Source organism: Paraburkholderia sabiae, from assembly GCF_030412785.1.
GTDB classification, from domain to species: Bacteria; Pseudomonadota; Gammaproteobacteria; order Burkholderiales; family Burkholderiaceae; genus Paraburkholderia; species Paraburkholderia sabiae.
In genome coordinates this window covers 2,931,359-3,044,857 of record NZ_CP125295.1, presented here as the reverse complement: position 1 = coordinate 3,044,857, position 113,499 = coordinate 2,931,359, and the positions used below count along the sequence as shown (strand labels likewise).

General features: G+C 62.2%; 107 protein-coding genes, 1 tRNA gene and 1 riboswitch (1 of these 109 running past the window's edge). Of the genes, 57 read left to right on the top strand and 51 right to left on the bottom strand.

Annotated features, from left to right (window positions below):
- Window positions 1–135 precede the first annotated feature (135 nt).
- The gene (locus tag QEN71_RS13640) at window positions 136–2,376 is read left to right on the top strand and encodes a TonB-dependent siderophore receptor (protein WP_201651545.1); all 2,241 of its coding nucleotides are present in this window, start codon (window positions 136–138) and stop codon (window positions 2,374–2,376) included.
- 76 nt (window positions 2,377–2,452) lie between these two features.
- Here the strand turns inward: QEN71_RS13640 and QEN71_RS13635 are convergent, their stop codons facing one another.
- Both QEN71_RS13635 and QEN71_RS13630 read right to left on the bottom strand, forming a co-directional pair.
- A complete protein-coding gene (locus QEN71_RS13635) occupies window positions 2,453–3,070 on the bottom strand; it encodes a lysozyme inhibitor LprI family protein (protein ID WP_201651544.1) in 618 nt (205 codons plus the stop codon).
- 13 nt (window positions 3,071–3,083) lie between these two features.
- Window positions 3,084–3,230 (bottom strand): hypothetical protein, encoded by a 147-nt coding sequence (locus QEN71_RS13630; protein ID WP_167528684.1) that lies wholly within the window; start codon window positions 3,228–3,230, stop codon window positions 3,084–3,086.
- A gap of 229 nt (window positions 3,231–3,459) precedes the next feature.
- On the opposite strand from QEN71_RS13630, the gene QEN71_RS13625 reads away from it, so the two are divergent.
- From QEN71_RS13625 to QEN71_RS13615, 3 genes are all read left to right on the top strand, one after another.
- On the top strand, window positions 3,460–3,972 hold the full coding sequence (locus tag QEN71_RS13625; RefSeq protein WP_201651543.1) for a GNAT family N-acetyltransferase: 513 nt from the start codon (window positions 3,460–3,462) through the stop codon (window positions 3,970–3,972).
- Between the two features lie 39 nt (window positions 3,973–4,011).
- Entirely contained in the window at window positions 4,012–4,647 is a 636-nt protein-coding gene (gene yfcF, locus QEN71_RS13620; RefSeq protein ID WP_201651542.1) for a glutathione transferase, read from the top strand.
- Between the two features lie 238 nt (window positions 4,648–4,885).
- Window positions 4,886–7,228, top strand: a complete 2,343-nt coding sequence (locus QEN71_RS13615; protein WP_201651541.1) for a bifunctional diguanylate cyclase/phosphodiesterase — start codon at window positions 4,886–4,888, stop codon at window positions 7,226–7,228.
- Between the two features lie 30 nt (window positions 7,229–7,258).
- On the opposite strand, the gene mnmH is transcribed toward QEN71_RS13615, so the two are convergent.
- Window positions 7,259–8,305, bottom strand: a complete 1,047-nt coding sequence (gene mnmH, locus QEN71_RS13610) for a tRNA 2-selenouridine(34) synthase MnmH (protein WP_201651540.1) — start codon at window positions 8,303–8,305, stop codon at window positions 7,259–7,261.
- A 213-nt stretch (window positions 8,306–8,518) separates the two neighbouring features.
- On the opposite strand from mnmH, the gene QEN71_RS13605 reads away from it, so the two are divergent.
- On the top strand, window positions 8,519–9,130 hold the full coding sequence (locus QEN71_RS13605) for a CBS domain-containing protein (protein WP_201651539.1): 612 nt from the start codon (window positions 8,519–8,521) through the stop codon (window positions 9,128–9,130).
- 5 nt (window positions 9,131–9,135) lie between these two features.
- Here the strand turns inward: QEN71_RS13605 and cobA are convergent, their stop codons facing one another.
- A complete protein-coding gene (gene cobA, locus QEN71_RS13600; RefSeq protein ID WP_201651538.1) occupies window positions 9,136–9,900 on the bottom strand; it encodes a uroporphyrinogen-III C-methyltransferase in 765 nt (254 codons plus the stop codon).
- 352 nt (window positions 9,901–10,252) lie between these two features.
- Here cobA and QEN71_RS13595 point away from each other — a divergent pair, with 352 nt between their 5' ends.
- The 8 genes from QEN71_RS13595 to QEN71_RS13560 all read left to right on the top strand — a co-directional run bounded on the left by QEN71_RS13595 (window position 10,253) and on the right by QEN71_RS13560 (window position 19,944).
- A complete protein-coding gene (locus QEN71_RS13595; RefSeq protein ID WP_201651537.1) occupies window positions 10,253–11,836 on the top strand; it encodes a methyltransferase regulatory domain-containing protein in 1,584 nt (527 codons plus the stop codon).
- A 129-nt stretch (window positions 11,837–11,965) separates the two neighbouring features.
- Entirely contained in the window at window positions 11,966–12,856 is an 891-nt protein-coding gene (locus QEN71_RS13590; protein WP_201651536.1) for an SMP-30/gluconolactonase/LRE family protein, read from the top strand.
- Between the two features lie 144 nt (window positions 12,857–13,000).
- Window positions 13,001–14,011, top strand: coding sequence for a LacI family DNA-binding transcriptional regulator (locus tag QEN71_RS13585; protein ID WP_201651722.1), 1,011 nt, complete (start codon window positions 13,001–13,003; stop codon window positions 14,009–14,011).
- Between the two features lie 156 nt (window positions 14,012–14,167).
- A complete protein-coding gene (locus QEN71_RS13580; RefSeq protein ID WP_201651535.1) occupies window positions 14,168–15,961 on the top strand; it encodes an IlvD/Edd family dehydratase in 1,794 nt (597 codons plus the stop codon).
- Between the two features lie 38 nt (window positions 15,962–15,999).
- Entirely contained in the window at window positions 16,000–17,181 is a 1,182-nt protein-coding gene (locus tag QEN71_RS13575) for a fumarylacetoacetate hydrolase family protein (RefSeq protein ID WP_201651534.1), read from the top strand.
- 179 nt (window positions 17,182–17,360) lie between these two features.
- A riboswitch (cyclic di-GMP riboswitch) is annotated at window positions 17,361–17,439 on the top strand.
- 58 nt (window positions 17,440–17,497) lie between these two features.
- Entirely contained in the window at window positions 17,498–18,319 is an 822-nt protein-coding gene (locus tag QEN71_RS13570; RefSeq protein WP_377789866.1) for a spherulation-specific family 4 protein, read from the top strand.
- A gap of 211 nt (window positions 18,320–18,530) precedes the next feature.
- Window positions 18,531–19,355 (top strand): hypothetical protein, encoded by an 825-nt coding sequence (locus tag QEN71_RS13565; RefSeq protein WP_233471863.1) that lies wholly within the window; start codon window positions 18,531–18,533, stop codon window positions 19,353–19,355.
- Between the two features lie 148 nt (window positions 19,356–19,503).
- Window positions 19,504–19,944, top strand: a complete 441-nt coding sequence (locus QEN71_RS13560) for a PRC-barrel domain-containing protein (RefSeq protein WP_201651532.1) — start codon at window positions 19,504–19,506, stop codon at window positions 19,942–19,944.
- Between the two features lie 132 nt (window positions 19,945–20,076).
- On the opposite strand, the gene rpoD is transcribed toward QEN71_RS13560, so the two are convergent.
- From rpoD to QEN71_RS13515, 9 genes are all read right to left on the bottom strand, one after another.
- Complete coding sequence (gene rpoD, locus QEN71_RS13555) at window positions 20,077–22,074, bottom strand: RNA polymerase sigma factor RpoD (protein ID WP_201651531.1); 1,998 nt, start codon at window positions 22,072–22,074, stop codon at window positions 20,077–20,079.
- A 243-nt stretch (window positions 22,075–22,317) separates the two neighbouring features.
- Complete coding sequence (locus QEN71_RS13550) at window positions 22,318–22,572, bottom strand: hypothetical protein (RefSeq protein WP_233471862.1); 255 nt, start codon at window positions 22,570–22,572, stop codon at window positions 22,318–22,320.
- A gap of 228 nt (window positions 22,573–22,800) precedes the next feature.
- On the bottom strand, window positions 22,801–23,106 hold the full coding sequence (locus tag QEN71_RS13545; protein WP_201651529.1) for an RNA-binding protein: 306 nt from the start codon (window positions 23,104–23,106) through the stop codon (window positions 22,801–22,803).
- A gap of 14 nt (window positions 23,107–23,120) precedes the next feature.
- Window positions 23,121–23,900, bottom strand: a complete 780-nt coding sequence (fabI, locus tag QEN71_RS13540; RefSeq protein WP_201651528.1) for an enoyl-ACP reductase FabI — start codon at window positions 23,898–23,900, stop codon at window positions 23,121–23,123.
- A gap of 2 nt (window positions 23,901–23,902) precedes the next feature.
- The gene (locus tag QEN71_RS13535; protein ID WP_201651527.1) at window positions 23,903–25,084 is read right to left on the bottom strand and encodes an acetate/propionate family kinase; all 1,182 of its coding nucleotides are present in this window, start codon (window positions 25,082–25,084) and stop codon (window positions 23,903–23,905) included.
- A 20-nt stretch (window positions 25,085–25,104) separates the two neighbouring features.
- Entirely contained in the window at window positions 25,105–26,070 is a 966-nt protein-coding gene (locus QEN71_RS13530; protein WP_201651720.1) for a phosphate acetyltransferase, read from the bottom strand.
- Window positions 26,071–26,127: 57 nt separating this feature from the next.
- Window positions 26,128–28,428, bottom strand: coding sequence for a DUF3141 domain-containing protein (locus QEN71_RS13525; RefSeq protein ID WP_201651526.1), 2,301 nt, complete (start codon window positions 28,426–28,428; stop codon window positions 26,128–26,130).
- Window positions 28,429–28,836: 408 nt separating this feature from the next.
- Window positions 28,837–29,991, bottom strand: a complete 1,155-nt coding sequence (locus QEN71_RS13520; protein ID WP_201651525.1) for an acyl-CoA dehydrogenase family protein — start codon at window positions 29,989–29,991, stop codon at window positions 28,837–28,839.
- 105 nt (window positions 29,992–30,096) lie between these two features.
- Window positions 30,097–30,924 carry a DUF4148 domain-containing protein gene (locus tag QEN71_RS13515; protein WP_233471860.1) on the bottom strand — a complete coding sequence of 276 codons (828 nt, stop codon included), beginning with the start codon at window positions 30,922–30,924 and terminating at the stop codon, window positions 30,097–30,099.
- 214 nt (window positions 30,925–31,138) lie between these two features.
- Here QEN71_RS13515 and QEN71_RS13510 point away from each other — a divergent pair, with 214 nt between their 5' ends.
- From QEN71_RS13510 to QEN71_RS13495, 4 genes are all read left to right on the top strand, one after another.
- On the top strand, window positions 31,139–31,861 hold the full coding sequence (locus QEN71_RS13510) for a sulfite exporter TauE/SafE family protein (RefSeq protein ID WP_201651524.1): 723 nt from the start codon (window positions 31,139–31,141) through the stop codon (window positions 31,859–31,861).
- Between the two features lie 37 nt (window positions 31,862–31,898).
- Entirely contained in the window at window positions 31,899–32,234 is a 336-nt protein-coding gene (locus QEN71_RS13505; protein WP_201651523.1) for a YbjQ family protein, read from the top strand.
- Window positions 32,235–32,264: 30 nt separating this feature from the next.
- Window positions 32,265–32,459: a YqaE/Pmp3 family membrane protein gene (locus QEN71_RS13500; protein WP_028365988.1), complete on the top strand. Its 195-nt coding sequence runs from the start codon at window positions 32,265–32,267 to the stop codon at window positions 32,457–32,459.
- A 147-nt stretch (window positions 32,460–32,606) separates the two neighbouring features.
- Window positions 32,607–33,701 (top strand): GGDEF domain-containing protein, encoded by a 1,095-nt coding sequence (locus QEN71_RS13495; RefSeq protein ID WP_201651522.1) that lies wholly within the window; start codon window positions 32,607–32,609, stop codon window positions 33,699–33,701.
- Between the two features lie 6 nt (window positions 33,702–33,707).
- On the opposite strand, the gene QEN71_RS13490 is transcribed toward QEN71_RS13495, so the two are convergent.
- The 3 genes from QEN71_RS13490 to QEN71_RS13480 all read right to left on the bottom strand — a co-directional run bounded on the left by QEN71_RS13490 (window position 33,708) and on the right by QEN71_RS13480 (window position 35,059).
- Window positions 33,708–33,935, bottom strand: a complete 228-nt coding sequence (locus QEN71_RS13490) for a DUF2964 family protein (protein WP_201651716.1) — start codon at window positions 33,933–33,935, stop codon at window positions 33,708–33,710.
- Between the two features lie 83 nt (window positions 33,936–34,018).
- A complete protein-coding gene (locus tag QEN71_RS13485) occupies window positions 34,019–34,621 on the bottom strand; it encodes a hypothetical protein (RefSeq protein WP_201651521.1) in 603 nt (200 codons plus the stop codon).
- A 45-nt stretch (window positions 34,622–34,666) separates the two neighbouring features.
- On the bottom strand, window positions 34,667–35,059 hold the full coding sequence (locus tag QEN71_RS13480) for a hypothetical protein (protein WP_201651520.1): 393 nt from the start codon (window positions 35,057–35,059) through the stop codon (window positions 34,667–34,669).
- Window positions 35,060–35,700: 641 nt separating this feature from the next.
- On the opposite strand from QEN71_RS13480, the gene QEN71_RS13475 reads away from it, so the two are divergent.
- Complete coding sequence (locus QEN71_RS13475) at window positions 35,701–36,105, top strand: helix-turn-helix domain-containing protein (RefSeq protein ID WP_201651519.1); 405 nt, start codon at window positions 35,701–35,703, stop codon at window positions 36,103–36,105.
- Window positions 36,106–36,117: 12 nt separating this feature from the next.
- On the opposite strand, the gene QEN71_RS13470 is transcribed toward QEN71_RS13475, so the two are convergent.
- From QEN71_RS13470 to QEN71_RS13460, 3 genes are all read right to left on the bottom strand, one after another.
- Window positions 36,118–36,540: a lytic transglycosylase domain-containing protein gene (locus tag QEN71_RS13470; RefSeq protein ID WP_233471884.1), complete on the bottom strand. Its 423-nt coding sequence runs from the start codon at window positions 36,538–36,540 to the stop codon at window positions 36,118–36,120.
- A 105-nt stretch (window positions 36,541–36,645) separates the two neighbouring features.
- A complete protein-coding gene (locus QEN71_RS13465) occupies window positions 36,646–37,014 on the bottom strand; it encodes a hypothetical protein (RefSeq protein ID WP_201651517.1) in 369 nt (122 codons plus the stop codon).
- A gap of 14 nt (window positions 37,015–37,028) precedes the next feature.
- Window positions 37,029–37,385, bottom strand: coding sequence for a hypothetical protein (locus QEN71_RS13460; protein ID WP_201651714.1), 357 nt, complete (start codon window positions 37,383–37,385; stop codon window positions 37,029–37,031).
- 377 nt (window positions 37,386–37,762) lie between these two features.
- Between QEN71_RS13460 and QEN71_RS13455 the strand changes: the two genes are divergently transcribed.
- Window positions 37,763–38,470, top strand: coding sequence for an MgtC/SapB family protein (locus tag QEN71_RS13455; protein ID WP_201651516.1), 708 nt, complete (start codon window positions 37,763–37,765; stop codon window positions 38,468–38,470).
- Window positions 38,471–38,522: 52 nt separating this feature from the next.
- Here QEN71_RS13455 and QEN71_RS13450 read toward each other — a convergent pair whose 3' ends face one another.
- Window positions 38,523–39,098: a DUF4142 domain-containing protein gene (locus QEN71_RS13450; protein WP_201651515.1), complete on the bottom strand. Its 576-nt coding sequence runs from the start codon at window positions 39,096–39,098 to the stop codon at window positions 38,523–38,525.
- Window positions 39,099–39,321: 223 nt separating this feature from the next.
- Between QEN71_RS13450 and wrbA the strand changes: the two genes are divergently transcribed.
- A complete protein-coding gene (gene wrbA / locus QEN71_RS13445; RefSeq protein ID WP_201651514.1) occupies window positions 39,322–39,921 on the top strand; it encodes an NAD(P)H:quinone oxidoreductase in 600 nt (199 codons plus the stop codon).
- Window positions 39,922–39,941: 20 nt separating this feature from the next.
- Here wrbA and QEN71_RS13440 read toward each other — a convergent pair whose 3' ends face one another.
- The 3 genes from QEN71_RS13440 to QEN71_RS13430 form a co-directional block, all read right to left on the bottom strand.
- Complete coding sequence (locus QEN71_RS13440) at window positions 39,942–40,496, bottom strand: YbaK/EbsC family protein (RefSeq protein ID WP_201651513.1); 555 nt, start codon at window positions 40,494–40,496, stop codon at window positions 39,942–39,944.
- A gap of 55 nt (window positions 40,497–40,551) precedes the next feature.
- Window positions 40,552–41,574 (bottom strand): LysR family transcriptional regulator, encoded by a 1,023-nt coding sequence (locus QEN71_RS13435; RefSeq protein WP_201651512.1) that lies wholly within the window; start codon window positions 41,572–41,574, stop codon window positions 40,552–40,554.
- A 103-nt stretch (window positions 41,575–41,677) separates the two neighbouring features.
- Window positions 41,678–42,253 carry a DUF3331 domain-containing protein gene (locus QEN71_RS13430; protein WP_201651511.1) on the bottom strand — a complete coding sequence of 192 codons (576 nt, stop codon included), beginning with the start codon at window positions 42,251–42,253 and terminating at the stop codon, window positions 41,678–41,680.
- A gap of 527 nt (window positions 42,254–42,780) precedes the next feature.
- Between QEN71_RS13430 and QEN71_RS13425 the strand changes: the two genes are divergently transcribed.
- The 3 genes from QEN71_RS13425 to QEN71_RS13415 all read left to right on the top strand — a co-directional run bounded on the left by QEN71_RS13425 (window position 42,781) and on the right by QEN71_RS13415 (window position 45,820).
- A complete protein-coding gene (locus QEN71_RS13425) occupies window positions 42,781–43,158 on the top strand; it encodes a DUF427 domain-containing protein (protein ID WP_201651510.1) in 378 nt (125 codons plus the stop codon).
- 324 nt (window positions 43,159–43,482) lie between these two features.
- Window positions 43,483–44,139: a carbonic anhydrase gene (locus QEN71_RS13420; RefSeq protein WP_201651509.1), complete on the top strand. Its 657-nt coding sequence runs from the start codon at window positions 43,483–43,485 to the stop codon at window positions 44,137–44,139.
- 118 nt (window positions 44,140–44,257) lie between these two features.
- A complete protein-coding gene (locus tag QEN71_RS13415; protein ID WP_201651508.1) occupies window positions 44,258–45,820 on the top strand; it encodes a SulP family inorganic anion transporter in 1,563 nt (520 codons plus the stop codon).
- A 147-nt stretch (window positions 45,821–45,967) separates the two neighbouring features.
- Here the strand turns inward: QEN71_RS13415 and QEN71_RS13410 are convergent, their stop codons facing one another.
- Both QEN71_RS13410 and QEN71_RS13405 read right to left on the bottom strand, forming a co-directional pair.
- A complete protein-coding gene (locus QEN71_RS13410; RefSeq protein WP_201651507.1) occupies window positions 45,968–46,111 on the bottom strand; it encodes a hypothetical protein in 144 nt (47 codons plus the stop codon).
- Window positions 46,112–46,183: 72 nt separating this feature from the next.
- Entirely contained in the window at window positions 46,184–46,468 is a 285-nt protein-coding gene (locus tag QEN71_RS13405; protein ID WP_201651506.1) for a hypothetical protein, read from the bottom strand.
- 343 nt (window positions 46,469–46,811) lie between these two features.
- On the opposite strand from QEN71_RS13405, the gene QEN71_RS13400 reads away from it, so the two are divergent.
- The 3 genes from QEN71_RS13400 to QEN71_RS13390 all read left to right on the top strand — a co-directional run bounded on the left by QEN71_RS13400 (window position 46,812) and on the right by QEN71_RS13390 (window position 48,478).
- Entirely contained in the window at window positions 46,812–47,003 is a 192-nt protein-coding gene (locus QEN71_RS13400) for a hypothetical protein (protein WP_201651505.1), read from the top strand.
- Window positions 47,004–47,161: 158 nt separating this feature from the next.
- The gene (locus QEN71_RS13395) at window positions 47,162–47,353 is read left to right on the top strand and encodes a hypothetical protein (RefSeq protein WP_028365969.1); all 192 of its coding nucleotides are present in this window, start codon (window positions 47,162–47,164) and stop codon (window positions 47,351–47,353) included.
- Window positions 47,354–47,452: 99 nt separating this feature from the next.
- Window positions 47,453–48,478, top strand: a complete 1,026-nt coding sequence (locus QEN71_RS13390; RefSeq protein ID WP_201651504.1) for a S1C family serine protease — start codon at window positions 47,453–47,455, stop codon at window positions 48,476–48,478.
- Window positions 48,479–49,145: 667 nt separating this feature from the next.
- Here the strand turns inward: QEN71_RS13390 and QEN71_RS13385 are convergent.
- Entirely contained in the window at window positions 49,146–51,524 is a 2,379-nt protein-coding gene (locus QEN71_RS13385) for a DNA polymerase II (RefSeq protein WP_201651503.1), read from the bottom strand.
- A gap of 246 nt (window positions 51,525–51,770) precedes the next feature.
- Between QEN71_RS13385 and ahpC the strand changes: the two genes are divergently transcribed.
- Window positions 51,771–52,334: an alkyl hydroperoxide reductase subunit C gene (ahpC, locus tag QEN71_RS13380; protein ID WP_201651502.1), complete on the top strand. Its 564-nt coding sequence runs from the start codon at window positions 51,771–51,773 to the stop codon at window positions 52,332–52,334.
- Between the two features lie 183 nt (window positions 52,335–52,517).
- Window positions 52,518–54,110: an alkyl hydroperoxide reductase subunit F gene (ahpF, locus tag QEN71_RS13375; protein WP_201651501.1), complete on the top strand. Its 1,593-nt coding sequence runs from the start codon at window positions 52,518–52,520 to the stop codon at window positions 54,108–54,110.
- An 83-nt stretch (window positions 54,111–54,193) separates the two neighbouring features.
- Here the strand turns inward: ahpF and QEN71_RS13370 are convergent, their stop codons facing one another.
- Window positions 54,194–54,469, bottom strand: coding sequence for a hypothetical protein (locus QEN71_RS13370; protein ID WP_201651500.1), 276 nt, complete (start codon window positions 54,467–54,469; stop codon window positions 54,194–54,196).
- Between the two features lie 321 nt (window positions 54,470–54,790).
- On the opposite strand from QEN71_RS13370, the gene QEN71_RS13365 reads away from it, so the two are divergent.
- The gene (locus tag QEN71_RS13365; protein WP_233471882.1) at window positions 54,791–55,933 is read left to right on the top strand and encodes a branched-chain amino acid ABC transporter substrate-binding protein; all 1,143 of its coding nucleotides are present in this window, start codon (window positions 54,791–54,793) and stop codon (window positions 55,931–55,933) included.
- Between the two features lie 33 nt (window positions 55,934–55,966).
- Here QEN71_RS13365 and QEN71_RS13360 read toward each other — a convergent pair whose 3' ends face one another.
- The 3 genes from QEN71_RS13360 to QEN71_RS13350 form a co-directional block, all read right to left on the bottom strand.
- Window positions 55,967–56,314: a hypothetical protein gene (locus tag QEN71_RS13360; protein WP_201651498.1), complete on the bottom strand. Its 348-nt coding sequence runs from the start codon at window positions 56,312–56,314 to the stop codon at window positions 55,967–55,969.
- Window positions 56,311–56,796, bottom strand: a complete 486-nt coding sequence (locus QEN71_RS13355) for a septal ring lytic transglycosylase RlpA family protein (RefSeq protein ID WP_307792369.1) — start codon at window positions 56,794–56,796, stop codon at window positions 56,311–56,313. Before QEN71_RS13355 ends, QEN71_RS13360 begins: the two co-directional genes overlap by 4 nt.
- Window positions 56,797–57,013: 217 nt before the next feature.
- Complete coding sequence (locus tag QEN71_RS13350; protein ID WP_201651496.1) at window positions 57,014–57,514, bottom strand: OmpA family protein; 501 nt, start codon at window positions 57,512–57,514, stop codon at window positions 57,014–57,016.
- A 297-nt stretch (window positions 57,515–57,811) separates the two neighbouring features.
- Between QEN71_RS13350 and QEN71_RS13345 the strand changes: the two genes are divergently transcribed.
- From QEN71_RS13345 to cyoD, 5 genes are all read left to right on the top strand, one after another.
- Window positions 57,812–58,210 carry a DUF3597 domain-containing protein gene (locus tag QEN71_RS13345; protein WP_201651495.1) on the top strand — a complete coding sequence of 133 codons (399 nt, stop codon included), beginning with the start codon at window positions 57,812–57,814 and terminating at the stop codon, window positions 58,208–58,210.
- Between the two features lie 326 nt (window positions 58,211–58,536).
- A complete protein-coding gene (cyoA, locus tag QEN71_RS13340) occupies window positions 58,537–59,436 on the top strand; it encodes a ubiquinol oxidase subunit II (protein WP_201651494.1) in 900 nt (299 codons plus the stop codon).
- Between the two features lie 3 nt (window positions 59,437–59,439).
- The gene (gene cyoB / locus QEN71_RS13335; protein WP_201651493.1) at window positions 59,440–61,452 is read left to right on the top strand and encodes a cytochrome o ubiquinol oxidase subunit I; all 2,013 of its coding nucleotides are present in this window, start codon (window positions 59,440–59,442) and stop codon (window positions 61,450–61,452) included.
- The gene (cyoC, locus tag QEN71_RS13330; protein ID WP_233471858.1) at window positions 61,452–62,066 is read left to right on the top strand and encodes a cytochrome o ubiquinol oxidase subunit III; all 615 of its coding nucleotides are present in this window, start codon (window positions 61,452–61,454) and stop codon (window positions 62,064–62,066) included. The genes cyoB and cyoC overlap by 1 nt, the downstream gene beginning before the upstream one ends.
- Complete coding sequence (cyoD, locus tag QEN71_RS13325) at window positions 62,066–62,407, top strand: cytochrome o ubiquinol oxidase subunit IV (RefSeq protein WP_201651492.1); 342 nt, start codon at window positions 62,066–62,068, stop codon at window positions 62,405–62,407. Before cyoC ends, cyoD begins: the two co-directional genes overlap by 1 nt.
- A gap of 172 nt (window positions 62,408–62,579) precedes the next feature.
- Here cyoD and QEN71_RS13320 read toward each other — a convergent pair.
- Window positions 62,580–62,656 (bottom strand) — tRNA-Val (locus QEN71_RS13320).
- A gap of 178 nt (window positions 62,657–62,834) precedes the next feature.
- On the opposite strand from QEN71_RS13320, the gene QEN71_RS13315 reads away from it, so the two are divergent.
- Window positions 62,835–64,190: a TAXI family TRAP transporter solute-binding subunit gene (locus tag QEN71_RS13315; protein WP_201651491.1), complete on the top strand. Its 1,356-nt coding sequence runs from the start codon at window positions 62,835–62,837 to the stop codon at window positions 64,188–64,190.
- A 685-nt stretch (window positions 64,191–64,875) separates the two neighbouring features.
- Window positions 64,876–66,204, top strand: a complete 1,329-nt coding sequence (locus QEN71_RS13310) for a PQQ-dependent sugar dehydrogenase (protein ID WP_201651490.1) — start codon at window positions 64,876–64,878, stop codon at window positions 66,202–66,204.
- A 29-nt stretch (window positions 66,205–66,233) separates the two neighbouring features.
- Here the strand turns inward: QEN71_RS13310 and QEN71_RS13305 are convergent, their stop codons facing one another.
- The 8 genes from QEN71_RS13305 to QEN71_RS13270 all read right to left on the bottom strand — a co-directional run bounded on the left by QEN71_RS13305 (window position 66,234) and on the right by QEN71_RS13270 (window position 75,222).
- The gene (locus QEN71_RS13305) at window positions 66,234–66,545 is read right to left on the bottom strand and encodes a DUF4148 domain-containing protein (RefSeq protein WP_201651489.1); all 312 of its coding nucleotides are present in this window, start codon (window positions 66,543–66,545) and stop codon (window positions 66,234–66,236) included.
- 154 nt (window positions 66,546–66,699) lie between these two features.
- Entirely contained in the window at window positions 66,700–67,809 is a 1,110-nt protein-coding gene (locus tag QEN71_RS13300) for a lipocalin-like domain-containing protein (protein WP_201651488.1), read from the bottom strand.
- Entirely contained in the window at window positions 67,809–70,394 is a 2,586-nt protein-coding gene (locus QEN71_RS13295; protein WP_233471856.1) for an FtsX-like permease family protein, read from the bottom strand. The genes QEN71_RS13300 and QEN71_RS13295 overlap by 1 nt, the downstream gene beginning before the upstream one ends.
- The gene (locus QEN71_RS13290; RefSeq protein WP_201651710.1) at window positions 70,387–71,100 is read right to left on the bottom strand and encodes an ABC transporter ATP-binding protein; all 714 of its coding nucleotides are present in this window, start codon (window positions 71,098–71,100) and stop codon (window positions 70,387–70,389) included. Before QEN71_RS13290 ends, QEN71_RS13295 begins: the two co-directional genes overlap by 8 nt.
- 695 nt (window positions 71,101–71,795) lie before the next feature.
- Window positions 71,796–73,259, bottom strand: a complete 1,464-nt coding sequence (locus tag QEN71_RS13285) for a mechanosensitive ion channel domain-containing protein (protein ID WP_201651487.1) — start codon at window positions 73,257–73,259, stop codon at window positions 71,796–71,798.
- Window positions 73,260–73,461: 202 nt separating this feature from the next.
- Complete coding sequence (locus QEN71_RS13280; RefSeq protein WP_201651486.1) at window positions 73,462–73,824, bottom strand: copper resistance CopC family protein; 363 nt, start codon at window positions 73,822–73,824, stop codon at window positions 73,462–73,464.
- Between the two features lie 13 nt (window positions 73,825–73,837).
- Window positions 73,838–74,731 carry a hypothetical protein gene (locus tag QEN71_RS13275; protein WP_201651485.1) on the bottom strand — a complete coding sequence of 298 codons (894 nt, stop codon included), beginning with the start codon at window positions 74,729–74,731 and terminating at the stop codon, window positions 73,838–73,840.
- Between the two features lie 104 nt (window positions 74,732–74,835).
- Complete coding sequence (locus QEN71_RS13270) at window positions 74,836–75,222, bottom strand: DUF2946 domain-containing protein (protein ID WP_201651484.1); 387 nt, start codon at window positions 75,220–75,222, stop codon at window positions 74,836–74,838.
- 210 nt (window positions 75,223–75,432) lie between these two features.
- Between QEN71_RS13270 and QEN71_RS13265 the strand changes: the two genes are divergently transcribed.
- The gene (locus QEN71_RS13265) at window positions 75,433–75,786 is read left to right on the top strand and encodes a DUF1428 domain-containing protein (protein WP_201651483.1); all 354 of its coding nucleotides are present in this window, start codon (window positions 75,433–75,435) and stop codon (window positions 75,784–75,786) included.
- 16 nt (window positions 75,787–75,802) lie between these two features.
- Here the strand turns inward: QEN71_RS13265 and QEN71_RS13260 are convergent, their stop codons facing one another.
- Entirely contained in the window at window positions 75,803–77,155 is a 1,353-nt protein-coding gene (locus QEN71_RS13260) for a metallophosphoesterase family protein (protein WP_201651482.1), read from the bottom strand.
- A 167-nt stretch (window positions 77,156–77,322) separates the two neighbouring features.
- Here QEN71_RS13260 and QEN71_RS13255 point away from each other — a divergent pair, with 167 nt between their 5' ends.
- From QEN71_RS13255 to oxlT, 4 genes are all read left to right on the top strand, one after another.
- Entirely contained in the window at window positions 77,323–78,045 is a 723-nt protein-coding gene (locus tag QEN71_RS13255) for a hypothetical protein (protein WP_201651481.1), read from the top strand.
- A 70-nt stretch (window positions 78,046–78,115) separates the two neighbouring features.
- Window positions 78,116–78,415, top strand: a complete 300-nt coding sequence (locus QEN71_RS13250) for a hypothetical protein (protein ID WP_201651480.1) — start codon at window positions 78,116–78,118, stop codon at window positions 78,413–78,415.
- Window positions 78,416–78,626: 211 nt separating this feature from the next.
- Window positions 78,627–79,346, top strand: coding sequence for a GntR family transcriptional regulator (locus QEN71_RS13245; protein ID WP_201651479.1), 720 nt, complete (start codon window positions 78,627–78,629; stop codon window positions 79,344–79,346).
- A gap of 434 nt (window positions 79,347–79,780) precedes the next feature.
- Window positions 79,781–81,106 (top strand): oxalate/formate MFS antiporter, encoded by a 1,326-nt coding sequence (gene oxlT, locus QEN71_RS13240; RefSeq protein ID WP_201651478.1) that lies wholly within the window; start codon window positions 79,781–79,783, stop codon window positions 81,104–81,106.
- A gap of 596 nt (window positions 81,107–81,702) precedes the next feature.
- Here the strand turns inward: oxlT and QEN71_RS13235 are convergent.
- Window positions 81,703–82,083, bottom strand: coding sequence for a hypothetical protein (locus tag QEN71_RS13235; RefSeq protein ID WP_233471854.1), 381 nt, complete (start codon window positions 82,081–82,083; stop codon window positions 81,703–81,705).
- Window positions 82,084–82,363: 280 nt separating this feature from the next.
- Here QEN71_RS13235 and QEN71_RS13230 point away from each other — a divergent pair, with 280 nt between their 5' ends.
- The 8 genes from QEN71_RS13230 (at window position 82,364) to QEN71_RS13195 (ending at window position 91,402) form a co-directional block, all read left to right on the top strand.
- Window positions 82,364–83,083 (top strand): GntR family transcriptional regulator, encoded by a 720-nt coding sequence (locus QEN71_RS13230; RefSeq protein ID WP_201651477.1) that lies wholly within the window; start codon window positions 82,364–82,366, stop codon window positions 83,081–83,083.
- 215 nt (window positions 83,084–83,298) lie between these two features.
- The gene (gene oxc / locus QEN71_RS13225; protein WP_201651476.1) at window positions 83,299–85,038 is read left to right on the top strand and encodes an oxalyl-CoA decarboxylase; all 1,740 of its coding nucleotides are present in this window, start codon (window positions 83,299–83,301) and stop codon (window positions 85,036–85,038) included.
- Window positions 85,039–85,064: 26 nt separating this feature from the next.
- Window positions 85,065–86,315, top strand: coding sequence for a formyl-CoA transferase (gene frc / locus QEN71_RS13220; RefSeq protein WP_201651475.1), 1,251 nt, complete (start codon window positions 85,065–85,067; stop codon window positions 86,313–86,315).
- A 121-nt stretch (window positions 86,316–86,436) separates the two neighbouring features.
- Entirely contained in the window at window positions 86,437–86,868 is a 432-nt protein-coding gene (locus tag QEN71_RS13215) for a PAS domain S-box protein (protein ID WP_201651474.1), read from the top strand.
- A 95-nt stretch (window positions 86,869–86,963) separates the two neighbouring features.
- Complete coding sequence (locus QEN71_RS13210; protein WP_201651473.1) at window positions 86,964–87,191, top strand: hypothetical protein; 228 nt, start codon at window positions 86,964–86,966, stop codon at window positions 87,189–87,191.
- Between the two features lie 894 nt (window positions 87,192–88,085).
- A complete protein-coding gene (frc, locus tag QEN71_RS13205; RefSeq protein WP_201651472.1) occupies window positions 88,086–89,333 on the top strand; it encodes a formyl-CoA transferase in 1,248 nt (415 codons plus the stop codon).
- A gap of 69 nt (window positions 89,334–89,402) precedes the next feature.
- Complete coding sequence (locus QEN71_RS13200; protein WP_201651471.1) at window positions 89,403–90,200, top strand: fumarylacetoacetate hydrolase family protein; 798 nt, start codon at window positions 89,403–89,405, stop codon at window positions 90,198–90,200.
- A gap of 173 nt (window positions 90,201–90,373) precedes the next feature.
- Complete coding sequence (locus QEN71_RS13195) at window positions 90,374–91,402, top strand: 2-dehydropantoate 2-reductase (protein WP_201651470.1); 1,029 nt, start codon at window positions 90,374–90,376, stop codon at window positions 91,400–91,402.
- 61 nt (window positions 91,403–91,463) lie between these two features.
- Here the strand turns inward: QEN71_RS13195 and QEN71_RS13190 are convergent, their stop codons facing one another.
- Both QEN71_RS13190 and QEN71_RS13185 read right to left on the bottom strand, forming a co-directional pair.
- Entirely contained in the window at window positions 91,464–91,649 is a 186-nt protein-coding gene (locus tag QEN71_RS13190; RefSeq protein ID WP_201651469.1) for a hypothetical protein, read from the bottom strand.
- Between the two features lie 358 nt (window positions 91,650–92,007).
- Window positions 92,008–93,132, bottom strand: coding sequence for a porin (locus tag QEN71_RS13185; protein ID WP_201651468.1), 1,125 nt, complete (start codon window positions 93,130–93,132; stop codon window positions 92,008–92,010).
- A 310-nt stretch (window positions 93,133–93,442) separates the two neighbouring features.
- Here QEN71_RS13185 and QEN71_RS13180 point away from each other — a divergent pair, with 310 nt between their 5' ends.
- Together QEN71_RS13180 and QEN71_RS13175 are read left to right on the top strand one after the other, a co-directional pair.
- The gene (locus tag QEN71_RS13180; RefSeq protein ID WP_201651467.1) at window positions 93,443–94,231 is read left to right on the top strand and encodes an SDR family NAD(P)-dependent oxidoreductase; all 789 of its coding nucleotides are present in this window, start codon (window positions 93,443–93,445) and stop codon (window positions 94,229–94,231) included.
- A 110-nt stretch (window positions 94,232–94,341) separates the two neighbouring features.
- On the top strand, window positions 94,342–95,160 hold the full coding sequence (locus QEN71_RS13175) for a DUF72 domain-containing protein (protein ID WP_201651466.1): 819 nt from the start codon (window positions 94,342–94,344) through the stop codon (window positions 95,158–95,160).
- 23 nt (window positions 95,161–95,183) lie between these two features.
- On the opposite strand, the gene QEN71_RS13170 is transcribed toward QEN71_RS13175, so the two are convergent.
- The 4 genes from QEN71_RS13170 to QEN71_RS13155 all read right to left on the bottom strand — a co-directional run bounded on the left by QEN71_RS13170 (window position 95,184) and on the right by QEN71_RS13155 (window position 98,315).
- Window positions 95,184–95,522, bottom strand: coding sequence for a hypothetical protein (locus tag QEN71_RS13170; RefSeq protein WP_201651465.1), 339 nt, complete (start codon window positions 95,520–95,522; stop codon window positions 95,184–95,186).
- A gap of 383 nt (window positions 95,523–95,905) precedes the next feature.
- Window positions 95,906–96,208 (bottom strand): DUF4148 domain-containing protein, encoded by a 303-nt coding sequence (locus tag QEN71_RS13165; protein ID WP_233471852.1) that lies wholly within the window; start codon window positions 96,206–96,208, stop codon window positions 95,906–95,908.
- 205 nt (window positions 96,209–96,413) lie between these two features.
- On the bottom strand, window positions 96,414–97,565 hold the full coding sequence (locus tag QEN71_RS13160; RefSeq protein WP_201651463.1) for a porin: 1,152 nt from the start codon (window positions 97,563–97,565) through the stop codon (window positions 96,414–96,416).
- A gap of 303 nt (window positions 97,566–97,868) precedes the next feature.
- On the bottom strand, window positions 97,869–98,315 hold the full coding sequence (locus QEN71_RS13155; RefSeq protein WP_201651462.1) for a hypothetical protein: 447 nt from the start codon (window positions 98,313–98,315) through the stop codon (window positions 97,869–97,871).
- A 301-nt stretch (window positions 98,316–98,616) separates the two neighbouring features.
- Between QEN71_RS13155 and QEN71_RS13150 the strand changes: the two genes are divergently transcribed.
- The 4 genes from QEN71_RS13150 to QEN71_RS13135 all read left to right on the top strand — a co-directional run bounded on the left by QEN71_RS13150 (window position 98,617) and on the right by QEN71_RS13135 (window position 102,564).
- Window positions 98,617–99,495 carry a TauD/TfdA dioxygenase family protein gene (locus QEN71_RS13150; RefSeq protein WP_201651461.1) on the top strand — a complete coding sequence of 293 codons (879 nt, stop codon included), beginning with the start codon at window positions 98,617–98,619 and terminating at the stop codon, window positions 99,493–99,495.
- 45 nt (window positions 99,496–99,540) lie between these two features.
- Window positions 99,541–100,593 (top strand): ABC transporter substrate-binding protein, encoded by a 1,053-nt coding sequence (locus QEN71_RS13145; RefSeq protein WP_201651460.1) that lies wholly within the window; start codon window positions 99,541–99,543, stop codon window positions 100,591–100,593.
- 268 nt (window positions 100,594–100,861) lie between these two features.
- Window positions 100,862–101,689 carry an ABC transporter ATP-binding protein gene (locus QEN71_RS13140; protein ID WP_201651459.1) on the top strand — a complete coding sequence of 276 codons (828 nt, stop codon included), beginning with the start codon at window positions 100,862–100,864 and terminating at the stop codon, window positions 101,687–101,689.
- Window positions 101,686–102,564 (top strand): ABC transporter permease, encoded by an 879-nt coding sequence (locus tag QEN71_RS13135; protein ID WP_201651458.1) that lies wholly within the window; start codon window positions 101,686–101,688, stop codon window positions 102,562–102,564. Before QEN71_RS13140 ends, QEN71_RS13135 begins: the two co-directional genes overlap by 4 nt.
- Before the next feature lie 36 nt (window positions 102,565–102,600).
- On the opposite strand, the gene QEN71_RS13130 is transcribed toward QEN71_RS13135, so the two are convergent.
- Window positions 102,601–103,143, bottom strand: a complete 543-nt coding sequence (locus QEN71_RS13130; protein WP_201651457.1) for a cupin domain-containing protein — start codon at window positions 103,141–103,143, stop codon at window positions 102,601–102,603.
- A 284-nt stretch (window positions 103,144–103,427) separates the two neighbouring features.
- Between QEN71_RS13130 and QEN71_RS13125 the strand changes: the two genes are divergently transcribed.
- Complete coding sequence (locus QEN71_RS13125) at window positions 103,428–106,262, top strand: sensor domain-containing phosphodiesterase (protein ID WP_201651456.1); 2,835 nt, start codon at window positions 103,428–103,430, stop codon at window positions 106,260–106,262.
- Window positions 106,263–106,901: 639 nt separating this feature from the next.
- Here QEN71_RS13125 and QEN71_RS13120 read toward each other — a convergent pair.
- A complete protein-coding gene (locus QEN71_RS13120; protein ID WP_201651455.1) occupies window positions 106,902–107,585 on the bottom strand; it encodes a TetR family transcriptional regulator in 684 nt (227 codons plus the stop codon).
- Window positions 107,586–107,702: 117 nt separating this feature from the next.
- On the bottom strand, window positions 107,703–108,980 hold the full coding sequence (locus QEN71_RS13115) for an NAD(P)/FAD-dependent oxidoreductase (RefSeq protein ID WP_201651454.1): 1,278 nt from the start codon (window positions 108,978–108,980) through the stop codon (window positions 107,703–107,705).
- Between the two features lie 351 nt (window positions 108,981–109,331).
- Here QEN71_RS13115 and QEN71_RS13110 point away from each other — a divergent pair, with 351 nt between their 5' ends.
- Window positions 109,332–112,388 carry a transglycosylase domain-containing protein gene (locus tag QEN71_RS13110; RefSeq protein ID WP_201651453.1) on the top strand — a complete coding sequence of 1,019 codons (3,057 nt, stop codon included), beginning with the start codon at window positions 109,332–109,334 and terminating at the stop codon, window positions 112,386–112,388.
- A 625-nt stretch (window positions 112,389–113,013) separates the two neighbouring features.
- On the opposite strand, the gene QEN71_RS13105 is transcribed toward QEN71_RS13110, so the two are convergent.
- A protein-coding gene (locus tag QEN71_RS13105) for an ROK family transcriptional regulator (RefSeq protein WP_201653885.1) crosses the window boundary here: on the bottom strand, window positions 113,014–113,499 show its 3' portion. The gene runs 732 nt beyond the window's last position; the window shows 486 of its 1,218 coding nt (coding positions 733–1,218); the start codon falls outside the window, past its right edge; it ends in the stop codon at window positions 113,014–113,016.

Here is a 113,499-nt window from a genome sequence, read left to right as displayed (position 1 = left end):
CGGTTCCGCGCGGAAAGATTCGGAAAGCAGCAATCTCGCTCGCTTATTGCAAATGAGAATAACTCTTAATAAGCTGACGCGCTTTCCATCCAGTTGACTGCGCCTGATTTGGGCGAGTCCACAAAACACGACGACATGACAGACCACACGCCTTTCACGGGGCGCGCCGCCGGCGCGCGTGTTTCAGTCCGCCGCGCCGCCCGCCTGCCGGGCGCGACGCGCCTGCCGCTCGGCGCGGCGCTTCTCGTCAGCGCGGGCGTCGTGCTGTCGTCGGTGACGACGACGGCCTGGGCGCAAACCACGTCTGCCGATTCCGCCACGACGACATCGACAACGCAGACCCAGCAGCAGGACAAGACGCTGCCGTCCGTGAAAGTGGCTGCCAAACGCGATCTGTCGACCGACAACGAAACCATCAGCGCTGGCGCATTGGGCACGCGCGCGCAGGTCGACACGCCGTTCTCGACCAACGTGAAGACGAGTGAGGACGCGAAGGACCTGATGGCCAACACGGCCAACGATCTCTTCAAGTACGACCCCGCCGTGACCGTGGTCGGCGACAACGCGACGGCCGAGAACTCCGTGTTCAGCGTGCGGGGCCTGCAGATCGACATGCTCAACGGCGTGAAGGTCGACGGTCAGAGTTTTCCGTCGTGGGACACGGATCTTCCCCTCGAACCGTTCGAGCAGGTTCAGTTGCTCAAAGGGCTGTCGGGCTTCATGTACGGCTTCGGCTCGCCGGGCGGCATCGTCAACTATGTGGTCAAGCGTCCGACGGATACGCCGTATCGCAGCGTGTCGGTCGGTTATCAGTCGGCGGGCGTGTTCAGCGAGAAGCTCGACGTGGGCGGTCGCTTCGGTAACGACGACCGTTTCGGCTATCGCTTCAATCTCGTGAACGAAGAGGGCAATACGGCCGAAGCGAACGGACATCTGCGCCGTCAGGTCGCGTCGGTGGCGCTGGACTTCCGCATCACGCCGGATCTCACGTGGAGCATGGATGCGTTCTATCAGAAGCGCAAAACGACGGGCACGTTGTTCGCGATGTACTTCGGCTCGGGCGTCGGCATTCCGGATGCGAGCTCGATCAGCCGCAATCTCACGCAGCCGCAGAACTACTACGAAACGGAGATGGCGTCGTTCGGCACGGGCCTCGATTACCGGATCAACGACAACTGGCACGCAAGCCTGAAGTACCGCTTCGCGAAAGAAAACCGCTACAACTCGGACAGCCTGCTGTACGTCTACGACAACGCGGGCGACTACTCGAACACGCTGTATGCCGCACTGACGCGCTACTTCTATTCGAACGTCGACGCGATGGTGGAAGGCAAGTTCAACACGGGCAGCGTCAAGCATGACGTCGTGCTGGGCGCGGGCTATCAGACGCAGACGAGCGTGTACGACAACAGCACGGGCTGGAACGACGGCTACAGCCTCGGCATCGGCAATCTGTACAGCAGCACGCTGCTGACGAACGATGAAGTGCATATCGGCGAAAACATGTATCGCCAGTCGTACACGACGCAAGCCGCACTGTACGCGAGCGATACCGTCGACATCACGTCGCGTCTGTCGGTGCTGCTCGGCCTGCGCTACACGCAGTTCCGGGAGACTTCGTACAACACGGATTACACGGTCAGCGCGGGTTACAGCGCGAGCCCCGTCACGCCGACCGTTGCCGTGATGTACAAGACCGATCCGTATTCGACCGTGTACGCGAGCTATGTCGAATCGCTGCAGCAGGGCGGCGCGGCGGGCAACACGAACGTGAACTACGGCGAGACGTTCGGGCCGCTCAAGAGCAAGCAGTATGAAGTCGGCTTCAAGACGGACCATCAGAAGTGGGGCGCCAATCTCGCGGTGTTCCGTGTCGATCAGGGCTACGAGTACACGAATTCGCAGAACGTCTACGTGCAGAGCGGCAAGAAGCGCTACACGGGTGTCGATGCAAGCGGCTGGGTGCAGCTCGCGAACGACTGGCGTTTCCTTGGCGGCGTGATGTGGCTTAATGCAAAGGCCGTCGATGTCGACGATACGACGATCGAAGGCAAGCGCGTCTATGCGACACCGCGTTTCACCGCGACGGGCCGCATCGAATACAACCCGTCGTATATGCGCCAGCTGACGCTCGCGTTCGGCGGCAAGTACGTCGGCAATATGGCCGTCGATGCAGCGAATACGCAGTTCACGCCCGCCTATACGCTGTACGACGTGAGCGGCAAGTATGAGACGCGCATCGCGGGTAAGGACGTGACGTTCCGCGCGGGCATCAACAATCTCTTCAACCGTCGTTACTGGACGTCCGCATACGGCTATTACGCGCTGCCGGGCGCGACGCGCACGGCCGTGGCGAGCGCGACGCTGCAGTTCTGATCCTGTTTTTCAGGGGCAACAAAAAAGCTCGAACGTTTTGGCGTTCGAGCTTTTTCTATTTCTATCGCGTCGCTGTTTATTGCGCAGCGCTGCCGTCCGGTGAAGGCGGCGCAATCATCGCGACGCCGCAAAACCAGCTATCCGACGCAGGTTCGCGCGTGCGCCAATCGGCGCGCTTGCCGATCACGTTGCTGCATTGCACGGGCGGCACGAGGTCGTGCGTCGTCGCCGTGCATTGCTGGACGTCGCGGGCGAACGTTTGCGTGTCGAGTGTTTTGGGTTTGTCGGCGGGCTTGTCGACGAGTTTCTCGACGGGTTTGCTCACGGCGGCAAGATCGGCATCGACGGGACGCGCGCGTTGTTCGTCGTCCGGCGCGGGCTTGTGCAACTGCGCGCGGATTTCGTCGATACGCGTCGAGTACCAGTCGGCGAGGCACGCAATGTCCTTGCAATTCTCTTCGCGCCACGCCCATTTGCTGTCGCTGTCGCGTCGATACGCGCGGCGGTCGGCCGCCTGTTTCTGCGCGAGTTTGAACAGCTTGCCGAGTTCGTCGTCGGCTCTGGAGAGACCGGCGTCATGGCAGATCAGCGTCTCGGCCGTCGAATGCGCGATCGCGCAATTGAAGCTGGTGGCGTGCGCATTCGACATCGCGAGCAGGCCGAGCGCGGCGAGGGTGGTTCGGTTGAGCTTCATGGATCGCGCCTCGCTAGTGACACACGACGACGCACGTGACGGCGCTGATGCCGGCAGCCGCGCCGACCAGCCCGCCGAGCATGAATGTCTGAAGCGATGTCGCGCATCCCTGCAGGCACAGCACGGCCGCCAGCAGGATGGAAACGGTGGTAAAGCGCATTGGCCCCTCGATGCAGATAGTCTCGACCTGCAAGCATAGGTGGCGCGTGCGCGCGCATTCGCGCGAGCAACGGCCGATAAAGCCGGTTGCTTACGAGAAGTTGCCGTGCGTCAGGATATGGAAGATATGGCGCTGCCGCGAGCCTTGCACAAACGTTCAAGACGCACCGCATGCGCGCCCGCTACGCTGCATGCCATACGGTTGAACCGGTATCCGATGCGAGGACGATATGACCACTTCATTGACCACTTCACTCACTCCACTCAGGCCTCAGGTTGTGCCTCAAATCCGCGAGGCGGCGTTTCCCGGCGATACGGAGGCTCTCGTCGCGATCGTTCGCGAGTACGTGCGCTGGCTCGACATGGACCTGTCGTATCGCGGCTTCGAAGAGGAAATGCAATCGTTCGAGCAGACCTACACGTTGCCTTCCGGCATGTTCTTCATCGCCGAAGTGAACGGCGAAGTGGCGGGCTGCGGCGGCCTGCTGCGTCATTCGGATGACGTCGCTGAAGTCAAACGCGTTTATGTGCGGCCCGCGTATCGCGGACTTGCACTTGGCGAGAAGATCATGACGCGCGTGATCGACAAGGCGAAGTCGTTGGGCTTTGCAAAGCTCGTGTTAGATTCGGTACCTCAAACGGCATTCGCGCAAAAGCTTTACGAGCGGATGGGCTTTACCGAAACCGCGCCGTACTATGCGAATCCCGTGCCGGGAACGCGCTTTCTCGAACTCGTGTTGTGAAGGGAAGGGCGTTCGATAAACTTCGCGTGCAAGGAACCCATGCCGTCAACCAACGCTTTGCTTCTCTACGTCGATACGCAATTTGCGAGTCCGTATGCGATGTCGGTATTCGTCGCGCTGCACGAAAAGCATTTGACATTCGACATGCGCACTGTCGATCTCAACCAGCATGCGAACAACGAGCGCGACTACGCGGCGACTTCGATCACGCAACGTGTGCCCGCGCTGGTTCATGACGGCTTTACACTGTCGGAGTCGTCGGCGATCACGGAGTACATCGACGAAGCGTTCGAAGGCACTGCGCTTTATCCGAAGGATCGGCAACAGCGCGCCCGCGCTCGCCAGATTCAGGCCTGGCTGCGCAGCGACCTGATGCCGGTTCGCAGCGAGCGTTCGACGGAAGTGGTGTTCTTCGGCGCGCGTGGCGGCGCGCTGTCTGCGTCGGCGCGAAGTGCTGCCGGCAAACTCTTCGCGGCCTGCGACGCATGGATCGCACAGGGCGCGCCGCATCTCTTCGACGAATGGTGCATCGCGGACGTGGATCTTGCGTTGATGCTCAACCGGCTCGCGTTGCACGGCGACGATGTGCCCTCGCATCTGGCCGATTACGCGCGGCGTCAATGGCAGAGGCCGTCGGCGCAGCGCTGGCTCGAATTGCAGCGGCCGCCGCTATGAAACGCAAACATTGACGCTATATGTCCCACATAAAGGGAATAGATGGTTGCATCCGCAACGCAATTCGCATCGGATGCAATGCCATCGGGCGCAAAGCGTCAAATGTCAAATGAATCGATGCATCCGAATTGGCTCTCGAATTGACTCTCTGTGGGTGCGAATTGATCTGAAGTATTAACCTCAGGCCTTTACTGCCGTTATACAACGGCAGAGTGATCGGAACTGGCCTGAGTAGACAATGCTTTTCTCCCCGACGGAACAGACGTCCGACGCCGGATTTCGAAGCCGGTTTCACCGACGTTCGCTGGAACATCAGCGGCCCCTTTCTACCGTGACGATGGCGTTTACCGTCGTCGCCTTCATCATTTTCGTGGGCGCACGCAGCCTGGTCGCAGGACCGGCTGTGCCGCTCGTGTGGCGGCTCGCGTGCGCGCTCGTGCTCGCGCTGCTCGTCGCTGCGATCCCGCGGACACGGAGTATCTCCGTCTTCGGCAGCATCGGCGTCGCGTACACGCTCGTGCTGCTGGCGGGGCTCGCGCTGAACGTCGCGGGACTCGACGAGCCGCTGTTATGGGCGCTGCCCGCGATCGTCGTGATTTCCGTCTGCGCGGCGCCGCTTTGGCTGACGCCCGCGCACTTCTGCATCGGCACCGCGCTCTTCTATGCGGCGGGCACGCCGTTCCTGTTGAGCCTGCCGCATCCGCATGGCGACGTGAGCGTCGTGTGCTGGATGTGGGTGCTGATCGCGGTGCCGACGGCGGCCGTATTCCACTTCGGCTTTTACTGGTTCCGGCGCAATCACTTTTTGCTCGAAGACCGGTTGGCGCGCCTTGCTGCTACCGATCCATTGACGGGCCTGCAAAACCGCCGCGCGTTTCTCGAGCAGGCGGCGCTGCGGCTGTCGTCGCTGGACGATGGCGCGAAGGTCAGCGCGATCTTTCTCGACATCGACTATTTCAAGTCGCTCAACGACCAGTTCGGGCATGCCGTCGGCGATCAGGCGCTCTCGGACGTGGCGCGCGCGCTGAAGGAATTGACGTCGGCGGGCGACATCGTGAGCCGCATCGGCGGCGAGGAATTCGCGCTGCTGCACGACGCGGCGCTGCGGCCCGCTGCGCAGCTCGCGGAAACGCTGCGCGCGGCGATCGGGCGCATTGCGCGTCCCGATGGACAGTTGAGCGCGAGCTTCGGCGTCGCGGAATACCGGCCTGGCGAAAGCGTGATGGCGCTGCTCGACCGTGCGGACGAAGCGCTCCTGCGCGCCAAATATTCGGGGCGCAACCGCGTGTGCGCGGAACGCGCAAAGCTCGTCGATCCCGTGCGGCTCACGTGGACGCACGATCCCGCGGACGGCGCAGCGGCGGAACCGATCCGTCAGCAATGGGACGATTTCTGGCTCACTTCGCATTTCCAGCCGCTTTATAGCCTTTCGCATCAGAAGCAGGTTGGCTTCGAGGCGCTGTTGCGCGGCGAGCGCGAGGATGGCGCGCAGGTGCCGCCCGCCGTGCTGTTTTCGCCGAAGCCGTTCAGCGATCAAGGAGAACTCGACCGCGTGAGCCACGCGCTGCATCTCGGCAACGCGCGCCGCCTGATTCCCGACGACGCCTGGGTGTTCCTCAACATTCTGCCGTCGACGTTCGTCGCCGACGGCTATCCCAATCAGCTCGCGCAGATCGCCCGCTCGGCGGGCATTCCCTGTGGCCGCGTGGTGCTCGAACTGCTGGAATCGCACGGCGGCAGCGTCGACGATCTGTCGCGCGCAGCGGGCCAGTATCGCGATCACGGCTTTCTGATTGCCGTCGACGACTTCGGCGCCGGGCACTCGAATCTCGACCGTCTGCTGCGCATCCGGCCCGATCTGGTGAAGCTGGACGGCGAACTGATCCGAGCGAAAAGTCCCGGCGCGGACCAGCCCATTCTGCCGAAGCTCGTGTCGCTGCTGCATCAGGCGGGCATGCTCGTCGTGGTGGAAGGTGTCGAGACGACGGAACAGCTGATTCTCGCCGTCGAATCGAACGTCGACTTTGCGCAGGGATTTTTGCTGGGCCGTCCGTCGCCGTCGATCACACCGCCCGACGCCGTGCACCGGCGCATCGATCACGCGTTCGATGTGATCGCGGAAGGGCGCGCGCATCAACATGCGCTGTTCGAATCGGAAGTGCAGCCATACCGGCAGGCGCTCGATACGGGCGTCGACGCGTGGCTCAAGGGCACGCCGCTCAACGACGCGTTCTACGATCTGGCGCAACTGGAACTGTGCATCAGCTGCTTTGCACTCGACGATACGGGCCGGCAGATCGGGCTTGAATTGCCGGGCAAGGCGTCGGCGATCGACGGCGGATCGCTGCATCCCGTCGCGAATCCGCGCGACGCGCGCTGGGATCATCGGCCGTATTTCCGCAATGCGGTGTTGAAGCCGGGCGTGCCGATTACGAGCAGCCCGTATCTGTCGCTGGCGAGCGGCAGGCCGTGTATCGCCGTGACGGTGGCGCTGCAGTCGGATGCCGGGCGCTGCGTGGTCGGCGCGGAACTCGACTGGTCGCTGCAACGCTTGCCCTGGCCGACAGCCGAGCATTGGTGACGCGCGGCGCGTCGAACAACTGAAATTGCGTCAGCGCAGCCGCGCCAGAAGCGCGCAGGCCTGTTCGTGAAGATCGGTGTCCGTGGGCCGAAGCGTGAAACGCGTCGATTCGGGCAGCTTCGCGAAGTTCTTGCCCGTGCTGCGCGCGTAGGCAGGGTCGTAGTGCAGATCGATCAACTGCTCGAACAGTTCGACGCGGCGATCGGCGTCGATCATCTTCTGCCATTCCTCGATACGCGCGTGTCCGTGCAATTCGACGAGCCGCGCGAGCTGCGACTTGAAGAGCGTGCGATTGTCGAACAGATGCGCATAGTCCTGCAGCAGCAGCCGGATGCGCTCGTCGCGTTCCGTTTCGACCCTGATGCACGTGCCGCGATGGATCTGTTCCGTCAACGACGCGGGCAGCGCAATCGACCCGATCCGTCGGCTTTCCGCTTCGACGAACACCGGTTGCTCCGTGTCGAAACCGCGCAGTGCGCCGACGAGTGCGGTATCGAACGCTTTTTGCGTGGGTTGCGCCTCATTCGGAAGCATGCCGAGAATCGAGCCGCGATGCGCGGCGAGCGCTTCGAGATCGAGAGTCTGCGCGTGCGCGCCAGCCAGCGCGTTCAGCAGCCGCGTCTTGCCGCTGCCGGTGTGTCCCGCGAGCACGATGTAACGGAACTGCCGAGGCAGCGTGTCGAGTAGTTCGATCACGTTGCGGCGATACGTCTTGTAGCCGCCGTCCAGTTGCCGCGCGCGCCAGCCGATCAGATTGAACCACGTCGTCATCGACCCCGACCGCTTGCCGCCGCGCCAGCAATAAATGAGCGGGCGCCAGTTGCGCGGACGGTCCGCAAAGGTCGTTTCGAGGTGCGCGGCGATGTTGCGCGACACCATCGCCGCGCCTAGCCGGGTCGCCTCGAACGGCGACACCTGCTTGTACATCGTGCCGATGATCACGCGTTCTTCGTTGGACAGCACGGGCGCGTTGATTGCGCCGGGAATATGGTCTTCGGCGAATTCGAGCGGTGTGCGGACGTCGACGATTTCATCGAAATCCGCGATCTGGTCGAGCGGGGCGAGAAGCGATTTCAAGGGCTGGAGCAAGGAGCGGTCGCGGCGCGACGTAACGTTCGATTATCGCATGTCAGGCGCTTTTACCCGTTCGCCCCCGCGACGGCCTGTCGCGAGCAAATAGCTCACGTTATGATGTAAAGTAACGGAAAGCGATGTAAGCCCACGACGCAACGTGGCGCGCCTCGCAGGAATGATGGTTTCATGCATGGTCGAACGCCGCGGAGGCGCAACATGTCGATTTCGTCGGTATTGAACTGGTGTTTCGGAGCCCAGCCGCATCAAGTCGGCCCAGATCACGGCCACAGCAACGGCGATGGTGGAAAAGACGACGGCGAACACCGCGCGCCGCAGGACGAACGGCGGGCGCTGCTCGGCGAACTGCATCGGCAGGCGTATATGCACGAGCTGTTGCGGCTGACCTGCGCGGACGTGATGCGCAAGCCGCCCGTCACCGTGTCCGTCGACGAAACCATCGGCGGCGCGCTGAAAACGCTCGACGCTCACCATATCAAGCTGCTGCCCGTCGTCGATGCGCAAGGGCGACTTCAGGGCGTCGTCACTCATGTCGATCTGCAGCCGCTCGACGAAGTGCTGCCCTTTCTCAGGCTTGCTTCCGACACGACCGCGCCCGAAAGCGAACGGCGCGAATGGCCCGTTACTACCGTGATGTCGGGCCACGTGAAGTACGTCGACGTGCTGACGCCGCTGACGGACGTCATCCCGCTCTTCACGAAGAACGGCCATCATCATCTGCCCGTGGTGGAAGAGGGCGGACGCGTGGTCGGTATGCTGACTCAGGCCGATATCGTGAAGATCATGTGCGGCCGTCCGGGCGGAATGTAGGCGAATCAGGCGCTCAGCCTGCGCATCGCCGGTTCGCTGCTCGTGGACAGTTCCACCATCGCCTCGCCGATCGCCCCGCCGATCAGGATCACGGCCGGGCTGGCGATGCCTTGCTCCGCCGCGCACGCCGCGATCTCGCCGAGCGTCGCGCACACCTTTCTCTCGCGCGAAGTGCCCGCCCATTGCACGACGGCGGCGGGCGTATCGGCTGCGAGCGTTTTGCACAATGTCTCGCTGATGCTGTCGATGCGGCTCGCGCCCATATAGATCGCGAGCGTCATGCCCGTGGCCGCGAGCGTCGCCCAGTCGGGCTCGGTGCCGTCGCGCAGATGCGCCGTCACGAAGATCACGCCCTGGCAATGATCGCGATGCGTGAGCGATACGCCGAGTCCCGCCGCCGCTGCAAATCCCGACGAAATCCCGTTGACGATCTCGACCTCGATGCCCGCGTGCCGCAGATCCGCGATTTCTTCGCCCGCGCGGCCGAATAGCAGCGCATCGCCGCCCTTGATCCGCACGACGTGCTTGCCTTGCAGCGCATAGCGGCGCATCAGGCGCTGGATGAACGCTTGCGGCGTCGACTTGCAGCCGCCGCGCTTGCCGACCCTGACGACGCGCGCATGCGCGGCCTTCAGCGTCGCGATGTCGTCGTTCACGAGATCGTCGATCAGCAGCACGTCGCCCGCCGCGATGGCTTTCGCCGCCCGGAAGGTCAGCAGATCGAGGTCGCCAGGCCCTGCGCTGACGAGTGTGACTTTGCCCGTGTTCATCCTTTTCTCCATCGCGTGATGCCAATGCAAACGGCGTCCCGTCCGTGCATGCACGAAGGGGACGCCGTTGTCCTGACCGCTGTGTGTGTTGCCGCTGTGTTCCGTTGTCATCCGATGCCGGCGCCTTTGACGGCGCGACACATAATGCAAGAACGAGGCCAGTGCCGTTAGCCCGGCGAAAACGCCTTCGGCGGCTTCCGTCCGGCCCAAGGCTGCACTCGCGATGTGCGGCGGCGCACCACGACCGTGCCGCTGGCATCACGCCGCATCATTCACACAAAACGACAGTTTTGCGCGGCGCCGCCACTACATTGCCCGTTCCCGCAACCCTGAACATTCACGGTCACGCACAATGGACGCCAACAAGCAAACGAACGAGATCCAGCAGAACTACGACGACTATCCCTACTACTCGTTTCCGTACGAGCAGTCCGCGCCCGAACACCTGGCTGCCGTCGCGCACGTGTTCGGCCTGACCGCGCCCGATACGCGCAAGGCGCGCGTGCTCGAACTCGGTTGCGCGGCGGGCGGCAACCTGATTCCGTTCGCCGTGCGCAATCCGGATGCGCGCGCGATCGGCATTGATCTGTCCGGCGTGCAGGTGCAGGAAGGGCGCAAGCGCGTGAAGCGTTTGAAGCTGAACAATATCGAGTTGCGGCAGCAGGATCTGATGACGCTCGGCGAAGTCGACGGCAAGTTCGACTACATCGTCTGTCACGGCGTGTATAGCTGGGTGCCGCCCGACGTCCAGCAGGCCATTCTGCGCGTGTGCCGCGAGAATCTGTCGGCGGATGGGATTGCGTATATCGGGTACAAGACGTATCCGGGATGGAAATCGCGCGAGATCGTGCGCGACGCGATGCTGCTGCGCGCGCGAGAACTGAAAGGCGGGCGCGAGCGTCTCGCGTATGGCCGCGGCATGATCGACTTTCTGCGCCAGCATGCGAGCAAGGACAGCGTGCTCGCGCGTGCAGTCGAACGGGATCATGCGCTGATCGGCAACGGCGACACGGGCATGTCCGCCTATGTCGCGCACGATTATCTGGCGCCCACCAACGCGCCGTGCTATCTGCAGGACTTCGTGAACGCGGCGGGTGAAAACGGACTCGCGTACCTCGGCGATGCGAATCTGCCTTCGATGTTCGCGTTCAACTACGGCGACGACATCGGCCGATTGCTGATGGAAGAATGCGGCCACAGTCAGGTGGCGATCGAACAGTACCTCGACTTCGTCAGCGACCGCTCGTTCCGGACGTCGCTGCTCGTGCACACGGCGCGCGCGGACGGCATCGCGTATCAGGTCGGGCATGAGCGTTTGCGCGCGTTGCAGGTTGCGGCATCGCTGACGTGCGCGAGCGGCGACGTTCATCTCGACGATTCGCCGCAGCCGTTCACCGCGGACAACGGCAGCACGATCGTATTCAACGATGCCGTCGCGAAAGCGGCGGCTGTCGTGCTCGACGATGCGTGGCCGTTCACGATGAGCTTCGATGCATTGAAGCGCGATGTGCAGGCGCTCCTGAGCGCCGCGATGACGCCCGACGAAACCGTGTTCGACGCCCGCCTCGATCTGTTCATCAACGCGCTGGTCGTGCGTGGATTCGGCCGTTTCCGGGTCGATCCCGTCACGCGCCGTGCGGGCAATCCGAACCTGCATGCGGCCCTGCGCGCGTATCCGGCGCAACTGCCCGAGGGCCAGCTCGCGCATACGGTGAATCCGTGGCATCAGCCCGTGCAACTCGACGCAGCGGCACAGTATCTGCTGCCCTATATCGACGGCAGCCGCACGCGTAAGCAGCTGCTTGGCATGCTGTCGAAAGCGGTGCACGACGGCGCAGTGACGGTTGAGCAGTCGACATCCGAAGGCGCTGAAGGGACGCAGCGCGCCGTTCTCGCAGACAAGCTGGAGCAGGTGCTGAAACTGCTGTGCGCGTGATCGCGTCGGCGTAAGGGAGCGTGCATCGCGCGAACTCGAAACCCTCGCGAATGTCTGCTACTGTTTTCAGGGCGGTTTTCAGGGCGCGCCCCGCGCCTCTTCCCGCAGCCAGCACAGAGGACAGTCATCATGCAGACATTGGAGTGTGTGTTGCCCGCCGCCGCGGCGCTCGGCGAGTGCCCGCGCTGGGACGAGCGCCGCTCGAAGCTGTGGTGGGTCGATATTCAGGCGCCCGCGCTGCACAGCTTCGATCCGAAGACGGGGCAGGACACCGTGCTGCCGATGCCCGAGAACATCGGCTGCTTCTCGCTGACCGAGGACGACGGTTTTATCGCCGGCATGCGAACGGGCATCTTTCTGCTCGATGCGAAAGGGCAGGTCGTGCGCAAGCTGTGCGCCAACCCGGAAAACCCGGCGACGAGCCGCTTCAACGATGGCCGTTGCGACGCGCATGGCCGCTTCTGGCTCGGCACGCTCGACGAGCCGAAGGCCGGTAACGCGGCATCGCTCTATTGCTACGGCAACGGCTCGCTGACGAAAGTCGACGCGGGCCTGCTGACGTCGAACGGCATGGCGTTCAGCCCCGATTACCGCTGGTGTTATCACTCGGATACACCGCGCTTCACGATTTATCGTCATTCGTACGACGTCGAGAGCGGTGAGGTCGGGCCGCGCGAAGAGTGGGTGAAGTTCGAGCCGACGCCGACGGATCGCGGACGTCCCGATGGCGCGTCGGTGGATAGCGAAGGGTTCTATTGGGCGGCGCTGTACGAAGGCGGGCGCATCGTGCGGATCTCGCCCGAAGGCGAAGTGGTCGAAACGCATCCGCTGCCCGCGCGCTGTCCGACGATGTGCGCATTCGGCGGCGACGATCTGCGCACGCTCTATGTGACGACGGCGCGGCAAGGGCGTCCTGCCGAAGAGATCGAACAGTATCCGCAATCGGGCGGCGTGTTCGCGATGCGCGTGTCGGTGCCGGGACTGATCGAAAAACGCAGTGCGATGCGCGTGACGGATTGATCGCAGATGGGCAGAGCGCAGTGGCGCTGCCGGTATCATAGGCGCCTGTCCACGAACGCGACCGATCCGATCAGCATGTCGAGCACTCCACGCACTGCAAAGCGCGCCTCCGAAGCGCGCAGTCCGCTCGCGGGGCCGCCGCGCATGACCGACGTCGCGGCGCTCGCGGGCGTATCGAAGATGACCGTGTCGCGCGTGCTCGCGGGGCGCGGCGTTGCGCCCGCCACGCGTGAGCGCGTGCAGCATGCGATCGACGAACTCGGCTATGTGGCCGACGCCGCAGCGGGCGCGCTGTCGTCGGGACGCTCGGCGTTCGCCGCCGTGCTCGTGCCGTCGCTGGCCAGTTCCAATTTCTCCGATACCGTACGCGGTCTCACGGCCGCACTCGAACCGCATGGCCTGCAATTGCTGATCGGCGATACCGATTACGACCTCGAACGCGAAGAACGGCTCGTGCGTTCGATGCTGCGTCATCAGCCGCGCTGCATCGCGTTGACGGGCGCGCAGCACACGCCCGCGACGCGCGAATTGCTGGTTCGCGCGGGCGTTCCCGTCGTCGAGATGTGGGATCTGCCTGCTTCGCCGATCGATGCGGCCGTCGGTTTTTCGAACGCGAAAGCGGCGCGCGAGATGGTGCGTTATCTGGCCGAACGCGGCTATCGACGCATCGGTTTTATCGGCGGTGCGAGCGAGCTCGATAAACGCGGGCTCGAACGGCTCAAGGGCTATCTGCAGGAAGTAAAGGCGCGCGGCATGAGCGAACGCGTCGTGCGTCTGGGCGACTCGCCCATCACGATGAGCCACGGCGCGCCCGCGCTCGATGCGCTGTTGCAGCAATGGCCCGACACCGACGCCGTGCTGTGCGTGAGCGACATGTCCGCATTCGGCGCGATCATGCAATGCCACCGGCGCGGCCTTTCCGTGCCGGGAGATATCGCTATCGCCGGCTTCGGCAATTTCGAAGTGGCGGCCTGCTGCACGCCGACCATCACGACGATTTCCGTCGATGCATACGGCATCGGCGCGCGCACGGGCGAAACGCTGCTGGCCGCGCTCGCCGAGAGCGACGGCGCGAACGGTGCACCGCGTCATGCGTCGTCGGCGCGCAAGAGCGTGAAAATCGACTACACGGTGATCGCGCGCGAAAGCGCCTGACGTCCCGCCTGCTCGCGTTTCATGTGACGCCGCATGCGTGCTAACATGATCCGATGTTACCGATAACGTCGGCTGCGTCGCGTGTGTTTTGCGCGTACATTGATGAGCAGCGCGACCGCACAAAACCAGGTACAAAACCAACACCGGAGACACGAGATGACGGACAGCACGCAAGCGCCGGCGCGGCGTCTGCGCAGCCAGGAATGGTTCGACGATCCCTCGCACGCGGACATGACGGCGCTGTATGTCGAGCGCTTCATGAACTACGGCCTCACGCGCGAAGAGCTGCAATCGGGCCGGCCGATCATCGGCATTGCGCAGACGGGCAGCGATCTCGCGCCCTGCAATCGCCATCACATCGAACTCGCGGAACGCACGAAGGCGGGCATCCGCGACGCGGGCGGCATTCCGATGGAGTTCCCCGTGCATCCCCTCGCGGAACAGAGCCGACGCCCGACGGCGGCGCTCGACCGCAATCTCGCGTATCTCGGCCTCGTTGAAATCCTGCATGGGTTTCCGCTCGACGGCGTGGTGCTCACCACCGGCTGCGACAAGACCACGCCTGCGTGCCTGATGGCGGCCGCGACCGTCGATATGCCCGCCATCGTGCTCTCAGGCGGCCCGATGCTCGACGGCTGGTATCACGGCAAGCGCGTTGGCTCCGGCACCGTGATCTGGCACGCGCGCAATCTGCTCGCGGCGGGCGAGATCGACTACGAAGGCTTCATGGAACTGACGACGGCTTCGTCGCCTTCCATCGGCCACTGCAACACGATGGGCACAGCGCTGTCGATGAACAGTCTCGCGGAAGCGCTCGGCATGTCGCTGCCCGGCTGCGCGAGCATTCCCGCGGCGTATCGCGAGCGCGGACAGATGGCGTACGCGACGGGCAAGCGCATCGTCGATATGGTTCGCGAAGATGTGAAGCCGTCGCGCATCATGACGAAAGAAGCGTTCGAAAATGCGATCGTCGTCGCGTCGGCGCTGGGTGCGTCGAGCAACTGTCCGCCGCATCTGATCGCGATTGCGCGGCATATCGGCGTGGAGTTGAGTCTCGCCGACTGGCAGCGTGTCGGCGAACAGGTGCCGTTGCTCGTCAATTGCATGCCGGCGGGCGAGTATCTTGGCGAGAGTTTTCATCGCGCGGGTGGCGTGCCGGCCGTGATGCACGAACTGCAGCAGGCGGGGCTCATCCACGCTTCGTGCTTGACCGTATCGGGCGAAACGATCGGCGATATCGCTGCACGTTCCGCGACCGGCGATCGCGACGTGATCCGCACAGCGAACGAACCGCTCAAGCATGGCGCGGGCTTTATCGTGCTGTCGGGCAACTTCTTCGACAGCGCGATCATGAAGATGTCGGTGGTCGGCGATGCGTTCCGGAAAACTTATCTGAGCGAGCCGGGCAAGGAGAACACCTTCGAAACGCGCGCGATCGTGTTCGACGGTCCCGAGGATTATCACGCGCGCATCAACGATCCGGCGTTGAAGATCGACGAGCACTGCATGCTCGTGATTCGCGGCGCGGGCACGGTCGGTTATCCGGGCAGCGCGGAAGTGGTCAACATGGCGCCGCCCGCGGAACTCGTGCGTCAAGGCATTACGTCGCTGCCGTGCATGGGCGACGGACGACAGAGCGGCACATCGGCGAGTCCGTCCATTCTGAACATGTCGCCGGAAGCGGCTGTGGGCGGCGGCCTCGCGCTGTTGCGCACGAACGACCGCATTCGTGTCGATCTGAACGCGCGCAGTGTGCAACTGCTCGTCGACGAAGACGAACTCGAACGTCGCCGCGAAACCATGACGTTCGAGATTCCGCGCGCGCAAACGCCGTGGCAGGAGCTGTATCGTCAGACCGTCGGCCAGCTGTCGACGGGCGGCTGTCTCGAACCCGCGACGCTCTATCTGAAAGTGATCGCCGAACGCGGCAATCCGCGGCACTCGCATTGAACGCAGCTTCACCTAAACGAACATTGGAGACACGCTTCATGAGCGCATCGACTGCAGCGAACTATCTTCCCGACGACCTCGACCGCGCGCTGCTGATCGGCCGCGTGTGGCGCAAGACGGGCGCGCACGAAGGGCCGAGCGTCGTGGCCGTGCGTCATGGCGACGTGTTCGATATCACGTTGAGCGTGCCGACCACGGCGGATCTGTTCGAACGCGACGATGCGCTCGAGATCGCGCGCAACGCGCCCGGCGAGCGCCTGTGCAGCGCGGCCGAACTGATCGAAGCGAGTCTCGCGAACGATCCCTCGGCGAAGCTGCGCCTGCTCGCACCGTGCGACGTTCAGCCGATCAAGGCATGCGGCGTCACGTTCGCCGTGAGTCTGATCGAGCGCGTGATCGAAGAGCAGGCGGGCGGCGACCCCGCGAAGGCCGAAGAAGTGCGGCAGACGATCGCATCGGTGATCGGCGCGGATCTGTCGAAGATCAAGCCCGGCTCGGACGCGGCGGCGCGGTTGAAGGCGGAACTCGAACGGCGCGGCGCGTGGTCGCAATACATGGAAGTGGGCATCGGCCCGGACGCGGAAGTGTTTTCCAAGTCGCAGGCGATGTCGTCGGTGGGATTCGGCGCTGACGTCGGTTTGCTGGCAGCGTCGACATGGAACAACCCGGAGCCTGAGATCGTGCTGGCCGTCAACAGCCGCGCGGTGATCGTCGGTGCGACGCTCGGCAACGATGTGAATCTGCGCGATATCGAAGGGCGTTCGGCGTTGCTGCTCGGCAAGTGCAAGGACAACAACGGCTCGTGTTCGATCGGGCCGTTCGTGCGTCTGTTCGACGGCGATTTCACGCTCGACTCCGTGCGCCGTGCGAGCGTGTCGCTGCGAGTGGAAGGCGCCGACGACGGCTTTCTGCTCGAAGGCGTGAGCCATATGTCGGAGATCAGCCGCGATCCCGCCGATCTCGTCGCGCAGACATGCGGCAAACATCATCAGTATCCGGACGGTTTCATGCTTTTCCTCGGCACGATGTTTTCACCGATCAAGGACCGCGATACGAAGGGCGGCGGTTTCACGCATCACCTTGGCGACATCGTTACGATCTCGACGCCGCAACTCGGCGGGTTGCGCAATACCGTGCAACTGTGCACGGAAATCACGCCGTGGACCTTCGGCGTGCGCGCGCTTTACGCGAATCTTGCCTCGCGTGGGTTGTTCGACTGAGATTTTTTAGCGGCATGGCTACGCCGCGAATTGGGTAGAGGAAAACGTTTGCGAATCGCGTAATCGCAATTCGCAAACGTTGAATTAATCAGGATCGCGAAATCAACTATCCGGTTCTGAATCTCTCCCTATTTAAATTTGCGGATTGAGGCCTAAAGACGGGCAACTGGGCGTCGATATACACGGAAGGGCAAAACCGGAGCGATCCGGCGACGCAAAGCTAAAGGGACTCCGTACAGGAGTTAGCCAGTTGCCCGTTGCGTATGCAGCGGGCCAAACGATGGACGGCGAGATGCCGTCGTCAGGAGGCATCGGGATGTTCAACGCTCGCACACCCGTTTCGGGATTTCGTGCCATTCAATGGCTGCGTCGTGTGGCGTTGCTCGCTGTGGCGCCGCTCGCCATGGCTGTTCACGCGAACGCATTCGCAGCGACCGTGATGCCGCTGACGGTGCCCGCCTATTTCGATCCTGTCGGCAAGGGCGCCGGCTTCTGGAACGACCTCGCGTCGACGGCGGCCAAAGTGCCGACCACTGTCATTCTCAATCCCGATAGCGGCCCCGGCGCGAACGCTGACGCCACGTATATCGCAGCGATCGCGAAAGTGCATGCAGCAGGTGGGCGCGTGATCGGCTATGTGTCCACGTCGTATTCGAAGCGTTCGTTGTCGGCGGTCGTGACGGACATCAATCGCTATGTCGCGCTCTACAAGATTGACGGATTCTTTATCGATGAGATGACGTCGGACAGCGTGACCGCGCATATCCAGTTCTATCAGTCGGTCTACAACTACATCAAAGGGTTGTCGCCTGCCTATTCGGTGATGGGCAATCCCGGCACGAACGTTCCCGAACTCTACGCGAGCCTGCCGACGGCCGATCAGTTCGTCGTATTCGAAGATTCGGCAAAGCACTACGCGAACTACGCGCCGGCCAAATGGCAAGCGAACTATCCGGCGAAGCGCTTCGTGCACATGGTGTACGGCGCGACCGAGGCGCAGATGCCGGGCATCGTGTCATATGCGGCGAAACATGGCGCGGGGAGTGTGTTCGTGACGTCGACGGGTTTGCCGAATCCGTACAAGAATCTGCCCGCGTACTGGAGTCAGTTGGTGAGCAACGCGCTCGCGGTGAAATAACAAAGAATAACCAACAAGAAGAAGGGCGCCTCGCGCGCCTGTGCAGTTGATTGTCGACCGACGCCAGGTGCCGATGCGCCTGGCGTTTTTTTTTCGTGCATGCACGCATGCCCTATGCCGGTAAAAGAATACGCTTAGAATGCGAGCTGAAAAGGATTGCGTTCGACGCAACGAGGCGCACGATAGCGCCGTCATCAACGGAGAGGATGCTGTGCAAGTTCTGAATCGTGTGCTGTCCGCGCCTTTGGCCGTGTTGTGTGTTGCGCTTGCCTTGAGCGGTGGTTCGGCCGCGTATGCGGCGTCGTCTGCCTTGCCGAAGGCGAGCGAATCGAAAGCGTCGAACAACATGCAGGAGGCGCCGGAAGCGAGCGCTACAGCAACGCCCGACCGCTTCACCGCCGACGATCCTGTGAAAGTGCGCGACATGCTCGCGAGCCAGATGCCGTCGACGGAAACGCATTCGCTGACCGACCGCATCCGCAAGCTCGCACGTGAGCCCTACGACCGCATCGTGCGCGGCCATGCGGCAACGGCCGACAACGGGCAGCACACGTTTCTGTTCATGATTCCCGCGCCGCACGGCATTCTGTACCGGTCGTCCACGAATATGCTGAGCGTGAATGTGCCGCTCGCCAGCGACGACGATCCCGATGCGATCCAGCTCTATCAGAACATCGTCGGCCCGAGTGGACGCGGTCTCGTGATCGCGCCCGATGCAAAGGCGAAAGGCTTCATCCAGAAGATCGACTCGATCGAACTGGCGACGCAAGGCAAGCAGAAGACAACGGCGCGCGGTCGTCTGAAGCTGCCGAAATCGACCTTCGAACAGGCCGACGACAACTTCGCGATCGTGCTGGTCTGCACGCTCGAAGCGCCGTATCTGACGGACGAGCGCGAACACAGCGATCCCACCGACGAAGAGCCGACCGATATCACGCGCCGCACGTCGACGCTGCATGCCAGTGTTCAGGCTGTGTGGCTAGTGAACAAAAAAGACAATACGGTGCTCGCGAAGGGACTGCGGCTCGCGAAGTAATTGCTCATGCATGCCTTGCGTGCAGCGTCGTGCACTTACGCAACGACGCATGTACCCTTCTGCGACGATTTCTTTCTGATGCGGTAATGTATGTCGCTTCTCACAGCAGCGGCAGTTCCTCGCAACATTACACATCGGAGAATAAGCTATGAAAGCAAAGTGGGCAGCGGTTCTGATCGCGGCATCGACGTTCGGCGTGATGTCCAGCCAGGCAAGCGCACAGGTGGCAGGTGCGCAGACCATCGGCGTGAGCGTCGAGCAGGAAGCGATCATCATCAACGGCTGGAGCGCGAAGAAGAGCCTGCTTGGCAAGCCGATCTACAACGAGCAGGGCCAGAAGGTCGGCGTGCTCCACGACATCATCATTTCGCCGGACAACGCTGCTTCGTTCGCGATCGTCGCTGCGCATCAGTTCCTCGGCGTGTCGCAGCATGACGTCGCCGTGCCTTTCTCGCAGATCGACTACGCAGACGGCAAGCTGATCTGGGCAGGCGCGACGAAGGACGCGGTCAAGTCGATTCCGGCGTTCCAGTACGCGAAGGTCCGCGCGACGCCGATGGCACGCAAGGAATACAGCGAGCATCACTGAGCGCTGAATGCGGTTCGCATGAGCGAGCCGCAGATATGAAAAAAGCGCGGCAGCCTTGAGGCTGCCGCGCTTTTTGTTTTGAGGCTTTTGAGGCTTAAGGCCGCGTGCCTGCGAGGCAAGCGGCCCGATGCATCAGCTGCGTTCGAGGAACGGGCGCAGCTTGTCCGCACGGCTCGGGTGATTGAGCTTGCGGATCGCCTTGCCTTCGATCTGGCGGATACGCTCGCGCGTCACGTCGAACTGGCGGCCCACTTCTTCGAGCGTCAGTTCCGACGCCGTGTCGATGCCGTAGCGCATGCGCAGCACCTTCGCTTCGCGCGGCGTGAGCGCGTCGAGCGCTTCGTCGATCGCGCGGCGCATGTTCGCGTGCACGGCGGCGTCGGCGGGCGACGTTGCCGACGTGTCTTCGATCATGTCGCCGAGCGTCGTGTCGGCGTCTTCACCGACGGGCGAATCCAGCGACGCCGGATTCTTCGCGATCTTCAGGATGCTGCGGATCTTCGCTTCGGGCATGTCCATGCGCTCGGCGAGCACCGACGGATGCGGTTCCTGGCCCGTCTGCTGCACGATCTCGCGCTGGATGCGGTTCAGCTTGTTGATCGATTCGATCATGTGAACCGGCACACGAATGGTGCGCGCCTGGTCGGCGATCGCGCGCGTGATGGCCTGACGAACCCACCACGTTGCGTACGTCGAGAATTTCCAGCCGCGACGGTATTCGAACTTGTCCACCGCCTTCATCAGGCCGATGTTGCCTTCCTGGATCAGATCGAGGAAGTGCATGCCGCGATTGACGTACTTCTTCGCGATCGAGATCACGAGACGCAGGTTCGCTTCGATCATCTCGCGCTTGGCCTGGCGCATCTTCGATTCAGCCGAGCCGAGCTGCTTGTTGATCTGCTTCAGTTGCTGCAGCGGCAGCGCGATCGACGCTTCGATGTCGACGAGCTTCTGCTGTTCCGACTGGATGGCGGGCAGGTGACGCTCGAGCGCCGGGCCATACGTCTTCGACTTCGCGGCGACGCGCATCGTCCAGTCGAGGTCCGTTTCGCTACCGGGGAACGACTCGATGAACGCTTCGCGCGGCATGTCGCAGCGATCCACGGCGATCGACAGAATGCTGCGTTCGATCGCGCGCACTTGTGCGACCTGCGCCTGCACTTCCGCGCACAGACGGTCGATGGTCTTGGCCGTGAAGCGGATCGGCGTGAGTTCCTGCTGGATCGACTCGCGCAGATTCGCGATGGCCGTCGCGCGGCGCTTGTCCGTGACGGGCATGTCGGGCACGCTCGCGAACAGGGCGCGCACGCGCTCGAAAATAGCGAGGCTGTCTGCCGTCAGCTGTTCGAGGCGCGCCGCATTGGCCTTTTCGCCGCCGTCGTCGGAAAGATCGCCGTCTTCGTCGTCCGATTCGTCGTCCGAGGCGCTCGCTTCCAGTTCTTCTTCAGCGGCGGCATCGGCTGCGTCTTCGTCCATTTCGGCGGCTTCGCTGGTGTCGCTGATGCCGTCGACCAGCTCGTCGATGCGGATTTCACCCGCGACCACGCGATCGACGTCCGCGAGAATCGTCGAGATGATGGACGGACACATCGCGATGGCTTGCACCATGTCCTGCAGGCCGCCTTCGATGCGCTTGGCGATTTCGATTTCGCCGGCGCGCGTCAGCAGCTCGCTCGCGCCCATTTCACGCATGTACATGCGGACGGGGTCGGTGGTGCGGCCGAACTCGGAGTCGACGGTGGACAGCGCGACTTCCGCTTCTTCATCGGCCTGATCGTCCGATGCGGCGGCCGATGGGCCGTCGTTCAGAAGCAGCGTTTCCGCGTCGGGCGCCGTTTCGTACACGGACACGCCCATTTCGCCGAACGTGCTGACGATGGTTTCCATCGCGGCCGTTTCGGTGAAATTGTCGGGGAGGTGGTCGTTGATGTCTGCGTGCGTCAAATAGCCGCGCTCGCGGCCCAGCGCGATCAGTGCGCGCATCTGACGTTGACGCTCTTCAACGAGAGATTCCATCAAGGCCGCGTCCTGAGGCGCGGCGGCGGGTTGCGCCTTGGCCTTTGCTGCGCGCTTGGGCGCTTTCGGTGCGGTGGTTTCGAACTGGGAGTTGTCCCGGTCAAGCTTTGCCAATACGTTCTCCTCGGCAGGCTGCTTCGCTTCCCCGCGCGCGCACACGCGCGGCAGGCAGCGGACCTGTCGGATCGTGAGGAAGGGCGGGGTGTTGCACGAATCGATTGGCGCGGACCAGTTGGATCACAGTGCGACCGACGCGTGCGGAAAAGTGAATCTGCAAGTATAGCAGCAAAGGTGGTGCGCTGCACCACTTTTATGCAACTGCTGATGCCCCGTGCTGGTGCATGATGCGGACCCCCATCAACGGTCGCGCGACAGATCGGAGGCAACGACGCCCGCCAGCGCCGCGAGCAGCACGCAGCCGACCGTCAGCAGCGTCTTGGCGACGGCCACCGACACATGTTCCGGCCCGATCACGGCGAACGCGCCGACCAGCAGTCCGAGCGCCGACAACGCGAACATCGCCCACGGCGTTCTGCCGTGGCTGGCGGATGCCTTGCGCGCGCTGACGTCCTGCGCGCGTTCCGGCTCGGGAACGGTAGACGGGGTAGGCACGGCGGGCGTTTTCGACGACGAGGAGATAGAACCTATCTTATGCGACGCATCGTTCATTTCGACTACGTGTTTCTTTCGAACCGGTAACTCGGCGTGGGTGGACGAATGCCACTGCGGGCACCGCGGAAGATCCATCATGCTATGACATAACGGTTTTCGCTTCAGCGCGAATGGCAGGGGTGTGCAGAAGTACAACGCGGCGCGGAAGAAATTGGTTTACACGCGGGATCAGATCGGCGGGGGCGCGGCCGTACGTGTCTGGCGGCGTACCTCGGCCGCTTCGCTGACGTCCCAGAACGACAGCACCTGCACCGACAGCCGGCTGCGATGCCAGTACATCCCGTGCAGGCGGCGTCGAATGTAGTTGAGCGTGGTCCAGTTGGCGCCCTTGATGGCGATGAGCGCGGCGGGATGGTCGTCGGCTTCGCCGACCAGTTCGATGTCGCGGCAATCCGCGTGCGAATAGCGGTAGACGAGGGCCTTGATTTCGTCGAGTGAGGCTTTGGGCGGCAGGCCGCTGATCAATAGTTTCATGCACCCGTTCCGTGTCAGCCGATGATGTTCACGCCGCCATCGACGAATACCGTATTGCCCGTCACGCGGCGCGCGTAAGGTGTGGCGAGGAATGCGCAGGTGTAGCCGACGTCCATGATGTCGACCAGCTCGCCGATCGGCGCGCGTTCGGCCGCTTCGTTGAGCAGCAGGTCGAAGTCCTTGAGTCCCGATGCGGCGCGCGTCTTCAGCGGTCCCGGCGAAATGGGATGCACGCGGATGCGCTTCGGCCCGAGTTCGTGCGCGAGATATCGGCACGACGCTTCGAGCGCGGCCTTCACGGGCCCCATCAGATCGTAGTTCGGCACCACGCGCGACGCGCCCAGATAGCTCATCGCGAACAGCGAGCCGCCGTCGTTCATCAGCGGCGCCGCGAGGCGCGCCATGCGAATGAACGAATGACACGAAATATCCATCGCGACAGAAAACCCTTCCGCCGAGCTGTTCAGCAGGCCGCCTTGCAGATCGGCCTTCGGCGCGAAGGCGATCGAATGCACGGCGACGTCGAGCCGTCCCCATGTCGAGCGCACTTCGTCGAACACGGCTTCGAGTTCGCCGGGCTTCGACACGTCGAGCGGCAATAGCAACGACGCACCGAGTTCCTGCGCGAGCGGCTCGACGTAGGCCTTCGCCTTGTCGTTCAGATACGTGATGGCTAGCTCGGCGCCGAGTTCGCGGAAGGCGCGCGCGCAGCCGTACGCGATGGAATGCTCGTTCGCGATGCCGACGATCAGCACCTTGCTGCCTGCCAGCACTTGTCCCGTTGGCTTGTCCATGCTCAATCCTCCAGCCGGCTGAGCGCGTGCCGGGCGATCATCAGTTCTTCGTTGGTCGGAATTACCCAGACGTCGACGGCGCTGTTTGCATTGCTGATTAGCGGACCGTGACGCTGGTTCGCCCCTTCGTCGATCGATACGCCGAGCCACGCGGCCAGCTCGCCGACGCGCTTGCGCACCGGGTCCGCGCGCTCGCCGATGCCCGCCGTAAACACGATCGCATCGAGTCCGCCGAGCGCGGCCGCGAGCGAGCCGAGTTCGCGCGAGATGCGATAGCAGAAGAGTTCGACGGCTTCGGCGGCTTTCGGGTCGTCGCTGGACAGCAGCGTGCGCATGTCGCTGGAAATGCCGGATACGCCGAGCAAACCCGAGCGCTTGTACAGCAGCGATTCGATCGCGCGCGCATCCATGTTCGCTTCTTCGAGCATCCACAGCACGACGCCGGGGTCGAGGCTGCCGGAGCGCGTGCCCATCACGAGTCCTTCGACGGCCGTGAAGCCCATCGTGCTCGCGATGCTCTTGCAATTGTCGAGCGCCGTCATGCTCGCGCCGTTGCCGAGATGCAGCACGACGGTCTTGCCCTTGGCCGCGCGCCCGTCGACTTGCGGCAGCACGCTTGCAATGTATTCGTACGACAGCCCATGAAAACCGTAACGACGCACGCCGCGAGTCGTGATGTCGGGCGGCAACGCGAAGCGGGTCGCGACGCCGGGCTGCGTGTGATGAAACGCCGTATCGAAGCACGCGATCTGCGGCACTTTGTCGTTGCGCGCCATGATCGAGCGGATGGCCGCGAGATTGTGCGGCTGATGCAGCGGCGCAAGCGGAACGAGCGCTTCGAGTTCCTGCATCACCTTTGCATCGACGCGAACCGGCTCCGAATACTTGTCGCCGCCATGCACGACACGATGACCGACGGCGAGCAACGTCGCGCGGCCTTCGCCGTGGCTGCGCAGCCAGTCGAGCAGAAACGCGATCGCGTTGTCGTGTCCGAGTTGTTCGCCTTCGGGCCAGCGCTTGTCTTCGATGACTTCACCGTTTTGCCGCTTCGCCGTGAAGCGCGGATTCGTGTAGATCTCTTCGAGCTTGCCGCCCGCGATCGGTTCGAGTTGCGCGTCCTCTGCGCGAAACGCATGAAACTTGATGCTCGACGAACCCGCGTTGATGACGAGGATGACGTCCATGCAAATCCCTCTAGACGTGTTCAGAGGATGGCGGAAGCGGGCTGCTCGCGCCGCGCGAGCGCGACCATCGAAGCAACCGCGCACGAAGCGAGCCGCGTGAGCACGGAGTCCGCGCGGCTCGTGAGAATGATGGGCACCTTCGCGCCGAGCACGACGCCAGCTGCGTCCGCGCCCGCGAGAAACGTGAGGCTCTTCGCGAGCATGTTGCCCGCTTCGAGATCGGGCACGACGAGCACGTTCGCGCGGCCAGCGACGGGCGAATCGATGCCCTTGATCTTCGCGGCTTCTTCGTTGATCGCGTTGTCGAGCGCGAGCGGGCCGTCGAGTATGCCGCCGTTGATCTGCCCGCGGTCGGCCATCTTGCACAGCGCGGCGGCGTCGAGCGTCGACGGCACTTTGGAGTTGACGGTTTCCATCGCCGACAGGATCGCGACGCGCGCAACGGGGAAACGCAGCGCATGCGCGAGGTCGATTGCGTTCTGCACGATGTCGCGCTTCTCGTCGAGCGTCGGCGAAATGTTGACGGCGGCATCCGTAATGATGAGGGCATCGTCGCGACCCGGCACGTCCATGATGAAGCAATGGCTCACGCGCCGCTCGGTGCGCAGCCCCGTGCGCGCGACGACTTCGCCCATCAGCTCGTCCGTGTGCAGCGAGCCTTTCATCAGCGCCTGAGCCTTGCCTTCGTGAACCAGTTGCACCGCGGTTGCAGCGGCCGCGTGGCTATGCGGCGCGTCGACGATAGGCAGGTCGCCGAGATCGAGATTGCCTTCCTTCGCGGCGGCTTCGATCTTTGCGCGCGGGCCGACGAGTATCGGCGCGATCAGCTTCATGCGTGCCGCTTCGATCACAGCCGACAGCGAATCGTGATCGCACGGATGCGCGACGGCTGTCGGCGTCGGCGGAAGCGTGGCGGCAAAGGCGACGAGACGCTCGTATTTTTCGCGCTTGTGTTCCATGTTGCGTGCCCTCGTAGGTGAACCGATCCAGTGCGCGTCAGGCGCGGCGGACTGTGGCCGTCCGCTCGCGCACGGCGATGCATGTCATTCCACTTGCTGACGCGCGGGCTCCGCGCGCCGCGCTGTTTTCTTCTTCGATGCCGATTCGAAGATTGTCAGCACGCGCGCGAGATCGGCGCGTTCGGTGTCGTCGAGCGGCAGCATCGTGCTCAGCTTGTCGATGTCGCGCGCGACGGTGCGCAACTTGTCGGACGGTGCATCGGTGAGCAGGCCGGGCAATGCGTCGATCGCGGCTTCGCTATCGAGGCGCAGCAGCGCAGCCTGTTCGCGCACGACGTGCTTGAACGCCAGGATGCCGTCGTCCGACAGCTTGCTCAGCATTTCGCGCGCCAGATTGAAACGCCGCTCGTCGGCTTCGCCATGCGTGCGCTTCACATACAGCAGCGCACGCACGCTCGCTTCGAGCAGTCCGCCTTCCGTCATGTCGTTGCGCAGACGTTCGTGTTCCGCGACGATCGATGCCTCGCGTTCTTCCGTGTCGCCCGGTTCCGTCAACGCGGCGTTCGCTGCGCTGTCGCTGTGCGGCGGAAGGCCCGCGAACGCCTGCAGCCACGGTGCGCCATAGACGGTTTCGAAGACCTGTTCGACGGCGGCGTCGCGCATGTCGCGATAGAAATCGAACGACGCGATGATCGCGTTCGACATCACCGTTTGCATCTGCATGAACGGGTTGTCGTCCGCGATGGGTTGACGCGCTTCCTTCACGCTGACAGCCGCCTGCGCAACCGACGATGCAAACGGATTGCGATCCGACCACAACTCGTACGTCACGCGCAGCGGATGCAGCTTGCTCGATACATCGGATGTCCACGGCGTCGTGCACGCGCGCACCCACGGCTGCATAAAGCTGCGATACAGGCCGAGGTTGAAGCGCGACACATACGCGGCCGTTGCGAAACGCCGGTCGCTGTCGGGATCGGGCTGCACGATCTCGCGCACATCGGCGATCGTGCGCGGCGAAATGGACAGCACGTATTGGCCTTGCACGAGATCGGCGTGCGGCGTGTCTTCCGTCTTCGCGCCCATATGCGCTTCGTAGAGGCCGGACGGCAACAGATCGATCAGATCGATATTGCTGACGAACTCGCGATGTTCCTTCTTGCCCGTGCTGCTCGACACGAAAATGCCGAGATGACCGATGCTGTCGTGCGTCGCGTAGACGATAGTCTGATCGTGGCCGAGCAGATCCGCGTCGTCGCGATAGAGGTCGGTGATCCAGCCAAGCGCCTGCGGCGGCGGCGTGATGTTGTCGCCATACGAGCAGAACACGACGATAGGCGAGCGGATGTTGCGCAAGTCGAGCCGCACGCCGTCGGACGTCACGATCTCGCCGCTCACGAAGCGGTTGCCGACGAACAGGTTGTCGACGATGTATTGCATCTCGCCCGCGTTCAGGAACACATGGCCGCCCCAGTACTTTTCGAAGCCGAGATAGCGCGGACCTTCCGTATCGATGCTCGCGTACAGGTTGTATTGCTTGGTCCAGAGCGTGTTCGCGGGGTTCAGGTTCTCGAAGTTTTCGACGAGCCATGCGCCGTCAAAGCGGCCATCGCCGAGATCGCCCGTGAGCGCTGTCAGCCACGAACCGCCGAGCATGCCGCCCGAATAGCGCATCGGGTTCTTGCCGCGCCAGCCTGCCCAGTACGACACGGGTGCGCCCGCGACGACGATCGGCCCGAACAGGTCGGGGCGCATCGCGGCTGTCATCAGCACTTGCCAGCCGGCCTGACAGTTGCCGATCACGGCGGGCTTGCCGGGGCTGTCCGGATGCAGCTCGATGACTTTTTCGAGGAACGTGGCTTCCGCGTGCATCACGTCTTCGACCGTCTGTCCCGGCACCGGGTCGGGCAGGAAGCCGACGAAATAGCACGGATGCCCCGCGCGCAATGCCGCACCGATTTCACTATCGCGCTTGAATCCGCCGATTCCGGGACCGTGCCCCGCGCGCGGATCGACGACCACGAACGGACGCAGACGGCCCGGATCGCGTCCTTCGGCGAGATCGTGGTCGGGCTTCAGGTCGTCGGGTGCGAGGATGCGCACGAGCCCGTAGTTGACGGGACGCGGCAGCGTGCGCCCATCGACGATCAACTCGGTGCCGAAGTCGAGCACGTTGGGCACGCGTTCCTGCATGTGAGCCTGATACTGATTACCGCGTTCACGCATCACGTCGGCGAACAGCACGCTGCGCTGCCATGCATCGACGGCATACGCGTAGCCTTGCGCGAACAGATTGCCCGGCATCGATGCGAAGGGCATCGGCGACGAGAACGTGTTGGGCAAATCAGTGCTGGATAGAACGGAGATCGGTTGAGACTGATTCATGGTCGCATCTGCTCCATCAAAGGGTCGGCGCAGGGTCGGGCGCCGCGGTCTTTTGTGAGGCTGCATGCGCGCACACGACACAGGCGCGATGCGCGTGTTTCGTCGCGACGAGTCACGCGGCCCCAAGCCAGGGCGAGACTTCAACGCACCTCGAATGAGGTGCGGCTTCGATCAAGATCAGCGAAAAAAATGGCAGAAGCGTGACGCATTGATGAATGCGTACAGCGGACACGCATTAAGCGTCATCCGATGCTTGTTGCGTTGCGTCAACAACCCAGTGTAGGACGGGATAATTTTTCTGGCAACGTGAAAAGTGCCTGCTTGCGCGGGTGTTTTGAAGCAGGCTTATCACTGCATTGACATGGATCAACGCACTCTCGATTGCGCGTCGATCGATGCGATTTTGTTTTAGCGGCTTGCGTCGCGAATCATGTTGCGCGCGATCACCAGTTGCTGGATCTGCGTCGTGCCTTCGTAAATGCGGAACAGGCGCACGTCGCGATAGAAGCGTTCGACCGCGTAGTCGGACACATAACCCGCGCCGCCGTGAATCTGCACCGCGCGATCGGCGACGCGTCCGCACATCTCCGACGCAAACAGCTTGCAGCACGATGCTTCCGTCGACACATCCTGTTTGTCGTCGCGGCGTCGTGCGGCGTCAAGCACCATCGAACGCGCGGCATAGATTTCCGCGCGGCTGTCGGCGAGCATGGCCTGCACGAGCTGGAATTCGGCGATCGGCTGGCCGAACTGTTTGCGCTCCATTGCGTAGCGCAGCGCGTCGTCGAGCATTCGCTCGGCCGCGCCGACGCAGATCGCCGAAATATGCAGGCGGCCTTTGTCGAGTACTTTCATGGCCGTCTTGAAGCCGACGCCTTCCTTGCCGCCGATGATGTTCGACGCGGGTACGCGGCAATTCTCGAAGATCACGTCGCAGGTATGCGCGCCTTTCTGGCCCATCTTTTTGTCGATCTTGCCGAGCGACAGACCGGGCGTGCCTTTCTCGACGATGAACGCGGAGATGCCGCTTGCACCTTTGATATCCGGATTGGTGCGCGCCATCACCGTATAGATGCCCGCTTCGGGCGCGTTGGTAATGAAGCGCTTGGTACCGTTGATCACATAATGGTCGCCGTCGCGCATGGCCGTCGTGCGCAGCGACGCGGCGTCCGAGCCCGAGCCGGGCTCCGTCAATGCGAACGACGCGATCAGTTCGCCCGACGCCAGCTTCGGCAAATAGTATTGCTTCTGTTCATCCGTGCCGTCGATGATGAGCCCTTGCGAGCCGATGCCATTGTTCGTGCCGATCAGCGAACGGAAAGCCGGCGAGGTCTTCGCGATCTCGAATGCGGCGAGGACTTCTTCTTCCATCGTCAGACCGAGGCCGCCGTATTCCTCGGGAATAGACAGCCCGAACAGACCGAGTTCGCGCATTTCGCCGACGATTTCGGCGGGTATTTCATCCGTTTCGGCGACTTCGTTTTCGGCGGGCACGAGACGCTCTCGCACGAAGCGCGACAACGAATCGAGAAGAATGGACAGTGTTTCCTGATCGCGGATCATCGTGTTACCTGTGCAAGACGCGGTTGATCTGGCCGCTCATTGTAGAGACGGACGCGCGGATTCGCCAACCGGTCGGTCAGGAAACGGGCTGCGGGCGATTGGCCGTTACCAGCTCCGCGTGGCGGGCTGCGTATCGCGGCTCGGTGTGCCGCCCGGTCCATACGGATCGGGATTGCCGAAGCGCGACATCGAGCCGTCGCTGCGCGCTCGCTTCAGTTCGTCGCGTACTTCGGCGCGGGTTTTCGGTGAGGCGCGGATGGCGGTGACGGGCGGTTCGTCGTTGGGTTTGCCCGATGCGATCGACGGGGCTGGGGCGGCGGGTTGTGCAGGCGGTTCTTCCGTCGTTGTCGTTTGCGTTGCGGCTTCAGTCTGCGCATGCGGAACGGTTTCTGTTGCATCGGCCTTTACGCTGTCCGGGCGGATATCGACGGAAGGAGGCAGGTTCGCCGCCAGTTCTTCGTCATCGTCGGAAGTCTCCGCCGCGTGATGCGCACGCGCGTGCTGGGTCTTTCGCATAGCGTGAGCGCGCGTGGCCGATCGCGTATCGTTTTGCGTCGACGTCTGCGCGGTCTGCGCCCTGTGCGCCATCTCTTCGCGCGCGGCCAGTTCCTTTTGCAGCATGAGCGCTTGCGGCTCGTTTGCACGCATCGTCAGAACGGCATCGAGCAGCACATGCGCGGATGCGAGGTCGCCGCTTTGCAGACTGTCGTGCACCGCCTGCAATACGCGCGCGATGCCTGCGTTTTGCGGATCGTCGGAGGATGCGTCGGGCGTCACAGGTCGAGCGGTGGACGCGAGCGACGCGTCGATATGGCCGTCCGCTCCCTTCGCCGACGACTCGCGATTGCCGAACCGCAGCCCGAGCGTGGCGAGCGTCAGCGCGCCGATCACCACGCCGCCCGCAACGACCATCCGGCTCGATTCGTTCATCATCGCGCGTTCCTTCGAACTCACACCCGCACAGACCGATCCAATCGGCAGACGAAACGGACGCGGCGGCACACGCGCGTCCTATACGAGTTGTAGCAGCAATTGACGGCGACAACGCGCCGGAACGCAAAAACACTCGCCCGCATTCGTCGCATGTTTGCGTGATGTGCCGCCTTTTTCCAGTAGCATGGCGCCAACGCGCTTTTCGGGGAGTCGCATGGGGTATCTGCTGGTACTGGTGGTCGGTCTTGCCGCGGGCACGCTGAGCGGCGTGATCGGCACGGGATCGTCGATGCTGCTGATGCCCGTGCTGGTGATGCTGTTCGGGCCGCAACAGGCGGTGCCCGTCATGGCGATCGCCGCGATCATGGGCAATTTCGGCAAGGTACTCGCGTGGTGGCGCGAGATCGACTGGCGCGCGTGCGGCGCCTATTGCGCGACGGCCGTGCCGGGCGCGGCGCTCGGCGTGCGCACGCTGCTCGCGCTGCCGCCGCATGCCGTCGAGATCGCCCTGGGCCTGTTCTTCGTCGCGATGGTGCCGGCGCGCCGCTGGCTCGCGCGCCGCTCGGTGCGCTTTACGCCTTGGCATCTGGCCGCCATCGGCGGGCCGGTTGGATTTCTGACGGGGATCGTGGTCTCGACGGGACCGATCACGGTGCCCGTGTTCATGGGTTACGGCCTCGTAAAAGGCGCGTTTCTGGCAACAGAAGCAGCCGGCTCGCTCGCCGTCTATGCCGCGAAAGTCGCGGCCTTCGATCACTTCGGCGCGTTGCCGCTGCACGTCGTGATCGACGGACTGATCACGGGGTCCGCGCTGATGGCGGGCGCATTCTGCGCGCGGCGCATCGTGGTGCGCATGAGCCCCGGCACGTTCCGGATGGTCGTCGACGGCCTGATGCTGTCGTCCGGCCTGTCGCTGCTGTGGGCAGCGGGGCGCTGAGCGACGCGTGAAACGAATCAACAGCGGAGGAAACGACATGATCGAACGACACATGGTCTCCACGACCTTCGATTTGCCCGGCCATACCGTCGACGCATCGCTTGGCATGGTGCGCGGCATCATCGTCCGATCGCGCTCGGTGGTGGGATCGATCGGCGCGGGGCTGCAGACGATCTTCGGCGGCAACATCTCGCTGTACACGTCGCTGTGCGAGCGCGCGCGGCAGGACGCCTACGAGCGCATGCTGACGGAAGCGGCGCAACTCGGCGCCAATGCTGTCATCGGCATGCGCTACGATGCGACCGAAATCGGCGCGGGCGTGACGGAAGTGCTCTGCTACGGCACCGCCGTGCACGCGCGCCGCAATGTATAAATCCAGGCTTTTCAACCAGAAGGAAATCTCATGCGTCTGTTGCTTGCCCTGCTGTTGCCGTGGTTCCAGTTCTTCACGATCGGCCGTCCGTTCGCCGGGATCATCTGTCTCGTGCTGCAGCTGACGATCATCGGCTGGCTGCCCGCGGCGATCTGGTCGGTCTACGCGCTGAGCCAGTACAAGACCGATCGCAAGATCGAAGAGGCGCTCGGCCGGCGTTCGTAAGCGCATCGGGAGCCGCGCTGCGTATGCATGACGCGGCTCCGTCATCGGGCATGTTGCGACCGTTGCAACGGTCGGCCTCAAGCAAACGCGTTCGAGGCCGATAACCAGTCGTTGGGCCCCTGTAGCGGCCCCAATGCCACGGCCCAGATGAGCACAACACACACGCCCCAGTCCGTCCGCCTTCGCGCACTCGTCGATACGGTGCAACGCAACGAACGCACGTTGCGCCGCTTCCAGGATGTCGAACTGCAACTGATCCGCGCGCAGGATTTCCCGTCGCTTTGCCTCGTGCTGCTCGATTATCTGCCGCGCGAGTTCGGACTGGAGCGAGTGACGCTGTGGCTCAACGACACGCTGCCGCTGCTGCACGAAATGGCGTCGCGTCACCCGCGCCATGCGTCGAACGGGAATCCGGCGGCGTCGCTGAATACGTCGGCTGAAACGGGCGAAGCGGCGACGCGTCTGTGTTCGCAAGGACGTCCGTGGCTGGGCACGTCGGCGTCGATGGACGATGCGACGCGCAATGCCATGTTCGCCGCCGACATGCAGCCGGCCAGCGTCGCGCTGCTGCCGCTCGTGACGAACGGCCAGCTGAGCGGCTATCTGTGCCTCGGCAGCGACAACGAAAGCCGCTTTTCGGCGGGTATGGCGACGGACATGCTGGAGCGCTTCGCCGTGATCGTCGCGGCGAGTCTCGACAACGTCGCGCATCGCGAGCAACTGGAACGCCTCGGCGCTACCGACGCGCTCACGGGCCTGCCCAATCGCCGCTATTTCGACGAGCGTCTGCGCGAAGAGACGACGCGCGCGTCGCGTTATCGCCTGCCGCTCGGCTGTCTTTTCATCGATATCGACGGTTTCAAGCCGATCAACGATGCACACGGTCACGCGGTCGGCGACCGGGCGCTCGCGCTGGTCGGCGCATGTCTGCGCAAGCAGACGCGGCTCGGCGACACGATCGCGCGTTACGGCGGTGAAGAATTCGCCGTGCTGCTGCAAGGCGACCTGCGGGATTCGCTCGTGGTGGCCGAGCGCATGCGTGCCGCCGTCGAGAAGCTCGAACTGAAAGGCGACGACGGCGCGCGGATTCCGTTGACGGTGTCGATCGGCGTGGCCGCGCACGCGATGCAGCTTGGCGCCGATCTCGACGGGCTCGGACGCATGCTCGTCGAAGAAGCCGATCGCGCGATGTACAAGGCGAAGGCCGAAGGACGCAATCGCGTGGTGATGCTCGTCGGTTAGCGCGCGCTAGTCGTCGACAAACAGCATCGACACGTAGAGCACCGTCGACACGACGATGATGCCGACGCCGACGAACACCTTCGTGCGGTTGAATTCGAGCCCGCCGTTGATCGCGACGGCGATGCCCACCACGGCCGACAGCGTGCCGATCGCGGCCAGTACGACATGCGCCTTGCTCCAGATCATCTTGCGGCGCGCGCGGCGCTTCGGCGAGTTCCAGGGTTCGATGGGCATCGGATCGACCATGTGGACAGTGACGGACAGCACAGGCCTCGCCGGCGCAGCGCGCCAGGCGAGACGCCGGACGCAAGCAGGCGTTACTGGAGCGGCGTGCCGTTGCGCGTGATCTGCACGGCCGTGGCCGACGCGTAGTTCGCGCGAATGCTGTCGCCGACCTTGAGCTTGTCGAGCGGCACGTCAGGCGCGACTTCCAGCATGACGGTGCGTTGCGGACCGCGCAGCGTCACCACGCGCTTCTTGCGATCGATCTTCTGCACCGTCGCGACGACTTCCACATGACGCATTTGCGTCGACGCACCGCCTTGCGAGGGCGTCGTCGCCTGCGATTCGACGCGCGAGCGTATGCCTTTCGAATCGACCTTGTCGGCGGAGAGCAGCAGCGCGCCCTTGTACGAGATGTGCACTTCGTCGCCGACCTTGAGTTTCTTCACGTCGCCGACATCGGGATCGACGTCGACGATCATCGAGTTGCCGCGCGGTCCGCGGATCGTCACTTCGTTGTCGTCGGCGTTGATATGCGTGATGTGCGCCGTCACTTCGGCGACGGCTGCCGTGCCGACGGCATCCGGACTGGACGCCGGGTTGTCCTGCGCGCGGGCGTCGATGACCGGCGCGGCGAGCGCCGCGCAAGCGGCTGCGATGGCCAGGATGCGAATCGAACGGCGAGCTGCAAGTTGCATGTGAGACTCCTCGTTTGAAGGGACGCGAAAGACTCCGACGTAGGCTCAGGCGGTTTCGGCGGCGTGGGTCGCCGCTTTTCTTCTTGCATCGTCGTAGACGCGGCGACGTTCCGCCTCGACCAGCTCGCGCTTGCGCTTGACCGACTGCCGGTGAATGGGCGGCCCCATCACGGCGACATAGTCGGCATAGCGATGCTTCTGGTAACGGCGGAAGAAGTCGGGACCGGGCAAGCCGTTGCTCAGCGCGAGCAGCACGCCGTAATCGATGCTCGATACTTCGCCAAGCGAAGCGATGGCGCGTTCCAGCGCGTCGTAGCGGGCCGTGAGCGGATCGCCCGCGCCGAACATCGCGTGAAAGCGCTGATAACTGAGAAGACGCTCATGTTCCGCCGCGCGCCGCAACGCGACGACGATACGCTCGACCCGTTCCACTTCCATTTCTACCTCCGCGCGTGATGCGCCCTCGCGCATGCCCATGCCGGCGCTGCACGACAGACGATTGCACCTGCCCGTTATGTCATTGACGGCAAAAACTATTACGTGCTGGTGAAAGTCGATTTAATCCGGGTTATGCGGAAATGAGTATTTTGAGCAAACTCGCACACGCCGCCTTTTAAGGCTGCGAATAAAACAGTAATGGCGGATTATTGCCCCGGCATGCAAAACCGGGGCGATCGCGTAGTGCGGTATTGAAAGCGAGGTATTGCCATACGACGTTCCCTCGTGAAACGTGGCAGGCGCACCGACCAAAGTGCGTTCGTCAAGCTTGACTGTACTCGCTGCAAGTAACGGTTACTGCATGCTAGCAAACGACTTCGGTAAGTTCAAGGCGCAATGTAATGCTGTTGAAAAATATGAGGACTTTTTATTGTTAACCTAAATGGATTCAACTGTTTATTTCGATTAAGCCTGCGCAATAAAATCCGTAAATGGTTTTTCGATATTCATGAAATTTTACGGACGCCTGACACAAACAGTCGTGAACCATATATTGGTTTTTTTGTCTTTTGTCGCGCGCCATGCAGGGCTTGTGATGCGGTATCGAGGCTTATCCGTTCCGATCGTCAGCGAGACCGCTCATGCCTCCACGAAACGAAGCATTGCCGACCGTCATGCGCAGGCTCGCTGCAGGCAAGATGCTGATGGAGGGCGCGTCGGTCAGCGATGTCGCCGCGCAGCTGCATATTTCCGAGAACACAGTGCGTAAATATCGCGCGCTCGTGAACGAGGGCGGGCTGGAGTCGTTGCGGCAGATGAGCGTCGGCGGGCGTTCGTCCTCGCTCGACGATGCCGCGCTGCAATGGATCGCGGCGGCGCTGAACGGCCCGGCGGGCATCCACGGTTTTCCATCCGATGCCTGGACGAGCAATCGTCTGCGCGAGGTGATACGCGCGCACTTCGGCGTCAGCTACTCGCGTGTCTATACCTGGCAGATCGCGACCAACCTCGGTCTCGGGCACCGGCTCACGAAGTCACGCAAGTAGTCAGTGCGCGAGTTAATGCGCAACCGGCAGCAGTTCGCCCCACGCGACGAGAATCTTCTGGATGCTGCGCGCATAGGCGTCGCGTTCCTTCGGCGACTCCGAGTGATACGCGCCGATCGCGCGCCACGTGTTGCCGTACTTCACCATCTTCTGCTTGATGAGCCACGCGGCGACGTAGATGTTCACGCACGCATCCGTCAGCGCGCGGTGCGGAATGCCGAGGCGTTTCAGGTCGCTGAAGTGCACGGAGTTGATCTGCGCCTGGCCGACGTCGATCGAGCCGTTCGAGTTGCGGTTGACGGCAGCGGGATCGCCTTTCGATTCATGCCATGCGACAGCGCGAAGAATCAGCGGATTGACGCCCTGATAGACGGCGGCCTGCTCGAAGCAGTCGTCGGCGTGGGCTGTGCCGCACGTCAACGCGGCGAGCGACAGGGCGAGTGCGCCGAGCGCACGCTTGAGCGGACGCCGCGAGGCAGGCGCGGCGCGAAGTCGGTGAAGGGACACGTGTGACGCTCCGTTGTTTTCGCGGATCAGCGGTTATTTCGCCATCGCCAGGTCGAGCTGCTTTTCGACCGAACGCAGGTAGGTGCGCGTCGTTTCCGACACGACGAGGCGCGCGGCGGGGGCAGAAGGCCGCAAGTCGACGGGCGCGCGTACCTTGCGTTTCTTTGCGGTCGGCTTTGGCGCCGCGACCGGCTCGTCTTCGTCGCCGGATGACGGCGGCAGCATCGCGAGCGTCGGCAGCGGCGGATAGACCTTGTCGGCGGCAGCGGACGCGGCGGCAGACGTGGCCGTTGCGCTGTTGGCCGACAGCGTGCCGGCGACGGCCGGCTGGCCCGCAATCGCGGCCTGGCTCATGAACGCGGCGAGCCCAAGGCCCGCCGCGAGGATGACAGTACGGAACATGACGTGGTTTCCCCTTATGGCGTGGCGGCCGTCGGCCGGATCGACACGCTATACGGCTGATTCGCGCCCGCTGTCTGGTTCTCGAGGCTCAGCTTCGCCGGATGCTGCGAAGGCACGCCGCGCCAGATCGCCTGGTTCAGGTACGGCAGATCCTGGCCGAGCGCGGTGACGAGAATGGTGGTCGGCTGCTTCTGCGACGCGGCCAGCGCGCCCGCTTTCGCCAGCACGGCCGACAGCTGCGGATCGCGTGCGCCGAGCGCGTCGGGCGGAATCGCGAAACTGATGACGTCGTTGGAGACGGGCGGCTTGTCCGCCTGCGACGCCGTATTGGCAGGCAACTGCGCGCAACCGGCCATCACGGCGAGAACCATACATATCGCAAGCTGCTTCACGAACCGCTCCCAGAAGTCGTTGGCGCTATAACGCGCTGTATCGGTTTTTCGGCAGGATCGCAGCGAACTTGATATGCAAACCGCAAACGTTTGGCAAATCGGGAAACTTGACTCAAGAACAATGGTCGCGCGGAAACTCTGACCGTCGAGGGAAGGGAAAGCGGTGAGGTTGTCTCCGGCATTGACGGCGCCGTGCGGCGGGTTCGGACAGGTGTTTTGCGTGATGCCGGCGGCAGGCGAAATGATTGGCCGCGCAACATATTCCTGTAACACATCAGTGAAATACAGCGGCCTCAGGATATCGCTCCCAAGCGGATTCCATCCCGCGTTCAACCCGCATTTACCTTTCAAACAACATGTCAGCGGATTTCATCTGGAGGTTACTTGCCGCGTTCGCGTGCGGCGTCGCGATCGGGCTCGAGCGCCAGATGCGCCAGCGCACGGCGGGGCTGCGCACGATCACGCTGGTCGCGAGCGGCGCGTGCCTGTTCGTCACGCTGGGCATGCTGACGGGCAACGGCGTCGCGGGCGTCACGCAGATCGCCGCGTATGTCGTGTCGGGCGTCGGCTTTCTCGGCGGCGGCGTGATCATGCGCGACAAGGGCTCGATTCAGGGCATCAATACGGCGGCGACGTTGTGGTGCTCGGCGGCTGTCGGCGTGTTGTGCGGCGCGGGGCATTACGGACCGGCGCTCGCGGGCACCGTCGTCGTGCTCGCGACCAACACGCTGCTGCGCGAAGTGAGCCGCGCGATCAACGCGACGCCTGTTTCGAGCGCGGACCTCGTGCGCGAATATGTGTTGACGGTCGTGTGCCGCGAACATGACGAAATCCACATTCGCACGGTGCTGTCGAACGCGATGCACTCTCAACCGCTGTCGTTTCAGAGCCTGACGAGCGAAGACGTCGAAGGCGATCCGTCGCGCATCCAGGTGACGGCGACCTTGCGCATGCATCCGAAGGATCAACCGAAGCTCGAACTGATGGCGAGCCGGCTCAGCATGGAGAAGAGCGTATCGAGCGTCAGCTGGTCCGCGAAGGAAGTGGAGCCGACGCCCGAATGAAAAAGCGCATCGCGACGATGCCGCGATGCGCTTCGATTTCTATTGAGAGGCTTTACTGCGCCGCGAGATGCTTGCGCTTCGCGAGTTCCTGCGCGGACGCGTATTGCGCCTGAATGGTCGGCAATGCCTTGCGCGCGGCGTCCTTCAACTGCTCGTTGCGGCCCGATGCGATTTCGGCCTGGAATGCCGACAGCGTCTTCTGCTCGCCGCCCAGCGCGACCTGTTCGATATACGCCTTGTCGAAGTCCGCGCCGCGCAGATTCTTGATGCTGTCGAGCGTCGCCGTGTCCGGGTTGTTGTGAGGCACGTCGACGCCGCGCGGGCTCGCTGCGCGCAATGCGTCGGCGATCTTGAGATTGTCGGCGGCGACCTTTTCGGCGAATGCCTTGACCTCGCGATCCGTCGAGCGCGACGTCGCGATGCGCGCGGCATCGCGCTGCGTGGCGACGCCTTGCGTGCCGTCGTTGATGAACGTCTGGTCGGCGGCGTGCAGGCGCACGGTCTCCGCGGACTGCGCAGCTTGCGGCTGCTGTGCCGGTTGCGTGGTTTGCGCGTTCACCGTCGATGCGAACAGCAACAGACTGGTCGTGGATGCACAGACGATGGAAGCGATGGGCAAACGGATCATGTGTTCTCCTTCAGTGAATCGATGAGCGGGTGAATCGGTCGAGGGCATTCTAGGGGCCGTGTTTGTGCGCAGGTGCAACGGCGATGTCGCTTGTGTAACGGTGCGTAAAGTTGGTGGCGCGTTCCGCGCGTCATGTGTCGGGAGTATCGTAGGCAGGACGGCAATCGATGCCGCCTTCCCAACGCGAAGCACGCGGGCTTCGCACTCTCGACAGGAGATCGCAATGGCCAAGGTTCTCGTTCTCTACTACTCGTCGTACGGGCACATCGAAAAGATGGCGGAAGCCATCGCGGAAGGCGCGCGCGGCGCGGGCGCGCAGGTCGATATCAAACGCGTGCCGGAGACCGCGCCCGAAGAGATCGCGAAGAAGGCGAATTTCAAGCTCGATCAGCAGGCGCCCGTTGCAACCGTCGCCGATCTCGAACAGTACGATGCGATCGTCGTCGGTACGGGCACGCGCTATGGACGCATGTCGTCGCAGATGGCTGCGTTTCTCGATCAGACGGGGGGACTATGGATGCGCGGCGCGCTGAACGGCAAAGTGGGCGCGGCGTTCGCATCGACGGCGACGCAGCACGGCGGACAGGAGACCACGCTGTTCTCGATCATCACGAACCTGATGCATCTCGGCATGATCATCGTGGGTTTGCCGTATAGCCATCAGGGGATGATGGACATGACGCAGATCGTCGGCGGCGCGCCATATGGCGCAACGACGATCGCAGCGGCAGACGGCTCGCGTCAGCCGAGCGCCATCGATCTGGAAGGCGCTCGGCATCAGGGCGAACTGGTGGCGAAGACGGCGGCGAAGCTGTTTGGCTGAACGCGGCGTCTGCGGCGGGCTCAGGCTGCTTCGGGCTCGCCGGGCGGCAATGTCAATTGCGCGACTTCGACGGTGTCGAGTTGCGCGAGCACGGACGGCGCGAGCAACAGTTTCGCTTTGCGAATGCCTGCGCCCATCACCACCTGTTGACGTTCCATCACGGCGGCATCGACGAGCACGCGCCAGCTTGCGGGCAAACCGAACGCCGTGATGCCGCCGAATTCCATCGCGCTTTGCTCGGTCGCGATCTCGCGTTGCGCGAACGAAATGCGCTTCGCGCCGAGCACGGCTTTGACAGCGCCGTTGACGTCGAGGCGCAGCGAGCCGAGCGTCACGATTGCGGCGAGATGTTCGCCGCCGTCCTTCTTGTAGCGGACCACGATCGTGTTTGCGCAGTCTTCCATCGGAAAGCCGTAGCGTGCGCTGAAGTCGGCGGTGTCGGACGCATCGTCGGTGACGGCGAACACGACGATGTCGCGGCCTTCAACCGATGACGCAACGTGCGCGGGAAGATGTGCGCCGATGCGATCGGACGCGATGATGTCGAGCTTCTGTAGCGGTTCGTGCGAAAGCATGGTGACCTGTGAGCAGTGAGCGGACGATAACGACGCGCACACATTGTACGGTCTCTCAGTCGTCGTGCTCGCGCTGGCTTGCGACGTCGGCGGGAAAGAGATGGATGCTCATGAAGTCGACGAAAGCCCGCACTTTCGGCGTTAGTTTTCCGCCCGACGGCCATAGCGCGCGAAACACGCTGAGCGCGCCGGAGTATTCGCGCAACACGGCGACGAGCGTGCCGTCCGCGATCTGCCTGCGCACGGTAAAGTCCGGCACGCAGGCAAGGCCGAGACCTTGCTCGGCCATCGCGATCAGCGGCTCGACGGCGGTTGCGATCGCGGTGGAAGGCAGATCGATGTCGAGCTGTTCGGCGTCGCGTTCGAGCGGCCAGCGGCGCAGCTTGCCCGTCGTCGGAAAACGATGCTGAAGGCACGCGTGATGAACGAGCGCTTCGGGTGTTGCGAGCGGCGGATGCTTCGCGAGATACGCCGGCGACGCCACGATCAGATGCACATACGTGCCCATGATGCGCGTGATGAGTTGCGAGTCGTTCACGTCGCCCGTGCGCATCACCACATCGAAACCTTCTTCGATGATATCGACGATCCGGTCGCTGAAATCGATGTCCAGCGTGATCTCCGGATACGCCTTCATGAACTCGCCGACCACGGGCATCACGAGTGTCGCGACCATCGGCATGCTCACGCGCAGCTTGCCGCGCGGCGCGGCATGCGCGAGCGCGAGTTCGCTTTCGGCTGCTTCGATTTCTTCGACGATGCGTTGACAGCGCGTGAGGAACTGCGCGCCTTCAGGGGTGAGCGTGATGCTGCGTGTGCTGCGATGAAAGAGCCGCGCGCCGAGCCGTGTTTCGAGCCTCGAAATCGCCTTGCCGACTGCCGAAGCGGAAATGCCCAACTGTCGGCCTGCTTCCGCGAAACTGCGGGTTTCGGCGGCGCGCACGAATACGTTGATCGAGCCGAAGCGGTCCATCGCACTCGTGCTCGCGGTGCCGTCGACGGTTGCCGACGATGCGGAGTGCAGCGTAGCGGGTGCGGTGCGAGGCGCGGTGCGCGCGGCGTCGGCTTGCGAAGCCATGAGAGGTCTCCAGACTGAAGCGCCGCCCCGGCACAGTGGCGAGGGCGGCGCGGCGCACGCTGACCGTGCGCGTCCGAAGTGTAGCGCGTTCGCTAGGGAACGCTCATTCGAGGTCGTCCAGCTGGTCGGCCAGAATCATCTGCGACATGTTGCGCGGGCGGCTCGACGGACGGCTGAACGGTCCGTACACGGCGTCGCCGCGCACGATATCCGCGCCCGTCAACGCGCACACGCCGCGCGAACGCGCGATGCGGCGCACCCAGAGTTGTTCGGTATAACGGCCCGCCGTCGAATCGCGCCACGTGATCGAAATCGACTTCGCGCCGAAGCGTTCGACGAACGTGATCACCGCGCCGCTATGTTCGCTCGAGGCCGCCTGCTTGCGCTCGGCCGTCGCCGTGCGGCGTGCGGCGCGCGCAGCGCACGCGCCTTTGTCGCATTTGTCGGAAGGTCCGATCTTGATGTCCTGCGCGGGCGCTTTGCCCAGCCGCGAAATGGTCGTGGCCCACGGATCGCGCAGCGTGGACGTCGCTGCGACGCCGCCGGCATGGTCGGACCGGACGTCGGCGTACAGCGTTTCCTTGCGACGCACTTCGGGCTCGCCGCTGGCGCGCCGGTTTGCGTGGGGGCGAGGCCGGGTTTCAGCCGTTGTGCCAGTTGCAGTTCCAATCCTGCTCACGTCGACTCCTCGTTAAAGCATGGCCCGTCGAAGCGAATCATCTGGCTAACGCAAAACCTTACGGTCTGCTTGTGATGAACGCTTTGGCAGCCGCATGGCGGCCGCTTGCGCGCGGGCGAAAACGCATGCGCCGCGCGTCGTTGCGCCATGACAGCGAACGGTGCGAGCGGCTTCACGCTGTCTCACAGCGTGGCAATTGGCTTTCGCGGCCGGCACGTAGGACCGGTCGCATGGCACGAATCCTAACGGCTTGCCGGGGGCAGATAAATGCCAGCTAAATGAACACTCAATTTATCTAATTCAAACAATGGGACGCCGGAAATGCCCGATGCGCGCCAATGGCTTGCTGGATAAAGGTCTCCAGCGATGCATATGCACACGATCCACGCCGGGAAGCGCCGGATAGCCGTTACGCGAGGCAGGGTCATGCCTTGACATCAGAAGTCGCGCGTCCATACTCGGACGGTACTTCGCCGCCCGGCCACCATGCCGGCCACAACCTGTTTCCATCGCAAGGACACGATCTCATGCACAAGACAGTGAAGATTCCCGGTCCCGAACATCCCATCACGATTGCGAAAAGCGGATCGCGCGTTGTCGTGTCGGTGGCCGGACACAAGATCGCCGATAGCACCGATGCGCTGTCGTTCCATGAAGCGTCGTATCCGGAAGTGCTCTACATCCCGCGCAAGGACGTCGACATGTCGCTGCTCGAACGCACCGATCATTCGACGTATTGCCCATACAAAGGCGAGTGCAGCTACTACAGCATCCCTGCCGGCGGCGAACGTTCCGTCAATGCGGTGTGGAGCTATGAAAGCCCTTACGATGCCGTCGCATCGATCAAGGAACACGTCGCGTTCTATCGCGACCGCGTGGATTCCATCGAGGTCAGCGCGCAGTAATTGAATGAACGATGGATCGCGCGCATGCGATCCATCCGGTCGGCACACGCGTTCAAACATGACACGCGTGACAAGCATCGACCGATTCATATCTCCTTCCCGAACGCATCGCTTCATCACGGTGCAGCCGATTACGCAACCGACATAAATGTCCGGAGAGCCGCATGTATGCACGCTTTCCGGGCATCGGATGCAGTCGGCATCAAATGATTTTTTATCGATTTTTTTCGGAACCTTCTTGCTGTAAGCTTTTCGTAAACACCATCGCGTTTGTCCGCGATGGACAGACTCCGTTCACTTACGAACCCGGCAGGAGCACGATCGATGAATCATCCAAAACGCCTATTGCTGTCCAATCTGGCCTGGTCGCAGGAAGTCTCGGCGCGCGAGCCCGAGTTCTTCGCGGACCTGGCGCGCGGGCAGCAGCCGCGCATTCTGTGGATCGGTTGCTCGGATAGCCGCGTGCCCGCCGAGCGCATCACCAATGCGCAGCCAGGCGAGCTGTTCGTCCATCGCAACATCGCGAACCTCTACACGTCCGACGACGGCAACGCGTCGAGCGTCATCGAATATGCGGTCCATGCGCTGAAGGTCGAGCACGTCGTGATCTGCGGACATCATCATTGCGGCGGCGTGCGCGCCGCGCTGTCGCCGCCTTCGGATGCGCTGCCCGTCGTGAATCGCCGCATCGCCGGATTGCGCGATCTCGCCGGACGTCATCGCGACGAACTGCTCGCTATCGAAGACTTCGACGCGCGCGTCGACCGCTTCGCGGAGCTGAATGTGATCGAGCAGGTGCGTCTGCTGCGCGAGTCGCCCATCGTGCGCAGCGCGCCGCGTCCGCCGCAGGTGCATGGCTGGATTTTCGGGCTGCGCGAAGGGCTGCTCACGCAACTCACCGACATGGACGAAGCGCGAGAAATCGCCGAATCGCACGCAGAAACCCACGCTGAAACGCACGCCGTTCGCGACGCCGCCTAGCGACGTTTCAGGCGTTTCCTTTTCCTTTTCAAGTCTACGAATCACGAGCCGCCGGCGCATCGCGCCGCGCGGCAGGGCTCAACTCGTCCTCACGACTTCACGAATTCACGGATAAACCATGCACACTCCACCCGTTTCCCGTCTATCGAACCTGCGCAGCGACGTGTTCGCAGGCATCGTCGTGTTTCTTGTCGCGCTGCCGCTGTGTCTCGGCATCGCCACCGCGTCCGGCGTCGAGCCGTTTGCCGGGCTCGTGTCCGGCATCGTCGGCGGACTGGTCGTCGCGCTGCTGAGCGGCTCGCATCTGAGCGTGAGCGGACCCGCGGCGGGGCTCGTCGTGATCGTCGTCTCGGCGATCGCGTCGCTCGGCAGTTTCTCCGCGTTTCTCGCCGCCGTGCTGATCGCGGGCGCGCTGCAGATCGGCTTCGGCCTGCTGCGCGCGGGACGGCTCGCGAGCTTCGTTCCCGTCGCGGTCATCAAGGGGATGCTCGCTTCGATCGGCATCATGCTGATCGTCAAGCAGATTCCGCTCGGCGCGGGCCTGGTGAACGGAGCAGATGCCAGCGTCGCGCACGCGGGCACACTGGCGACGCCGTTCGGCGACATCTCGATCGTGTCAGTCGTGCTGGTCGTCGTGTCGGTCGCGATGCTGTTCGCGTGGGAAACGCCGCGCGCGAAGCGTTACGCGATCGTGCGCATGCTGCCGGGACCGCTCGCGGCTGTCGCGCTCGGCATCGGCGCGACGCTCGCGCTGGATATGCTCGCGCCCGTGCTGGCGTTGCCTGCGGAACATCGCGTGTCGCTGGTCTCGCTCGATTCGTTCGCGGCATTGACGGGCGCGATCTCGATGCCCGACTTCACGCAACTCGTCGATGCCGATGTGTGGCGCGTTGCGCTGACGCTCGCCGTGGTCGCAAGTCTGGAAACCTTGTTGAGTCTCGAAGCCGTCGAGCAGATCGATCCGAAGCGCCGCCGCGCGTCGCCGGATCGCGAACTGAAAGCGCAGGGCGTCGGCAATATGGTGGCGGCCGTGCTCGGCGGGTTGCCGCTGACGGCCGTGATCGTGCGCAGTTCGGCGAACGTGCACGCGGGCGCGCAGACGAGGATGTCGGCGGTGATTCACGGCGTGCTGCTGCTGGCGAGCGTGTTCGCGCTGACGGCGGTGCTCAATCTGATTCCGCTCGCGTGTCTCGCGGCGATCCTGATCCACACGGGCTACAAGCTCGCGAAACCGGCGTTGTTCGCGGCGATGGCGCGCGAAGGCGTCGACCGCTTCGTGCCGTTCGTGGCGACGATCGTCGGCGTGCTGGCGACGGACCTGCTGATCGGCATTGGCATCGGCATCGCGACGAGCGCGCTGCTGGCGATGCGCGCGAACCTGTCGCGCACGTTCACGCTCACGCGTCACGACGATCACTATCTGCTCGTGCTGCGCAAGGACGCGACGTTTCTGTCGAAGCCGATGCTCACGCACTGCCTCGCGCAGATTCCGGATCGCGCGACGGTGCTGATCGATGCCGAACGCGCCGATTTCATCGACCGGGATATTCGCGACGCGCTCGATGCATTTGCGGGCGAGGCGGCGCGCCGTCAGATTACCGTTGAGCGCCTGCGCTGGCCGGAGCCGTCGGCGCAGGAAGGGCGCGCGCTGCTGCCGTCGCTGCGTGCGACCACGGGCTAAACCGCAAACGGGGCGCGATGTCGCGCTGGTCGGCGCGCATCGGGCGATAGGAACTTCGGGAGAAGCCGGGCTCGCGGCGGGCGAGGCGGCTGAACGGCGAGGTCACTGAACCGTCGATGGACGGGGCGCTCGCCGGATCGGCAGGAATTACTCGGCGATCGAGTAGCTCGACGGCCGCGCCTGCTTCGCCTTCGTCGGACGCTCGACGCGCGGGCTCGCGCCGCGGATGAACAGCACCGCGCACAGCGCCACCATTGCCCAGATGCAGAGAAGTACAGTCAAGACGTTCATTTCCAGTTCCAGTCAGCCGGCGCTGCAGTTGCTGTTGCTACGTTCAATTCGTTCCGTCGCGTGGGCGGCGGGTCAATGGGTGGTGTGGCGCACTTCGCCGTCGAACAGAAGCTCGTCGATTAACCGGGTAGTCAGCGCGAGCTGCTTTTCGAGCGACTCACGCGCCGCTTCCGCGCTCGCCGCGTCGCCCCGCGCAACGGCCGCATGCGTCTGGGTGGCGAGACGCAGCACGGTGTCGGACGCGAGCTGCAGGCCGCGCATCAGATCGGCTTCCGGGTATTCCCGCGGGCTGTTCGATTCCTGCGCTTCGTGGGCGGTAGGCTCGAACGGATTGCTGCTGTCATGACGGGAAGACATTTCAGGCTCCTCAGTGCATTTGCACAACTGCAGTTTGCGCTTTGAAGCCTTTTTTCAATCTGTCGAACAGAGGCCGATTTTCGATTCATACCGGCGACATCGAAATCTGCCTGTGTCTCGCGGGCGTGCCCGCTTTCTTTTTTTCACGTCGGGCGAATAGTAAGCAACTGTTAGCGTGAGGTCTGCACGTAGAGGCCCTGGGTTGCCCGGGCCCCTTTCTTGCGCACGGCGGCGGCGCGGGCGCCCGCTGCTGCCCGGTAGTGCGCCGTAATGCGCCGTCACAAGTGGTCACGAACACCTTCTGTAGCGTCTGCTCAAATGACAGAAGGGAGGGAGAACGACCATGAAAAAGCTTCTGACGCTGGCAGCCGTCGCGCTTGCGACGATCGGTTTGGGCGGCTGTGTTGTCGCGCCGCCATATGGATACGGGTACGCGCCGGCTTATGGCTACGCGCCGGGTTATTACGCGGGCCCGTCGGTGAGCGTCGGTGTCGGCTATGGCTGCTGCTGGGGGCACGGCGGCTGGCATCGGTAAGAACGGCCGGGCCGTTCGGCGGCGCACATTGTCGGGGCGCGTGACGCGGCGCGGGCTGCGCGTCTGAGGTACGATCTCGGGACAGAAGCCGTTCGCCTATCGGCGGCGGCATGCTGGCACGACGATTTCGCACCACTACCTACGTTCTCACACCCAGCATGGACTACCGCGTTACCTACGAGCACAGCCTCGCCACCGCCCCCGACGACTTCATCGTGAATGTGCCGTCACAACTGGTGTCGGACGTACCGTCGAACATTCCCAAGGCGCTGCTGCCCGAAGTGATCGAAAAACTGATCCTCGAACGCTCGCCGCGCATCGGCAAGATTCGCAACCTGCGGCTTATCTGACGCGGGTCTCCTCTACGCACGCTGGGGCGCTCGCCGCTCCAGCTTGAAAACAGCCTCGCCGCCCCGCATGTGCGGCTCTCGCTTATCGGGAGCCTGATCATGGGAAGCCGTCCCCGTTTTATCGACGACATGTCGGGTGCGTTGCCAAACGCCGCCGCGCCCGGCTCGTCCAGCGACGACGCACTCCTCGACGCCTATTCGCGCACCGTCATCGATGCGCTCGAACGGGTGCGGGCGGCCGTCGTCTTCATCACCGTCGAGCGCCGCGTGCCGGGCGCGCCGGAGCGCTCCGCGCGCGCGGGCACCGGCTCGGGTTTCATCTTCACGCCCGACGGATATCTGTTGACCAATAGCCACGTCGTGCACGGTGCGACGCATATCCGCGTGCAGCTAGCCGACGGCACGAAGTTCGATGCCGATCTGGTCGGCGACGATCCGCACAGCGATCTTGCCGTGCTGCGCATCGGCTCGCCGGAGCCGCTGCCGCATGTGGAACTCGGCGAGTCGGGCAAGCTGCGTGTCGGGCAGATTGCGGTTGCCGTCGGCAATCCGCTCGGGCTCGAGCAGACGGTTACGGCGGGCGTGGTGTCCGCACTCGGGCGATCGTTGCGCTCGAACTCGGGGCGCATGATCTATGACGTGATCCAGACGGATGCCGCGCTCAATCCGGGCAATTCCGGCGGGCCGCTGATCAATTCGGCGGGGCAGGTGATCGGCGTGAACACGGCGATCATTCCGGGCGCGCAGTCGATCAGCTTCGCCACGGCTATCGATACCGCGAAGTGGGTCATCATGCAGATATTCGCGCATGGGCGCGTGAGGCGGGCTTATATCGGTGTTGCCGGGACGACCATGGCGTTGCCGCGGCGCGTGCAGCGTTATTTTGGGCTCGAATCGGAGAGTGGGGTGCGGGTGATGGAAATCGTCAAGGGGTCGCCTGCTGGTGTCGGCGGATTACGGGTTGATGACACCATTGTTGCTGTCGATTCTGTGGTCGTCGATGGTGTTGATGCTTTGCAGCGCGCGCTCGATGGGTCGAAGATCGGGCGTGAAGTGGAGGTTTCTGTTTTGCGCGGCGCGCAGCGGGTTGAGGTTTTGGTTTGGCCTGCGGAGCAGGTGCTTTAAGGTTTGTTTTTTGTCTGCGACGCTAGTCGCCATTCTGGTTTTTTCGCTTTTTGTTTTTTTGTTTTTTGCTGGCATCCGCGAATTCGTATTCGTACTTCATGCGTCGCCCCTGTGCGGGGCGGCACCTACTTTTCTTTGCAGCGGCAAAGAAAAGTAGGCAAAAGAAAGCCGCTTCAAACCTCCGGTGCCGGCCAGGATAACGCCACGGCACACGTTCCTTGAGCTGTCGCGCAGCGACGCCAACACTCCGTAGAAAGCCCGCAGTCAGGCGCGCGCGACGCGAAAGATGACGTCCACTTGGAGCACATTCGGTCAGCACGTTTATTTGCGTTTGCCGTCAGTTGATTGCGGCGGTATGTGCTCCAGACTGTGTGGGGTTTTCGCGCCGTGCGCGGTTGACTGCGGGCTTTCTACAGAGTACGGACGTCGCTGCGCGACAGCTCGACTGCGGCATGGCGCGGCGCTATCCTGGCGGGCACTGGAGGTTCAAAAGCGGCTTTCTTTTGCCTACTTTTCTTTGCCGCTGCAAAGAAAAGTAGGTGCCGCCCCGCACAGGGGCAACGCATGAAGTACGGATATGAAATCGCGGATGCCAGCGAAAAACAAAAGCAAAAGACGAAAAGCAAAAAATCCAGAATGGCGACTAGCGTCGCAGACAAAAAAACCGCTAGAACAACTGCGCCTGCCCCGAAGCAATAGTAGAAAAATCATCCTTAAGCAAAGGCAAAATCGCATCAGCAACAGGCTGCAACTGCCTGGTCAGATAATGCTCATAATCGATCTCAGAGCGCAAAGTCTCCAAAGGCTCCGGCCCGCTACTAGTCATCAGATAACTAATCCATCCACCGTTCTGATACTGCAAAGGCCTACCGCGCAAGCGATTAAACTCATCAGCGCTACGCGCCGCACGCACATGCGGCGGCACATTGCGCTCGTAGTCGGAAAGCGGCCGACGCAGCCGCTTCCGATACACAAGCAAATCATCGAACTCGCCAGCCAGCGTGCGCCGCACATAATCCCGCACATAATCGCGATACGGCTGCTGCTTGAAAATACGCAGATACAACTCCTGCTGAAAGCGTTGCGCGAGCGGCGTCCAATCCGTGCGCACCGTTTCGAGCCCTTTGTAGACGACCTCTTCGCTGCCATCGGCCATCACGGTCAAACCCGCGTAGCGCTTTTTGCTGCCTTCCTCCGCGCCGCGTACGGTCGGCATGAAAAAGCGCTTGTAGTGCCGCTCGAATTGCAGTTCGAGCGCGCTCTCCAGTCCGAAACGCTCGCGTAGATGTTCGCGCCACCACGCATTGATTCCGCCGACCAGCTCGCGTCCGATGCGCGCCGCATCCTCTTCACCATGCGCATGTTTGAGCCACACAAAAGTCGAATCGGTGTCGCCGTAAATCACGATGTAGCCGCTCGCCTCGATCAGCTCGCGCGTGCGATGCATGATCTCGTGGCCGCGCATCGTGATCGACGAAGCGAGACGCGGATCGAAGAACCGGCAGCCCGTCGATCCGAGCACGCCGTAAAACGCGTTCATGATGATCTTCAGCGCCTGCGACAGCGGCTTGTTGTTCTCGCGCTTCGCCGCTTCGCGTCCTTCCCACACCTGCGCGACGATCGACGGCAAACAGTGCTGCGTGCGCGAAAAACGCGCGCCGAGAAAGCCGGGTACGGAATGAACATCGTCGGGATTACGCGCGCCGTCGATCAAGCCCACGGGGTCGATCAGAAAACTGCGAATAATCGACGGATACAGGCTCTTGTAGTCGAGCACCAGCACGGAATCGTAGAGGCCCGGCTTCGAGTCCATCACGAAGCCGCCGGGGCTCGCCGCGCCCGCGACGTCGCCGAGATTCGGCGCGACGAAGCCCAGCCGATGCATGCGCGGCATGTACAGATGCGTGAACGCCGCCACCGATCCGCCGCTGCGATCGGCGGGTAATCCCGTCACGTTCGCGCGTTCGAGCAGGAAGTTCAGCAGATCCGTCTTCTCGAAGATGCGCGTGACCAGTTCGCAGTCTTTCAGGTTGTAGCGCGCGAGCGCAGGCTTGTCCTCGTCGAAGCGGCGCTGGATCTCGTCCATCCGCTGATACGGGTTATCGATCGATTTGCCTTCGGCCAGCACCGACTGCGCGACATATTCGAGGCTGAACGACGGAAAACTCCACGTGGCGGAGCGCAGCGCCTCGATGCCGTCGATGATCAACCGTCCCGCCGCACCCGCGAAAAAGTGATTCTGCTTCAGCCCATGTTCGCGCCATTCCATCACCGCGCCGCCGCGCCCGATCCGCAGCGGCACGCCATGTTTCTGCGCCGTCTCGTGCAGCACCTTCAGGTCGAACTGCACGACGTTCCAGCCGATGATCGCGTCGGGATCGTGCCGTTCGAGCCATTCCACCAGCCGCTCGATCAGCTGCGCGCGCGTCTCGCAGTATTCGAGCGCAAAGTCGAGGCCCGTCGCGTCGCCGTTCTCCGGCCCGAGCATGTACACCTGACGCTGCCCGCAGCCTTCGAGCGCGATCGAATACAGCTCGGCGTGCGCGCTCGTTTCGATATCCAGCGAAACGAGTTTGAGCTTCGGGCGGTAGCCCGTCGCGGGCTTCATGTCGGCGTTGAGCAGCGGACCACCCGCCGGATTCGCCTCGCCGCCGAACAGCACGGGCGCCGTGATAAAGCGCTCCATCATGTAGCGATCAGGCGGGAACACGTCGGCTTCGTACACGTCGACGCCGCCTTGCCTAAGCCGTTTGTCGAGCGCAGTGAGCTGGCGGTATTGGGGACAGTAAAGCCCCAGCACCGGCCGATGATGGAAATCGCACAGATCGAGCGGCCGCAACTCGAGGCCGCGGGTGTTTTTCTCCTGACGCAACAATTCGTCGGCGCGCTCGCGTTGCGCGGCCGGCACGAACGCGACGTTCGGCTGCGGGCGCAGGCGGATGTGGCGCGGACCGTCGTCGGTCGCGAGCCAGAACTCGACCTCCGTCCCGGACGCCGTATCGCGCCAATGACGGGTGAGAAGAAACCCCTGTTGAAGCTCACTCAAGCGGAAAACCCTTGCTGGAAACTCTGTCCGAAAAATTTTTTGGGCCATTTTACCTGCACGGAAAGCGGCCCGGCCGACGGCACTTTCCCTTGTCAATCAAGTATTTGTGCCAGACAGGGCTGGCGTCATAGGAAATCTAAATTAGGGGAATCGTAACAATCAAATTTCTCGAATTCGCAAGCTCCTTCATAATTCAATCCATCGCAGTACCCAACGCAACTCACTTAACCGAAGAGGACGCATCAGATGCCGATCATCAACAGCCAGGTCAAACCGTTCAAGGCAACCGCTTACCACAATGGCGATTTCACGACCGTTACCGAAGAGACGCTGAAGGGCAAGTGGTCCGTGTTCGTGTTCTACCCGGCCGACTTCACGTTCGTGTGCCCGACGGAACTGGGCGATCTGGCCGATCGTTACGAAGAATTCAAGAAGCTGGGCGTTGAGATCTACAGCGTGTCGACGGATACGCACTTCACGCACAAGGCATGGCACGACACGTCGGACACGATCCAGAAGATCAAGTACCCGATGCTCGCCGACCCGACGCTGGCAATCTCGCGCAACTTCGACGTTCTGATCGAAGAAGAAGGCCTGGCGCTGCGCGGCACGTTCGTGATCAACCCGGAAGGCGAGATCAAGCTGTGCGAAGTGCACGACAACGGCATCGGCCGTGACGCAGGCGAACTGCTGCGCAAGGTGCAGGCTGCGCAATACATCGCGGCTCACCCGGGTGAAGTTTGCCCCGCCAAGTGGACGCCGGGCGCTGAAACGCTGAGCCCGTCGCTCGACCTGATCGGCAAGATCTAAGTTTGACGGCTCGCTAGAAGCCACACGCTATTCAGCTGTACCTCTGCCCAGCGGCGCCGCCACGAGCGGCGCCGCGTGAGGCAGTCCGCAAGGCCCGCCTTGCGAATTGCCTTACTGCCCGCGTTCATTGCAGCGCCGGCACGCATCAAAACCCATTCCCATCGCCACGGACCCCGAAAAACCATGCTCGACGCGAATCTGAAAGCCCAACTTAAAGCCTACCTCGAGAAAGTCAGTCGTCCTATCGAGATCGTCGCTTCGCTCGACGACAGCGCGAAGTCGCAGGAACTGCTGGCGCTGCTGAGCGACATCGCATCGCTGTCGGAGCGCGTGAGCGTCATCGAACGCCGCGGCGACGACGAGCGCAAGCCGTCGTTTTCGATCGGCGAGCCGGGCAAGGCAACGGGCATCCGCTTCGCGGGCATCCCGATGGGCCACGAATTCACGTCGCTGGTCCTCGCGCTGTTGCAGACGGGCGGCCATCCGATCAAGCTCGACGACGCCGTGATCCAGCAGATCCGCGAACTCGACGGCGACTTCGCGTTCGAGACGTATTTCTCGCTGTCGTGCCAGAACTGCCCGGAAGTCGTGCAGGCGCTCAACATCATGGCGCTGATCAACCCGCGCATCCGTCACACGGCGATCGACGGCGCGCTGTTCCAGAACGAAGTCGAGTCGCGCCAGATCATGGCCGTGCCGACGATGTTCCTGAACGGCGAAGTGTTCGGCCAGGGCCGCAGCGGCGTGAAGGAGATCCTCGCGAAACTCGACACCAACGCCGGTGCGCGCGCCGCGAAGGAACTGGAGAACAAGCCGGTGTTCGACATGCTGATCGTCGGCGGCGGTCCTGCTGGCGCGGCGGCTGCGATCTACGCGGCACGCAAGGGCATCGCGACGGGCGTCGTAGCGGAACGCTTTGGCGGTCAGGTGCTCGATACGCTGGCAATCGAAAACTTCGTGTCCGTGCAGGAAACGGAAGGACCGAAGTTCGCGACGGCGCTCGAACAGCATGTGAAGAGCTATGAAGTCGACGTGATGGACGTGCAGCGCGCCGAAGCGCTGATTCCTGGCAAGATCAACGAAGTGCGCCTCGCGAGCGGCGCGGTGCTGAAGGCGCGGACGATCGTGCTGGCCACGGGCGCGCGCTGGCGCGAAATCAACGTGCCGGGCGAGCGCGAGTACCGCAACCATGGCGTCGCATACTGCCCGCACTGCGACGGTCCGCTGTTCAAGGGCAAGCGCGTGGCTGTCATCGGCGGCGGCAACTCGGGCGTCGAGGCGGCGATCGATCTGGCGGGCGTCGTGAATCACGTGACGCTGATCGAATTCGGCGCGACGCTGCGCGCTGACGAAGTGCTGCAACGCAAGCTGCGCAGTCTGTCGAACGTGGTCGTGATCACGGAAGCCCAGACGACGGAAATCACGGGCGACGGCAAGAAGGTCAACGGTTTGACGTACAAGGACCGCGTGTCGGGTGAGTCGAAGCATGTCGAGCTCGAAGGCGTGTTCGTGCAGATCGGTCTCGTGCCGAACACCGAATGGCTGAAGGGCACGGTCGAACTGTCGAAGCACGGCGAGATCGTCGTCGATGCGAAGGGCGCGACGTCGGTGCCGGGCGTGTTCGCGGCGGGCGACGTGACGACGGTGCCGTTCAAACAGATCGTGATCGCTGTGGGCGAGGGCGCGAAGGCATCGCTGGCTGCGTTCGATCACCTGATCCGCACGAGCGTCGAAGACGAAGAAGACGTGCAGGCGGCGGCACTGGCCGAGGCCTGATCTCTCCAGGCGGTCTTCGCTGCAAAAACAAACGGGCTAGCATGTGCTAGCCCGTTTTTCGTTTGCGGTCGCGTGATGCGTGCTTACTTGCTGTCGGCGTGTTCGTGCGCTTTCTTCGACTTCGCGGCGTGGTGATGGCCGTGGTGGTGAGCCGGTTTCTGCTCGATTTTCTCGACGGGCGCATCCATGTCCTGCTGGGCGACGACGGGTTGCGCCTGAACTTCGCGTGCGTGCTGTTCGATCTTCGCGGCGACGTCGCGGTCGTGGGTCATCACGATGCCGTTGACGGGGGTTTGCGCCGATGCAGCGCCCGCAGCAGCGAGCAGCGAAACGAGCAGGGCGAGAGAGCTTTTTTTCATGGTTGTCTTCATTCCGGTTGTTTGGTGAATTCGACGCGCGTCGTGTCGGAAGGCAGTGGCGCGCGCGCATCCCGATTGTCCATTGGATCGAGCGTGGCATGCGTCAAACTCTGTCAAGGACGCGGCATTGTGTGATGCGTCCATCGCTTGACCAATCTTTACAGTGACGAATACCTCCGCGTGCTACCGTTTTTAGAAAATAGATTCGGAATGCGAATCGAATCAGATCAAAAAACACAGCGCTTTTAATAGAGGAGAACGCCGTTGAATAATCTCGCAAAACTGACCTTGGTAGGCATCTCGCTAACGAGCCTGACGCTGATGGGCTGCGACAAGAAAGAGCAGCCATCGCAGCACGCTGCGCAAAGCGAAAGCGGGGCAGTCGAAGAAGTGGTGAAGATCGGACACGTGGGCCCGCTGACGGGCGGCAGCAGCCACTTGGGCAAGGACAACGAGAACGGCGCGCGTCTCGCCGTCGAAGATATCAACAGGACAGGGCTCGTGATCGGCGGGCACAAGGTGCGGCTCGAACTGGACGGCGAGGACGACGCGGCGGATCCGAAGACGGGCACGCAGATCGCGCAGAAGTTCGTCGACGAACATGTCGTTGCCGTGATCGGCCATCTGAACTCGGGTGTGTCGATTCCCGCATCGCGCATTTATAACGACGCGAACATCGCGGAAATTTCGCCGTCGTCGACCAATCCGGACTACACGAAGCAGGGCTACAAGAGCGCGTACCGCGTGGTCGCAACCGACGCGCAGCAGGGCCCGGCGCTCGGCGGCTATGCGCTCAAATCGCTGGGCGCGAAGACGATTGCCGTCGTCGACGATGCGACGGCCTACGGCAAGGGTCTCGCCGACGAGTTCGCGAAGGCGGCGCAAGCGGGCGGTGCGCGCATCGTTTCCCGCGAGGCCACAAACGACAAAGCCGCCGATTTCCGCGCGATCCTCACCAGTATCAAGAGCGCGCATCCCGATGTGATCATGTTCGGCGGCATGGATTCGACGGTCGGGCCGTTCATTCGTCAAGCGGCTGCGCTTGGATTGAATGCGAAGGTTCTGAGCGGCGATGGCGCATGTACTGAGAAAGTGGCCGAGCTTGCTGGCGACGCGGTGAACAATCTCATATGTTCCGAAGCGAGTCTTGCGGTTTCCCGTATGCCGAAGGGCGCGGAGTTTCAGAAGCGCTTCGAAGCGCGTTTCAACGGTCCGATTCTCTTCAACGCCCCGTTTGCCTACGACGCCGTCTATGTGATCGCCGATGCAATGCGACGCGCCAACACGACGGACGCCGCGAAGGTGCTCGCCGCGCTACCCGCAACCGACTACAACGGCGTGATCGGACGTATCGCCTTCGATGCGCACGGCGACATGAAGGAAGGCGCGATTACGCTCTATCACTACCAGGACAAAAAGAAGACGCTTCTTGATGTCGTGAAGTACGGTGGCGCATCGACCTGAGCGGATCTGAACGCGCCTGAGTCGCGCGGCTTTCTATTTCGGAATCGGAGAGGCCGCGCTTTCGCTTGCCGCTTTCCCGATGGCGTCGTCCGCACTTTTGCCGATTCGCGACGGATTGACGCCACCCAGCATCAACTGATCGGCCGACCAGCGGTAGAAGATGTCGGGGCGGCGGGTTGTTTTGTTCTTGCGGCGAGTTTTGCGCCGAGGTGGGGCGCTCCTGGCTTGCGCTTTCATCGTGGCGAGCGGACGCGTGATCGGCTTGATCACCGCGCGGGGCGAAAGAAGCGCGGCACCGCGCGTCTCCTTGCTCAATCGCGCCGCGAACGCGCCGGAAACGCCCAGCGCGACGATACACGTCGCAATCACGGTTCGGATCAAGATTCCGACCCGTCGGATGTCACGCGCTTGTTCGCCGGCTTCTCGATGCTTTGAATCTGCACTTGCATCGACGCCATACGGGGCAGGCCTAATGCGCTAGCGGCCGCATAAGACAGATCGATGATGCGACCTTTGACGAACGGACCGCGATCGTTGATGCGCACCACGATCGATTTCTCCGTCGTCAAGGAAGTCACGCGCACGTAACTGCCGAGCGGCAGCGTACGATGTGCAGCCGTCAACAATCGGCTGTCGTAGTGTTCGCCACTTGCGGTGCGGCGTCCCTGGAATTTTCGCGCATACCATGATGCGTAGCCCGTCTGGAGTGCGCCGTTTATCGGACGGGACGCGATCGCTTCAGATGGAAGACTTGTGTTGTCCGAGACGCTGTCGGTGACGGCGAGCGTCGTCTGTGTCGTTACGGGTCCGATCACATTCGATGCCTGATGTTCGGGCGGAATCTGCGCACAACCGGCAAACAATCCAAAAATTCCTAGTATTCCGACGATACGCAATGAGGACACGATAGACGATGAACCGGCAAGAGAAGCCGGTTTCAACGGTCTCAATATTTTTGCGTTGACGGTCTAGCGCAAGCGCGCGGGATTCCTGGCAAATCTTTACGCATTCGACGCTATGGGATCGGTGCAATGCACGCGCCGCAACAGCACCGCGACACGTGCGTGAGCCTGACGGACGTTACTTGCCCAGCACCGCTTCGAGCGACTCGCCCTTCACGACGATCTCCGTGCGGCGATTGCGCGCGCGGCCTTCAGGCGAATCGTTGTCCGCGACGGGACGATCGAACGCATAGCCCTTCAGCGTCATGCGCGACGCGCCGATGCCACGGCGCTCGAGTTCGTCTTCGACTGACTTCGCGCGCGCTTCGGACAGATGCTGGTTGTATTCGCGCGTGCCGACGTTGTCCGTATGACCTTCGACAATCATCGGTTTCTGCGTGCGGCTCAGCACAACGACCACGCGCGAAATGGCTGGCGTGGCGTCGGCGCGCAAGCTCGACTCGTTGAAGTTGAACAGGACTTTTTCGGGCAGACGAACCTGCACGCCTTCCTTCGTCTGCGTGACTTCGATACCGGCTTGCCGGTTCAGTGCTTCTTCCTTGCTCCGATCCAGGCCGGCGCACGCGGCGAGCATCGACAGGGAGATAGTGCAGGCCGCGATGGTCAACAGTTTTTTCATGGTTGTGGTCTCGTTGTTGGAAAAACGGGAGAGAACTGCTTCGAGCCACGATTCTTGCCGAATCAAAATGGAAATTGATCAGGCATGCAAAAAGTTTTCATTTTTTAACGCGAAGGTGTCGCGTAGATGCGCCGGAGTGCAAACAAGCGTGAAACTTGCGACGTTTTTGCGCGCAATGGTCAACGGTTCGGATGAAATGGCGTTAGTCGCAGGCAACGTCGCCGCGATTCAGGAAGGTCGGAATACAAGGGACGTTGCGCAATCACTTCCAACCACTTCATAAGAAGGATCTGCATCATGAGCATCTTTGGAACCATCGTCAGCAAGATTTTCGGCAAGGCGAAGCCGGCCGGGACGCTGGCCGCCGAGCCCGTCGCGCCCACGCCCGTGGACGCTTCGGCAAGCGCGCCTGTTGCACCTGTGTCGGCCGCGCTGGCGGACGTCGATGTCGCAGCCGTGATGGACCAGCTGGCGGCGGCGAATCCGCAGCAACTCGACTGGCGCCGCTCGATCGTCGATCTGATGAAGCTGCTCGACGTGGACAGCAGCCTCGAGCATCGCAAGCAGCTGGCAGGCGAGTTGAAGTACGGCGGCGACACGAACGATTCGGCGTCGATGAACATCTGGCTGCACAAACAGCTGATGACGGCGCTCGCTGCGAACGGCGGCAAGCTGCCCGCCGATCTCGCGAACTGAAGCGACGCAATGCGCACGAACTGCCCGGGCATGGCCGTCGCCCGGGCGGCTGCCAGATGCGCGCCGTACCCGGTTCACGCCGACAGACAATCCGAAGCGATCTGTCGGCGCATACACCTCTGAATCGACAGGGATCACTCCACCTTCCGTCATCGTGTGACAACGCGTCGCACGTCTTTCCGCAGCGTTTCTGTCGGCATCCTTGATTGAGGTCAGGATTTCAAACGCTGCGCGTCCCTAGAATCGCCGGGCACATAGGACCTGTGTGCTTTTTGCCTCGCAAACCCCACACGTGTTCAGCGTGGTTCATCGATTATTGGGCAAACATGTTAGCCAGAAAAACCTTAAGAGGTTGCCTCGTACCCGTCAGCGTCGGTCTGACGGCGTGTCTTGCGGGATGTCAACTCGAAGTGCTCGACCCGAAAGGCAGTGTCGGCGTCGCCGAGAAATCGCTGATTGCGACGGCGACGTGGACGATGCTGATCGTCGTCGTCCCCGTCATCCTGTTGACGTTGTTCTTCGCGTGGCGATATCGCGCGTCGAACAAAAGCGCCGTCTACGCGCCGAAGTGGGCGCATTCCACCGCGATCGAAGTGGTCGTGTGGACGATCCCCGCGCTGATCATCCTGTTCCTCGGCATCCTGACGTGGCGCACCACGCACGAGCTCGACCCGTACAAGCCGCTCGAATCGAACGTGAAGCCGATCGACGTCGAAGTCGTCGCGCTCGACTGGAAGTGGCTCTTCATCTATCCCGATCTCGGTATTGCGTCGGTGAACCAGCTGGCGATGCCCGTCGGCACGCCCGTCAATTTCCACATCACGTCGGACTCGGTGATGAACTCGTTCTTCATCCCGCAGCTTGGCACGCAGGTCTACGCGATGGCGGGCATGCAGACGCGCGTGCACCTGATCGCGGATCACGCGGGCGACTACGCGGGCGTGTCGGCGAATTTCAGCGGCAAGGGCTTCTCGGACATGAAGTTCCGCACGCTCGCCGTGAGCCAGGCCGATTTCGACGGCTGGGTGCAGAAGGCCAAGGCGTCGTCGGACCGGCTCGACATGGATGGCTACTACGCCGTTGCCAAACCGAGCGAGAAGAACCCGGTGCGCTATTTCTCGTCGGTGGATCCGAAGCTGTTCCACAACGTCATTGCGAAATACAACAGCGGGCATGTCGTCGATTTCCGTGACGCCAACTGCAGCACGAACGCTTCGAAGGAGTAACGCATGTTCGGCAAACTGACTCTGGAGGCGATTCCGTTCGATCAGCCGATCATCATGGGCGCGGGCGCGCTCATGGGGCTGATCGTTCTGGCCGTCGCCGTGTTTCTCACGCGCGCGCACAAGTGGCGCTGGCTGTGGACCGAATGGCTCACGAGCGTCGATCACAAGCGAATCGGCGTGATGTATATCGTCGTTGCCGTGCTGATGCTGCTGCGCGGTTTCGCCGACGCCGTGATGATGCGCCTGCAACTCGCGCTCGCGAGCGGCGGCGCAGCCGGCTATCTGCCGCCGCATCACTACGACCAGATCTTCACGGCGCACGGCGTCATCATGATCTTCTTCATGGCGATGGCGCTGATGGTCGGTCTGTTCAATATCGTCGTGCCGCTGCAGATCGGCGCACGCGACGTTGCGTTCCCGTTCCTGAATTCGCTGTCGTTCTGGATGACGGCGATCAGCGCGATCCTGATGAACATTTCGCTGGTGATCGGCGAGTTCGCGCAGGTCGGCTGGCTTGCGTATCCGCCGCTGTCGGAACTGCAATTCAGTCCGGGCGTGGGCGTCGATTACTACATCTGGGCGCTGGAGCTGTCCGGTGTCGGCACGCTGATCACGGCGATCAACTTCTTCGTCACGATCGTGAAGATGCGCGCGCCCGGCATGTCGCTGATGAAGATGCCCGTGTTCACCTGGACGGCGCTGTGCTCGAACGTGCTGATCATGGCGACATTCCCGATCCTGACGATCGCGCTGGCGCTGCTGGGCTTCGACCGTTACGCGGACATGCACTTCTTCACGAACGAAGCGGGCGGCAACGCGATGCTGTATCTGAACCTGATCTGGGCCTGGGGCCATCCCGAGGTCTACATCCTGGTTCTGCCCGCGTTCGGCATCTATTCGGAAGTGATCTCGACATTCGCGAAGAAGCCGCTATTCGGCTACAAGACGATGGTGTACGCATCGTGCGCGATCATGGTGCTGGCGTTTCTCGTGTGGGCGCACCACTTCTTCACGATGGGCTCGGGCGCGGACGTCAACGCGTTCTTCGGCATCGCGACGATGATCATCGCCATTCCCACGGGCGTGAAGATCTTCAACTGGCTGTTCACGATCTATCGCGGCCGCCTCGAAATCACCGCACCCGTGCTGTGGACGATCGGCTTCATGATCACGTTCACGATCGGCGGCATGACGGGCGTGATGCTGGCCATTCCGGGCGCAGACTTCGTGCTGCACAACTCGCTGTTCCTCGTCGCGCACTTCCACAACACGATTATCGGCGGCGTGGTGTTCGGCTATCTGGCGGGCGTCAGCTACTGGTTCCCGAAGGTGTTCGGTTTCAAGCTGAACGAGAAACTCGGCAAAGCTGCGTTCTGGTTCTGGTTCACGGGTTTCTATGTGGCGTTCATGCCGCTGTACGTGCTCGGCTTCATGGGCGCGACGCGCCGTCTGAATCACTACGACGATCCCGCATGGCACCCGTACATGATCGTCGCCGCGATCGGCGTCGCGCTGATTGCTATCGGCGTGGTCTGCCAGGTCACGCAGTTCGTGGTCAGCATCATCAACCGCAACAAGCCGGAGTATCGCGACGTGACTGGTGATCCGTGGGGCGGACGCACGCTCGAATGGTCGATTTCGTCGCCGCCGCCCGTCTATAACTTCGCGACGATTCCCGTCGTCGAAGAACTCGATGCCTTCGCGCACATGAAGGAAACGGGCAGGGGCCTCGGCGTTCAGGCGAAGTACGAAGCCATCCACATGCCGTCGAATACGGGCGCCGGCTTCTTTATCGGCGTGTTCAGCCTGGCGTTCGGCTTCGCTGCCGTATGGCACATCTGGTGGCTCGCGATCGTTTCGCTGGTGGCGATTGCGGCGACCGTGATCGGCCGCAGCTTCGGCCGCGACGATGGTTATTACATTCCGTCCGACGTTGTGCGGACAACAGAAAACAAAGGCCGCACCCCGCTTCCGCAACGTGTGGATGTGTCGCCGGAACTCGCGGAGGTCGAGTGATGCTACAAAAAGTCCATGCCGCAACCCTGAACGAGATCGACGGCCACGGTCACCATGGCGAATCGCATTCGGTGTTCGGCTTCTGGCTGTACCTGATGACCGATTGCGTGCTGTTCGCGTCGTTGTTCGCGACGTTCGCCGTGATGGCGCATCAGTTCAACGCCGGGCCGACGGGCAAAGATCTGTTCGATCTTCCGGGTGTTGCCCTCGAAACGGCAGCGCTGCTGTTCAGCAGCATCACGTACGGCTTCGCGATGGTCGCGGCGCGCCGTCAGAGCCCGCGCGCGGTGCTCGGCTGGCTGGTCGTCACGTTCGTGCTCGGCGCCGTCTTTCTGAAGCTGGAACTGAGCGAGTTCTCGCATCTGATCGCGGAGGGCGCGGGTCCGTCGCGCAGCGCGTTCCTGTCGTCGTTCTTCGTGCTGGTCGGCACGCACGGCCTGCACGTGGCCACGGGTCTGATCTGGATGGCCGTGCTCGCCGTCCAGGTGGCGCGCGCGCCGCAACTGACGCAGCGCGAAATCACGCGACTGACGTGCCTGAGCCTTTTCTGGCACTTCCTCGATGTCGTGTGGATCTGCGTGTTCACTTTTGTCTATCTTGGGAGCATGGTCTGATGGCCCACTCGAATTCCCATGCGCTCGATGCCGAAGCAGGGCACGGCGGTATCGGCGGCTATGTGGTCGGCTTCGTGCTGGCGGTGGTGTTGACGGCGGCAGCGTTCGGCATCGTGATGCAGGGCTGGCTGCCGGCCCCGTCCGCACCGTTCGTGCTGGCCGCGCTCGCGGTCGTGCAGATCGTCGTGCATCTGGTGTTTTTCCTGCACATGAGCGTCTCGACGTCCGGTCAGCGATGGAACACGCTCGCCCTTGCCTACACCGTGCTGGCCGTGATGTTCCTGGTGTTCGGTACGGTTTGGGTCATGCACAACGTCAGCATGAACATGATGTCGCGCTGATCCCGGACGTCGCGCGATAGAGCGCGATGCATCGCGATGAACGAAAGCTGAAGAACAGGTTTGTTCTTCGGCTTTTTTGTTGGTGTGTGGCGTGTAAAGTTGCGCGGACGCAGAATGCAAAAAAGCGGCAAGCATACGAGATGCTTGCCGCTTTTCTGTACTGCATATTCGTTGGTAGGCTCGATTGGACTCGAACCAACGACCCCCACCATGTCAAGGTGGTGCTCTAACCAGCTGAGCTACGAGCCTAGCGAAGGCGCGAATTATAGAGACACCTTTTCGATCGCGCAAGTGCCTCGCGCGATTTTGTTGTGGCCAGTCGTTTTGCATCGGCTGGCTGGGGTTTGGAGGCATCGCAAGGTGGCTCCACAGAATCGCGCGAGACGGCTACGATTGACGGTGGCGCACATCGGAGGCGAGCCGGAACATGAAAGGACTTCGTCCGCATTCTCCGCACTTCCTTCGCGATCACACGCATCCCGTGTGGCGCGATCTCGCATTGACCTCGTTACCGTTCGTGGTGCTGTTCGCGGTGGTCATCTGGCTGGTCGTGTGGCTCGTCGATCCGGCGCCGCCGCGAACGATCACGATCAGCGCCGGCCCGCAGGACAGCTCCTTTATGCAGATCGCCGAGGAGTACAAGAAGATCCTCGCGCGCAACGGCGTAACGCTCAAGGTGCTGGTGTCGGACGGCTCGGTGCAGAACCTCGACCGGCTGCTCGATCCGAAGCAGAAAGTCGATATCGCGCTCGTGCAGGGCGGCGTCGCGGGCGGACGCGATACGACGTCGCTGATGTCGCTCGGCAGCGTGACCTATGTGCCGCTCGTCGTGTTCTATCGTGGCAGCGGCGTCACGCAGCTGTCCGATCTGGATGGCAAGCGCATCGCGATCGGCCGCGAGGGCAGCGGCACGCGCCTGCTGTCGCTGAAGCTGCTCGAAGCGAACGGCATCGGGCAGGGCGGCGAGACGACGCTGCTGCCGCTCGACGGACTCGACGCCGCGAAGGCGCTCGTCTCCAACCAGGTCGATGCGGCGCTCTTGAGCGGCGACTCGGCGACGCGCGTGCTGATGCTCCGTCTGCTCGGCATTCCGGGCGTCTCGGTGTTGAACTTCGACGAGGCGGCCGCCTACGCGCGCGTCTTTCCGTATCTCGACGAACTCGAACTGCCGCCCGGCGTGCTCGACCTGCGCCGCCGGATTCCGCCCGAGACGATCCATCTGATCAGTCCGACGGCCGAACTGGTCGCGCGCGCGAGCCTGCATCCGGCGATTTCCGATCTGCTGATCGAGGCGGCGCAGGAAGTGCACGGCATGGCTGGCTTGCTGCAGAAAGCCGGGCAGTTCCCGAACCCCGTGGTCCGGGAATACCGGATCAGCGAGGACGCGATGCGCTACTACAAGTCGGGCAAGAGTTTTCTGTACCGCACGCTGCCGTTCTGGCTGGCGACGGTGGTCGATCGTCTGCTGGTGTTGCTGCTGCCGATTGCCGTGCTGCTGTTTCCGGCGCTGCGGCTGATTCCCGCGCTGTTCACCTGGCGGGTGCGTTCGCGGATCTATCGCTATTACGGTTCGCTGATTGCGATCGAACGCGACGCGATGCGCGATTCGTCCGCCGACGAGCGCGCCAGGCTGCTGGCCGAACTCGACCGGATCGAGGCGTCGCTGGACATGCTGCGGATGCCGCTCGCTTATGCCGACGGTTTTTATGTGTTGCGCGAGCATGTTCGGTTTGTGCGCGAGCGGCTGCAGGGTACGCGTGAGCGTGTGCATGCACGGGGGTAGTGTGGCGTGCTGCGTGATGGGTTTGGGCTGAAAAGTCGTGATGCGTCAGGTAGATGGGCGGTGAGTTCTGGTGTTGTCCACAGGGTTGTGAACAAAATCTGTGGATAACGACGGGCGCAGCTTTTTGTGCCGACCAACCGACCCGCGATGCATCGCAAGCAATTCGAATAGCATCAAGGACTTGCGTGAGTCTTGCTCAGGATACTCACAGGCTTCTCCACGGTTTCTGTGGATAAGGCGTGGTATGCGCGAGTGATTCGCAGGAAGATTCTCGAGTATGAACAAGTGACTTTAAATTGTCTTATCACGTCCGATTGTCCGTTAAGAATAGTTCGTACTACCATGCAAATCGCAGGCTGGATCACCCCGAGAACTCGCTTGCTGCTGTTTTGGGTGGTCTCGCGACCACCCTTTTTTCCCTCGAAGGCCGAGGGTGCCGACACACTGAACGTTCGCGTCGCGCTCCCCACACGCCGGTCCCAGCCGAACCACCCGATGCCCACTTCGATGCCCCACTCCGCACCGCACCCTCAAACCCCCACCACATCAAAGACTTACGCCAGCTACCCCAAGCTTATCCACAAGCCTCTCAACAATTTCTGTGGATAGATATCGCCGGGTAAGCCGGATAAAACGCTGGGCAGGACGCTTGCTAGACACCAACTGAATCCACGCAGGAGGCCCCATGCGCGTCCATCCGACTCTTACCGCGATCCTGGTCATTCCGCTCGCCGCGTGCGCCACGCCATCGACGGCGCCCGAAGAAGCGAGCTTCGGCCCGTCGCCGACATTGCCCGCGCCCGACACCTCGCTCGTCCCGACGGTCCACGTCGCGCCCGTCGAAGCGCGTCCGTCGGGCTCGCATCCGACTGCGCCGCCCGGCTTCGCCGTGACGCCGTTCGCCACGAATCTGGAGCATCCGCGCTGGCTCTACACGCTGCCGAACGGCGACGTGCTGGTCGCCGAAACCAACACGCCGCAGCCGCACGACACGGGGCGCGGGATCGTCGGCTGGATCACGAAGCAGTTCCAGAAACGCGCGGGCGCAGGCGTGCCGAGCCCCGACCGGATCGTGCTGCTGCGCGACGCAGATGGCGACGGCATCGCGGAAACGCAAAGCGTGTTCATCGACAACCTGCATTCGCCGTTCGGCATGGCGCTGATCGGTAACCAGCTGTATGTCGCCGATACGGACGCGCTGTTGCGCTTCGACTACGGCATCGGCGACACGCGCGTCGAATCGCAAGGCGTGAAGATCGCTGATCTGCCTGCCGGGCCGATCAATCATCACTGGACGAAGAACATTCTCGCGAGCCGCGACGGCAAGCGCCTCTACATCACGGTCGGATCGAACAGCAATGCCGCCGAAAACGGCGTCGACGCGGAAGCGGATCGCGCGCGCATCGTCGAATTCGATATCGCGAGCGGCACGATGCGCCCGTTCGCGACAGGGCTGCGCAACCCGAACGGCATGGCGTGGCAACCGCAATCGGGCGCGCTGTGGACGGCCGTCAACGAACGCGACGAACTCGGCAACAATCTCGTGCCGGATTACATGACGTCGGTGAAGGAGGGTGCGTTCTACGGCTTTCCGTTCAGCTACTACGGCGCGCACGTCGATACGCGCGTGAAGCCGCAGAACCCGGAGATGGTCGCACGGGCCATCGCGCCGGATTACGCGCTCGGCAATCACACGGCGTCGCTGGGACTCGCGTTTTACGACGCGAAGCTGTTTCCGGATCGGTATCGCGGCGGCGCATTTATCGGACAACACGGTTCGTGGAACCGGAAGCCGTACGCGGGATACAAGGTGATTTTCGTGCCGTTCAGGAAGGGCGAGCCGGCGGGCGGTCCGGAGGATTTTCTGACCGGCTTTCTGACACCGGACGGGCACGCGCTCGGGCGGCCCGTCGGTGTCGCGCTCGATGCGCGCGGTGCGCTGCTCGTTGCCGACGACGTCGGCAACACGGTCTGGCGAATCGCACCCGCGACGGGAACGGCGGGCGCGAAATAGCGGCGAACGGGACTCGACGACGAAGCGGGTTACGGACGGTTGTACATCGCGTTCCAGTCGGCAGCCGAGACGCCCGGGCGGCCCGCTTGCGACACGCCGTTCGCGACGCCGCCGTAGCCGCTCGCTGCGCCGTTCTCGGCGTTCACGCGTGCCTGCGCGGCTTGCAGTTCATCGGGATAGTGCGCTTCCGTGCCTGCACCCGGACGATAGCCGGCCTTTTCCAGTTGGACCAGTTCGGCGCGAACCTGCGCGCGGGTGATGGGCTGGTTCGACTGGGCGAACGATACCGCGGGGATAGCGAGCACAGCAGCGATGGCAACAGCCTTGATGAGCGACTTCATGATGACCTCCAACTTGCTTTTGACTTTGCGAACAGCCCTGTTCGCAATCAGTGAAGCCAGTGTAGGTATGTAGCCGCTTAAGATTAAGACCTCCCGGTGGAAGTGACTTTTCCATTTTTAAGGGTTTTCCCTTATCAACCAATACGGACGGGCCTCAGCGCCGTTCGAGCCGGAGTTTTTTGCCGTAGCCGGTGAGTTCGAGATAGCCGCGTCCCGCCTGTTTGCCGTCGCGCGTCAAAATGACGGCGCCTTCCCAGTACAGCGCGCCCGTCGAATCGCGCGAGTCCAGTTCCTGGTCGTCGAGCAAAGGCGCAAGTTGCCAGCGAACATCGCCCGTCCGGACGACAGTCGCCACGGGATATTGCGTGCCCGTGCGCGGTGAGCGCCATTGGCGCGTCGGTGTGAAGTCGACGTCGGCGGGGCCGTATTGCTTCACCTGACCGTCGGCGCTGCGCAGCGCGGCGTGCGCCCAGACGGCGTGACCGTCGGCGGCGCGGACCTTGAACGCCATCAGAGCCGCGCCGTCCGACAGATTCGCGCCGAGCCAGTCCCAGCCGACGGCATCGCTTGCGAGCAGCGTGCTCGACCATTCGTGATCGAGCCACGCGCTGCCCGTGACGGGCGTCGGCGTGGCAGCGCGGCTCGCGCCATCGGCGGCGGGGCGCGTGACGCTGCCCGTGACGCGCAACTGCGGCTCGCTGTAGTAGTAGCTCGCCTGTTCCGGCAGCGGCCCCTTGCGCGAGTAGCCGTTGTCGCCCTGAAGCAGCGGCGCTTGCGTCGGCGTGAATGTCAGATGCAGCGCGAAGCCGGCGGCATCGGCGGTTACGTCGTAATGGCCGTCCGGCGCGCGGACCATGCGCCACGTGTCGAGCTGGACGTCGGTATTGCCGGGCTTTGCGTAGGCGAGTCCGAAGCCTTGCCGCGCGATCTTCTGATCGTGCACGAGCCGGCCGAGCTTCGGATCGCTGAGCGCGGCGTGCGCAATGATCAGCTGTGTCGGCGCGAACGCGCTCGGATCGTCGGCGGGATGGCCCGTCGCGGAGCGGAAGAACGTGATCTGAAAACCGAGCGGCTGATGATCGGGCGTATCGAGCCAACCCGTCGCGTACCACCATTCGGTGCGAAACTCCGGATGCGCGCCCGTATCGCCGGGCAGTTCGACGCGCTTGTCGGGCGTGACGGTTGCGAACTGAGGTTGCGCCGCGAACACTGCGGAAACGCCGAGCAAAGCGGCAAGCGCGAGCGGAAGGAAATGGCGCTGCATCACCAGTCCTCCCTGACGGCGCGCACGGCATCGACGGAAACGGCCCGGCGACCCGCCGCGACAGCCGTCGTACACGACGACGCGAGCATCACGAGCGCGAGCACCGACAGCAGCAGCCACGGCACGTGCAGCGACATGCTCCAGTGAAACGACTGCGGATTGACGACGAACACGAGAATCAGGCTGATCGCGAAGCCGAGCACGCAACCCATCGCGATGCCGAGCGCGGTGAGCATGCCGCCTTCCGTCGCGAGCAGCGTGAGGATCTGTCCGCGCGTCACGCCTACATGACGCAGCATGCCGAACTCGCGCGAACGCGACAGGGTCTGCGCGGAAAACGTCGCGGCCACGCCGAACAGTCCGATCACGATGGCCACGGCCTCCAGCAGATACGTGACGGCAAAGCTGCGGTCGAAGATGGTCAAGGTGCGCGCGCGGATATCGCCCGGTTGCGCGAAGTCGAGCGCGCTCGCGAATGGCAGCGCGCGCATCGCGGCGATTGCCTGCGCGGCGCTGACGCCGGGTTCGAGCGTGAGAGCGGCGTCGGTGACGCTGGTGTCGCCCGTCAGGCGCCGGTAGTCGGCGAGACGGATTTCCAGAGCGCCTGTCTGCCGCACATAGTCGCGCCAGATGCCCGCCACGACGACGCGCGTGCCGTGTTCTCCGATCGGCAGCGTCAGCCGTTGACCGACGTGATAACCATACAGATCGACCATCGCCTCCGACGCCCACACGGGTGTCTCGCCTTCGCGCAACGCGGACGGCGGAAAGGTCGCGCCTGTGATTTGCAAGTTGGAGCCGGGATCGGCGGCATCGATTTCGCGCGCGAGCAGCGCGACTGACGGCCGTGACGGATCGAGCGTCAGTTGCGACGTGCGCGCGAACGCCGCGTGGCGGATGCCGCGCGTGGCGGCAAGCATCGTTTGCTGCTGCGGATTCAGCCCGCCTGTGTCGCCGTTCGGCGCGACGCGCACGTAGACGTCGGCGGATAGCAGATGCGCGAGCCAGTCTTCCACCGAAACCCGGAAGCTCGCCACCATGATCGCCATCGCGACGATCAACGTGAAACTCGACAGCACGCCGCCCATCGCAATCGACGCCTGGCCCGGCGCGTTAGCGAGCCGCGCGAGCGCCAGCGCGATCACGGGTGCGCGTCGTCGTCCGTTGCTCGCGCGGCTCAGCGCGCGGAACAGCATTGACGTGACGCGCGGCATCAATGCAATGCCGCCGATCAACAGCAGCGCGACGGCGAGATACCCTGCAATCGGCACGTCGAAGACGGGCGGCGCTTGCGTCAGCGCGACGCCGACCACGAGGCAGACGAGCGCGGGCCACGGCGTCGACAGCTTGCCGAGCGCGGCTTCTTCGCCGCCTGCCTTGAGTGCGGGCGCGGGATGCGCGCGCGCTGCTTCGAGCGCGGGCACGAGACTGCCGAGCAGCGACACGCCGATGCCGAGCGTGACGAAGATCGCGCTCGCAACGGGCTCGAAGCCGACGGTCGGCTGCACGCCCGGGAAGTAGCCGCCGCCCAGATCGCTGCCGAAAAATCGCAGCACGGCCGAAGCGAGCGCTAAGCCGAGCGCGATGCCCGCGATCGAACCGAGCGTGCCGAGCAACGCGCCTTCGAGCAGGATTTGCCGCAGCAACTGCGCACGCGTGATGCCGAGCACGCGCAGCATCGCGAATTGCGCGCGGCGGCGCACGACGCCGAGCGCCTGCGTCGAGAACACGAGAAACGCGCCGGTGAAGAGCGCGACGAGTGCGAGCACGTTCATGTTGATCCGATACGCACGCGACAGACGGTCGGTGCGGCTTTCGATATCGTGCGTCTCGCCCACCGCGAAGCGGCTGCCGAGCCGCTCCTGCAATGCGCGCCGGAAGCGTTCGCGATCGACGCCGCGTTCGAGTTGCAGATCGACGCGCGACAGCTTGCCGACGCGTCCGAAGCGCCATTGCGCGGCGGCGATATCCATCACCGCGATGCGCTGTCCGGGCCGCGCGCGGACGATGCCGCCCGCGACGCGCAGATGCACATCGGACGTGCCGCTGCGCAGCGTCACCGTGTCGCCGATGTGCACGCCGAGCCATTGCTGCGCGGCGGGCGAGAGGAAGATCGCGTCGTCGGCGAGGGCGTCGAGCGGCGTGTCGCTGCTGGTCACGCCCGTCAGATCGGGCGCGATGCGGCTCGCTCGGAACGCGTCGATGCCGAGCACTTTGAGCGGCGCATTGCGACTCGGCACGGTGACGTCGAGTTCGAGCACGGGGCTCGCGAGCGCGACGCCGGGTTGGGTCGCGAGTTGCGGATAGACGTGTTCGTCGAACGCGGGCTGTGCGCCGCGCACCTGCAAGTCGGCTTGACCCGACAGACTGCGCGCGGCTGCCGAGAACTCGTTGAACGCGGCGCTGTTGATCAGCTGCACGGCATAGCCGAGCGCGACGCCGAGCGCGATCGTCGCGATGGCGATCAGCGCGCGGCCTTTATGGCTCCGCCATTCGGCGGCGAGCAGCCAGCGGGTGAGCGTGCGCAGGCCGTGGCGGGCGTGTTGCGCATGCTGCGCTTTTGCGTTGACGACAGCGTCATTCATGCGAAGGGCGCAGTGCATGCGAGATGTCTGCGGCGTGCAGCTTGCCGTCGCTGAGCACGAGCACGCGATCGGCGAAGGCGGCGGCGGCTTCCGAGTGCGTGACCATCATCGTTGCCGCGCCGTTCGCTTTGGTTTCTTCGCGCAGCAGCGCGAGCACTTCATGGGCGGTGTCGGGGTCGAGATTGCCGGTGGGCTCGTCGGCGAGGATCAGCGTCGGACGATGCACGAGCGCGCGGGCGATCGCGACGCGTTGCAGTTCACCGCCCGACAACTGACGCGGCAAGTCGTCGTCGCGGCCTTCGAGACCGACGGCCATGAGCATGTCGTGGGCGCGTTGCGGCGCGAGGCCGTTCAGCAGCAGCGGCAGCGCGACGTTTTGCGCGAGCGTCAGATGTGGGAGCACGTGGAAGGCCTGGAACACGAAGCCGAGCTTCTGGCGACGCAGGCGCGTTGCGGCGTCGTCATCGAGGGTGGAGATCGGCGTGCCGTCGATCAGGACATCGCCTGAGTCGGCGCGGTCCAGGCCCGCTATCAGGTTCAGTAGCGTCGATTTGCCGACGCCTGAGTCGCCCATGATGGCTATGAATTCGCCTGCGGCGAGCTTCAGGTCCAGTCTGTCTATGACTGTTCTGTTTGCCCGGTATCTTTTGCTTAGCGAGCGGCATTCTAGTGATGGTGGTTTTACTGGTGTGTTCTTCGCTGGCATCCGCGATTTGCCTTCGTCGTTCATGCGTTGCCCCTGTGCGGGGCGGCACTTACTTTCTTTGCCGCCGCAAAGAAAGTAAGCAAAGAAAGCGGCTCACACCGCCAATGCTAGTCATCGCCTGCGGGCCCTCAACCGGTCCCGCACTCCACACGGCATCACACTAGCTTACCCGCGTTGCCAACGCATCGAACAAATGCATCACCCACTCCAGTCACCCGTAGCGCAGCCAGCGGCAGCGAATGGCCCACGCCGCCCAGGTGGCAAACTGTGTGTAGGTTGTCGCACCTTACGCGTTCGCGATCCTACGACACCGATCCTGCTTTTCAGTCCGAAGTGGTGCATTTCCGGCGCGACGGCCTACACACAGTTTGCCACCTGGGCGGCCGTGGACTGCCGGGTAACGCGGCGCGTGACGCGGGAGTGTGAAGTGGGGGATGCAAATCCAGCAGCGCTGGCAACGGGCGTGAAAAAGTGCGGCGCCGTTTGGAGTGCGGGACCGGTTGGGGGCCCGCAGGCAAACACAAGGATTGGCGGTGTGAGCGGCTTTCTTTTGCCTACTTTTCTTTGCCGCTGCAAAGAAAAGTAGGTGCCGCCCCGCACAGGGGCGACGCATGAATACCGACGTGAAATCGCGGATGCCAGCGCAGCAAAAAACAAAAAACGAACATGGCGACTAGCGTCGCAGACAAAAAAAATCAAAACGTCAAATCATGCAACTTCTTCATCCCATCCAGTAACCATTGAAACACCGACTGCTCCGACTGAGCAACAGGCGTCGGCGTCCCGAGCTTATTGAGCGTATCGCTCCTCCTCGACAACATCTGGCACATGAGCCGGGCCACATCCGGCTTATCCTTCAACAACGGCGTCAGATCATCCTTCTTCAACTGAAACACAGTCGCCGCGGTCAGCGCGGTAATGGTCACACGCGCCGGCATACCCGCCAGCAGACCGGCTTCGCCAAGAGCATCACCGGGACCCAGCCGGGTCACCTCGACAGGACCGGATGCATCCTCTGCCACGACAGACAGCGCGCCCGAATCGACGATCGTCAACTGGTCGAGCACCTTGTCCGGCGTCACCACCGTGTCGCCGCGTTCGTAGTCGCGTCGCGATAGCAGCGGCGAAAGCCCCTTCAACTCATCCGGCGTCAACGCAGCAAAGATGTCCACGCGCCGCAGCAGGTTCATGCGCGGATCGGCTTCCAGCGCAGGCGCGGGCGCTGCATAGCCGGCGCCGAGCGGCCGCAGCGGAACGCCCGCTGCCTCGAGCTGCCGGTAGCACAGGTCATAGAGCTCGTTGGTGACCGCGAGCTTCTTGCTCGTATCGTCGACGTACGCCGTCGCTTCGTAGATCACGGCGTTGGCGCTGGTCCGCTTCACGATCGCATACGGCGCAGGGTCGGCGATCACCGCTCGCACGCCCGCGAGCGCTGCTTCGAGCGCGGCGATCACCGTGCTCGGACGCGCTTCGGGCGTGATCTCGAGCATGAGCGTGATGCCGTGAAGCTCCGGCGGCCGGCTGGTGTTCGTGATCTTCGCCTTCGCCGCGACGGCGTTCGGCACGATCACGATGTTGCCCTGCGAAGTCAGCAGATGCGTCGCGCGCCAGTTCATCTCCAGCACCTTGCCCTCGACGCCGTCGATGATGACCCAGTTGCCGATGTGATACGGCTCCGTCGTGTTGATCACGATACCGGCGAACACATCGCTCAGCGTGCTCTGGATCGCGAGACCGAGCACGATTGCGAGCGCGCCCGATGTCGCGACGAGTCCACGCACGGGCAATTCGAGCACGAAGCCAAGCGCGGCGACGACGGCGGCGAGAAACACGAGTGCGCCGAACACGTCCTGAAAGAGCCGTTGACGACGCCACCTTTTCGGCAGCAGCAGCGTGTCGAGCGCCATGCTGAGCAGGCGCGAGCCCATCAGCCACCAGATGATTTCCAGCACCTGACCGAGCAGATGCAGCGGCCTCGAATCCGCATACGGCGCCTGCGAGAAGGGGCTCAGACCGGAACTGAACAGTAGCGCGCTAAAGGCGGCGTAGATGCACAGGCGCACCAGCAGCCGCGCGACTTCGTTGGTGGGTACAGCGCAACGCCAGATCACGACATCGAATGCGACGAGCGCAAAGCCGAAAATCAGCGGATTGTTCACGCACACTCCGTAGCGGGGTTGAACGGTCAACGAGACGTGCATGCCGGACGTGCCATGCGTTTGCCGCGACAGTAGCACGGCCTCCCTCGATGCGGCGTACGGCCGCGCCATACCGCGGCCATGCCGCTGCCGCTGCACGTTCGAGCCCAGTTTTTACGACATTTTTTATTGCCTTGCAGCAGAGGGGGCCGTGCTCCAGACGTTACTTCACGTTGAACGAATAGTCGCCGTGCGTGCGATGACCGTCCGATGCCACGGCCACCCAATGCACCGTGTATTTGCCCGCCGCCAACGTCGGTAGTGCGACGGACGCGACGGCCGGCTGCTGCGCATCGACCGTCGATTTCGCGGTGTTCACCTGCTTGCCCGACGCATCCGTCACGGTCAGCGAACTGAATGCCGGTTCGAGCGGACCGTCGAAGGCGATCGTCACCTTCGCGGGCGCTTCGACGGTCGTGCCCGCGCCGGGCTCCTGTTTCTGCGGAAAAACGTGGGCGAATGCGGCGAGCGGTGTCAGTGCCAGTGCAAGGGCGAGCGTCGTCACGCGTCGTGTCGAGTGCTTCATGGATGTGTCCTCGTTAGTGGAAGAGCGGCTTGCCGATGGTCGTGGGCGCGATGTCGTCGAAGAAGAGATGCGCCTGCACCAGCACGCCGACATGAGAACCGCTCGCGTGATTGACGGGGATCTGCGCTTCGATGCCGAACTGTCCGTAGCGGTTGACCCAGATAAAGCCGGGGTTCACGGTGCCCGTGGTTTGCCCCTGGCTGCGCGACAACGGAATCTCGACGATGGGTATCAGATTCGCGAGCGGCTGCGGCAAGCCGACGTCGCGCACATGCTGCTGCAGATAAGGCAGGCTGTATTGCACGGTCACGCCGTAGTTGAACGCGTTCGGCTGGCCCGCGCCCGTCGTGAGCGCCGGTCCTGCTTCGCCCGTGATCGCGACAGGCCGCAAATACGCAAGCGAATCGGGCAGGTCGCCGAAGCCCTTGCCGGCGAAGATCGTCGGCGAGATGGTCGAGAAGCTCTCGCCGATCGCATGACTGCCCGTGCCGCCCAGGTCAGCATCGACGCCGATCGACGTCATGAACTCGTGCGCCTCGTTCACGTACAGCAGATATTTGAGCCCGACGCTGAAGTTGTCGAAGCCATGCGCAGTCGGATTGTTCTGTCCGACGTAGGCGCCGCCGATCGACACCGCGAGCCGCGGCGTGATCAGCTTGTCGTATTCGAAGCTGAACGTGTTGACGCTCTGGTCGCCGTCGTCGCCGGGTACGCGCTGATGTCCGTATTGCAGATTCAGTTCATCGCCGACGCCGGGGTCGTCGATGGCCATCGTGGCGGGGAAGACGCGGTCGCCCGCAATCGCGTGCGCATGCGAAATGGACGGGAAGAGGGAAGGGAAAAGCAGGGCTGCAAGCATGCAGCAGGCGAACGGCAATGTGCCGCGCCCGTCGTGTCGGGTGTTCATCGTTTCATCCTGAGTGGAAGCGCGCACGGACCGCTTGCGCGGGGCGCAGCGGCACGCGCGAAAACGGCTGCGCCATGACGGCGCGGCCGCAACGCAACATCGGCTCAGACGGAAACGGGCGGCGCGCGCGGCTGCGCGGCTTCGAACGGTGCGATCAGCGCGACGCTTTCGAAGCGCGTCGCGACACGCTGCGCGACGGCAGCGACGGTCAGGGCGAAGGTAGACGGCGACGCGGGCAGCACGGGCACGTGCGTGAGCAGGCTGCAATAGCCGCATGCATGCCAGTGCGAGGCCAGTGTGTGAGTGTCGGTGGGATTGTCTTCCTGTGTATCGGCGGGACTGGCCGTTTGCGCCGAGCAGAGTGCGGCGGCGGGATCGTAGGCGCCGCGGCTCGCCGCAATGGCCTGCGAGACCGTGGGCGCGAGCGTCGCCATCAGGATTGCGAGCAATCCGAGAATGCTGCCAATCTTCCGATGGAACACGCTCGACATGTTGTTCAAACCATGGCTGGAAATGTCTGCTGGACGCTGCGCGGAATTATGACACCGGTGCGGCCCGCGATGCGTGCAGCCGCGCGCACTCGAACGTGAAAATTGTCGGAATGCTGTCGATTTGCCGTCGTCCCGATCGTCGTCTGTATAGAACCGGGCAGCGACGCTTTTTATGCCCGGCTTCCGACAACCTCGCACAGGAGCGTGGCAATGAACTACGTGGATGGATTCGTGGTGGCAGTCAAGGCGGAGAATCGCGAGCTGTATCGCCAGTGCGCGACGACGGCAGCAGGCGTCTTCAAGGAATATGGCGCGCTGAAGGTCGTCGAATGCTGGGGCGACGACGTGCCCGAAGGCAAGCTCACGTCGTTTCCGATGGCCGTGAAGCGCGAGCCGGACGAAGTGGTGGTGTTCTCGTGGGTCGCGTGGCCTTCGCGCGCGGTGCGCGACGAAGGCATGAAAAAGGTCATGGCCGATCCGCGCCTTCAGCCCGAGACCATGCCGATGCCGTTCGACGGCAAGCGGCTGATCTACGGAGGCTTCGAAGTGATCGTCGACGTGTGAAGGCGTCGACGAAGCGCTAGAGCGTTTCCGTGAACATGGGCGTCGTGCCGTCGCTGCTTTCGTAGTACTCCGCCGACGCCTGCGCATGCTGCGCGCCTTGTCCGAGCCGGATGATCGTGAAGCCGTGCGTGTAGACCTTGTCCGCCTGCTTCAGCAATACGTTTTGCAGCGTGGGCGGATTGACGATGCGCGCATCCGGTGCGTTCTCCGGGCCGTCGATGAGCACGGGCACCGCGCCATGCCCGATGCAACGTCCGCGGTTCAATCCGAGGTACGGTTGATAGATGCTCAGATTATGCTCGTGGCCCCAGAACCAGGCGGAGATCGGCTGCTTCGCGGCCTGCGCGAAACGCTGGAAGCTCGGCAGCAGCTTCGGGTTGTGCGCAATCAGCTTGTTGCCGGGCTGAAGCCGACCGATCTCCGACAGCGCGGAAAACAGCTGATGGTGCGACAGCAAAATCGTCTTGCCGTCGAATTCGGCGATGCGTTCGGTGATCCAGTCTTCCTCGTCTTTTTCGAGGAAGGTCAGCATGTCGTTGCCGACGATCGGAATGTAGTCGTGCAGTCCCGTGTCCATCGCGACGAACTGCCAGTCGTCGTTGCGCAGACAGAAGAAACTCGCCGGCTGACGGCGCGCGTGATCGTTGAGCGTGTCGATCAGGCCGTAGTAGCCGGCGCCGCCCGAGTACATGTCGTGATTCCCGGCGAGCGTGTAGACAGGGATGTCTTTCGTGCTGCGTTCGAGCACCGTGTCGACGATGTTCCGGAAGTTCGCGTCGCACTCCTGCGGCGTGCCCGAGTAGTAGATGTCGCCGAGATGGATCACCACATCGGGGTTTTGCAACGCGGCCTGCTTCAGCAGATCGACGGCGACCTGCGTGCCCGTGCCCCAGTCGGCGATCAGCGCGACCGTCGCGCCCGCTTTCAACGGAAGCGTGACCGGGCCGATCGACGGCGCGCGCCGGTAGGGAATCGATGCGCGCTTGCCGTCGGGTCCGAAAAACGCCATGTAGCTCCCGATGGTCTCGATCCAGGCCGGATCGCAGACATTGAAGCGCAGATCGTCTTCGATGCTGGCCGCGCTCGCCGTATCGCCGCGGGCGCGCGCCTGCAGCAGCGCGAAGCCCATCTTCGCGCACGTCCACGCGTCCTGCGCGATGCCGCCTGGCGCGGCGTCGGGCAACGGCGTCTGTCCTTGTCCTTGCGATTTCATCGCGCCGATCGCGGCCGCCGCATTGACCAGCGCGTTGTCCGTGCCGGGCCGCGAGGCGAGCGACGTAGCAGGCGTCTTGCCGCGCACCACCTGATCGACGGCCGACTGAAACAGCGAGACAAACTGATCGCGGAAACTCTCGGGTTCGACGGCCATGTGACGCTCTCCAATAAGTTGACTGTTTATTGTCGTTTGCGGCTCTTTATTCGATTTTCGAAAGCCGGCGGTAATGTTCGTGCTATTGAAGCAATCGGCGAGCTAAAGGATCATTTCAGCTAACACCAAGACGATCGATTCGACACAATTTGCATGAAGGGCGATGCGTGACCAGATATAGCCGGGCATTTTTCGAACTGCAATGGCAATTCGCCGAACGCGTCGCGGCTATTTCCGGCATGTCGCGCGAACAGGCGCTGTTGCACTACACGAATTTCTATATCCGTTTTGGCCTGGGCCGCGAATTCGATGCTAACGATGCTGTGTGGCGGATTTATATCGACGGGTTGCAAAACGCATCGGACGCGGTGGATTGGACCTGGCGTTTCTTTCTCACGCGGCCGTCTGTGCCGCCGCCGTCGCTGGTTGCGGCATTCGGCTGTTTTTCATACTCGAATGCGGGCAATGATGCCATTCGCCTGCATTTCGCCAATGCGGAATCTGGCAATTATTCACCGTTGAGTTGCGAGCGTGTTGAAGAAAGGCGTGCCGAATTGCGCGCGTTATTCGATTACGTGCGTCAAACGCATTTGCCTGTACAGCGCGTATTGGGCACCTCGTGGCTCTACAATCTGACCGCTTATCGCAGGCTCTTTCCATCGGGCTATGTGGAAACGGCGCGCGAATCGTCCGCGCGCTTTCAGAATATGCCGCTGTGGGGCCAGTTTCTCGACCGGCGCGGCGACGTGCGGCCGGACATGAAGGCGATATTGCTCGAACGTGTCGCGCGGCAAACGCGCTTGCACGACCTAGCGCAGTGCTTTCCTTTGCGTGCGCTGGCCGTCGATGCGCCCATTGCGCTGTTCGACGGCTTCTACCGCGCGCGCTGATTCATTCAAGCTTTTCGCGCCGCTGCCGATAACGTGGATGGCCGTCCTTCATGCAAAGCCAGAACAAAAGATGCGTTTGACCAAGACCGAGTCCGTCCTTTCCGCCGTTGCCGTGTTCGCAGTCTGCAGTTTCAGCGGCTGGCTGCACGATGAAATGAAGCACGCCGCGCGTGAGCGCAACCGGCACGACATCGGCACGATCGTCGATGCGGCCTGCGCGAACCTGAATGCCGCCGAGCTCGAATCCAGCGACAGCGGCCGGCTTCAGTGCGGCCCGATTGCGCATGAAGCGCCGCACGAAGCGTCGGCGCCCGAGGCTTTGACAGCGGCGGCCGTGACAGGCGCCGCGACGACCGTTCCGAATCCCTGATCGTCGGTCTGATCCTCGACCGAACGCTGCGCCGGGCCAGCGTGCATGCGGCTTCCCGTCGACAATACCTCACACGCTGATATACTAAATACATTCAGAGTCCGCGTGACGACGACGGCAACAGGAGACACGCGCGATACGGGGGCGGCGAAGCACGCCGCTTGAACCAACCTACGGTGTTCATTCGCACCGACCGGATCAGAGGCGATGCATGTCGTCAGAACTCGACAGCCAGCCAGCGGCCACGCCGTTCACACTGTCATTGCAACCCATCGGCACCAGCGCCAGCCTGCGCGACCGCGCGTATGCGATGTTGCGTCAGGCGATTGCCGACGCCGACATCTACGCGTCGCGCGAAGAAATTCGTCTCGATGACCGCGCGCTCAGTGAATCGCTGGGCGTGAGCCGCACGCCCGTGCGCGAGGCGATGACGCTGCTCGAACAGGAAGGCTTCGTACGCACGATACCGCGTCGCGGCATCTACATCGTGCGCAAGAGCAAACGCGAGATCGTCGAGATGGTGCAGATGTGGGCCGCGCTCGAAAGCATGGCCGCGCGTCTTGCCACCTTGAATGCGACGGACGAAGAAATCGCGCGGCTGCGCCACATGTTCGACCAGTTCCGCGATTCGACGCCGGCGGAACATATCGCCGAGTACTCGGATGCGAACATTGCGTTCCATCAGGCGATTGTCGAGTTGTCGAAGTCGCAGATCATTCTCGACACGATCAAGAACATCTTCATCCACGTGCGCGCGATTCGTCGCATGACGATTTCGCAGAGCGACCGCGCGTCGCGTTCGATCGTCGATCACCTGCGCATCATCGAAGCGCTCGAGAAGCGCGACACCGAACTCGCCGAACGTCTGGCGCGCCAGCACTCGCTGGATCTTGCGGCATTCATCGAGGCGAATTGCGACTTCCTCGACTGAGCACGGCTTGGTACGTCATTGACCTATCGCGGGCATCCTTTTCCGGATGTCCGCATCTTCCCTCATTGCCAACCGGCATCCTCCCCTGCGCGTACCGCGCCATCGCATCTATAAACGATCGCGAATAGATTCGATAACTTTCTTTAATTATTCGCAATCCGGCGCGGGCCCTTACGATGGGTTCGCCCGGTAAGTGGCTTGCGATAAGGGTTAACGCGTGCGAATGGACTTTTATGTGCATCGCATTGGGGAAAATCCGCAGGCCATTGGAATAAAAATGTAAAGACTCACAGCCTGTTTGAATGGTTAACTACGCAGGTCTGTCGACAAGTCCCCAACGCCGGGTAGAAGAAAATCAGTAAGGCGGATGCAGCGGCGTCATCACGAATGGCGCGGCCAGCATCGAGACAATATAGAAAGCGGAGACGATGCTCATGAATGGAAACACCCGACAGGCGACGGGGAGCGGCATGCTCTCAAACCGTTGGTGTCAGCTGGTGATCGGCATGCTGTGCATGGCGCTGGTCGCTAACCTGCAATACGCCTGGACGCTCTTCGTCGCGCCGATGAACGCGCGGCATCACTGGGGCGAAGCATCGATTCAGCTTGCGTTCTCGATCTTCATTCTCACGGAGACATGGCTGGTCCCGATCGAAGGATGGCTCGTCGACCGTTTCGGTCCGCGTCCTGTCGTGGCGGGCGGCGCGATCTGCGCGGGTCTCGCGTGGATGATGTTCTCGCATGCGACGACGTTGCCCGAGCTGTACATCGGCTCTGTCGTGGCGGGCATTGGCGCGGGCGGCGTGTACGGCACGTGCGTGGGCAACGCGCTGAAGTGGTTCCCGGACAAGCGCGGTCTTGCCGCAGGCCTGACAGCTGCGGGCTTCGGCGCGGGCGCAGCCGTGACGGTGATTCCGATCGCGAACATGATTACGCGCACGGGTTATGAGCATACGTTCCTGTTCTTCGGCATTCTGCAGGGCGTCGCTATCTTCGTGCTGGCGCTGTTGCTGCACAAGCCGGTGGCGCGCTCGACTGCGGGCGTAAAGCGCAAGTTCGCGGTGAGCAAGGTCGACTACACGCCGGGGCAGATGATCAAGACGCCCGTCTTCTGGGTGATCTATGTGTCGTTCGTCGCGGTTGCGGCGGGCGGCCTGATGGCGACGGCGCAAATCGGTCCGATCGCGAAGGACTGGGGCCTCGCCAAGTTGCCGATGACGATGTTCGGCATGACGCTGCCGCTGCTGACAATGACGCTGTCGATCGACAACATCTGCAACGGCTTTACGCGTCCGCTGTGCGGCTTCATCTCGGACAAGATCGGCCGCGAGAATACGATGTTCGCGATTTTTATCGGCGAAGGGCTCGCACTGCTGGGCATGATGCAGTATGGGCAGAACCCTTATGCGTTCATGACGTTCGCCGCTTTGATCTTCCTGTTCTGGGGTGAGATCTTTTCGATCTTTCCGGCGATTTGTGCCGATACGTTCGGTAGCAAGTTTGCTGCTTCTAATGCCGGGACTTTGTATACCGCTAAGGGGACGGCTGCTTTGCTCGTGCCGCTGGCTTCGGTTTTGTCCGCCGCCGGCGGGTGGAATCTCGTGTTTATCGTGTCGGCTGTGATTACGATTGCGGCCGGTGTTTCGGCCAAGTTCGTGCTTGCGCCGATGCGGGCTAGGTGGATCGAGGAGGGGGCGTCGGCAAGCGCCGCTTCTTCCTCGGCTCGTGCTTCTGGGCTTAGTGCCAGTTCTGGCGAGTAATAGTTCTTTTTGCTGGCATCCGCGATTTCGTATCTGTACTTCATGCGTCGCCCCTGTGCGGGGCGGCACCTACTTTTCTTTGCAGCGGCAAAGAAAAGTAGGCAAAAGAAAGCCGCTTCAAACCTCCGGTGCCCGCCAGAATAACGCCACGGCGCACGTTCCTTGAGCTGTCGCGCAGCGACGCCAACACTCCGTAGAAAGCCCGCAGTCAGGCGCGCGCAGCGCGAAAGATGACATCCACCTGGGGCACATTCGGTCGGCTTGGTCTTGTCCGTTTGCCGTCGGCCCAATTGCGGCGTTATGTGTTCCAGACTGTGTGTGGGGTTTTCGCGCAATGCGCGGTTGACTGCGGGCTTTCTACGGAGTGCGGACGTCGCTGCGCGACGGCTCAACTGCGGCATGCCGAAGCGCTATCCTGGCGGGCACCGGAGGTACAAAAGCGGCTTTCTTTTGCCTACTTTTCTTTGCCGCTGCAAAGAAAAGTAGGTGCCGCCCCGCACAGGGGCGACGCGTGAAGCACCAATACGAAATCGCGGACGCCAGCGCAGCAAAAAGCCAAAAGACCAGAATGGCGACTAGCGTCGTAGAAAAAACCGTCAGGCACCTGCAAGTGCAGGCACTGCATCATCAGAAAAGTACTGCGAAAGAGAGAACACCGAACCAGAAGAAGAACGCGCATCGCCAGATGCAACAACCCGAGTAGGCAGCACATCAGAAGTACGCGCACTTTTCCCGGCCAGAATCGCAGCACACAAAAACTCAGCGCTATACGCATTCAGCAAATGCGCCTGATGCGCCTTCAGATAAGCCACAACGCGAGCATGCTCGCCATCAATCGTCGCGAGCGACGTCAGCATCTCCGCGTCCCAGCGGAACCGCAAACCAAGATCGGCGAATGCGCTATTGAACGCGCACAGCTGCGTCTCGACGGCGCGGTCGTAGTCGGTCCGGTGTTGATCGTGTGCGTTGCGCATCATCCCCTCCAGTTCAATCGGTTGCGTAAAGACAGCTTAGGCGCACCGATCAATTCACGATAGTTAAAGTTTTCTTTGAAAACTATTCATCATCATTTATGAAAAGAACGCTGCAAACCTAGGGTGCAGGAGAATTGGTGACGATAAGATATGTGATATACAGTATTGCACATATGCAAAGCGGTATTTGCAGACACGCAGAAAGGCCGAACGACCACGCCGTATCCGGCGCGTCCGTCGAGCGGGCCACCACCGTTTTCGACATCGAGGAGACACGTCGATCATGTCCACCGACACGCAAGAGAATGTCCGCGCGGTCCCATTGAGCCTGAACCTCACGCCGATCAACGCGACGGCGTCGCTGCGCGATCAGGCGTACGCGCGGCTCAAACAGGCGATCGCGAACACCGACATCTATCACTCGCGTGAAGAAGTGCGTCTGGATGAAAAGGAACTGACGGAAGCGCTCGGCGTGAGTCGCACGCCCGTGCGCGAGGCGATGACGCTGCTCGAACAGGAAGGCTTCCTGCGCACGGTGCCGCGCCGCGGCGTCTATATCCTGCGCAAGACGAAGAAAGAGATCGTCGAGATGATCTGCATGTGGGCCGCGCTGGAAAGCGTGGCGGCGCGGCTCGCGACCCTGCGGGCGTCGAACGAGGACATCGCGAAGCTGCGCGGCATGTTCGACGATTTCCACTCGGCGATGCCGACCGATCACATCGAGGAGTACTCCGAGGTGAACATCGCGTTTCACCAGGCGCTCGTCGAGTTGTCGGGGTCACAGATCATCCTCGACACGATCAAGAACATCTTCATGCACGTGCGCGCGATACGCCGCATGACGATCGCGCAGAGCGATCGAGCTTCGCGTTCGATCGAAGACCACATGCGCATCATCGAGGCGCTCGAAGCGCGCGACACAGAGCGCGTCGAAACGCTCGTGCGTCAGCACTCGCTCGACCTCGCGCTGTACGTCGAAGCGCATTGCGATTTTCTGGACTGAGGCCGAAGCGACACGAATCGACCCCAGGACTATCCCGTACGGGCGCTTGATGCACCGCACGATTCAGGCGCCCAGACCCTTCAGACACAAAGCTCTAGCCAATTTTTGCAACGCAACAACCTGAAACGCACCTGCAAAAATCCGTTGACTAATATTGTGTTTGGAATATTGTATATCACGAGACGCACACAACACCCGGCCAAGGAGGAGACGTCATGGCAGATGTACTTGAGATCAGACCGCAAGAATCCGCTGAAGAGAACGCACAACAATTGACGGACGGTTTCCACCTCGTCATCGATGCGCTGAAAGCGAACGATATCGACACGATTTTTGGTCTGGTCGGCATTCCTATCACCGACCTCGCGCGCCTCGCGCAAGCGGAAGGAATGCGCTTTATCGGTTTCCGTCACGAGCAGCACGCAGGTCACGCAGCCGCAATCGCGGGCTACATGACGCAAAAGCCCGGGATCTGTCTCACGGTGTCGGCACCTGGCTTCCTGAACGGTCTCACGGCGCTCGCCAACGCCACGACGAACTGCTTCCCGATGATCCTGATCAGCGGATCGAGCGAACGCGAAATCGTCGACCTGCAGCAAGGCGACTACGAAGAAATGGATCAGCTGAACGCAGCGAAGCCGTACGCGAAGGCTGCGTACCGCGTGCTGCACGCTGAAGACATCGGCATCGGCCTCGCACGCGCCATTCGCGCTGCCGTGTCGGGCCGTCCGGGCGGCGTGTATCTCGACCTGCCCGCAAAGCTGCTGTCGCAAACCATCGACGCCGTGAAGGCAAAGCAGTCGATCGTCCGTGTGATCGACGCTGCGCCGCGCCAGCTGCCGGCGCCGGATTCGGTGAAGCGCGCAATCGATCTGCTGAAGGGCGCGAAGCGTCCGCTGGTGCTGCTCGGCAAGGGCGCATCGTATTCGCAGGCCGACAAGGAAATCCGCGCATTCATCGAGAAGACGGGCATTCCGTATCTGCCGATGTCGATGGCCAAGGGCCTGCTGCCCGACACGCACGAACAATCGGCTTCGGCTGCGCGTTCGTTCGTGCTGGCTGAGTCGGACGTCGTCGTGCTGGTCGGCGCGCGTCTGAACTGGCTGCTGTCGCACGGTAAGGGCAAGACGTGGGGCAAGCCGAAGCAGTTCGTGCAGATCGACATCTCGGCGCAGGAAATGGACAGCAACGTCGCGATCGCGGCGCCGCTCGTCGGTGACATCGGTTCGTGCGTCGCCTCGCTGCTCGATCAGGTTGGCGACGACTTCCCGCAGCCGCCGAAGGAGTGGATCGACGCGGTCAACGAGAAGAAGAACACGAACCTGCAAAAGATGGCCGCGACGCTCGCGAAGAATCCGTCGCCGATGAACTTCCACAGCGCGCTGCGCGTGCTGCGCGACATCGTCAAGGCGAACCCGGATATCAACGTCGTGAACGAAGGCGCGAACACGCTCGACTACGCACGCGCCATCATCGACATGTACCAGCCGCGCAAGCGCTTCGACTCGGGTACGTGGGGCGTGATGGGCATCGGCATGGGCTTCGCGATCGGCGCAGCCGTGACGAGCGGCAAGCAGGTGCTCGCGATCGAAGGCGATAGCGCGTTCGGCTTCAGCGGCATGGAACTCGAAACGATCTGCCGTTACGACCTGCCTGTCTGCACGATCATCTTCAACAACAACGGCGTGTATCGCGGCACCGACGTGAATCCGACGGGCGGCAAGGACGTTGCGCCGACGGTGTTCGTCAAGGACGCACGCTACGACAAGATGATCGAGGCATTCGGCGGCATCGGCTACAACGTGACGACGCCCGAAGAGCTGGAGAAGGCCGTGAAGGAATCGATCGCTTCCGGCAAGCCGACGCTCATCAACGCAGTGATCGACGAAGCGGCGGGCACGGAAAGCGGACGCCTGACCAATCTGAACCCGCAAAGCGCGGCAATGAAAAAGTAATAGCAGCCCATCACGGAGATACAAAAGTGAGCAAACCACTCGAAGGCGTCAAGATCATCGACTTCACGCACGTCCAGGCAGGTCCGGCGTGCACCCAGTTGCTTGCCTGGTTCGGCGCGGATGTGATCAAGGTCGAACGTCCCGGTGCCGGCGACGTGACGCGCAACCAGTTGCGCGACATTCCCGAAGCCGACGCGCTGTACTTCACGATGCTCAACAGCAACAAGCGTTCGCTGACGCTCGACACGAAGACGCAGGACGGCAAGGAAGTGCTCGAACGTCTGATCAAGGAATCGGACGTGCTGGTCGAAAACTTCGCACCGGGCGCGCTGGACCGCATGGGCTTCACGTGGGAGCGCATCAACGAACTGAACCCGAAGATGATCGTCGCCTCCGTCAAGGGCTTCAGCGACGGCCACCACTACGACGACCTGAAGGTCTATGAAAACGTCGCGCAGTGCGCAGGCGGCGCGGCATCGACGACGGGCTTCTGGGACGGCCCGCCGACCGTCAGCGCAGCAGCGCTCGGCGACAGCAACACGGGTATGCACCTCGCGATCGGCATTCTCACGGCGCTGATCGGCCGCGACAAGACGGGCAAGGGCCAGAAGGTGGCCGTGTCGATGCAGGACAGCGTGATCAACCTGTGCCGCGTGAAGCTGCGCGACCAGCAGCGTCTGGACCGCGTCGGCTACCTCGAAGAGTATCCGCAGTATCCGCACGGCGAATTCACCGATGTCGTGCCGCGCGGCGGCAATGCGGGCGGCGGCGGTCAGCCGGGCTGGGTGCTGAAGTGCAAGGGCTGGGAAACGGATCCGAACGCGTACATCTACTTCACGGTTCAGGGCCACGCATGGGAGCCGATCTGCCGCGCAATCGGCAAGCCGGAATGGATCGACGATCCGGCGTACAAGACGGCGCAGGCACGTCAGCCGCACATCTTCGATATCTTCAACACGATCGAACAGTGGCTCGCCGACAAGACGAAGTTCGAAGCTGTCGACATTCTTCGCAAGTTCGACATTCCTTGCTCGCCGGTTCTGTCGATGAAGGAAATCGCGAACGATGAATCGCTGCGCAAGAGCGGCACGATCGTCGAAGTGGACCACAAGGCACGCGGCAAGTACCTGACGGTCGGCAGCCCGATCAAGTTCTCGGACATGAAGCCGGAAATCACGGGTTCGCCGCTGCTCGGCGAGCACACGGAAGAAGTGCTTGCAGGCCTCGGCTACAGCTTCGACCAGATCGCGAACATGAAGGAAGCGAAGGTGGTGTAATCGAAGCAGGCGTTTGACCGGACTGCGCTGCCTGGAGAGCAGCGCAGTCCGCAGAACAGCGCCCGCGTGGCGCTGTTTTCAACTGAGCGGCAGCGAAGCCCAAATACACACGAGCCCCTATATGCAAGCAGCCATCGACTATGAACAACTGGTGCACGCGATCGGCGATGCCGTCGTGATCTCCGACAAGAGCGGCGCGATTACGCTGTGGAATCCCGCCGCGGAGCGCATGTTCGGTTTCACCGAGGAAGAAGCACTCGGCAAATCGCTCGATCTGATCATTCCCGAGCGCCTGCGCGGGCGTCATTGGGAAGGTTATGAAAAGACCATGGCGACGGGACAGACGCGCTACGGTCACGATCTTTTACGCGTGCCTTCCGTTCACAAGGATGGCCGTGCGCTGTCCATCGCTTTTACTGTTGCATTGCTGTATTCGCCTGAGCGCGAATTGACGGGCATCGTTGCGGTGATCCGTGATGAAACCGCGCGCTTCCAGGAAGACCGCAGTCTGCGCAAGCGCATCGCGGAGCTTGAGGCGCGGGTTGGCGCCTGATTCAGCGTTTCTTTGCCAGAAGGCGGTTATGTAGCGACCGCCTTGCGCTTCGCGCAGTGTTCATCGCCTTTCTGGCGATCGCACGGAGAATATCGATGCGTGTAGAAAACTTTGGACCTTATCAGCTCGAATTGTCTGCCATGCAGTTTATTCATAACGGTGGGTGGGCGGCTTTTGCTTCCGTTCGGAAGCTTGATGATGGGGCTGAGGCAGCCGTTCCTGTGCTGCCTTTTCAACAGGTTGTTGATCACACTGTGTTTGCTACCGAGGCGGCGGCTATTGCTGCTGCGCGTGGCGCTGTTGTTGCCATGATTCCGGTTTAGGTTTTTTTGCTTTTTTGCTTTTTGCTTTTTGCTTTTTGCTTTTTTGCTTTTTGGCTTTTGCTGGCGTCCGCGATTTCGTGGCGGTTTGCCAGCGTTGCCCCTGTGCGGGGCGGCACCTACTTTTCTTTGCAGCGGCAAAGAAAAGTAGGCAAAAGAAAGCCGCTCACACCGCCAGCTCTTGTAGTCGCCCAGGGGCCCTCTACGTCCCCGTCCTTCCTGCGGTAACACTCTTTTTCGCGCCCGCTGCCAGCGTGCTATCTGCACGCATCACCCACTTCGCATGCCCGCGTTACCTGTTGCGCTACCAGACGTCCACCGCCGCCCAGGTGGCAAACGGTGTGTAGGTTGTCGCGCCATTTGCGTCGCGGCACGGACTACAACCGATCTCTGCGTTTGCTTCATCTTCGGTTTTTGGAATCTGCCGTATAGCGGCCTTGACTTTCCATATTGTGGGCTTTGACGTCGGTGCATGAAATCGGTGGGGCGCTGGATCGGCGAGACTGCAACGGAGATCGTGTCGCGAGGTGTCGTGTGAAGCGTGGGGACGCTCGTAATCCGCTGGAAAAAACAAGGATTGGCGGTTTGAGCGGCTTTCTTTTGCCTACTTTTCTTTGCCGCTGCAAAGAAAAGTAGGTGCCGCCCCGCACAGGGGCAACGCCCGCGCCGCCTAGGCGCCACGCGGATGCCAGCGAAAAACAGCCACGAAACCATCCAGCAAAACGCAAGCGAAAAACCGCGACGCAAGGAGCCAAAAAGACCCTGGGGTTTATCCCCGCCAAAAAAACCGCGAAAAAACTTGCCCAAATAGCGGCCTGTAAATACGATATATCACATATCAGACGGGTTCGAAGCGGGCAGAGACCCAACAGCATTCAACGATGATGGAGACGTAGCATGGGCAAAGCACTCGACGGTGTGCGCATTCTCGATTTCACACATGTGCAATCGGGGCCGACCTGCACGCAGTTGCTCGCGTGGTTCGGCGCGGACGTGATCAAGGTGGAGCGCGCAGGCGCTGGCGACATCACGCGCGAACAGCTGCGCGACGTACCCGACGCGGACAGCCTCTACTTCACGATGCTCAACCACAACAAGCGCTCGGTGACCATCGATACGAAGAATCCCGAGGGCAAGCTCGTGCTCGAGGCGCTGATCCAGAAGTGCGACGTGATGGTCGAGAACTTCGCGCCGGGCGCGCTCGATCGCATGGGCTTCACGTGGGAGCGCATCCAGGAACTCAATCCGAAGATGATCGTGGCCTCCGTGAAAGGCTTCGGTCCCGGTCCTTATGAGGACTGCAAGGTCTACGAAAATGTCGCGCAATGCGTGGGCGGCGCGGCTTCGACGACGGGTTTCGATGACGGCCCGCCCGTCGTGACGGGCGCACAGATTGGCGATAGCGGCACGGGTCTGCATCTCGCACTCGGCATCGTCACGGCGCTCTATCAGCGCACGATGACGGGCCGCGGCCAGAAAGTACTCGCCGCAATGCAGGACGGCGTGCTGAATCTCTGCCGCGTGAAGCTGCGCGACCAGCAACGTCTGGAACGCACGGGTGTGATGAAGGAATACCCGCAGTATCCGAACGGCACCTTTGGTGAAGCGGTGCCGCGTGCAGGTAATGCATCGGGCGGCGGACAGCCGGGCTGGATTCTCAAGTGCAAGGGTTGGGAGCACGATCCGAACGCGTACATCTACTTCATTACGCAGGCCCCTGTGTGGGTAAAGATCTGCAACGTGATCGGCAAGGAAGAGTGGGCGACGGACCCTGAGTACGCGACGCCGAATGCACGTCTGCCGCGTCTGAAAGAAATCTTCGCGGAAGTCGAACGCTGGACGATGACGAAGACCAAGTTCGAGGCGATGGAAATCCTCAACAAGTACGACATTCCGTGCGGCCCGATCCTTTCGATGAAGGAAATCGCGGAAGACGAATCGCTGCGTAAAACAGGCACGATTGTCGAAGTCGATCACCCGGTGCGCGGCAAATATCTGACAGTGGGCAACCCGATCAAGCTCTCGGACAGCCCGACCGAAGTCACACGTTCGCCGCTGCTCGGCGAACACACCGACGAAGTGATGGCCGAACTCGGCTACTCGCCGGCACAGATCGAAGCGCTGAGGACAGTCGGCGCCATCTGAAGATTCAAACTCGTGACGCGGGCGTATTCACCGTGTCGGTCGATAAAAAACATTGTGGAGACAGGTTCGATGACATCGTGGATACGCTTTCGGCAGCCTCAAGGTCATATCGGTTTCGGCGTGCTCGGTAACGGCAGCATCGAGGAATTCGAAGGCGACATGTTCGGCGACGCCAAAGCAAGCGGCAGACAATGGAAACTCGACGACGTCGAGTTGCTGAGCCCCTGCATGCCGAGCAAGGTCGTCGCGCTCTGGAACAACTTTCATGCGCTGTCGCAGAAGCTCGGCAAGGCCGCGCCGTCGCATCCGCTGTTTCTGATCAAGCCGCCGATGTCGGTCATCGGTCCGGGCGCGCCCATTCGCCGTCCCAAAGGCTATAGCGGCAAGATTGCCTATGAAGGCGAACTCGGCATCGTGATCGGCAAGCGCTGCACGAACGTTTCGCCCGAAGAAGCAGACGATTACATCTTCGGCTATACCTGTATCAACGACGTCACGGCCGTCGATCTGCTGAACGAAGATCCGAATTTCGCGCAATGGTGCCGCTCGAAAGGCTTCGATACGTTCAGCTGCATCGGGCCCGCGATCGAACGGAATTTCGACTGGCGCAATGCGAGCGTCGTCACGCGTCTCGACGATGTCGAGCGGCAGAACTATCCGCTCTCCGACATGATCTTCACGCCGGCGGAACAGGTCAGCATGATCTCGCACGACATGACGCTGATGCCCGGCGACGTGATCGCGTGCGGCACGTCGATCGGCGTCGGTTCGATCAAGGACGGCTCGACGGTCGTGGTATCGATCGACGGCATCGGCGCATTGCCGAACCAGCTTGCGGCAGCGCGGCAACTCGAACCGGCCGCCTGATGGAAACGCGTTAGCAAACACACGCGAAAAGAACACGCACTGAGCATGCAAATGAGAGCCGGACGCGTCATCGCCAATGAGTCGACCATGCATCGACAATGACGATTACGCGCTGCGTCGCGGGACGCCCGGCTCGATCTCACTGATCACTTCTTGAGAATGGGAGCAGATAGATGAAGATCTGTGTTTATGGAGCGGGCGCGATCGGCGCTTATGTCGGCGCGCAAATGGCGCTTGCGGGTGCGGATGTCAGTTTCGTCGCGCGTGGGCCGCATCTGGCCGCGATGCAGCGTAACGGCGTTCGTCTGCTGATCGACGATACGGAACGTCTCGTCAACGTACGCTGTTCGTCGGACCCGCGCGAGCTGGGACCGCAGGACTACGTGATCATCGCGTTGAAGGCGCACTCGGTGCCGGGCGTCGTCGATGCGATGCAGCCGTTGCTCGGACCGGAGACGGCGATCGTTACGGCCGTCAACGGCATTCCGTACTGGTACTTCTACAAGCATGGCGGCGAGTTCGCGAATTCGACGCTCGAAAGCATCGATCCCGGCGGCACGCAATGGAAGAAGCTCGGACCGGAGCGCGCGATCGGCTGTGTCGTGTATCCCGCAGCCGAAATCGTCGAGCCGGGCGTCATCAAGCATGTGTACGGCAAGAAGTTTCCCATCGGCGAACCGGATGGCACGCGCACTCCGCGGGTCGAAGCGCTGTCGGAGATCATGGTGGCGGCCGGACTCGAAGCGCCCATTCGCGACAACATCCGCGATGAAATCTGGCTGAAATTGTGGGGCAATCTCTGCTTCAACCCGATCAGCGCATTGACGCATGCGACGCTCGACGTCATCACGAGTCACGTCGGCACGCGTGCCGTCGCGAAGACGATGATGCTCGAAGCGAAGTCGGTTGCCGATCGTTTCGGTGTGCATTTCCGCGTGGATGTCGAGCGGCGTATCGATGGCGCGGGCGCAGTGGGCGCGCACAAGACCTCGATGCTGCAGGATCTCGAAGCGGGACGTCCGATGGAAATCGATCCGCTGCTGACGGTCGTGCAGGAGATGGGGCGTCTCGTCGGACATGAAACGCCGACTATCGACACCGTGCTCGCACTGATCAAATTGCGCGAGCAGATTGCGCAACAGAAGGACGATGCACCGGCAGCAAAAACCGAACAGGCCGCGCACAGCGCAAAGGCCGCATAACGTAGATGTAAAAGCGCGCGACCGCTGCTTCATCGATGATTCGAAGCACGGCGCGCGCCGTTTAATTCTCCGCGAGATAGGCTTCTTCACCCCGGCCGACGCTGTGGCCGACCCACAGCCCGGCGTCGTAGGCCGCTTCCAGCGCAGCGAGCACGCCCGGGTGCTCATCCAGATCGTCGATGCCGAGCGTTTCGCGTGCGATCAAGCCAAGCAGTTCGAGACGCTCTTCGTGGATGCGGTTTTTCATGGCACCTCCTTCAAGGTTGAAATCGCCGTGACAGCCTTTGTCTGCTCGTTGCCGGTTGAACTCTGAACGAGGCCCGGAAGCAGGCCTGTCAGCGGCAAGAGCGCGCGTGCTGCGATCGAAATCGACCTGGAGAGATGCGATGTGCGCGCGAGATGATCTGCGCGTGTTGATCTCTGGCTTCCGTCTCAGGTTGAATCAGTGTGCAATTTCAATGTTAAGGAAGTGCGTGCCGCGACGCGCGTGGTGTAGCGCCGCATATTGAAGTACTACTCGAATGGCGTGACATTACCTCGCATTCCGGCAATGGCATCGAGTCGATGCCAAAGTGGAATGTGCGCCGCCATTGTTCAGATGGATATCAGAACACGTGCATCACGCCGACGTACGCACCCGTCTGCGATTCGCCCGGCAGCGGATTCGTGTTCGCGTTGCCCGTCGCATCGCGCGCATTCGCGAGCAGCGAGAAATTCGACTGGCTGCTGTTGCGCAGATACGCGACGGTGCAGTACAGAAACGTGCGCTGGCTCAGGTGATAGGTGGAGCCGAGCACGAACATCGTCGCGTGGCCGCCGGGATCGTGCGAGGCATCGCCTGCGCCTTCGTTCAGGTGCACATAGAAGGCTGCTGCAGTGATCGCAAGCTGATGCGTTGCGTCCCACGTCGCGCCTAGCCAGTAATAGTCGGCGCTGTCGGACTGACCTGCGGGTGTATCGGGCGCGGAGAGGTGCGTATAAGCGCCCTGAATCTTCACACTCGACACGCGCACGTTCGCACCGACGAAGTACTCGCGCGAACTCGTGAAGATGTTGTCCATGCGACCGTTCACATCGCGCAGTTCGTCGTAGATGCCGCGCACGTCGAAGAGGTCCGAGTGATACGTGAGCATGATGCCGTCCGAGCGTCCGAATTCGCCTGGGGCGCCGCGATTGAAGCCGTCCGCCTGATTGCCGAATGCATATTGTCCCTGCACGTCGAAGCCATAAAACACGGGGCTGTGATACTCGACGTTGTTGCTCGTCTGCTGCCAGTTGCGGCCGCGCACGAGCGAGGCCGATGAAAACGCCTGCTGCACGAAGGGATCGAATTCCCACACGCCGTCGCTGTCGATGAACAGATTGCGGCCCGCCTGAATCTGGCCGAAGCGCTTGTCGGCGAGTCCGACATAGGCGCGGCGCGAGAACAGCCGGCCGCCGCCCGTCGTGCCGTTCATGATCTGCAACGCCGTTTCCAGATCGAACACCGACGACAATCCGCCGCCGAGATCTTCCGATCCTTTGAAGCCCAGCATGCTGGTGCCCCAGTCGCCGCCTTCCGCGGTCCAGCTGGAGGTGCTGCCGCCCGAGGGCGTCGCGATGTGATTCAGGTACTGCACGCCGCCATCGATGCGGCCATAGAGCGTGACGCTGTTTTGCGCGAATGCGGGAGGGCAGGCGAGCGCGAGCGATGCGGCGTATAGCGCGGCGAGCGGGGTGCGGGCTTTCATGAGCGTCTCTTCGTATCCTCGTTGGGGTGGATAACTCGTTATGAACATGACGCGGCACGCTAAGCGTTTTGCATCGGCATGTTGTTGTGCACGCGGCGAATGTTTGTCGGATGCTAGTACCGTTTGAAAAATCCTGCTGGCAAGTGTGCATGCGGCGTCCCAGTGCAATTGACAACAGGCATCGACTTTGCGACCCAACGACTGCAACATTTCTCGCCCGGTTCTACACTCGCGAATGCAGCCTCGCAATGCGGACGATTGCGCGGGTGCGCACGTCTCGTCGGCAACCTCTGATTTCAAAGGAACCCAGATGGATCTCAAGATCAAGGACAAGCTCGCACTCGTAACCGGCTCGACCAAGGGCATCGGCCATGCAATCGCCGTTGGACTCGCGCGCGAAGGCGTACACGTGATCGTCAACGGACGTTCGCAGCAATCGGTCGATCAGGCCATCACGACGCTGCGTGACCAGGTACCCAATGCGACCGTGCAAGGATTCGCGGGCGACGTATCGGATCCCGCGCAGGTAGCACGGCTCGTCGAACAGTTCCCGCACGTCGACATGCTCGTCAACAACATGGGCATCTTCGATCCCAAGCCGTTCGAAGAGATCTCCAACGAAGAGTGGCTGCGTTTCTTCAATGTGAACGTGATGTCGGGCGTGCAACTGTCGCGCGCATATCTGCCCGGAATGAAGCAGAAGAACTGGGGGCGTGTCGTATTCATCAGCAGCGAAAGCGGCATCCAGATTCCGACCGAGATGATTCACTACGGCTTGACCAAGACCGCGCAACTCGCGTTGTCGCGCGGTCTCGCCGAAACCTGCACGGGCACGGCCGTGACCGTCAACTCGGTGTTGCCGGGGCCGACGAGTTCGGACGGCGTCGAGGAATTCGTCGAGAAGCTGTCGGGCGGCGCGAGCTTCGAGAGCTTCGAGAAGCAGTTCTTCGAAGAGGCGCGGCCCAGTTCGATCCTCAAGCGCTTCACGACGCCGGAGGAAATCGCGAACATGGTCGTGTACGTGTGCTCCGAACTGTCGTCGGCGACTAACGGCGCGGCGTTGCGCGCGGATGGCGGGGTCGTGCGCTCGGTGTTCTGAGCGTTCGCGGGTCGACGCGTGGCAGCAATGATGTGACGTTGCGGAAATAGCGGCTTTGATCGGCTATTCTGTGCATCATTGCGCCCGCGCGGCGCGCGAAGGCGTGAATCATGACCACTCGAAAAACGACGGCAAAAGCAACGAGGATTCGTGTCGGTATCGGCGGCTGGACGTTCGAGCCGTGGCGCGGCGTGTTCTATCCGAAAGGACTCACGCAGAAACGCGAACTCGAATACGCGAGCCAGCATCTCACGACGATCGAGATCAACGGCACGTTCTACGGCTCGCAAAAGCCGGCGACGTTCGCGAAGTGGCACGACGAAACACCCGACAACTTTGTTTTCGCGCTCAAGGCGCCGCGTTTCGCGACGCATCGGCGGGTGCTAGCGGAGGCGCGCGATTCGATCGATCGCTTCGTCGCGAGCGGCGTGCTCGAACTCAAGGACAAGCTCGGTCCGATCAACTGGCAATTCCCGCCGACCAAACAGTTCGATGCCGAGGACTTCGGCAGCTTCCTCGAACTGCTGCCCGCCGAGGCCGATGGACGTGCCTTGCGACATGCCGTCGAAGTGCGCCACGAGAGCTTCTGCAACGAGACATTCGTCGCGTTGGCGCGCAAGCACAACGTGGCGATCGTCGTGGCGGGCGACTCGAAATATCCGCAGATCGCCGACCCGACCGCGCCATTCGTGTATGCGCGCATCATGGGCACGGAAGAGGCGCATCCGCTCGGCTACGCAAAGAAGTCGCTCGATCAATGGATCGAACGCGCACAGACATGGGCGTCAGGCGGCACGCCCGACGATCTCGACAGCTACGGCCGCGCCGCACCGAAGAAGGCGCGCGACGTGTATCTCTTCGTGATCAGCGGACACAAGGCGCACAATCCCGCCGCCGCGATGGCGTTGATCGAGCGCATCGACACGTAACGATCGAAGCTGTGCCGTGCCGTTCAGCGTTCGGGCGCTTCGAGTGAATACGACTCGTCGGATAGTGGCTCTGACGCGCTGGCTGTGTTTCGAACGGGCGGCTCGAACGCGGCCCATTGTGTCCAGTCGGGCGTCGCGCCGGGCGTTTTCAGACGCAGCGCGCGCGAGCCGTCGACGAATTCGAGCGCCTCGAGTTCGAAGAGACTCGTCGATGTGACGCCGCCCGGCGTCACGCTGCCCATTTGATGGGTGAAGTTCAGATTCCCCTCGCGCAGCAGATCCAGATAGCTGTCGCGGTGCGCGGCGGGCGGCTTGACCGTCCACCGGTTCAGCAGTGTTGCGGCGATTTCGGCATCGAACATCGTGATTTCTCCTCGCCTGAGCGCCGCGCGCCTTGTGGGACGCGGCGGGCTGGTGTCCGCTTCGGGGCGGACTATCCGTCAATAGTTAGCGCTTTCGCCGACGCGAAAGACGTGTCCACCCACCACTATAGTCAAAATCATGGTGCGATGCACAAAGCCGGATCGAGATCGAGGTCTAATCGTTGTTTTGAGGTCAACGCCGCGTGCCGAAGCGTGATTAAGCGCTACACGTCAGGGAGAAGATACGTGCCGTTGCAGACGAATAGGCGCGAGTTGCATGGGACTTTCGTGCGATGGCCGTGCGGTTGCCCATTTCAGGCGGCGCACGGCCATTCGTGTGCAGATTACATGACACGACGACTTTCGCCGTCGCGTTGCACACATCAATGCGCGGCAGCGGAATGCCCTGAGCCCGCCTGCGACGAACCCGACGTGCCCGCGCCATAGGCCGACTGCGTCGCGCGTTTGGCGGCGAGGCGCTGCATCGCGTCCTGCACTTTCGATGGATAAGTGGGATCTTCGCCGCCCCCGGCGCTATAGCCGACGGAAGCGAGATCGGCGAGTTCCTGGCGTACCTGTGCGCGCGTGAGGCGCGTGCTGGATTCCTGCGCGTGCACGAGCGCGGGCGCGGCGGCGAACAAGGCCGCGGTCAGCGTAGCGACGGCGGCGGCAACGGTGGACTTCAAGACGTTCTCCAATGACATTCCGATGATCGCCGGCGGTGTATTGCATGAGCCGGCAAAGAGAAGTCTACGGAGCGCGCGAAGGGGGAAAAACCGTCGAGTCAGGAAGGCAGCGTTCCTCGTCATGGAAAGATGCGCAGAAAAAAGCCCGCCGCAAACAATGCGGCGGGCTCTCGCAGCAAGTCCCGGAAGTGTGCAGCGGTATCGCTTAGAAGCGGTGACGCATGCCGATCGTCGCCACGACCTGGTTGGCCGTCGACGACGCGCCGCCCGACGTATTGATGAATGCGACGTAGCCTTGGCCGATCGCGTGCTGATACATCGCTTCGGCGTAGACGTCCGTGCGCTTCGAGAACGCGTAGACAGCCTGCGCATTGACCTGATTGAACTTCGGATCCGAGCCGAACGTGCGCGAGCCGCTCGTGTGGCCGTTCGTGTACGTGTCCGTGATGCCGAACGAGATCGCCGGCGTGAACGCGTACTTGGCGTTCAGTTCGTAGTTGTCGAAGTGCATCGAGCCGTTCGTCATGCCGAATGCAGCCGATTGCTGATAGTGGCTGTTCGTATAGACGAAGCCGACCACTGCCGGACCGAACGCGTAGTTGATGCCCGCGCCGAACACGCGCTCGACGCCCGCGCCGACCTGGAAGCCGCCGATGCCGTTCGCCGACGATTCAGCCGTATCCACGGCACCGCCCGTGTTCGTCGTGCTGTTCGAGCCATTGATCTGCAAATAGCCGGCCGCGACGTTCAACGGACCCCACTGGTAGCTCGCGCCCGCGCTGTACGCACGGTTGATCGCGAAGTCGGTGCTGTTCGAGAACGCGTACAACGCGCCGAACTTGAAGCCGGCGTAGTTGGTGCTCGTGTACTTGACGGCGTTGCTCATCCGTACCGAGTGGTTGAGGTTGTCGTTGTCGAACGGGTGAGCGAAGCCCGTGTCGCCGAACGTGCCTGCCGTGCCCGACAGCGGCGCGACGAAGTCGACGAGCGAGTCGTACTGGCGGCCCAGCGTGATCTGACCGTAGTTGGCGCTGGCGAGACCCACATATGCCTGGCGGCCGAACAGACGGCTGTGCTGGCCGAGGTTGCCGTTCTGCACGTTGAAGCCGTTTTCGAGCACGAAGATCGCCTTGTAGCCACCGCCCAGATCTTCGGCGCCGCGCAGGCCGAAGCGGCTGCCGTTGATGGTGCCGCTCGTCGCTTGCCACAGCGCGCCGCTCGTGCCGCTCTTCTGCACGTTGTTGGTGTACATGAGGCCTGCGTCGATGATGCCGTACAACGTGACCGAGCTTTGCGCATGTGCGGTCGATGCGGCAAGCGCGCCGAGCACCGCAATGGCGGCGGGAATTCTTTTCATGGTTAAGCTCCAGCTAGTCCAGACAGTGAGTGAAAAAACAGCCTGGCGAGTATAGGAAAACGCGGGGTCCGATTGAACGCGGTGTTGCTGCAGCAGACTCTTGCGGGCTGCGGCATGAATACGTCATCAAATCGAAACAATCGCCGGAAAGTTCGCCATGGTGCGGCGCGCGACGAACCCGCTACGCATGAACTGCGCGGAAGAGATTACCTGGAGGGGGATTTCTGTTTGATGGCAGCGTGCACCAATTGGGCGAATAACAACACTCACGGACTGTTTGCATAAAAGCCCTGCAAAACAGGCCTAACTTGCGCTGCACACGATAGCTGTCAGTACGAAAGGAAGAACCTGTTTGACGGTCGCTTCGCTGCCCGCCTGTTGCACACGAACGCGCACCGACTCCGAAGGACCCGAGACGACTACGCCGTAAATCGAATCGGACTCGGCCTTGCCGCTGCCTTGCCGGAAGATCGCGTCGTCGCGCTGATAACCGAGTACTGCATAGACATGAAATCCGAATGCAGTGAGATCGCGGCCGCGCTTGGGTCGGAATGCGTTCACCGAATTGGCCTCGACGCGCATCGGATTGGGATCGATGTACTGATCGTCGAGCAGCGGCTGAATGAAGGCGTGCGCGTCGGTCTTGCAGACGAGCTGTCCGTCGAGTTCGAGCGCAAACGCAGGGCTGCAACAGAGTCCTGCTCCCACGGCGCCCAGCACGGCAATCGAGTGGATGAAGTCCTTTGTCATGGCACTGGCGCGAGACTGCGAGACCCGTGAAGTGGCAAACGCCGCAACCCGATGTTAGCCCGAACTTGTCACGCGCGTCAGCGAACGTCTGTGCGCGTCTGTACGTTAGCGAGCGATGCCGCCGCGCAGGCGCGGCGCACAGATGGCATTAGCAAATAACATGCGCGCGTGATTCATGTTGTCCAGGCTAGCGGGGCGTTTATCGTTAAAGCAGATATGAGTATGGGATTTGCTTCGTTGACGCTCCTGTACGCCAGCCGTAGATTGTTTCTATCGTTGCAACCTACAAAGAACATTCAGCGTGACAACCACCGTTTCGTCCCAACAGCAGACACTCGACATCGTTCCGTTCGACGCACCCGTCGGCGCCGAAGTGCTCGGCCTCGATCTGAACGCGCCGCTTTCCGCCGACGACTTCGCGCGTATTCATCGTGCGCATCTCGATCATCACGTGCTCGTGTTCCGCGATCAGCGAATCACGCCTGACCAGCATATAGCGTTCAGCCGGCGCTTCGGGCCGCTGCAGATTCACGTGCTGCATCAGTTCCAGTTACCCGGCCATCCCGAAGTGCTGATCGTGTCGAACATCCGCGAGAACGGGCAGCCGATCGGCCTCGGCGACGCAGGCCACTTCTGGCATTCGGATCTTTCATACAAGGAAAAGCCGAGTCTAGGCTCGCTGCTGCATGCGCAGGAGTTGCCTTCGGAAGGCGGAGACACATTGTTCGCGAACATGCATCTCGCGTGGGACACATTGCCCGAGCATCTGCGCAAAGCCGTCGAAGGACGCACGGCAGAGCACACATACCTTGCGAAATATGCGGAACTGCAAAAACGCAGTCCGTGGCGGCCGAACCTCTCGGCTGAACAGATTGCAGAAGTGAAGGCGGTCGTGCATCCCATCGTGCGCACGCATCCGGAAACGGGACGCAAGGCGCTCTTCGTCAGCGAGCACTTCACGACGCATATTGTCGGTCTGCCCGAGGACGAAAGCCGCGATCTGCTCGAAGCACTCTTTGCGCACAGCGTGCGCGACGAACATATCTATCGTCATCGGTGGGCCGGGCACGATCTCGTGTTCTGGGACAACCGCTCGCTGATGCACCTCGCAGCCGGTACGCCCGATCATCTGCGCCGCAAGCTGTATCGCACCACGATCGAAGGCGACGCGCCGTTCTGAGCCGCACGCACTCTTTATTTCCGTTTTAGAACTCACGGGGTTCCCATGCTGTTTTCCATTCGCCCGGCTGCGGCGCGGCCGTCGTTCGCTCGCCGTTTTGTTTCGTCGCTGCTCGCGTTGTCGCTCGGCGCGACAGGACTCGGCGCGTCGCTCGATGCACAGGCTGAAGGGCATATTCGCGTCGCCGAACAGTTCGGCATCGTGTATCTGCTGCTGAACGTCGCACGCGATCAGCAGTTCATCGAGAAAGAAGGACGCAAGGAAGGGCTCGATATCAAGGTGGACTGGGTCAAGCTGTCGGGCGGGTCTGCGGTGAACGACGCGCTGCTGTCGGGCTCCGTCGATATCGCGGGCGCGGGTGTCGGTCCGTTGCTCACGATCTGGGACCGCACGCACGGCAAGCAGAATGTGAAGGGCGTCGCGTCGCTCGGCAATCTGCCGTATTACCTCGTGTCGAACAATCCGAGTGTGAAGACGATCGCCGACTTCACCGATAAAGACCGCATTGCGTTGCCGGCTGTGTCGGTGTCGGTGCAGTCGCGCGTCTTGCAGTTCGCGTCGGCGAAACGCTGGGGCGACAAGGAATACAACCGTCTCGACAAGATCACGCAGGCCGTGCCGCATCCCGACGCAGCCGCAGCCATCATTGCAGGCGGCACGGAAATCACGGGGCATTTCGGTAATCCGCCGTTTCAGGAGCAGGAACTGGCCGCGAATCCGAAGGCGCATATCGTGCTGAATTCATACGACGTGCTCGGCGGGCCGAGTTCGGCAACCGTGCTCTACGCAACCGAGAAGTTTCGCAACGAGAATCCGAAGACGTATCGCGCGTTCGTGAATGGGCTTGCCGATGCGGCGCAATTCGTCACCGCAAATCCCGAGGCCGCCGCCGACATTTATATTCGCGTGAATCAGGCGAAGACGGACCGCAACCTCTTGCTCTCGGTGATCCGCAATCCGCAGGTGCAATTCAAGGTCGCGCCGCAAAACACGTTCGCGCTGGCGCAGTTCATGTATCGCGTCGGCGCCATCCGCAATGAGCCAAAGTCGTGGAAGGACTACTTCTTCGACGACCCGGCGACTGCATCGGGCAGTTGATCCACGCGTACCGTCGCACAAGAAAACCCGCTATTTCAGCGGGTTTTTTGCTTTCACGCGCAAGCAACGTGCATTGCAAATGCAGACGCTAGACGAGACGCAAGCGAGGCCATAGCGTGATTTACGGCGCTTATGCATCACACAGCATTGAATATGCACATTCATTGGTTGGTCTTTGCAGACGCACATCTTATGTTGTCGTTTTGCTTATCCGGTGTCTCATCGTGAAAGTCATTTCGCACGCAATTCAAAACACAGGAGCGGGCTGATGGTCGCGAATCCTTCCGTGCTGTTCCCCGACCATGCCGTGACGGATGCAGCCCACTCGAGCCGGCTGCTCGCCGTCGATCGCGTGAGCCTCGAATACCGCACGCGTGAACGCGTCGTGCGCGCGACGCATGACGTCAGCTTCGATGTGTACGGCGGCGACCGTTTCGTGCTGCTCGGACCCTCGGGCTGCGGCAAGTCGACGTTGCTGAAGGCCGTTGGCGGATTCATCAAGCCCGTCTCGGGCACGATCACGCTCGACGGCGAAACGGTGCGCGAGCCGGGCGCGGATCGCATCGTTGTGTTCCAGGAGTTCGATCAGTTGCCGCCATGGAAGACGGTGCTGGAGAACATCGCGTTTCCGTTGCGCGCTGCGAAGAAGCTGAGCCGAGCCGAAGCGAAAGAACGCGCGCAGCATTATCTCGACAAGGTCGGACTCGCGCAATTCGCCGATGCGTATCCGCACACGCTGTCGGGCGGCATGAAGCAGCGCGTTGCGATTGCGCGTGCGCTAGCGATGCAGCCGCGCGTGCTGCTGATGGACGAACCGTTCGCCGCGCTCGATGCACTCACGCGCCGCAAGATGCAGGAAGAGTTGCTGCGCTTGTGGGAAGAAGTGAGGTTCACGCTGCTGTTCGTCACGCATTCGATTGAAGAAGCGTTGATCGTCGGCAATCGCATTCTGCTGCTGTCGCCGCATCCGGGACGCGTGCGCGCCGAACTCAACAGTCACCAATACACACAGGACAGCTTTGGCCGCAGCGATTTTCAGCATCGCGTCGCGCAGATTCATCGCCTGCTGTTCGAAGAAATGGAGTCCAGCCGATGAGCACGCCTTCCACACTGCTGCCGCCCGTGCGCGCCGAATACGAACGGCCGCTCGAACCTGTGGGCGATCTCGCCGTCGAAGCGCCGTTGCCACTCGCGCGACGTCTCGCGAACCAGTCGTGGCTCAGCAAGACGATCATCGCTATCGTGCTGATCGCCGCGTGGGAAATCGCCGCGCGCGCGATCGACAACGATCTGCTGCTGCCGACATTCGGCGCGACGTTCACGGCTTTCGTGCAGGGCATCGCATCGGGCGAACTGCTGCAAAAGACGGCCGTGTCGATGTCCGTGCTGTTGCGTGGTTATCTGCTAGGCGTCGCGCTCGCATTTCTGTTGACGTCGCTGGCAGTGTCGACGCGAATCGGTCGCGATCTGCTGTCGATGCTGACGGCGATGTTCAATCCCTTGCCGTCGATTGCATTGCTGCCGCTCGCGTTGCTGTGGTTCGGTCTTGGCACGGGCAGTCTGCTGTTCGTGCTCGTGCATGCCGTGCTATGGCCGCTCGCGCTCAACACGTATGCGGGTTTTCGCGCCGTGCCCGCGACCTTGCGGATGGCGGGGCGCAACTATGGACTCACCGGTTTGCGTCATGTCGTGCTGATTCTCGTGCCCGCCGCGCTGCCGTCGATTCTCGCGGGACTGCGCGTCGGTTGGGCCTTCGCGTGGCGCACGCTGATCGCCGCCGAACTCGTGTTCGGCGCGAGCAGCGGCAATGGCGGACTCGGCTGGTACATCTTCCAGAATCGCAACGAGCTTTACACGGACCGCGTATTCGCGGGACTGGCGGCCGTCATTGCGATCGGCCTGCTCGTCGAGCATCTGGTGTTCGACACGCTGGAGCGCGTGACGGTGCGCCGCTGGGGTTTGCAGCACTGACGCTGCACCACGATAAATCGGCGCGATGCATAAGTGCTACGCCGCTTTCGACCAGTTCTCCAGCAACGGCCCCTGCGCACCGCGCACCGGGTCGCTGTTGGGAAACGGCAGCGCCTCCATCGCGGCGCGTTCCGTTTCCGTGAGCGCTTCACGCCGGATATCCCACTGCTGTCCCGGCGGATAGGCGCCGACCACTTCGAGCGGCCCGCTCGACGATTCGAGGCAGTGGCCCGTGCCCGCAGGCAACAGGATCACGTCGCCCGCTTCCAGATGCACGACGCGCCCGCCCGGGCCGCCCACGATCACATCCGCCGCGCCCGCGGCGATGCCCAGCACCTCATGGGCCGACGAGTGAAAGTGGTGATAGTCGAAGATTCCATTGCGCCACTTCGGCGGCCAGCCATTGCGGCTGAACATCGCCTCGAATGCTTCGGCAAGTTTGTCGCTGTCGCCCGTGCTATGCGGATCCAGCACGTCGCGATACAGGATGACGGGGAGATGCGCGTTGTTCGGCACCCAGTCGCGTGGGCCGAGCCGGAAAATATCGGCGTGCACGGCGCCCCTCGTATGTGCTTGCATATTGGCTCCTCGAACTGTGTGGCTCCTCGAGCTGTGCGCTGCGCAAGCGAGGCGAAAGACGGCATCGCGTGAGCGGCGCGGACGTTAGCTGAACAGCAAGTGCCGTTCCGCAGCAATCAGGGCAAAACCCAGGCACAAGCGAATGGAGAAAATCCTCAGGCAAACGTTTTCGCCGCATTCGAGGTATTTTTTTTGCGGGCCAGATACATTAAGTTTGCTCTCGCTTACGTCGATATAACGGATCGAGGGTGAAAACAACCATGAGACAGCGCGGGGGCTGATTTATGTGGAATGCCGATCTGTCGGCAGACGGTACGGGAGCGCAGTCGATCGACCGGGCGGCGCGTGCGGTGGAGGCTGCCGGCGTGCCCTGGGCGTGGTATCGCGCGGGCCAGCACCTCGAACTCGTACGCGAAGGCGCGACGCAGTTCGACTGGCCGCGTTCGATCGTGCCCGCCATGCTGCACGACGCGTGTGTCGAATACGGCTGGTTCGCGTGGCCGACGGGCCGCAGCGACCTCGCGCTCGGCTGGCTGCTCGCGCCGGCTTCCTGCGCGTCGGACCCCGCTTTCGCCGCGCTGGCCCGCGTGATCGGCGAACAGATGCAGGCCGACGCGCTGATGCGTGCGCAAAATGTGCAACGCGTGCTGTACGACATCGCGTATCTCGCCAGCTCGATCAGCGAGCGCGGCGAATTCCTGCAGGCGATTCACGAGCGGCTCGGCACGCTGATCGACGCTGAGAACTTTTACCTCGCACTCTACGACCGCGAAACGGGCGCGGTGACGTATCCGTATTACATCGATCTGATCGACACCGAGGCCGTCGATACGAATCACATGGACATGGTCAACCCGGAGCGGCTGTCGCTAACGGGTTACGTGCTGACGACGGGCCAACCGCTGCTGATCGACGAGAAGGGCATCATCGAAGCAGCCGCGACGGGGCGTTTTTACTGCGTCGGGCACCGGCCGAAGTTCTGGATGGGCGCACCGCTGAAGAACGCATCGGACGAAGTGTTCGGCATGGTGACGATGCAGGTCTACGATTCGTCGCGCATCTATAGCGCCGAGGATCGCGCGCTCTTTCTCGTCGTCGCGCGGCACGTGGCGATGGCGCTCGACCGCATTCTGCACCGCGTCGGACTCGAAGCGGAAGTCGCGCGCCGCACGGCCGAGCTATCGCACCTGAACGACACGTTGCGCGCGGAGATTGCAGAGCGCGAGCGCGCGCAGCATTTGCAGGCGGCGCTGTTCGAAATCGCGGAGCTGTCGAGTCAATCGGTCGAAATCGGCAAGTTCTTTCGCAGCCTGCACGAGATCGTCGGCGGGCTGCTGTATGCGAAGAACTTCTACGTCGCGCTGTTCGACCCCGCGACTGAGGAAGTGTCGTTCCCGTATTACATCGACGAAACGCAGCAGGAAGTACCTGCGCCGCGCCGCGGCGAGCGAGGGCTCACCGAGTATGTGATCCGTCGGCGCGTGCCCTGTCTGCTCGATACGCGCGATGCCGTGCGACTCGTCGAAGCCGGCGAGATCAAGCTGGACACGGAGAACATCCTCTTGCGCTCGTGGCTCGGCGTGCCGCTCTTCGACGGCAGCGTGGTGCGTGGCGTGCTTGTCGTGCAGAGCTATTCGTCGAGCGTGCGTTACGACCGGCGCGATCAGGAACTGCTGACTTTCGTGTCGCGCCACATCGATACGGCGTTGTCGCGGCGGCGCGTTGCCGAAGCGCAGCATGCGGCGAATCTCGAACTCGAAGCGCGCGTGCTGGCGCGTACGCAGGAACTCGATGCCGCCAACGCACGTTTGTTGCACGAGAACTATCACGATGCGCTGACGGGCTTGCCGAACCGTTCGCATCTGTACGAGCGCCTCGAAGCAGCGTGGCTGGGTTTTAGCAGGCGCGGCGCGCCGCTTTCTGTGTTGTTCATCGACCTCGATCGTTTCAAGGTCGTCAACGACAGCCTGGGCCATCTGTTCGGCGATGCATTGCTCGTCGAAGTGGCGGGGCGACTGCGCGAATGTTTGCGGCGCGACGATCTGCTTGCGCGACTGGGCGGCGACGAGTTCGCCGTGGTCGTGCCGGGCGCGAGCTTGCAAACGGTGTTGTCGCTGGCGGAGCGCATTCTGGCCGCGTTCGACACACCGTTCAGCATCGGCGAGCAGACCGTGTTCACGTCATGCAGCGTCGGCGTGGTGAGCGCCGACAGTGCGCATCATCGTGAGCCCGCTGACTTGTTGCGTGATGCCGATGCCGCGATGTATCGCGTGAAGAACCGTGGGCGCGACAGCTTTGCTGTGTTCAACCAGCAGATGCGCCGCGAGCTGTCGGACCAGATCGAAACGGAAGGTGCGCTGCGCAATGCGCTCAAGCGCAACGATGAACTGGTGCCGTATTTTCAGCCTATCGTCGATATTGCGAGTGGCGAGCTTGTTGCACTGGAAGCGTTGATTCGCTGGCAGCAGCCGAATGGCGAAGTGTGGGCGCCGGGGCGTTTTCTGCCTGCCGTGGAGGGTTTGAAGCTGATTGGGCGGCTCGATATGTACATGCTGACGCGCGTGGCGGAGATTCTTGCGCAGCCGGAGCATGTCGACTGGCCGCCCGTGCAGGTCAATCTCTCTAGCTACAGTATTACCCGGCCCGAGTTCGCGGATGAGCTACTCGAATTGTTGAAGCGTTATGGCGTGCATCCGTCGCGCATCTCGCTTGAACTGACTGAGGGTGCGCTTGTGGCTGAGCCTGATTTGGCGCGCAATACGATGCAGAGTCTCGCCGACAATGGCATGTGCGTGGTGCTCGACGATTTTGGCACCGGGTTTTCGTCGTTGAGTTATGTGCATCAGTATCGGTTTAGCGGGCTGAAGATCGATAAGTCGTTCGTGTTCGAGTTGACGCAGAGTGCGCGGAGTCGCGCGATTGTGCGGGCCATTGTGCGGATGGCGGAGTCGCTGGAATTGACGGTCGTCGCTGAAGGGATCGAGGATCAGGCTACTCTTGAGTTGTTGCGCACTATTGGTGCTGCGCATGGGCAGGGGTATCATCTTGCGCGGCCTATGTCGTTGGAGGCTTTGTTGTCGTCGGCTTTGGCGCCTCGGCTCAGGGCGCTTGAGCAGTAGCGTTTTTTTGTCTGCGACGCTAGTCGCCATTCTTCGTTTTTTGTTTTTGGCTTTTGGCTGGCATCCGCGATTTCGTATCGGTGCTTCACGCGTTGCCCCTGTGCGGGGCGGCACCTACTTTTCTTTGCAGCGGCAAAGAAAAGTAGGCAAAAGAAAGCCGCTTCAAACCTCCGGTGCCTGCCAGAATAACGGCACGGCATGTGTTCTTTGAGCTGTCGCGCAGCGACGCAAACACTCCGTAGAAAGCCCGCAGTCACGCGCGCGCAGCGCGAAAGATGACATTCACTTCGGGCACATTAGGTCAGCACGTTTTCTTGCATTTGCCGTCGGCAGATTGCGGCGGTATGTGTTCCGGACTATGTAGGGTTTTCGCGCCGTGCGCGGTTGACTGCGGGCTTTCTACAGAGTGCGGACGTCGCTGCGCGATAGCTCAACTGCGGCATGGCGCGGCGCTATACTGGCGGGCACTGGAGGTTCAAAAGCGGCTTTCTTTTGCCTACTTTTCTTTGCCGCTGCAAAGAAAAGTAGGTGCCGCCCCGCACAGGGGCAACGCGTGAAGCACCAAAACGAAATCGCGGATGCCAGCGCAGCAAAAACCAAAAAAAACAAAAAATGGCGACTAGCGTCGCAGACAAAAAACTACTTCTTAACAAACCTCAAAGTAGCATCAACAATCATAGCGCGATGCCGCGCGCGCAACCGCGAATGCGAAGGATCTCGCCCAAACGCAGTCCCAAACGTATGCCGGTTCGCGATCCGGTGAAAGCACATCGAACTGATCAGCAAGTGCAGATCAATCGCATCGATATCCTCGCGAAAATCCCCCGAAGCAACACCCCTCGCTAGCAGATCTTCAATCGTGTGAATCACCGTCGCATTGCGGTTCTTGAAGGTCTTGACCTGCTCGATGTACCTGGCGCCGTGAATGTTCTCAATCGTCACGAGCCGCACGAAATCGCGATGCTTGTCGTGGTAGTCGAACGTAAACTCGACCAGACTGCGCAGCCCATCGATCGGGCTCATGTCACTGACCTTCAGGTCCTGTTCCAGCGCGCGAATGTCGCCGTACACCTTCTCGAGCACGGCCTCGTACAACCCCTCCTTGCTGCCGAAGTAGTAGTACAGCATGCGCTTCGTGGTATTGGTGCGCTCAGCGATCGCGTCGACGCGCGCGCCCGTCAATCCCATCGACGAAAACTCCTGCGTAGCCACCTCGAGGATGTTGCGCTTCGTTTCTTCGGGATCGTATTTGCGCCGTGGTTCGGAGGTCTCGTTCGGGGTCTCGATATGCTCGGGCACGGTTGCTCGGCTTCCCTTTTTCATTGTGTATTCCGGCGGCGATGACGGTTCATTCTAGCACGCCGAAATCCCCAGCCGGCGCGGCCTGGCGGCACGTCCGGCATGGTTGCGCGGACCTTGCACACAGGCCATCCGATGCGTTCAGTCCGTGCGCCGCGGACGGTCCGCGAGTGCGTCGCGCGTCTGCATCGCGGTGTACGTCAACTGCGCGGCCGCGAGCCCCAGCGCGCCGAACGTGTGCGTGAGACCGAACGACGCGAATGCTTCGGGCACAGGGCGCTCGCCCGCGATCGCGGCCGCCAGCAGTTCGCCCGACACGGTCGTCGGCGCCATGCCGTGGCCGCCGAATCCGACCGCGTACCAGACGCCGTCCGCGCTCTGTCCGATCTGCGGCATCTTGTGCCGCGCGTAACTCATCAGGCCGCCCCACGCGTGCTCGATGCGCACGTCGCGCAATTGCGGATACACCTTCAGCAGATCCCGGTGCAATAGCCGCGCTATCACGTCGGGCTCGCGCTCGAGAATCGAAATACGTCCGCCCCACAGAATGCGCGTGTCGGGCAGCGGCCTGTAGTAGTCGAACGCGAAACGCGTGTCGTAGACGGCGGAAGGGCAGTCGATCGCATCGGCGAGCCGCGCGCCGAGCGGCTCGGTTGCCATCACGTAAGTCGCGATGGGCAGCACGGCACGTTCGACGCGCGGATACACGTTGCGCGCATAGCCGCCGCCCGCCATCACGACATGGCGGGCTTCGACCTTCCCGCGCGCCGTGCCGACGACGAAGCCTTCGCCTTGCCGGCGCAGCGACGTCACAGGCGACTGTTCGACGATCCGCACGCCGGCCGCTTCGGCGGCGCGTGCGACACCGAGCACGTACTTCAAAGGATGAAAGTGAAACGCGTTGCGCTCGAAGAGTCCGCCGTGATAGCGCGCGGTCTTCAGGCGCGCACGCAGCTCGGAGGCACTGAGCGGTTCCCAGTCGACGCCGAACCCGTCCTTCATCAGCCGGCGCTGGGTGTCCAGCCGCGCCGGATCGTCGAACCAGTTCGCGAGGATCACGCCCGCATCCGTCGCGTCGCAGGCGATCGCGTAGCGCTGGATCCGCGCGCGCATCAGGTCGACGGCCTCGATGGTCAGCGCGTACAGCTCGCGCGCCCGCGTCGGGCCGAGAATCCGCAGCAGATCCGCGCAATCGAGGCTGTAGCCGCCGAATACGAAGCCGCCGTTGCGCCCCGACGCGCCGTAGCCAACCTGGTTCGCTTCGATCACCACGATGTCGCGCACGCCGCGTTCGGCTAGTCCGAGCGCCGTCGACAGGCCCGCCAGTCCGCCGCCGACGATGCAGACGTTCGCGCTCAGTTGTCCGGCCAGTGCAGGGCGCTCGGGCCGCTCGACGGTCGCTTCGTAGTAGCTATGCATAAGGTTCGGCACAAGGGCGCGCAGTGGCTCGCCGTGGCTGGGATGGCGGCTATGTTACTCAAGTTCGCGTGCGCGTCGTATTCGGTATTCCAGGGTATCGGCGGGTACGGCAACGGCGCACCGCAGGTTGCATCGGCATCGAAGTCGCGGTCCGCGCGATCCGATTGCATGGCACAGCGCCGGAAAAGGCGGCAAACGATGGACTCTTGTCGCTTCGCGGTGACAGCTGTGTTGCGTGGCGTACTCACCCGATGAACTCGCGTCGTTTCCGACCCTCGCAAACCTGCGTTCCGCGCTAGACTGACATCAGTCGAGGTTAAGGTGGTTAGGCATCTGCAAGGAGACGCCGCCATGAATCGGCCACTACGGTTTCCGCTACGCGCAATCGGCACCACGCCCGTCTGGAAGTGGTTCAAGTGGCTCTTTTTCGCCGCGTTCCTCGTCGCTGTCGCGCTCGGTGTGCGCTTCGTCCAGATCGAAATGGACACGTCGCGATTGCAGGCGCGCTACCTGTCCGAACTCACGCGCGACGTCGGCTTTACCGTTTCCGAAGGCCCGAGCGACAACATCCGCTTTCCCACCGACGGCCCCTACGACATCCGCCTCGGCTACGCATTGCTGCCTGCCTTCGAGCGCCGCCTGAAAGAGCGCGGTTTTGCCGTGGCGTCGCAGGCGCGCGATTCAGAACGCATGGCGTCGCTCGCTGACGATGGCCTTTTCATTCCCTACGAAGAAAAGGATCAGGCGGGCCTGATGCTGTACGACTCGACGGGCACACGCCTGTTCGGCGGGCAATATCCCGCACGCGTGTATGACGATTTCGAGTCGGTGCCGCCGCTGGTCGTGTCGGCGCTGCTGTTTATCGAAGACCGTCATCTGCTCGACACGGACGAGCCGAACCGCAATCCCGCGATCGACTGGGGGCGTTTCAGCCGCGCGCTGATGGATCAGGGACTGCGCGTGTTCAACCACAACCAGGCGCAACCCGGCGGCAGCACGCTCGCGACGCAGATCGAGAAGTTCCGCCATTCGCCCGGCGGCCGCACCGCGACGCCGAAAGAAAAGCTGCGGCAGATCGCGTCGGCGTCGGTGCGCGCGTATCTCGACGGTCCGCGCACGATGCCCGCGCGCGAGCAGATCGTCGTGCGCTATCTGAATTCGGTGCCACTCGCCGCGCAGCCGGGCATCGGCGAGGTCAACGGTATCGGCGACGGACTGGCGGCGTGGTATGGCCGCGATTTCGCCGAAGCGAACCGCGTGCTGAAAGCGCCGCCGACGCCCGAGAATCTCCCCGAACAAGGCCTCGCGTTCCGTCAGGTGCTGTCGCTGATGATCGCGCAGCGCGGGCCGTCGCATTTCCTGCTGCGCAAGAACAACGAACTCAATGCTCTGACGGAAAGCTATCTGCGGCTGCTGGCGGCGAACGGCGTGATCACGCCGGAACTGCGCGATGCCGGGCTCGCGCAACAACTCGTGCTGACGCGCTCGAAGCTCGCGCCGCCCGAAGGCTCGTTTATCGAACGCAAGGCGGTGACGTCATTGCGCACGCATCTGCTGTCGTCGCTTGGCGTATCGAATCTGTACGACCTCGACCGGCTCGATCTGCGCGTCACGTCGACGATGAACAACAAGGTTCAGCAGGACATCAGCGACCGGCTGGCAGCCGCAACGACGAAAGAGGGCGCGCAGGCAGCGGGCCTTTATGGCTTCAATATGCTGCAACCGAAAGACGATCCGTCGAAGATCGCTTTCAGCTTCACGCTGTTCGAGAAGCGCGACGGCGCGAACCTCTTGCGTGTGCAGACGGACAGCGTCAACCGTCCATTCGACATCAATTCGGGTGCGCGTTTGAATCTCGGCTCGACGGCGAAGCTGCGTACGATCATCACGTATCTGCAGATCATGTCGGAACTGCATGCACGCTATGGGCAAATGAGCGTCGATGAACTGCGCGCCGTGAAGCCCGAACGCGAAGATGCATTGACACGCTGGGCCGTCGATTACTTCATGCACACGAAAGACCACTCGCTTCCGGCGATGCTCGATGCAGCGGTCGAGCGCAAGTACTCGGCGAATGCAGGCGAAACGTTCTTCACGGGTGGCGGCGCGCAGACCTTCACGAACTTCGAAGCTGACGAGAATTCGCGCATTCTCACTGTGCATCAGGCTTTCCAGCATTCGGTGAATCTCGTGTTCGTGCGGATGATGCGCGACATCGTTCACTACGAAACGATCAAGACTTCGGGGCCGTCGTCGCAATGGCTCGACGATCCCGACACGCGCAAGATGTACCTGACGCGCTTCGCCGATCAGGAAAGCCGTGTGTACATGAATCGTTTCTACACGAAATATCACGGCAAGACGCAGGATGAGATGCTCGCGATTCTGCTGCGCGGCGTGCGCAAGTCGCCGCCGAAAGTGGCGACCGTATTACGCAGCGTGCGGCCAGATGGATCGCAGACGTGGTTCAACGAGCAGATGCGCGCCGCGTTGAAGAACACGCCGAAAGCGAATCCACCCGACGATGCGCTCGCGCAGCTTTACACGAAATATGGCATCGACAAATTTAACTTGAACGACCGCGCGTACATTTCGAGTGTGCATCCTTTGGAATTGTGGCTGGTCGATTATCTGCGCGAGCATCCCGATGCAAGTGCGAACGACGTGATGGACGCGAGCCGCGACGTGCGTGCCGATTCGTACAAGTGGCTCTTCAAGACGCGCTATCACGCGACGCAGGATCGTCGTATTCGGCGCATGGTCGAGCAGCATGCTTACGATGCGATCGCTCGCTCGTGGCAGGCGCTTGGCTATCCGTTTGCGCATTTGACGCCTTCTTATGCGGCAGCGATTGGTGCATCGGGTGATCGGCCTGCGGCGCTTGCGCAGTTGATTGGGGTGATTGCGAATAAGGGAAATCAGGCGCCGACGCAGAGTCTTTCTGAACTCGAATTCGCGAAGGGGACGCCGTATGAAACGCGGTTCGTGCGTGCTACGCCGCAGCCTAGCGAGGCTGTTTCTCCGGAGATTGCGCGGGTTACGCAGATGCTTTTGCGGGATGTTGTTGCTGGTGGGACTGCCCGGCGGCTCGCTGGTGGGATGACGTTTCCTAACGGGCAGACTCTTGAGGTCTATGGCAAGACCGGGACTGGCGATCAGCGGTTGAATATCTATGCCAAAGGGCGTCGGCTCATCGAATCGCGGAAGGTTAATCGCACCGCGACGTTTGTTTTTGTTATCGGAGATCGGTTTTTTGGCACCCTGACGGCGGTGGTGCATGAGCCTTATGCCAAGCGGTATGATTTTACTAGTGCTTTAGCTGTGCAATTGCTCAAGTCGATGGCTGCTGAGTTGCAGCCGTTGTTGTCTGCCGACGATGGTTCTAGTGCTACTGCCGTAGCGCGGTGATTTTTTTGCTTTTTTGCTTTTTTTGGTTTTTGCTGCGCTGGCATCCGCGATTTCGTTTTGGTGCTTCACGCGTCGCCCCTGTGCGGGGCGGCACCTACTTTTCTTTGCAGCGGCAAAGAAAAGTAGGCAAAAGAAAGCCGCTTTTGTACCTCCGGTGCCCGCCAGGATAGCGCCGCGCCATGCCGCAGTTGAGCCGTCGCGCAGCGACGTCCGCACTCCGTAGAAAGCCCGTAGTCAACCGCGCACTGCGCGAAAACCCCACACACAGTCTGGAGCACATACCGCCGCAATTGGGCCGACGGCAAACGGACAAGACCACGCCGACCGAATGTGCCCCAGGTGGATGTCATCTTTCGCGCCGCGCGCGCCTGACTGCGGGCTTTCTACGAAGTGTTTGCGTCGCTGCGCGACAGCTCAAACACCGTGTGCCGTGGCGTTATCCTGGCGGGCACCGGAGGTTTGAAGCGGCTTTCTTTTGCCTACTTTTCTTTGCCGCTGCAAAGAAAAGTAGGTGCCGCCCCGCACAGGGGCAACGCAAGAAGTACCTATACGAAAACGCGGATGCCAGCGCAAAAAAGCAAAAACGAAAAACCAAAAAATGGCGACTAGCGTCGCAGACAAAAACCTAATATTCAACGGCAGGCTTCAAAAAAAGCTCATGCACAGGCGCAAAATGCGCATACAACGGCAAAATAGCGCCTCCCATAGCCCGCGCATCAGCGCCAATAGTCCCTTCCAGCAATTGCGGCCTCACAAGCCCTTCCCATTCAAACTTATCGAGCACACGTTCGGTGCGCCGAATAATCTCCCGCACGAGTTGCCGATCAACTTCCCCATCGATCACAACAGCCTCAAGATCAAGCAAAGCAGCGGCATTCGTCAATGCCCCAGCAATCGCGGGGCAAGCACTATCGAGCCACTGCTCAGTAATCCGCCACAAATCGGCCGACAACGCACGATGATCATGCGCGGCTGCTGTATCCGCGCCCGCATCGACGAAAAGCTTCTCGAGCACAAAACCCGACGCCGCATGCAGCAACTGTCGCGCAGGCTGCCGCGCATTGCCGCTCATGATCGGTATCGAGCCGACCGCGCCGGCGTTGTCATGCGG

Bases quoted from the DNA above. Each gene is read 5' to 3' on its own strand.
- QEN71_RS13315 (WP_201651491.1), top strand. From the start codon at position 62,835: ATGAAAGGACTTCGTCCGCATTCTCCGCACTTCCTTCGCGATCACACG.
- QEN71_RS13475 (WP_201651519.1), top strand. From the start codon at position 35,701: ATGCCTCCACGAAACGAAGCATTGCCGACCGTCATGCGCAGGCTCGCT.
- QEN71_RS13125 (WP_201651456.1), top strand. From the start codon at position 103,428: ATGTGGAATGCCGATCTGTCGGCAGACGGTACGGGAGCGCAGTCGATC.
- QEN71_RS13365 (WP_233471882.1), top strand. From the start codon at position 54,791: ATGGGCTGCGACAAGAAAGAGCAGCCATCGCAGCACGCTGCGCAAAGC.
- QEN71_RS13520 (WP_201651525.1), bottom strand. From the start codon at position 29,991: ATGATCCGCGATCAGGAAACACTGTCCATTCTTCTCGATTCGTTGTCG.
- QEN71_RS13615 (WP_201651541.1), top strand. From the start codon at position 4,886: ATGCTTTTCTCCCCGACGGAACAGACGTCCGACGCCGGATTTCGAAGC.
- QEN71_RS13180 (WP_201651467.1), top strand. From the start codon at position 93,443: ATGGATCTCAAGATCAAGGACAAGCTCGCACTCGTAACCGGCTCGACC.
- QEN71_RS13130 (WP_201651457.1), bottom strand. From the start codon at position 103,143: ATGCAAGCACATACGAGGGGCGCCGTGCACGCCGATATTTTCCGGCTC.
- ahpC (WP_201651502.1), top strand. From the start codon at position 51,771: ATGCCGATCATCAACAGCCAGGTCAAACCGTTCAAGGCAACCGCTTAC.
- oxc (WP_201651476.1), top strand. From the start codon at position 83,299: ATGGCAGATGTACTTGAGATCAGACCGCAAGAATCCGCTGAAGAGAAC.
- QEN71_RS13415 (WP_201651508.1), top strand. From the start codon at position 44,258: ATGCACACTCCACCCGTTTCCCGTCTATCGAACCTGCGCAGCGACGTG.
- QEN71_RS13455 (WP_201651516.1), top strand. From the start codon at position 37,763: ATGTCAGCGGATTTCATCTGGAGGTTACTTGCCGCGTTCGCGTGCGGC.
- QEN71_RS13275 (WP_201651485.1), bottom strand. From the start codon at position 74,731: ATGAACACCCGACACGACGGGCGCGGCACATTGCCGTTCGCCTGCTGC.
- QEN71_RS13295 (WP_233471856.1), bottom strand. From the start codon at position 70,394: ATGAATGACGCTGTCGTCAACGCAAAAGCGCAGCATGCGCAACACGCC.
- QEN71_RS13185 (WP_201651468.1), bottom strand. From the start codon at position 93,132: ATGAAAGCCCGCACCCCGCTCGCCGCGCTATACGCCGCATCGCTCGCG.
- QEN71_RS13460 (WP_201651714.1), bottom strand. From the start codon at position 37,385: ATGGTTCTCGCCGTGATGGCCGGTTGCGCGCAGTTGCCTGCCAATACG.
- QEN71_RS13570 (WP_377789866.1), top strand. From the start codon at position 17,498: ATGTTCAACGCTCGCACACCCGTTTCGGGATTTCGTGCCATTCAATGG.
- QEN71_RS13235 (WP_233471854.1), bottom strand. From the start codon at position 82,083: ATGATGCGCAACGCACACGATCAACACCGGACCGACTACGACCGCGCC.
- QEN71_RS13230 (WP_201651477.1), top strand. From the start codon at position 82,364: ATGTCCACCGACACGCAAGAGAATGTCCGCGCGGTCCCATTGAGCCTG.
- ahpF (WP_201651501.1), top strand. From the start codon at position 52,518: ATGCTCGACGCGAATCTGAAAGCCCAACTTAAAGCCTACCTCGAGAAA.
- QEN71_RS13630 (WP_167528684.1), bottom strand. From the start codon at position 3,230: ATGCGCTTTACCACCGTTTCCATCCTGCTGGCGGCCGTGCTGTGCCTG.
- wrbA (WP_201651514.1), top strand. From the start codon at position 39,322: ATGGCCAAGGTTCTCGTTCTCTACTACTCGTCGTACGGGCACATCGAA.
- QEN71_RS13215 (WP_201651474.1), top strand. From the start codon at position 86,437: ATGCAAGCAGCCATCGACTATGAACAACTGGTGCACGCGATCGGCGAT.
- QEN71_RS13265 (WP_201651483.1), top strand. From the start codon at position 75,433: ATGAACTACGTGGATGGATTCGTGGTGGCAGTCAAGGCGGAGAATCGC.
- QEN71_RS13500 (WP_028365988.1), top strand. From the start codon at position 32,265: ATGCGTCTGTTGCTTGCCCTGCTGTTGCCGTGGTTCCAGTTCTTCACG.
- QEN71_RS13345 (WP_201651495.1), top strand. From the start codon at position 57,812: ATGAGCATCTTTGGAACCATCGTCAGCAAGATTTTCGGCAAGGCGAAG.
- QEN71_RS13305 (WP_201651489.1), bottom strand. From the start codon at position 66,545: ATGAAGTCGCTCATCAAGGCTGTTGCCATCGCTGCTGTGCTCGCTATC.
- QEN71_RS13310 (WP_201651490.1), top strand. From the start codon at position 64,876: ATGCGCGTCCATCCGACTCTTACCGCGATCCTGGTCATTCCGCTCGCC.
- QEN71_RS13260 (WP_201651482.1), bottom strand. From the start codon at position 77,155: ATGGCCGTCGAACCCGAGAGTTTCCGCGATCAGTTTGTCTCGCTGTTT.
- QEN71_RS13195 (WP_201651470.1), top strand. From the start codon at position 90,374: ATGAAGATCTGTGTTTATGGAGCGGGCGCGATCGGCGCTTATGTCGGC.
- QEN71_RS13635 (WP_201651544.1), bottom strand. From the start codon at position 3,070: ATGAAGCTCAACCGAACCACCCTCGCCGCGCTCGGCCTGCTCGCGATG.
- fabI (WP_201651528.1), bottom strand. From the start codon at position 23,900: ATGGACAAGCCAACGGGACAAGTGCTGGCAGGCAGCAAGGTGCTGATC.
- QEN71_RS13495 (WP_201651522.1), top strand. From the start codon at position 32,607: ATGAGCACAACACACACGCCCCAGTCCGTCCGCCTTCGCGCACTCGTC.
- QEN71_RS13210 (WP_201651473.1), top strand. From the start codon at position 86,964: ATGCGTGTAGAAAACTTTGGACCTTATCAGCTCGAATTGTCTGCCATG.
- QEN71_RS13545 (WP_201651529.1), bottom strand. From the start codon at position 23,106: ATGAAACTATTGATCAGCGGCCTGCCGCCCAAAGCCTCACTCGACGAA.
- QEN71_RS13585 (WP_201651722.1), top strand. From the start codon at position 13,001: ATGACCGACGTCGCGGCGCTCGCGGGCGTATCGAAGATGACCGTGTCG.
- QEN71_RS13120 (WP_201651455.1), bottom strand. From the start codon at position 107,585: ATGAAAAAGGGAAGCCGAGCAACCGTGCCCGAGCATATCGAGACCCCG.
- QEN71_RS13350 (WP_201651496.1), bottom strand. From the start codon at position 57,514: ATGAAAAAACTGTTGACCATCGCGGCCTGCACTATCTCCCTGTCGATG.
- QEN71_RS13590 (WP_201651536.1), top strand. From the start codon at position 11,966: ATGCAGACATTGGAGTGTGTGTTGCCCGCCGCCGCGGCGCTCGGCGAG.
- QEN71_RS13190 (WP_201651469.1), bottom strand. From the start codon at position 91,649: ATGAAAAACCGCATCCACGAAGAGCGTCTCGAACTGCTTGGCTTGATC.
- QEN71_RS13435 (WP_201651512.1), bottom strand. From the start codon at position 41,574: ATGGCTTCGCAAGCCGACGCCGCGCGCACCGCGCCTCGCACCGCACCC.
- QEN71_RS13405 (WP_201651506.1), bottom strand. From the start codon at position 46,468: ATGTCTTCCCGTCATGACAGCAGCAATCCGTTCGAGCCTACCGCCCAC.
- QEN71_RS13535 (WP_201651527.1), bottom strand. From the start codon at position 25,084: ATGGACGTCATCCTCGTCATCAACGCGGGTTCGTCGAGCATCAAGTTT.
- QEN71_RS13390 (WP_201651504.1), top strand. From the start codon at position 47,453: ATGGGAAGCCGTCCCCGTTTTATCGACGACATGTCGGGTGCGTTGCCA.
- QEN71_RS13575 (WP_201651534.1), top strand. From the start codon at position 16,000: ATGAGCGCATCGACTGCAGCGAACTATCTTCCCGACGACCTCGACCGC.
- QEN71_RS13465 (WP_201651517.1), bottom strand. From the start codon at position 37,014: ATGTTCCGTACTGTCATCCTCGCGGCGGGCCTTGGGCTCGCCGCGTTC.
- QEN71_RS13595 (WP_201651537.1), top strand. From the start codon at position 10,253: ATGGACGCCAACAAGCAAACGAACGAGATCCAGCAGAACTACGACGAC.
- QEN71_RS13280 (WP_201651486.1), bottom strand. From the start codon at position 73,824: ATGAAGCACTCGACACGACGCGTGACGACGCTCGCCCTTGCACTGGCA.
- cobA (WP_201651538.1), bottom strand. From the start codon at position 9,900: ATGAACACGGGCAAAGTCACACTCGTCAGCGCAGGGCCTGGCGACCTC.
- QEN71_RS13425 (WP_201651510.1), top strand. From the start codon at position 42,781: ATGCACAAGACAGTGAAGATTCCCGGTCCCGAACATCCCATCACGATT.
- QEN71_RS13395 (WP_028365969.1), top strand. From the start codon at position 47,162: ATGGACTACCGCGTTACCTACGAGCACAGCCTCGCCACCGCCCCCGAC.
- oxlT (WP_201651478.1), top strand. From the start codon at position 79,781: ATGAATGGAAACACCCGACAGGCGACGGGGAGCGGCATGCTCTCAAAC.
- QEN71_RS13370 (WP_201651500.1), bottom strand. From the start codon at position 54,469: ATGAAAAAAAGCTCTCTCGCCCTGCTCGTTTCGCTGCTCGCTGCTGCG.
- yfcF (WP_201651542.1), top strand. From the start codon at position 4,012: ATGCCGTCAACCAACGCTTTGCTTCTCTACGTCGATACGCAATTTGCG.
- QEN71_RS13290 (WP_201651710.1), bottom strand. From the start codon at position 71,100: ATGCCAGCGAAGAACACACCAGTAAAACCACCATCACTAGAATGCCGC.
- QEN71_RS13160 (WP_201651463.1), bottom strand. From the start codon at position 97,565: ATGAAAAGAATTCCCGCCGCCATTGCGGTGCTCGGCGCGCTTGCCGCA.
- QEN71_RS13525 (WP_201651526.1), bottom strand. From the start codon at position 28,428: ATGAATCAGTCTCAACCGATCTCCGTTCTATCCAGCACTGATTTGCCC.
- QEN71_RS13440 (WP_201651513.1), bottom strand. From the start codon at position 40,496: ATGCTTTCGCACGAACCGCTACAGAAGCTCGACATCATCGCGTCCGAT.
- QEN71_RS13245 (WP_201651479.1), top strand. From the start codon at position 78,627: ATGTCGTCAGAACTCGACAGCCAGCCAGCGGCCACGCCGTTCACACTG.
- QEN71_RS13515 (WP_233471860.1), bottom strand. From the start codon at position 30,924: ATGATGAACGAATCGAGCCGGATGGTCGTTGCGGGCGGCGTGGTGATC.
- QEN71_RS13505 (WP_201651523.1), top strand. From the start codon at position 31,899: ATGATCGAACGACACATGGTCTCCACGACCTTCGATTTGCCCGGCCAT.
- QEN71_RS13510 (WP_201651524.1), top strand. From the start codon at position 31,139: ATGGGGTATCTGCTGGTACTGGTGGTCGGTCTTGCCGCGGGCACGCTG.
- cyoC (WP_233471858.1), top strand. From the start codon at position 61,452: ATGCTACAAAAAGTCCATGCCGCAACCCTGAACGAGATCGACGGCCAC.
- QEN71_RS13135 (WP_201651458.1), top strand. From the start codon at position 101,686: ATGAGCACGCCTTCCACACTGCTGCCGCCCGTGCGCGCCGAATACGAA.
- QEN71_RS13480 (WP_201651520.1), bottom strand. From the start codon at position 35,059: ATGGAAGTGGAACGGGTCGAGCGTATCGTCGTCGCGTTGCGGCGCGCG.
- QEN71_RS13140 (WP_201651459.1), top strand. From the start codon at position 100,862: ATGGTCGCGAATCCTTCCGTGCTGTTCCCCGACCATGCCGTGACGGAT.
- cyoA (WP_201651494.1), top strand. From the start codon at position 58,537: ATGTTAGCCAGAAAAACCTTAAGAGGTTGCCTCGTACCCGTCAGCGTC.
- QEN71_RS13625 (WP_201651543.1), top strand. From the start codon at position 3,460: ATGACCACTTCATTGACCACTTCACTCACTCCACTCAGGCCTCAGGTT.
- QEN71_RS13175 (WP_201651466.1), top strand. From the start codon at position 94,342: ATGACCACTCGAAAAACGACGGCAAAAGCAACGAGGATTCGTGTCGGT.
- QEN71_RS13200 (WP_201651471.1), top strand. From the start codon at position 89,403: ATGACATCGTGGATACGCTTTCGGCAGCCTCAAGGTCATATCGGTTTC.
- QEN71_RS13485 (WP_201651521.1), bottom strand. From the start codon at position 34,621: ATGCAACTTGCAGCTCGCCGTTCGATTCGCATCCTGGCCATCGCAGCC.
- QEN71_RS13250 (WP_201651480.1), top strand. From the start codon at position 78,116: ATGCGTTTGACCAAGACCGAGTCCGTCCTTTCCGCCGTTGCCGTGTTC.
- QEN71_RS13420 (WP_201651509.1), top strand. From the start codon at position 43,483: ATGAATCATCCAAAACGCCTATTGCTGTCCAATCTGGCCTGGTCGCAG.
- QEN71_RS13270 (WP_201651484.1), bottom strand. From the start codon at position 75,222: ATGTCGAGCGTGTTCCATCGGAAGATTGGCAGCATTCTCGGATTGCTC.
- QEN71_RS13155 (WP_201651462.1), bottom strand. From the start codon at position 98,315: ATGACAAAGGACTTCATCCACTCGATTGCCGTGCTGGGCGCCGTGGGA.
- cyoD (WP_201651492.1), top strand. From the start codon at position 62,066: ATGGCCCACTCGAATTCCCATGCGCTCGATGCCGAAGCAGGGCACGGC.
- QEN71_RS13560 (WP_201651532.1), top strand. From the start codon at position 19,504: ATGAAAGCAAAGTGGGCAGCGGTTCTGATCGCGGCATCGACGTTCGGC.
- QEN71_RS13300 (WP_201651488.1), bottom strand. From the start codon at position 67,809: ATGCAGCGCCATTTCCTTCCGCTCGCGCTTGCCGCTTTGCTCGGCGTT.
- frc (WP_201651472.1), top strand. From the start codon at position 88,086: ATGGGCAAAGCACTCGACGGTGTGCGCATTCTCGATTTCACACATGTG.
- cyoB (WP_201651493.1), top strand. From the start codon at position 59,440: ATGTTCGGCAAACTGACTCTGGAGGCGATTCCGTTCGATCAGCCGATC.
- QEN71_RS13580 (WP_201651535.1), top strand. From the start codon at position 14,168: ATGACGGACAGCACGCAAGCGCCGGCGCGGCGTCTGCGCAGCCAGGAA.
- QEN71_RS13170 (WP_201651465.1), bottom strand. From the start codon at position 95,522: ATGTTCGATGCCGAAATCGCCGCAACACTGCTGAACCGGTGGACGGTC.
- QEN71_RS13400 (WP_201651505.1), top strand. From the start codon at position 46,812: ATGAAAAAGCTTCTGACGCTGGCAGCCGTCGCGCTTGCGACGATCGGT.
- QEN71_RS13640 (WP_201651545.1), top strand. From the start codon at position 136: ATGACAGACCACACGCCTTTCACGGGGCGCGCCGCCGGCGCGCGTGTT.
- QEN71_RS13490 (WP_201651716.1), bottom strand. From the start codon at position 33,935: ATGCCCATCGAACCCTGGAACTCGCCGAAGCGCCGCGCGCGCCGCAAG.
- QEN71_RS13115 (WP_201651454.1), bottom strand. From the start codon at position 108,980: ATGCATAGCTACTACGAAGCGACCGTCGAGCGGCCCGAGCGCCCTGCA.
- QEN71_RS13605 (WP_201651539.1), top strand. From the start codon at position 8,519: ATGTCGATTTCGTCGGTATTGAACTGGTGTTTCGGAGCCCAGCCGCAT.
- QEN71_RS13410 (WP_201651507.1), bottom strand. From the start codon at position 46,111: ATGAACGTCTTGACTGTACTTCTCTGCATCTGGGCAATGGTGGCGCTG.
- QEN71_RS13145 (WP_201651460.1), top strand. From the start codon at position 99,541: ATGCTGTTTTCCATTCGCCCGGCTGCGGCGCGGCCGTCGTTCGCTCGC.
- QEN71_RS13450 (WP_201651515.1), bottom strand. From the start codon at position 39,098: ATGATCCGTTTGCCCATCGCTTCCATCGTCTGTGCATCCACGACCAGT.
- QEN71_RS13110 (WP_201651453.1), top strand. From the start codon at position 109,332: ATGAATCGGCCACTACGGTTTCCGCTACGCGCAATCGGCACCACGCCC.